Here is a 113,204-nt window from a genome sequence, read left to right on the forward strand (position 1 = left end):
ACTTCAGCGCTCCCAAGGGCGCGAAGGTGACGGAGCAGAAGGCCGGTGGCGGGGCTCCCGGCCAGGCCGCCGGTAAGGCCGCGAAGGCTCCCGGCGCCGCCGGGGACGGCCTGAACGTGCTCGGTGAGGGCTGGACGAGCGTGCTCGGCACCACGCTGCCCACCGGCGGGGCGTCCGCTCCGGCCGGGGCCGGGGGCACGCACGGCGAGCAGTTCGGCGGCCGGAGCGCGCAGCAGCTGGCCAAGGCGCTCGGCAAGCCCGTCAAGGGCGGCACCCTGATCGGCACCAAGGTGCTCAACGTGCTGATCACGGATGACGGCCGGGTGTTCGCCGGCGCGGTGACGCTGCCGGTGCTGCAGAGTGCGGCCGGGGTGAAGTAGATGACACAGGCTCCCACCGCGGAGCCGGCCGGGGGCCGGGCCGCGGACGCGCGCCCGGCCCCGGTGGCCGTCCCCGCGCCGGCACTCCCCGCCGGCGATGCCGTCATCAGTACCAGCGGCCTGACCAAGCGCTTCCGGGGCGGCCAGCTCGCGGTGGACGGCCTGGATCTGACGGTGCCCCGGGGCAGCGTCTTCGGCTTCCTCGGCCCGAACGGCTCCGGCAAGACCACCACGATCCGGATGCTGATGGGCCTGATCGCGCCGTCCGCCGGGAGCGCGACGGTGCTCGGCGAGGCCATGCCGCAGTCGGTGGGCACGGTGCTGCCCCGGGTGGGCGCCCTGATCGAGGGGCCCGCCCTCTACGGATTCCTCTCCGGGCGCGACAACCTGGTCCGCTACGACTGCGCCGACCCGACCGCCGATCCGCGCACCCGCGGCCGGCGGGTCGGCGAGGCGCTGGACCGGGTCGGTCTGACGGCGGCGGCCGGCAAGAAGGCCAGGGCGTACTCGCTGGGGATGAAGCAGCGGCTCGGCCTGGCGGCCGCCCTGCTCCAGCCGCGTGAGCTGCTGGTGCTGGACGAGCCGACCAACGGTCTCGATCCGCAGGGCATGCGGGAGATCCGCACCCTGGTCAGGGACGTGGCGGCGGAGGGCACCACGGTCTTCCTCTCCTCGCACCTGCTGGACGAGATCGAGCAGGTCTGCACGCACGCCGCCGTGATGTCGCGCGGACGCCTGGTGGTCCAGGGCACCGTGCCGGAGCTGGCGGCCCGGGCCCAGGGCCGGCTGGTGGTCCGGACCTTGGACGTCGCTCCGGCGGCCGGGATCCTCTCGGCCCACGGGCTGAGCGGCGTCCGCACCGGCGAGGACCGGGTGGAGGCCGAGGCGGGCCGTACCGACGAGGAGGCCCTCCCGGAGCTGTGCGCGGCGCTGGTCGCCGCCGGGGTGCGGGTGGTCGGCTTCGGAGTCGAGCGGGGCACGTTGGAGGACGCCTTCGTGGCGCTGACCGGGGAGGGCTTCGATGTCGCGGGCTGAGACCGACGAGGTGGCGCCGGCCGCCGCAGGACCGGCCGCCGGGGCGGTGGCCGCGGTGGCGGCCGCCCCCGCGGGGGTGGCCCCGATGGCGGCGGAGGGCCGCCGGCCGCAGACGGCGGCGGGCTTCCTGGCGCTGTTCCGGAGCGAGGTGGCGCTGACCTTCCGACGGGTCAGGACGATGGCCCTGCTGGGCATCCTGGCGGTGCTGCCGGTGCTGATCGGCGTGGTGGTCAGGATCCAGACCGGCGACGCGCACGGCGGGGAGGGGCCGGCCTTCCTCGCCCAGGTCAGCCAGAACGGCCTGTTCCTGGTCTTCACCTCGCTGGCCGTCGCGCTTCCGGTGTTCCTGCCGATGACGGTCGGTGTGGTCGCGGGCGACTCGATCGCGGGCGAGGCGAGTACCGGCACCCTGCGCTACCTGCTGGTCGCCCCGGCCGGCCGGACCCGGCTGCTGGCGGCCAAGTTCGCGGCCGGGCTGGTGTTCTGCGCGGCGGCGACCGCGACGGTCGCGCTGGCCGCGCTGGCGACGGGCGCGGCGCTCTTCCCGCTCGGCGAGGTGACGCTGATCTCGGGCGACTCCATCGGCCTGGGCGCGGCGCTGCTGCGGGCCGTCCTGGTGGCGGGCGTGGTGGCGGCCTCGCTGGCCGGGCTGGTCGCGATCGGGCTGTTCGTCTCGACGCTGACGGGCAGCGGGATCGCCGCGATGGCGAGCACCGTCGGGTTGGTGATCACCGTGCAGATCCTGGACAGCTTCCCGCAGCTGCACGCGATCCAGCCGTACCTCTTCAGCCACCACTGGCTGAGCTTCGCCGACCTGCTGCGGCAGCCGATGTACTGGGACGGTGTGCTGCGCAACCTCGGTGTGCAGGCGGTCTACGTCGCGATCTTCGGCTCCGCCGCGTGGGCCCGCTTCACCAGCAGGGACGTCACGGCCTGACCCTCCGGGGCGGTGCGAGCCGGCAGCGCCGGCTCGCACCGCCCCGGGCCAGCGGGTGGCGCAGGTCAGCGGGTGGCGGCCGGGGCCGTGACGGGCCGGTCGGCGGGCCCTTCGGCCGCGGCGAGGGCCGCCGCGCGGTCCGCCCGCAGCCGCCGCAGCGCGTCCCAGGTCAGCAGCGCCAGGGCGACCCAGACCAGCGCGAAACCGCCCCAGCGGGCGGGCTCCATGGTCTCGTGCATCACGGCGACGCCGATCAGGAACTGGAACACCGGGGCCAGGTACTGGAGCAGACCGAGCACGGTCAGCGGGACCCGCACCGCCGCGGCGCCGAAGAAGAGCAGCGGGACGGCGGTGACCACGCCGCTCAGCACCAGCAGCCCGGAGTGCCCCCACCCGTACGAGCCGGGGACGGTGTGGCCGAGCGTGCCCTGCCCGCTGACCGCGAGGTAGATCAGGTAGCCGAGGGCGAAGGGGAACAGGAAGGCGCTCTCCGTCGCGAGGCTCTCCAGCCCGCTCAACCCGACCTTCTTCTTCAGCAGGCCGTAGATCGCGAAGGAGAACGCCAGGGTCAGCGCGATCCACGGCGGCTGCCCGTAGGCGATGGTGAGGACCGCCACCGCGAGGGCGCCGACGCCGACCGCGGCCCACTGGGCCGGCCGCAGCCGCTCGTGCAGCAGCAGGACGCCGAACGCGATGGTGACCAGCGGGTTGATGAAGTACCCGAGGCTGGTCTCGACGACGTGCCCGCTGTTGACACCCCAGATGTAGACGCCCCAGTTGACCGAGACGACGGCCGCCGCGCCGGCCGACATCGCCAGCCGCCGGGGCTGGCGCAGCAGCGGCCTGACCCAGCTCCAGTGGCGCTGCACCAGCAGCAGCACCAGGACGGCGACCAGTGACCAGACCATCCGGTTGACCAGGATGTCGTCGGCCCGGCTGGGTTCCAGCAGTGGCCAGAACAGCGGGAAGAGCCCCCAGATCCCGTACGAGGCGACGCCGAACCAGAGGCCACGGGCGGCCTCCTGTGGGGATGTCTCCGGCATGACGGCCTGCCCTCCGCGCGCGCTTGTGTCGAGCCGACGGTAGCGGGCGCGCAGTGGCGTGTCATCGCCATTAGCGGTTTTTGGTCATGACAATCACGTGACAGATCGGGCCCGGGGCGCCGGGCGCCCGCCTCAGCCCCGCAGAGCGGCCCGCAGCGTCTCGGCGAGCGGGGTGGTCGGCCGGCCGATCAGCCGGGCCAGGTCGCCGTCGGTGTCGGCGAGCTCGCCCCGGGCGATCGCGGCGTCCACGTCCACCAGGATCTCCGCGAGGACCGGCGGCAGACCCGCGCCCAGCAGCACCTTGAGGTGCTCGTCCGCCGTCACGTTGTGGAAGGTCACCGGGCGGCCGCGCTGCCCACCGGACGGGTCCGGTGGGCAGCCGCCGTGCGCGTGGCCGTGCGCCTGGCCGGGCGTCGGCCGGGCGCCGTCAGCCGACCGTCCAGGTGTCGCTGCCGGCCAGCAGGGCGGCGAGCTCGCCGGGGCCGCGCCGGGCGGTGGCGGCGGCAAGCTGCTCCGCCATCAGCGTGTCGTAGACCGGACGCCGGACGCTGCGCAGGACCCCGATCGGGGTGTGGTGCAGCGTGTCGGCGTCGGCGATCCGGGACAGCGCGAAGGCGGTGGCGGGGCCGGCCGCGTGCGCGTCGTGGACCAGCACCCCGCCCTCGTTGGCCGGCGTCACGGCGGCCGCGTACAGCTCACCGCTGCCGGCGTCACGGAACACGCCCTGGCCGCCGTCCGCGCCGAAGCGGACCGGCTGCCCGTGCTCCAGCCGGATCAGCGCCTCGTCCCTGGTGCCCGGCTCCTTGAGCACCTCGAACGCGCCGTCGTTGAAGATGTTGCAGTTCTGGTAGATCTCCACCAGCGCCGTGCCCTCGTGCTCGGCCGCCGCGCGGAGCACCGACTGCAGGTGCTTGCGGTCCGAGTCGATGGTGCGGGCGACGAAGGTGGCCTCCGCGCCGATCGCCAGCGAGAGCGGGTTGAACGGTGCGTCGAGCGAGCCCATCGGCGTGGACTTGGTGATCTTCCCGAGCTCGCTGGTCGGCGAGTACTGGCCCTTCGTCAGGCCGTAGATCCGGTTGTTGAACAGCAGGATCTTCAGGTTGACGTTGCGCCGCAGCGCGTGGATGAGGTGGTTGCCGCCGATCGACAGCGCGTCGCCGTCCCCCGTCACCACCCAGACGCTCAGATCCTGCCGGGAGGTCGCCAGACCGGTCGCGATCGCCGGGGCGCGACCGTGGATGGAGTGCATCCCGTAGGTGTTCATGTAGTACGGGAACCGGGAGGAGCAGCCGATCCCGGACACGAACACGGTGTTCTCCCGGCGGATGCCGAGCTCCGGCATGAACGCCTGCACGGCGGCGAGGATCGCGTAGTCCCCGCAGCCCGGGCACCAGCGGACCTCCTGGTCGGTCTTGAAGTCCCGGGCGCTCTGCGGGCCGTCGGCCTTCGGGACCAGCTCCAGGGAGCGGAAGTTCTCAGTCATCGGTCTCGTCCCCGTCCAGCGTTCCGATCGCCGCCCACAGCATGTCCGCCAACTGCGCTGCCTTGAAAGGCAGTCCGCGCACCTGGTTGTAGGACTGCGCGTCCACCAGGTACTTGGCGCGCAGCAGCAGGGCCAGTTGGCCCAGGTTCATCTCCGGCACGATCACCCGGTCGTACGCGGCCAGCACCCCGCCGAGGTTGGCCGGGAAGGGGTTGAGGTTGCGCAGGTGGGCCTGGGCGACCCGGCCGCCGTCGGCGCGCACCCGGCGCACCGCCGCCGCGATCGGCCCGTAGGTGGAGCCCCAGCCGAGCACCAGCACCCGGGCGTCGCCGCCCGGGTCGTCGACCACCAGCGGATCGACGGAGATTCCGTCGATCTTGGCCTGCCGGGTGCGGACCATCAGGTCGTGGTTGGCGGGGTCGTAGGAGATGTTGCCGTTGCCGTCCTGCTTCTCGATCCCGCCGATCCGGTGCTCCAGGCCCGGCGTCCCGGGCACCGCCCAGGGGCGGGCCAGGGTGAGCGGGTCGCGCTTGTACGGCCAGAACACCTCCGAGCCGTCCTCCAGGGTGTGGTTCGGGCCGGTCGCGAAGTCCGGTGCGATCTCGGGAAGTTCGTCGACCTCCGGGATCCGCCACGGCTCGGAGCCGTTCGCCAGGTAGCCGTCGCTCAGCAGGAACACCGGCGTCCGGTAGGTGACGGCGATCCTGGCCGCCTCCAGCGCCGCGTCGAAGCACTCGGCGGGCGTCGCGGGGGCGACCACCGGTACCGGGGCCTCACCGTTGCGGCCGAACATGGCCTGCAGCAGATCCGCCTGCTCGGTCTTGGTCGGCAGGCCGGTGGAGGGCCCCCCGCGCTGGATGTCCACCACCAGCAGCGGGAGTTCGAGCGAGACGGCGAGGCCGATCGCCTCCGACTTCAGCGCCACGCCCGGCCCCGAGGTGGTGGTGACCCCGAGCGCGCCGCCGAAGGCCGCGCCGAGCGCCGCGCCGATGCCGGCGATCTCGTCCTCGGCCTGGAACGTCCTGACGCCGAAGTTCTTGTGCCGGCTCAGCTCGTGCAGGATGTCGGACGCCGGGGTGATCGGGTACGAGCCGAGGTAGAGCGGCAGTCCCGAGCGGCGGGCGGCGGCGATCAGGCCGTAGGAGAGCGCCAGGTTCCCGGAGATGTTGCGGTAGGTGCCCGCGGGCAGGGCGGCCGGGGCGATCTCGTAGCTGACGGCGAAGTCCTCGGTCGTCTCACCGAAGTTCCACCCGGCCCGGAAGGCGAGCACGTTCGCCTCGGCGATCTGCGGCTTGGCGGCGAACTTCGAGCGCAGGAACGCCTCCGTCCCCCGGGTCGGCCGGTGGTACATCCAGGACAGCAGCCCCAGCGCGAACATGTTCTTCGCCCGCTCGGCGTCCTTGCGGGCCAGCCCGCTGTCCTTGAGGGCCTCCAGGGTGAGCGTGGTCAGCGGCACCCGGTGCAGGTGATAGGCCTCCAGGGAGCCGTCGTCGAGCGGATCGGCCGGATATCCGACCTTCGCCAGCGCGCGTTTCGTGAACTCGTCGGTATTCACGATGATCTCCGCGCCGCGCGGAAGATCCGCGAGATTCGCCTTCAAAGCGGCCGGATTCATCGCCACCAGCACATTCGGCGCGTCGCCGGGCGTCAGAATGTCGTGGTCCGCGAAGTGCAGCTGGAAGCTGGAGACACCCGGAAGGGTTCCGGCGGGCGCCCGGATCTCGGCCGGGAAGTTCGGCAGGGTGGACAGGTCGTTCCCGAAGGACGCGGTCTCGGACGTGAAGCGGTCACCCGTGAGCTGCATCCCGTCACCGGAGTCGCCGGCGAATCGGATGATCACCCGGTCGAGTCGTCTGACCGGCTTGACGGGCCTGGGCTGTGAGCCTCCCGGCGGGAGCGGGCCGGAATGGGATTCGTTCCCGTCCGAGCCGTCCACTGCCTCTGACTGATCGACCTGGCTGGTCACTGCCGCGGACCTCCTCGTGGGCATCAGCCGCGGGCGTGAGCCGTGTGCCCCGTCCGCCTGGTGCACCATCCGCATCCTATGCGCGGGATGAATCCAGCGGACGGAACTTGGGCATGCGGCGGGAAGTGCTTCCTCGTTGTCCTTTTTCCGCAGTTCTTCACACCGATATCAGCAGCACGGAGAACCGCCCCCCGACACACCGGCCGATTCCGTGCCCCACCCCGGCGCGCGAACGGGAGCCGGAGGTGGGGCACGAACGGAAGCGAGGATCGGAAGCCGGGTCAGGAACCCAGGTAGGTGAGCACCGCGAGCACCCGGCGGTGGTCCTCCGGGCTCTGGGCGAGGCCGAGCTTGAGGAAGATGTTGCTGACGTGCTTCTCCACCGCGCCGTCCGAGACGACCAGCTGCTTGGCCACGGCGGCGTTGGTGCGGCCCTCGGCCATCAGCCCCAGCACCTCCCGCTCGCGCGGGGTGAGGCCCTCCAGCACGTCACCGCGGCGGCTGCGGCTCAGCAACTGCTGCACCACCTCCGGGTCCAGCGCCGTACCGCCGCCGGCCACCCGGACCACCGCGTCGACGAACTCGCGCACCTCGGCGACCCGGTCCTTGAGCAGGTAGCCGACACCCCGGGTGGAACCGGCCAGCAGCTCGGAGGCGTACCGCTCCTCGACGTACTGCGACAGCACCAGCACGCCCAGCGACGGGTAGAGGCCGCGCAGCGCCACGCAGGCCCGGACGCCCTCGTCGGTGTGGGTCGGCGGCATCCGCACGTCGGCGACCACCACGTCCGGCAGCGCGTCGGCGGCGGCGAGGTCGTGGATCGCCTTGAGCAGCGCCTCGCCGTCCCCGACTCCTGCCACGACCTCCAGGCCGCGGTCGGTGAGCAGCCGGGTCAGTCCCTCCCGCAACAGAACGGAGTCCTCGGCGATGACGACGCGAAGCATGGCGGCCTTCCGGTGGGCTGGACTGACGGGGTCAGTCTTCCCTATCCGCCTGTCCGCACGGGCTCCGACCGGAAGATCACATGGTACGAATGGCCACCGCGTCGCACAGCCCCTGCAGGGCCGCCTTGGCCGGGCATTCCGGCAGCGGGGCCAGCAGCGCGCGGGCCTCCTCGGCGTAGCGCAGGGTCTCGCGGCGGGCGTGCTCCAGCGCGGGGTGCTTGCGCAGCAGCCGCAGCGCCTCGGCGTGCAGCACGTCGTCGGCCAGGTCGAGCTGGAGCAGTTCGCGCAGCCGGACGTCCGACGGGTCGGCCGGGTCGGCGGGCATCTGCTGGAGCAGCAGGATCGGCAGTGTCGGCACGCCCTCGCGCAGGTCGGTGCCGGGCGTCTTGCCGGACTCGTGGCCGTCGCTGGCGATGTCGAGCACGTCGTCGGCGAGCTGGAACGCCATGCCCATCCGCTCGCCGTACTCGGTGAGGATGTCGACGACCCACGGCTGGGCGCCGGACATCAGCGAGCCGAAGCGGCAGGAGACGGCGACCAGCGAGCCGGTCTTGCCGGAGAGCACGTCGAGGTAGTGGCGCAGCGGGTCGTCGTCCGGGCCGGGGCCGGCGGTCTCCAGGATCTGGCCGGTGACCAGTCGCTCGAAGGCGTCGGCCTGGAGCCGGACGGCCTCCGGGCCGAGGTCGGCGAGCACCTGGGAGGCGCGGGAGAAGAGGAAGTCGCCGGTGAGGATGGCGACCGAGTTGTCCCAGCGGGAGTTCGCGCTGGGGGCGCCGCGCCGCACGGGGGCCTCGTCCATCACGTCGTCGTGGTACAGCGTCGCCAGGTGGGTCAGCTCGACCACCACGGCCGCCGGTACGACGCCCGGTGCGTAGGGGTCGCCGAACTGCGCGGCGAGCATCACCAGCAGCGGCCGGAACCGCTTGCCGCCGGCCTCGATGAGGTGGCTCGCGGTGATGGTGATGAAGGAGACGTCGCTCTTGACGGCCTCGGCGAGGGCGGCTTCCACCGCGTCCATGCCGCTCTGGACGTCGCGGGTCAGATCGCGGTCCTGCACGCTGAGCCCGAAGGGTCCCACGACGGTCACGAAGACCACTCCTGTCCCTGGTCGATCTAGCGGCCCGGTCCCTGAGTGCCGCCGCTGGCCATACAGGCAGGGTATCCGGTCACGAGTGGATCACTGCACGGGCGTGCGGGTCTGTCATGGCCGGTGCGGTCGGACCGGTCGCGGCCGTACGGGCGGCGCCGGTGCCCGGTCGGGCCCGTCCGGCCCCGCGTCCCCCCGGAGCAGGGTCCGGGCCGCGCTCCCCGGCGCGGCCCGGACCGCTGTGCGCGGCGGTTCAGCGGACGAACGGCGACACCTTCGACGCCAGGTCCAGGAAGTACTGCGGCAGCAGCCCCAGGCCCAGGGTGACCAGCACGCCGACGCCGATGGCGGTCGCCGTGAAGGCGCTGGGGACGGCCACCGTGGGGCCGCCCGGCTGCGGGTCGGAGAAGAACATCAGCACGATGACCCGGATGTAGAAGAAGGCCGCCACCGCCGAGCTGAGTACACCGACGATGACCAGCGGCGTGGCGCCGCCCGCCGCCGCGGCCTGGAACACCGCGAACTTCCCGGTGAAGCCCGAGGTGAGCGGGATGCCGGCGAAGGCCAGCAGGAAGAGCGCGAAGACCGCCGCCAGCAGCGGCGAGCGCCGCCCCAGACCCGCCCAGCTGGAGAGGTGGGTGGCCTCGCCCTTGGAGTCGCGGACCAGCGTGACGACGGCGAAGGCGCCGAGCGTCACGAAGGAGTACGCCAGCAGGTAGAAGAGCACCGCGCTCAGGCCCTGCCGGTTGGTGGCGATCACACCGGTGAGGATGAAACCGGCGTGCGCGATCGAGGAGTACGCGAGCAGCCGCTTGACGTCCTGCTGGGTGACCGCCAGCACGGCGCCCACCACCATGGTCAGGATCGCCACGCCCCACATCACCGGCCGCCAGTCCCAGCGCAGGCCGGGGAAGGCCACGTAGAACAGCCGCATGAAGGCGCCGAACGCGGCCACCTTGGTCGCCGCCGCCATGAAGCCGGTGACGGGCGTCGGCGCGCCCTGGTAGACGTCCGGGGTCCAGGAGTGGAACGGCACCGCGCCGACCTTGAAGAGCAGGCCGACCGAGAGCAGCGCCAGGCCGATCAGCAGCAGGGCGTCGTTCTGGGTGGTGTTGAGCAGGGCCGGGGTCGCCTGCGCCTCGCCGGAGATGACGTCGGCGATGTCGCCGAGCCGCACACTGCCCGCGTAGCCGTACAGCAGGGCCGTGCCGAACAGGAAGAACGCCGAGGCGAACGCGCCCAGCAGGAAGTACTTGACGGCCGCCTCCTGGGAGAGCAGCCGGCGGCGCCTGGCCAGCGCGCAGAGCAGGTAGAGCGGGAGGGAGAAGACCTCCAGCGCCACGAACATCGTCAGCAGGTCGTTGGCTGCCGGGAAGAGCAGCATGCCGCCGACCGCGAACAGGGTGAGCGGGAAGACCTCGGTGCTGGCGAAGCCGGCCCGGGTGGCCGCCCGCTCCTGCTCGCCGCCGGGGGTGGCGGAGGCCTGCGCGGCGAAGGCGTCCACCGGGACACCGCCGACGGTGGGCTCCAGCCGCCGCTCGGCGTAGGTGAGCACGGCCACCACGGCGACCAGCAGGATCACGCCCTGCAGGAACAGCGCGGGTCCGTCGAGCGCGACCGAACCCATCGCCAGCAGGTCGACCTTGGTGCTGCCGTAGCCCTGGGAGGCGAGCACGATCACGGCGGCGAACGCGCCGCCGAGGCCGAGCAGGGCGATCACGATCTGTGCCCAGTAGCGGGACGCGCGGGGCAGGAACGCCTCGGCGAGGATCCCGGCGACGGCGGCGCCGAAGACCACCAGCATCGGGGAGAGCTGACCGTACTCGATGTGCGGCGCCGGGATGCTCGGGCTGTTGCCGCCGGCGGCGGCGAGCCATTGGACCGTCACTTGTGCTCACCTCCTGGGATGGCGGCCACCGGGTGGGCCGGTGCCGGGTCGGTCCGGTGGATCTGGGAGAGGGTGTCGTCCACCGCCGGGTTGACGATGTCGGTGAGCGGCTTGGGGTAGACGCCCAGCAGGATGGTCAGCGCCACCAGCGGTGCCACCACGGCCAGTTCGCGGACCTTGAGGTCGGGCATGCCGCGCACGCCCTCCTTGACCGGCCCGGTCATGGTGCGCTGGTAGAGCACCAGGACGTACAGCGCGGCCAGCACGATGCCGAAGGTGGCGATGATGCCGAGCACCGGGTAGCGGGTGAAGGTGCCCACCAGGACGAGGAACTCGCTCACGAAGGGCGCCAGGCCCGGCAGCGAGAGGGTGGCGAGCCCGCCGATCAGGAACGTCCCGGCGAGCACCGGGGCGACCTTCTGCACACCGCCGTAGTCGGCGATCAGCCGGGATCCGCGCCGCGAGATCAGGAAGCCGGCCAGCAGCATCAGCAGGGCGGTCGAGATGCCGTGGTTGACCATGTAGAGGGTCGCGCCGCTCTGGCCCTGGCTGGTCATCGCGAAGATGCCCAGGATGATGAAGCCGAAGTGCGAGATCGACGCGTACGCGACCAGCCGCTTGATGTCCTTCTGGCCGACGGCCACCAGGGCGCCGTAGATGATGCCGACCACCGCGAGGACCAGGATCACCGGGGCGAAGGTCTTCGAGGCGTCCGGGAACAGGCCGAGGCAGAAGCGGAGCATCGCGAAGGTGCCGACCTTGTCGACGACCGCCGTGATCAGCACGGCCGTTCCGGCGGTCGACTCCCCCATCGCGTTGGGCAGCCAGGTGTGCAGCGGCCACAGCGGCGCCTTCACCGCGAAGGCGAAGAAGAAGCCCAGGAAGAGCGCCTTCTCGGCGGTGCCGCCGAGCACGAGCTTGCCGTCGGCGATCGCGGAGGTGAGCGTGGGCAGGTCGAAGGTGCCGAAGCCCTGCTGCTGCGCGATCACGTACAGCCCGATCACCGCGGCCAGCATGACCAGCCCGCCGAGCAGGTTGTACAGCAGGAACTTCACCGCGGCGTAGGAGCGCTGGCGCGCCGACTCGGGGCCGCCCGCGCGGTCCCCGAATCCGCCGATCAGGAAGTACATCGGGATCAGCATGGCTTCGAAGAAGACGTAGAACACGAAGACGTCGGTCGCCAGGAACGACACGATCACCATCGCCTCGACGGCCAGGATCAGCGCGAAGAAGCCCTGGGTGCGCCGGCGGTTCTCGAACGTCCCCTCGGGCGCCGGCGCCGGATCGGCGTCGTGCCAGGAGGCGAGCATCACCACCGGGATCAGCACCGCCGTCAGCAGCGCCAGCACCGTGCCGATACCGTCGGCGCCGAGCGAGAAGGTGATGCCGAAGGACCGGATCCAGCTGTGCGACTCGGTGAGCTGGTAGCGGGCGCCGCCCGGATCGAACCGCACCGCGATGACGACGGCGAGGGCCAGGGTGACGAACGAGACGCCCAGGGCGACCAGTTTGGTGACGCGCCGGCGGCCCTCGTCCGACCCGGCGGGCAACGCGGCGGTGAGCACCGCGCCGGCCGCCGGGACGGCGCAGGTGGCGCTCAGCAGGTAACTCATGGCCGGACCTCCCGACGTGTGGAATCTCCCGCGAGCGGGCGAGTCAGTGAGCGACTCATCATCAGACCGACCTCATCAGGAGAGTGGTGGCGACCAGCACCAGCGTGCCGCCGAACATGGAGAGGGCGTACGTCCGGACGTAGCCGTTCTGTACGCGGCGCAGCCGGCTGGAGACGCCGCCGATGGTGGCGGCGAGGCCGTTGACGAAGCCGTCGAGGCCCCTGCTGTCGAAGTAGACGAGCGCGGCCGCGAGCGCGGAGCCGGGGCGGACCAGGACGGCGTGGTTGAAGTCGTCCTGGAGCAGGTCGCGACGGGCGGCCCGGGTGAGCGCGGAGCCGACCGGCGGGACCACGGGGACCTGCGAGCGGCCGTACATCAGGTACGACAGACCGACGCCGGCCAGCATGCAGACCATGGTGAGCGCGGTGACGGTGAGCGGGGTCAGCGGGGAGTCGCCCTCGGAGAGGCCGGTGATCGGCTCCAGCCAGGTGACGAAGGAGCTGTTCAGGGCGAACAGACCGCCGGCGAAGACCGAACCGAACGCGAGCACGACCATCGGAGCGGTCATGATCTTCGGGGACTCGTGCGGGTGCGGTTCGTGCCCCTCGGCGTCCGGCTGCCAGCGCTTCTCGCCGAAGAAGGTCAGGATCATCACCCGGGTCATGTAGAACGCGGTGACGGCGGCGCCCAGAAGGGTGCAGAGGCCGAGGATCCAGCCCTCGGTGCCGCCCTTGGCGAAGGCCGCCTCGATGATCTTGTCCTTGGAGAAGAAGCCGGACAGGCCGGGGAACCCGATGATCGCCAGGTAGCCGAGGCCGAAGGTGACGAAGGTGACCGGCATGTACTTGCGCAGGCCCCCGTAGCGCCGCATGTTCACCTCGTCGTTCATGCCGTGCATGACCGACCCGGCGCCGAGGAAGAGCCCGGCCTTGAAGAAGCCGTGGGTGACCAGGTGCATGATCGCGAAGGCGTAGCCGATCGGGCCGAGGCCGGCCGCGAGGATCATGTAGCCGATCTGCGACATGGTCGAGCCGGCCAGCGCCTTCTTGATGTCGTCCTTCGCGCAACCGACGACCGCACCGAAGATCAGCGTGACCGCGCCGACCACCACCACGGCGGTCTGCGCGTCCGGCGCCAGGTTGAAGATCGCGGACGAGCGGGTGATCAGGTAGACGCCGGCGGTCACCATGGTGGCCGCGTGGATCAGGGCCGAGACCGGGGTCGGGCCCTCCATCGCGTCCCCGAGCCAGGACTGCAGCGGCACCTGCGCGGACTTGCCGCAGGCGGCGAGCAGCAGCATCAGGGCGATCGCGGTCAGCCTGCCCTCGCTCGCCTGCGGCGCGGCGCCGAAGACAGGCTCGAAGGCGAAGCTGCCGAACTCGGTGAACATCAGCATGATCGCGATCGACAGGCCCATGTCGCCGACCCGGTTGACCAGGAACGCCTTCTTGGCGGCCGTCGCGGCACTGGGCTTGTGCTGCCAGAAACCGATCAGCAGGTACGAGGCGAGCCCGACCCCCTCCCAACCCACGTACAGCAGGAGGTAGTTGTCCGCGATCACCAGCAGCAGCATGGCGGCCAGGAACAGGTTCAGGTACGCGAAGAAGCGCCGACGGCGCTCGTCGTGCGCCATGTAGCCCACCGAGTAGAGGTGGATCAGGGTGCCGACGCCGGTGATCAGCAGGACGAAGGTGATCGACAGCTGGTCCAGCCGGAATCCGACGTCGGCCTGGAAGCCGTTCACCGGGATCCAGCTGTACAGGTGCAGGTTCACCGGGCGTTGCTCGGCGTCCCGGCCCAGCATCGACACGAACAGCGCCAGCCCGAAGGCGAAGGAGAGCGCGGCGAAGGCCGTGCCCAGCCAGTGGCCGAAGCGGTCGAGCCGGCGCCCGCCGAGCAGGAGCAGGGCGGCGCCCGCCAGCGGGGCCGCCACGAGCAGCGGAATGAGAGAGTTCACCGTGGGCCCTCCGCCTACAGCTTCATCAGGTTGCTGTCATCGACCGAAGCCGAGTGCCTGGTCCGGAAGATGGACACGATGATGGCGAGACCGACGACGACCTCGGCCGCCGCGACCACCATGGTGAAGAACGCGATGATCTGACCGTCCAGGTTGCCGTGCAGCCGGGAGAAGGTGACCAGCGCCAGGTTCGAGGCGTTGAGCATCAGCTCGACGCACATGAACAGCACGATCGCGTTGCGCCTGATCAGCACCCCGCTGGCACCGATGGTGAACAACAGGGCCGCAAGATAGAGGTAGTTGACGGGGTTCACGGCTGGTCCCCCTCGTGGTTCGGAACCTTCTCCAGTGCGGGCCTGCCCGGTGCGGGCACCGGCGGCCGGGCGGACGGCGCCCGGCCGAGCCACTCGGCCGTGCTGCCCTCCAGCTCGGCCATTCGCCGCAGCATCTCCTGGCTGACGTCGCGGATCTGGCCGCGCTCGCGCAGGGTGGCCATCACCGAGTCCTCGGCGATCGTGCCGTCCGGCAGCAGGCCGGGGACGTCGACCGCGTTGTGCCGGGCGTACACACCGGGGGCCGGCATCGGCGGCACCTGGATGTTGTCCCTCACCCGCTGGGCGGCCAGCTCGCGCTGGGTGCTCGGGGCCTTCACGTGCTCGCGGTGGGTGAGCACCATGGCGCCGATCGCGGCGGTGATCAGCAGGGCGCCGGTGACCTCGAAGGCCCAGACGTACTTGGTGAAGATCAGCCGCGCCAGGCCCTGCACGTTGCCCTCGGCGTTCGCCTCGGCCAGGCCGGTGAAGTGGTTCAGCTTCGCGTTGGCGATACCCGCGATCAGCAGCACCCCGAAGCCGAGGCCGCAGAACACGGCGGCGAACCGCTGGCCCTTCAGCTGCTCCTTGAGCGAGTCCTCGGAGGTGACGCCGACCAGCATCATCACGAACAGGAAGAGCATCATGATCGCGCCGGTGTAGACGACGATCTGCACGACGCCCAGGAAGATCGCGCCCTGCGCCATGTAGCAGAGCGCCAGCGAGATCATGGTCGCGGCCAGGCACAGTGCACTGTGCACGGCCTTGCGCAGCAGCAGCATGCCGAGGGCGCCGCCCACGGCGATCACGGCGAGGACCCAGAACTGCACGGCCTCACCCGTGGAAGCGGCCCCGGTCAGGGCGAGCGCGTTCACCCGGACACCTCCTCTTCGGACTTCTGCCGCGACACGGGCGTCTGACGCTCGGTCCCGGGCGCGGCGGCGGTGATCTCGCCGCGGTAGTAGGCGCCCTCGTCGGCGCCGGGGTAGATCGGGTGCGGGGAGTCGACCATGCCCTCGGTGAGGCCGGCCAGCAACTGCTCCTTGGTGAAGATCAGGTCCTTGCGGGAGGAGTCCGCCAGCTCGTACTCGTTGGTCATGGTCAGGGCCCTGGTCGGACAGGCCTCGATGCAGAGCCCGCAGAGGATGCAGCGGGCGTAGTTGATCTGGTAGACCGCGCCGTAGCGCTCACCGGGCGAGTAGCGCTCCTCGTCGGTGTTGTCGGCGCCCTCGACGTAGATCGCGTCGGCCGGGCAGGCCCAGGCGCACAACTCGCACCCGACGCACTTCTCCAGGCCGTCCGGGTGCCGGTTCAGCTGGTGGCGGCCGTGGAAGCGCGGAGCGGTGGGCTTCTTCTGCTCCGGGTACTGCTCGGTGAGCCGCTTCTTGAACATGGCCTGGAAGGTCACGCCGAAGCCTGCGGCCGGGCCCAGGATCGACGACTTCTCGGTGTCGTCCGACATGTCGGTTCAGCTCCCTTCGGAATGGTCGGCGCCGTTGAGCGCGTCCTGCAGTTGCGGGGCCCGGCTGCGCCGGCGCGGGACGGGCGGCAGCTCCTGGCCGGGCAACGGCGGTACGGGGTAGCCGCCGGCCATCGGGTCGAAGGCACCCCCGGGGCCCGCCGCCTCGGCCTCGCCGTCGCCGTCGGGCCTGCGGCGCAGCACGTCCCGCAGCAGCGCGAGCAGCAGCAGCGCGCCGATCGGGGCGCCGACGTACAGCACCACCTCACCGAAGCCGTAGCCCTCGTTGCGCAGCGCCCGGACACTGGCGACCATCACCAGCCAGACCAGCGAGACCGGGATCAGGACCTTCCAGCCCAGCTTCATGAACTGGTCGTAGCGCAGCCGGGGGAGCGTGCCGCGGAGCCAGATGAAGAAGAACAGCAGCAGCTGGATCTTCAGGATGATCCACAGCATCGGCCACCAGCCGTGGTTGGCGCCCTCCCAGAAGGTGGAGACCGGCCAGGGGGCCCGCCAGCCGCCGAGGAAGAGCGTCGAGGCGACCGCGGAGACGGTGACCATGTTGACGTACTCGGCGAGCATGAACATCGCGAACTTCAGCGAGCTGTACTCGGTGTTGAAGCCGCCGACCAGCTCGCCCTCCGCCTCCGGGAGGTCGAACGGCGCACGGTTGGTCTCGCCGACCATCGCGATGATGTAGACGATGAACGAGACCGGCAGCAGCACCGCGAACCAGGTCGGCTGCTGGGAGGAGACGATCTCCGAGGTCGACATCGAGCCCGAGTAGATGAACACCGCCGCGAACGACAGGCCCATCGCGATCTCGTAGCTGACCATCTGCGCGGCCGAGCGGATCCCGCCGAGCAGCGGGTAGGTCGAGCCGGAGGACCAGCCGGCCAGCACGATGCCGTAGATCCCGATCGACGCGGTGGCCAGGATGTAGAGCAACGCCACCGGGAAGTCGGTCAGCTGCAGCGGGGTTCGGGTGCCGAAGATGGACACCTCGTCGCCCGCCGGACCGAACGGGATCACCGCGAAGGCCATGAACGCCGGGATGGCGCAGACCACCGGCGCCAGGATGTAGACCGCCTTGTCGGCCCCGGTGACGACCAGGTCCTCCTTGAGGGCCAGCTTGACGCCGTCCGCGAGGGACTGCAGCAGTCCCCAGGGACCGTGCCGGTTCGGGCCGATGCGCAGCTGCATCCAGGCCACCACCTTGCGTTCCCAGACGATCGCGATCAGCACCGTCAGGAGGAGGAAGGCGAAGACGAAGACGGCCTTGAGCAGGACCAGCCACCAGGGGTCGCGGCCGAAGAAGCCCAGGGTCTCGTATGCGGCGAGGTGGTTCATCGGGCCTCCTCCGGCTCGGCTGCGGCGGGGGTCCGGACGGCGTCGGCATCGGCCGGGGCGATGGCGACCAGGTGGCCGACCGTGGTGCCCAGGGTGCGATGGGCCCCGCCGGGGGTGGAGTTGAGCGGGATCCAGACCGTCCGGTCGGGGATCTCGGCGGTGATCTCCAGCGGCAGCTCCAGTGCACCGGCCGGGCCGGTCAGCCGCAGCGCGGTGGTGGCACCGATCTCCTGGGCGGTGGCCGGGGAGATCCGGGCGACGGCCGGGTGCCGGGTGCCCGCGAGCGGGCCGTCGCCCTCCTGGAGCGAGCCGTTGTCCAGCAGTTGGCGCCAGCCCGCCAGCACCGCCTCGCCGGCGGACGGCCGGGGCAGCGGGGCCGGACGGACGGCCGGGGCGGCCGGGCGCTCGCCCTCCCAGGGGGTGAAGAGGTCCAGCTCCAGCCGGGCGGCCCGGACGTCGGGCAGGCCCAGGCGGTGGCCCAGCGCGTCGGCGAGCATGGTCAGCACCCGGACGTCCGGGTACAGGTGGCGGCCCATCTGCTGGTCCGGCTTGAGGGCGGCCTCGAAGAGCCGGACCCGGCCCTCCCAGTCGAGGAAGGTGCCGGCCTTCTCGGCGACCGCGGCGACCGGCAGGACGACGTCGGCGTGGGCGGTGACCACCGAGGGCCGCAGCTCCAGCGAGACCACGAACGGCACCCGGGCCAGCGCCTTCTCGGCGAGCGCGGGATCGGCCAGATCGCCGGGGTCGACTCCGCCGACCAGCAGCGCGTCCAGCTCGCCCTCGGCGGCGGCCGCGAGGATCCGGTCGGTGTCGCGGCCCGGCCGCGAGGGCAGGTCGGCGACGCCCCAATGGGCGGCGGTCTCGATCCGGGCGGCCGCCACGGAGACCGGGCGGCCACCGGGCAGCAGGCCGGGCAGGGCGCCCGCCTCGACCGCGCCGCGCTCACCCGCGCGACGCGGGATCCACGCCGGCCGGGCGCCGGTGGCGTGGGCCAGCCGCAGCACCGCGGTCAGCGCGCCCGGTACGGCGGCGAGCCGCTCGCCGACCAGGATCACCGCGCCGGGCTCGCGCAGCAGCAGGGCCGCACGGCCGGCGTCGTCGCCGAGCGCCTCGTCGGCGGCCAACGCCGACAGCCACTCGGCCTCGGTGCCGGGGGCGGCGGGCAGCAGCGCGCCGTGCAGCTTGCCCAGCCCGCGGGAGGCGTGGTCGGCGACCGAGAAGACCTTGAGGCCCTTCGCCCGGTTGGCCTTGCGCAGCCGCAGGAAGACGATCGGCGACTCCTCCTCGGGCTCGAAGCCCACGAGCAGGGCGGCCGGTGCGGCCTCCAGCCGCTCGTACGAGACGCCCTCGCCGTCGAGGTCCACGCCGTGCCCGGCGACGGCGGCGGCCAGGTAGTCCGCCTCCTCGGCGCTGTGCGGGCGCGCCCGGAAGTCCACGTCGTTGGTGCCGAGCACCACCCGGGCGAACTTGGCGTAGCCGTAGGCGTCCTCGACGGTGACCCGGCCGCCGGCCAGCACGGCCGTCCGCGCCCCGGCCAGTCCGGCGGCCGCGGCCGCCAGCGCCTCCGGCCAGGAGGCCGGGACGAGCTCGCCGTCCTGCCGGATCAGCGGGGTGGTGAGGCGGTCGCGCTGCTGCGCGTAGCGGAACGCGAAGCGGCCCTTGTCGCAGTTCCACTCCTCGTTGACCTGCGGATCGTCGCCGGCGAGGCGCCGCAGCACCTTGCCGCGCCGGTGGTCGGTGCGCTGCGCGCAGCCCGAGGAGCAGTGCTCGCAGACGCTGGGCGAGGAGACCAGGTCGAACGGCCGCGAGCGGAAGCGGTAGGCGGCCGAGGTGAGCGCGCCGACCGGACAGATCTGGATGGTGTTGCCGGAGTAGTACGAGCGGAAGTCGTCGCCCTCCCCGGTGCCGACCTGCTGGAGTGCGCCGCGCTCGACCAGGTCGATGAACGGGTCCCCGGCGATCTCCTGCGAGAACCGGGTGCAGCGGGCGCACAGCACGCAGCGCTCGCGGTCCAGCAGCACCTGGGTGCTGATCGGCACCGGCTTCTCGTACGTGCGCTTCATGCCCTCGAAGCGGGAGTCGGCGCCGCCGGTGGACATCGCCTGGTTCTGCAGCGGGCACTCGCCGCCCTTGTCGCAGACCGGGCAGTCCAGCGGGTGGTTGATCAGCAGCAGCTCCATCACGCCGCGCTGCGCCTTCTCGGCGACCGGCGAGCTGACCTGGGTGCGGACCACCATGCCCTCGGCGACCGGGATGGTGCAGGAGGCGACCGGCTTGCGCTGCCCCTCGACCTCCACGATGCACTGTCGGCAGGCACCGGCCGGAGCGAGCAGCGGGTGGTCGCAGAAGCGCGGGATCTGGGTGCCGATCTGCTCGGCGGCGCGGATCACCAGCGTCCCCTTGGGGACCTGGACCTCGACGCCGTCGATGGTGAGCGTGACCAGTTCCACCGCGGTCTGGGAGGCGGAAGGCTCGGTCAGGGTCATGCGTGCACCTCCCTTTCGTTGGCGGGCTGCTGGCCGGTGCGGTGTGCGTCGGACCAGACGGTGGAGGCCGCCGGGTCGAACGGGCAGCGGCGCTCGGTGAGGTGCTGCTCGTACTCGGCCCGGAAGTGCTGGAGCGAGGAGACGATCGGGCTGGCCGCGCCGTCGCCCAGCGCGCAGAAGGACTTGCCGTTGATGTTGTCGGCGATGTCGAGCAGCTTCTCCAGATCGCCTTCGGAGCCCTGTCCGGCCTCGATCCGGCGGAGCAACTGGACCAGCCAGTACGTCCCTTCGCGGCAGGGGGTGCACTTGCCGCAGGACTCGTGCGCGTAGAACTCGGTCCACCGGGTCACCGCGCGCACCACGCAGGTGGTCTCGTCGAAGACCTGCAGCGCCTTGGTGCCGAGCATCGAGCCGGCCGCGCCGACGCCCTCGTAGTCCAGGGGTACGTCGAGGTGCTCGTCGGTGAACATCGGGGTGGAGGAGCCGCCCGGGGTCCAGAACTTCAGCCGGTGCCCGGCCCGGACGCCGCCGCTGATGTCCAGCAGCTGGCGCAGCGTGACGCCGAGCGGCGCCTCGTACTGGCCGGGGTTGGTGACGTGGCCGGAGAGCGAGTAGAGCGTGAAGCCCGGGGACTTCTCCGTGCCCATCGACTTGAACCAGTCCTTGCCGCGGGCCAGGATCGGCGGTACCGAGGCGATCGACTCGACGTTGTTGACCACGGTCGGGCAGGCGTACAGGCCCGCGATCGCCGGGAACGGCGGTCGCAGCCGGGGCTGTCCGCGCCGGCCCTCCAGCGAGTCGAGGAGCGCGGTCTCCTCGCCGCAGATGTACGCACCGGCGCCGGCGTGCACGGTGATGTCGAGGTCGACGCCCGAGCCGAGGATGTCCTTGCCGAGCAGCCCCTCCGCGTACGCCTCGGCCACCGCCGCCTGGAGCCGGCGCAGCACGGGGACGACCTCGCCGCGCAGGTAGATGAAGGCGTGGTCGCAGCGGATCGCGTAGGAGGCGATGACCATGCCCTCGATCAGCGCGTGCGGGTTGGCGAACAGCAGCGGGATGTCCTTGCAGGTGCCCGGCTCGGACTCGTCCGCGTTGACCACCAGGTAGTGCGGCTTGCCGTCGTTCTGCGGGATGAACTGCCATTTCATGCCGGTCGGGAAGCCGGCGCCGCCGCGGCCGCGCAGTCCGGAGTCCTTGACCAGCGCGATCACGTCGTCCGGCGGCATCGCGAGGGCGGCCCGCAGGCCGTCGTAGCCGCCGTGGGCGCGGTAGGTGCCGAGGGTCCAGGGGCGGTCGTCGGCCCAGGAGGCGGACAGTACGGGGGTGAGCAGCTTTTCGGCCGGCTCGGCGGAGGTCATCACGCTTCCGTCCCTTCGTGCCGGGGCGAGACGACCTTCGTCCCCGCCGTGCCGGGAAGTGCCTCGCCCTTGGACAGCCGCAGGCCGGCGAGCGAGGGCGCGCCGCCCGCGCCGGATTCGTCCACGGCGCCGGAGCGCTCGTCGGGGAACCCGGCCAGGATCCGCGAACTCTCCTTGAAGGAGCAGAGTTTGGCGCCACGGGTGGGTCGCACCTCGGCTCCCGCGCGCAGGTCGTCGACCAGCTGCCGGGCGCTCTCGGGGGTCTGGTTGTCGAAGAACTCCCAGTTGACCATCACCACGGGCGCGTAGTCGCAGGCCGCGTTGCACTCGATGTGCTCGATCGAGACGTCGCCGTCGGCGGTGGTCTCGTTGTTCCCGATCCCCAGGTGCTGCTGGAGCTCCTCGAAGATCTGGTCGCCGCCGAGCACGGCGCAGAGCGTGTTGGTGCAGACGCCCACGTGGTACGTCCCGGCCGGCTTGCGGCGGTACATGGTGTAGAAGGTGGCGACGGCGGTGACCTCGGCGGTGGTCAGATCCAACTGCTCGGCGCAGAACCGGATCCCGGTCCGCGTGACGCAGCCCTCCTCGGCCTGCACCAGGTGCAGCAGCGGCAGCAGGGCCGAGCGGGCCACGGGGTAGCGGCCGATCAGCTCCTTCGCGTCCTCGGCCAGTCTGGCGTGGACGTCCGCGGGGTACGGCTCGGCCGGCAGTGCCGGCAGGCCCAGTTCGACGTTGCTCAACGGTCCACGCCTCCCATCACCGGGTCGATCCCGGCCACCGCGACGATCACGTCGGCGACCTGGCCGCCCTCGCACATCGCCGCCATCGTCTGCAGGTTGGTGAACGAGGGGTCGCGGAAGTGGACGCGGTAGGGCCGCGTGCCGCCGTCGCTGACCACGTGCACCCCGAGCTCGCCCTTGGGCGACTCGACCGCCGCGTACGCCTGCCCCACCGGGACCCTGAAGCCCTCGGTGACCAGCTTGAAGTGGTGGATCAGGGCCTCCATCGAGGTGCCCATGATCTTCCGGATGTGATCGAGCGAGTTGCCCATCCCGTCCGGGCCGATGGCCAGTTGGGCCGGCCAGGCGATCTTCTTGTCGGCGACCATCACCGGGCCGGGCTTGAGCCGGTCCAGGCACTGCTCGACGATCCGCAGCGACTGGCGCATCTCCTCCAGCCGGATCAGGAACCGGCCGTAGGAGTCGGCGGTGTCGGCGATCGCGACCTCGAAGTCGTAGTTCTCGTAGCCGCAGTACGGATCGGACTTGCGCAGGTCGTTCGGCAGGCCGGTGGCCCGCAGGATCGGACCGGTGGCGCCGAGCGCCAGGCAGCCGGCCAGGTCCAGGAAGCCGACGTCGACCAGCCGGGCCTTGAACACCGGGTTGCCGGTGGCGAGCTTGTCGTACTCGTGCATCCGCGAGCGGAGCAGTTTGACCGCCTCGCGGACCTGGTCGACGGCGCCGGGCGGCAGGTCCTGGGCGAGGCCGCCGGGGCGCACGTACGCGTGGTTCATCCGCAGGCCGGTGACCAGTTCGAAGACGTCCAGGATGACCTCGCGGTCCCGGAACCCGTAGATCATCAGGGTGGTGGAGCCGATCTCCATGCCGCCGGTGGCGAGGCACACCAGGTGCGAGGAGATCCGGTTGAGCTCCATCATCAGCACCCGGATGACGCTGGCCCGGTCCGGGATCTGCTCGGTGATGCCGAGCAGCTTCTCGACCGCCAGGCAGTAGGCGGTCTCGTTGAACAGCGGGGTCAGGTAGTCCATCCGGGTCACGAAGGTGGTGCCCTGGACCCAGTTGCGGAACTCCATGTTCTTCTCGATGCCGGTATGGAGGTAGCCGATGCCGCAGCGGGCCTCCTTCACCGTCTCGCCGTCGATCTCCAGGATCAGCCGCAGCACGCCGTGGGTGGACGGGTGCTGGGGACCCATGTTGACGATGATGCGTTCGTCGTCGGCCCGGCCGACGGCGTCCACCACCTCGCCCCAGTCGCCACCCGTGACGGTGAAGACCCGGCCCTCGGTGGTCTCGCGCGCACCTGCTTCGTGGTGAGTGGTCATTACGAGTACGACCTCCGCTGGTCGGGCGCCGGGATCTGGGCGCCCTTGTACTCGACGGGAATGCCGCCGAGCGGGTAGTCCTTGCGCTGCGGGTGTCCCAGCCAGTCGTCCGGCATCATGATCCGGGTCAGCCCCGGGTGACCGTCGAAGACGATGCCGAAGAAGTCGTACGCCTCGCGCTCGTGCCAGTCGTTGGTCGGGTAGACGCTGACCACGGACGGGATGCGCGGGTCGGCGTCCGGCGCGGTGACCTCCAGCCGGATCAGCCGGCCGTGGGTGAGCGAGCGCAGGTGGTAGACCGCGTGCAGCTCCCGGCCCTTGTCACCCGGGTAGTGCACGCCGCTCACCCCGAGGCAGAGCTCGAAGCGCAGCGCCGGGTCGTCGCGCAGCGTGCGGGCGGTGCGCAGCAGGTGCTCGCGGTCGACGTGGAAGGTCAGTTCGTCGCGGTCGACCACGGTCCTGTCGATCACCTCGGCCGGGTCGAGCCCCTGCTCCTCCAGCGCGCCCTCCAGCTCGTCCGCGACCTCGTCGAACCAGCCGCCGTACGGTCGGGCGCTCGCGGGCGGCAGGACGATCGGGGCGGCCAGGCCGCCGAATCCGGAGGTGTCACCGCTGCCCTGGGCGCCGAACATGCCCTGGCGCTTGCCGACCACCTCGACCGGGATCTCCCGGCGGGTGGCCGGCACGGGGGCGGTGCCGTTGTCGCCGTTGCCGTTGCTGGCCGTCATCGCAGCAGCCCCCGCATCTCGCTGACCGGGGTGGCCTGCAGGGCGAGGGCTTCACCCAGCTCCTCCGCGCGGCGCTTGTTCACGCCCAGCGGCTCGTGCTGGATCTTGTCGTGCAGCTTCAGGATCGCGTCCATCAGCATCTCCGGGCGGGGCGGACAGCCCGGCAGGTAGATGTCCACCGGGACGATGTGGTCCACGCCCTGCACGATCGCGTAGTTGTTGAACATGCCGCCCGACGAGGCGCAGACGCCCATCGAGATGACCCACTTGGGGTTGGCCATCTGGTCGTACACCTGGCGCAGCACCGGTGCCATCTTCTGGCTCACCCGCCCCGCCACGATCATCAGATCGGCCTGCCGGGGTGAGCCCCGGAAGACCTCCATGCCGAACCGGGCCAGGTCGTAGCGGCCGGCGCCGGTCGTCATCATCTCGATCGCGCAGCAGGCGAGCCCGAAGGTGGCCGGGAAGAGCGACGACTTGCGCACCCACCCCGCGGCGGTCTCCACGCTGGTGAGCAGAAAGCCGCTCGGCAGCTTCTCCTCGATACCCATCAGATCCCTCTCAGCCTCTCAAGTCCGGTGGTTTGTCCTCGCGTTCACAAGCAGAGGTCAGTCCCACTCCAGACCGCCGCGGCGCCATACGTAGGCGTACGCGACGAAGACGGTGGCGATGAACAGGAGCATCTCGACCAACCCGAAGATCCCCAGGGCGTCGAAGCTGACCGCCCAGGGGTAGAGGAAGACGATCTCGATGTCGAAGACGATGAAGAGCATCGCCGTCAGGTAGTACTTGATCGGGAACCGGCCGCCGCCCACGGGCTGCGGGGTCGGTTCGATGCCGCACTCGTACGCCTCCAGCTTGGCCCGGTTGTAGCGCTTCGGGCCGGTCAGTGAGGCCATCACGACGGAGCCGACCGCGAACGCCGCCGCGATGGCACCGAGTACGAGGATCGGCGCGTAGGCATTCATAAGCCCCCGCTCCCTCCGTCCAGTCGTCGTTGACTGCAGATCGGAACCAACGGGTCACGCTGTGGTGGACCCGTGATCCAACTCCTGAGATCCACCCCATGTGAGGCAGTTCACAAAGCCGGGATCGAGCGCATCCTATGCCCGTCGGCTTGTGATCTGCGACACGCAGTTCGGGACGATCTTTGTGATCTGCGCCACCTGTCGAACGGGACTTAAGGGGATCAAGTCGCCGTTCATCAACCCAAGGCGTCCATATGGTCACAACCAGTCGCATTCATCTATGAACTGGCTGGTCAGGGCTGTTTTCCTATATCAACTCCACATCGCTCACCGCAAATTTCGAGGCACCGTGTTGACGTGTTATAGGAACTCACCCTCCCGGGTGGCCACCGCCGAACACCCGCTTGACCTTTCGTTCACAAGCGCGCGAACGGCCCGGACGGCACCGGCGGGCCGGACGGGCGGAGGCGGGGAACGACGGAGGAAGACCGGGAGCGGCGGAGGGGAACGGTGGAGGAAGCCGGGAGCGGCAGCGCGCTACGCGCTCTCCTCCAGCGGCAGGGCGGCCGTCACCCGCCCACCGGCGCTCCCGTACGGGCCGGCGTCCAGCGTCCCGCCGAGCGCCTCCACCCCGGCGGCCGACTCCGCCCGCCCGGGTCCGGTCCAGCGCGACAGCCCCGCCCGGCCGGGTGAGGTCCCGCCGTCGTCGGTGACCGTGACCTCCAGCCGCGCGTGCCAGGGCCCGCCGGTCCGCCGGACCAGGACGTCGATCCGTCGGGCGGCGCGGGCCGGCCGGCTCAGCGCGTCCTGCCGGATCTCCTCCAGCGCCGCCGCCACCACGCGGTAGGCCGCCACCGACACCTCGCGCGGGACGTCCCCCGGCCGGGGGTCGACCTCAAGCCCGGCCTCGCCGGCGCCGGCCGCGGTGAACCGCGCCACCAGCCGGGCCAGCTCCGCCAGTCCGGGATCCGGCGCGACCGGCCTGCCACCGGGTCGCAGGGGTCCACCGGCGCGGAACAGGGCGGCCGTACGGTCCAGGGCGCCCCGCGCCTGCCGCCCGGCCTGCTCGACCCGGCGCAGGACCGCGGCCGCCCGCGCCGGATCCGCACCGGCCAGCACGGCGCCCGCCCGCGCCCGGGTCACCATCCCGCTCACGTCGTGCGCCACGAAGTCGGTCAGGCCGTGGGCGAGTTCGGGCGCACCGGCGCGCCCGGCCACCGTGACCGACCTGCGGCGGGCGTCGTCCAGGCCGCGCAGATACAGGCCCAGCAGGACGGGGAGCAGCACCAGCGCCGAGCCGAAGCCGGCGACGTCCAGCGCCGCAGCCGGCCAGCGCACGCCCGCGAAGCGGGTCGGCCAGCACGCCACCGCCAGCGCCTGCGCGGCGCTCGCCAGCAGCGCGTGCAGCCCCCGGGCGTACCGCAGTGCCAGCACCACCAGGACCAGCAGGCCGAGCAGTTCGGCGAGGCCGACCAGGCAGACCAGCCGCTCCGACTCCTCGTACCGCCCGCGCCACCAGAGCAGGCCGGTGGCGGCCAACGAGAGCCCGGCGACGCCGCTCGCCGTGACACAGGGCCGCAGTCTGCCCCGGGCCACCGCCAGCAGCCCGGCCGCGGCGGCCGCGGCGGGCACCGCGGCGTAGCCCAGACCCGTCGCCGCGGCCGCGCAGACCGCCGCCACCAGCAGCACGGCCCCCGCCAGGTCCACCCGGGCCCGCAGCCCCCGGCCGCTCGCCGGCCCCCTGTCCGTCTCCATGCCGCCCAGCCTAGGGAAAGCGGCGGGCCCGCCCCGGGTCGATCGGCATATTCAGGTACCGGTGGCCGCGCCCGCCGCGACGGGCCGGACCTCCGGCGGGCCGGCGGACGCCGCTGCCACCGCTGCCGCCGCTGCCGCCGCCGGGGCGGTCGAGCGCCGGCCCCACTCGGTGCCGGCGAGGATCAGCAGCACCCCGAACAGGCCGAGCAGGCCCGGGCGTTCACCCGCGATGCCGATCCCGAAGACGGCAGCCCAGACCGGCTCGGTGCCGAGCAGCAGGCTGACCCGCGAGGGCGAGGTCGCGCGGACCGCCCACAGCTGCACGAAGAAGGCGAACAGCGTGCAGAGCAGCGCCAGGTGCAGCAGCAGGGCCCACTGGACCGGCCCGAACGACCGTGCCAGCGCCCACGGCGAGGATCCGGTGCAGGCCGCGCCGATGGCGAACACCACGGTGGCACCGGCGAGTTGGATCCAGGTGAGAGCGAGCGGGTCGGTCCGGCGGATGGCCCTGGTCCGCGACATCGCGAGCACGTTGACGGTCCGCGCCACCGCGGCCCCGAACACCAGCAGGTCACCCAGGTTGAGCGCCTGGAAGCCGCGCTCCCCGGTGAGCAGCGCGACGCCGAGCACCGAGAGCACGGCGGCCAGTGCGAAGGCACGCGGCAGCCGGGTGCGGGTGATCGCGCTCTCCGCGAGCGGGGTGATCACCATGGTGAGGCTGATGATCAGCCCGGCGTTGGTGACCGAGGTGGACACGGAGCCGTACGTCTCCAGCAGGAAGACGGCGCCGAGGATCAGCCCCAGCGCCGCCCCGCCGGCCCACTCCCGCCACCCGAGCCCGCGCAGCGCCCGCCGGGCCGCGAACCCGAGGACGGGCAGCACCAGCCCGAACCGGAGCACCAGCATCGCCAGCACGGTGTGGGAGTCGGCGATCCGGTTGACGGCGAAGAAGCTGGACCCCCAGACCACGGCGACCATCAGCAGCGGCAGGTCCCGGACGAGGGGTGAGGGTGCGCGCACGGGTGATCTCCTCCGAGACGAACGGGTCGGCAGAACGGATCCCGTGCGTCGTCGGACGGATCCCGGTGCGCGAGGCGCGGAGCGCGAGGTCGGCGGCCCTGGCCCGGGACGCGCCATCCTCGCGTACCGGACCGCCGCGATCAACAGTTTTACCGGTACGACCCGCACAGGGCGCCGGAGCCCGTGCCACCTGCCCGGACCGGCCGGGCCGGGCCGCCCCTGCCCCGAGCGCGGCGGACGCTCAGAGCTCCTCGAAGGGGTGCCGCTGGGCGAACTCCTGGGCCGTCATGCCCATCACCACGAGGTCATGGTGGCGGCCGGCGAAGAACTCGTGGTCCCGCAGGCGCCCCTCCTCGACGAAACCGAGCCGGCGGTGCAGCGCGAGCGAGGCCTCGTTGTAGCCGTAGACCCCCGCCTCGCACTTGTGATACCTGCGCTCGCCGAACATGTACCGCAGCAGCAGGACGACGGCGTCGGCCGCGTAGCCCTTGCGGTGGTGTTCGGCCCCGATGCCGATCCCGTAGTGGAACCGTCCGGTCCGCGGGTCGGCGTCGGCGGTGGAGAGCGCGCCGACCAGCCGCCCGCTCCTCAGCTCCTCTATCCCCAGCATGAAGCAGTCGCCGGCGGGCTCGGCCTTCGCCCGCTCGGCCGACCAGACCCGGTAGCCCTCGGCCGAGCGCGGCGGGCGGAGGGCGTCCACCGAGCGCTGGTGCTCGGTGTGCTCGTCGAAACGTTTGAAGGTCTGCCAGTCCTCGGGCTCGACTCCGCGCAGGCGCACGTGCCGGCCGTTCCAGAAGGTGCTCATCGGACCATCCGAACAGGGCAAGGACCCTGCTGTCCAAGGCATTTACCACCGCCGACCGGTGCTGGGCCCGCCCGGCCGTCCCGGGCCGACGGCCGCGCTCCCGTAGCGTGGCAGCCCGACCCGACGACCCGCACCACCAGGGAGCAGAGCGCTTATGGACAGCACCATCTGGGACAGCGTCGACCGCCTGGTCGCCTGGCTGGACGATCGGAGCCCGGTCGGCCCGGAGCAGGAACGCCTGCTGCGGATCATCAAGCTGTCCGAGGAGGTCGGCGAGGTCGGACAGGCCGTGATCGGGGCCACCGGGCAGAACCCGCGCAAGGGCGTCACGCACAGCTGGGAGGACGTCCAGCACGAACTCTGCGACGTGGTGTTCGCCGCGCTGGTCGCGCTCCGCACGCTCACCCCGGACGCCCGCGGGGTGTTCGAGGAGCGGCTGGCCTACGTCGAACGGCGCTCGCTGACCTCCCGGGAGCACGGCGGCGCGGGAGCCGGCGACACGTGAGCCCGGCCTCGCGTGAGCGCGACCACGCGTGGGCCCGCCGGGGCGGACGGACGCGCAGGGCTTGGGTTCTAACGGTCCTCGCAACACCCGCGATCTGTGGGAGTTGCGAGGACCGTGGGCGTTGGGCGTGATGATCTTGCTGGGTTGCGGGAGCGTTTCCTGGAGCGGCTGGATGTCGTAGGCAGCGTGACCGTGGCGGCGCGTGAGCTGGGGATGAACCGGAACACTGCCTTCGCCTGGGCCCGGAAGGCCGGACGGAGGTCGGTGGGCCCGCCGCGCCGGCATCCGCGGCGGGACGAGTACGAGCGGCTCCGGGCCGGGGGTGTCGCGCGTCGGGAGGCGGTCCGGCAAGTCGGGGTGAACGAGCGCACGGCCAGGGACTGGGACCAGGGCGTCAAGAAGAGCGCCACGACGCGGACCTATCCCGACGGCCGCCATGTCGACTACGCGGCAGGAACCGTCACGATGGGCCGTGTGACCACAGCACCCGTGGGCCTGGCCGCCCTGGACAAGCAACTCCACCCGAGGTTCCTGACGCTGGCCGAGCGCGAACAGATCCGCGATCTGCGCGCGTCAGGCCACTCGTTGCGGGCGATCGGACGCACCCTGGACCGGCCGGCGAGCACGATCAAGCGGGAGCTCGACGCGAACTCCGGCAGCGAGGACTACCACCCCTACGCGGCCCACCGGGCGGCCGCCGCGCGCCGGCCCCGGCCCAAGGACCGCAAACTGCTGCGCGAGGGACGACTGCGCCGCTTCGTCCGGGACGGACTGCGCAGACGGTGGTCGCCCGAGCAGATCTGCCACGCTCTGCTGAGGGAGCATCCCGACGACGAGAGCATGCGGGTGAGCGTGGAGACGATCTACCAGGCGCTGTATTTCCAGGCCCGCGGCGCTCTGAAGCGGGAAGTGCAGGCGGCCGTCCGCTCCGGGCGGACCCGCCGCAAGCCACGCCGGGACCCTGAGCGGCGCACTTCCCGGTTCATCGACCCGATGGTGATGATCAGCGACCGCCCCGCCGACGTCGAGGACCGGGCCGTGCCCGGTCACTGGGAAGGCGACCTGATCATCGGTGCGGGCGGGCGCTCCGCGATCGCCACCCTGGTCGAGCGAAGCACGCGTTACACCATGCTGGTTCACCTGCCGGGCGGAGCCCATGACGCCGAGACCGTCCGCGACGGGCTCGTCCGCACCGTCCAGACCCTGCCCGCCCACCTGCGCGGTTCTCTCACCTGGGACCAGGGCAGCGAGATGGCACGCCACAAGCAGTTCAGCATGGCCACCGACATGCCCGTCTACTTCTGCGACCCGGCCTCGCCCTGGCAACGCGGCTCGAACGAGAACACCAACGGGCTGCTGCGGCAGTACTTCCCGAAAGGCACCGACCTGAGCCTGCACGGTCCCGAAGACCTCGAACACGTCGCCCAGGAGCTCAACGGCCGCCCACGCAAGACGCTCGGCTGGGATACCCCAGCCGAGCGCCTACGTGATCTACTCACCACCTGAAACCAAGTGGTGTTGCAACGACCCCTTGAACCCAAGGGGCGCGCGGGCCCTGCGCGTGCGCCCACCTGGGGCCCGCTCAGCCACCCGGCGGGGGATCCACCAACCGGGAGCCCTCGGTGAGCATCCCGGCCCGCTTGACCGTGCGGATCACCGGGACCACCTCCAGGCGCTGCACCGCCCGCAGCGCGCCGATCCGCTCGGTGACGTACTCGTAGAGGGCGTCGGTGTCCCGGCAGATCAGCACCGCGAGGAGGTTGGCCGAGCCGGTGACGGCGGCCGCGAACGGCACCTCGGGGTGGCCGCCGACCGCGGCGCCCACGGCCGCGAGATCGCCCGGCGCGACGGTGGCGAGCATCAGCGCCTGGATCTCGAAGCCGAGCAGCAGGTGGTCGATCTCGACGTCGACGTAGAAGGCACCGCTGTCCCGCAGGTGGTCCAGGCGGCGGCGGACGGTGGACTCGGAGAGCCCGGCCGCGCGGGCGAGTTCGGGGTGGCCGGCCCGGCCGTCCCGGGCCAGCACCGCGAGCATCGCCAGCTCCGGCTCGTCCAGGGTCACCTTCCCGTCGGAGCCGCCCGTCACCGGGTACTCCAGCGCCGCGACCTGCTCGGCGCTCAGCACGTCCAGCCCCCGCCAGCGCTGGGGGCCGCCCCGGTACACCCGCAGGATGCTGTGGGCGGACACACCGGTCACCCGTCGGATGCCGGGCAGCTGCTGGAGCAGCAGGGTGTCGCGGTCCTGCCGGCTGCGGGCCCGGGTGACGCAGTGGATCTCGGTGCCGCCGGAGTTGAGCGACACCCAGGCGATGTCGGGTCGCCGGGCCAGCGCGTCCGCCACCGCGACCGCCGCGTCCGGGGTGCACTGCACCCGCAGCGAGGACTCGAACAGGCCGACCCGGTGGCCCTGCGGCAGACCGACGACGCGTAGCAGGCCCGCGGTGCGAAGGCGCCGGTAGCGGCGGATCACCGTCTGGTCCGAGACGTCGAGGACCTGGGCGATGCGGCTGAACGCGGCCCGCCCGTCGATCATCAGGGCCTGCACCAGTGCTTGGTCCAGACGATCGAGCTCCTGGTCGGTAGTCTTCATGGTTTCCATCATCACAGAGCCGGAGACCATCGGATTCCGCCACTGTGGCGGTGCTGGATGGCGTGATTCGGCCGAAGACTGCGACCTTCGAGACCGTACGCGCGGGACGGGCCCGGCGCGGATAACGAGGAGAACCCCATGCGTAAGTGGCTACCGCTGACGGCGGTGTGCCTGGGCGCGTTCATGCTGCTGGTCGACGTCACCATCGTGACCGTCGCGCTGCCGGACATGGCGGCCGGCCTGCACACCACCTTCGCCGACCTGCAGTGGGTGATGGACGTCTACGCCCTCGCCCTGGCCGCCCTGCTGCTCGGCGCGGGCTCGCTCGCCGACCGGATCGGCCGCCGCAGGGTGTACGTGGCCGGGCTCGGCGTGTTCGCCCTGGCCTCGCTCGCCTGCGGCCTGGCCACCGGCCCGGGCATGCTGATCGCCTTCCGCGGGCTGCAGGGCATCGGCGGCGCGGCGATGTTCGCCACCACGATGGCCCTGCTCAGCGGCGCCTACCAGGGCCGTGACCGGGGCATCGCGTTCGGCGTCTGGGGCGCGGTGAACGGCGCCGCGGCGGCGGCCGGGCCGGTACTCGGCGGCCTGCTCACCGAGCACCTGGACTGGCGCTGGATCTTCTTCGTCAACCTGCCGGTCAGCATCGTCGCAGTGCTGGTCACCCTGCGGGTGGTGAAGGAGTCGCGCAACCCGCACGCCACCGGCGTGGACGTGCCCGGCATGGTCAGCTTCACCGTGTTCGCGGGCGCCCTGACGTACGCCCTGATCCGGGTCGGCGAGAACGGCTGGGCCTCCGTCACCACCTTCGGCCTGCTGGCGCTCAGCGTCGCCGCACTGCTGGCCTTCCTGCTGATCGAGCTGCGCAGCAGCCGGCCGATGCTGGACCTCGCGCTGTTCCGCAGTCCGGCCTTCGTCGGGATCATGCTGGGCGGACTGCTGCTGTCGGCGGCCGCCTTCTCCTACCTGGTGTACTCCTCGCTCTGGTTGCAGACCGTCCGGGGGATGGGCCCGGTCACCGCCGGGCTCGCGATGCTGCCGATGAGCATCGTGGCCTTCGTGGCCGCCGCCGTCGCCGGCAAGAAGCTGCACGGCGCACCGCCCCGGTTCACCGTCGGCGGCGGTCTGCTGCTGATCGGCGCGGGCGCGCTGCTGCAGACCGTGATCGGCGCCGACTCGACCTGGGCGGTGCTGGCGCCCGGCCTCGCGGTGGCCGGCGCCGGTGTCGGCCTGGCCACGCCCGCGATGGCCTCGGTCGCGATGGCGGCGGTGCCGCCGAGCCGGGCCGGGATGGCCGGCGGCGCGCTCAACACGGCACGCCAGCTGGGCAACGCGCTGGGGATCGCCGTGCTCGGCGCGGTGTTCCAGGCCGGGGTGCTCGGCGCCGTCCGCGCCGACCGTACGGTGCCCGAACCGCAGCGGACCGCCGACGCCCTGACCGGGGGCCAGGCGGGCGCGGTGATCGCCCGGGCGCCCGGGTCCGCGCACCTGGTGCACACCGCCTTCGCCACCGGCCTCCAGGACACCTTCGTGGTGTCGGGGGTGCTGGGGCTGCTGGGCGGGGTGGCCGTGCTGGCCCTGGTCCGCCCGTCGGCGGCGCCCACCGGGACGGGCACCGAAACCGGCACCGGACCGGGCGCGGCGGTGCCCGGACAGGCGGACGCGCGGGAGCCCGCACAGAGGTGACAACTCCCCGAAGGGGGCGCCGGCTTCGGCCCGCGCCCCCTTCGGCATGCCGGAACCCGTCGCTCCCGCTCCGCCCCGACGGGAACACCCGTACGGCCCGCCCGTGTCCACAGGAGCCCCGCGGCGCTACCGTGACCTCATGCAACCCGCCCGGCGCCCAGACACGAGGTAGTGCGTTGCCATGCCCTTCACCCCGCCCGACGCCCCGCTGACCGGCGATCCGCCGACCGGTTACATCGGCCTGGTCACCATCGAGATCAAGGGTCTGGCCCCGGCCGCCACCTTCCGCCGGCTCGACCTCGCGCTGGACGCCCTGGCGCACGCCCTGCTCACCGTGCCGCTCTCCGCCCAGGACCGTGCGGCCTTCGAGGAGTTCCTCTCCCCGGACGGACGCCGCGAGATCGCCCGGCAGCTGATCCGGACGGGCGAGGTGCGGACGCTGGCCTTCCTCGGTCTCGACGGCCACACCGTACGCATCAGGGCCGCCAACCCGCCCCGCCCGGGAGCGGTCGAGGCGTACCGGCTGCCCCGGCCCGCTCCCTGGGACGGCCAGGCGCCGCCGTACCGGCTCGCCCCCGGCCGCACCGCCCACCCGTACGCCGCCGGCCCCCCTGGCCCCACGCACCCGCAGGACCTGGACGCCACCGGGTAGGCACGGTCGGCGCCGGCGAGGCGCGACGCGGACCGCCGTCAGGGTCCGGTGTCGCGGATGCCCGGCGGGTCCGCGACATCCGGCGCGGCGGTCGGGCGCAGCCACGGGTAGTAGTAGGGCACCTGGACCTGCGCGGCGGGACACTCGTGGGGCACCGGGCCCGCCGCCTCCTCACCGTCCGGATGGTCGTCGGCCGACCGCCCGACCGGACTCGCCAGCACGGCGCCGAGCGCGATCGCCACCACCGTCAGCAGCACCAACTCGACCAGCTGCCAGGCCATCACACACCCCCCGCCGCGCCGGGGACGGCCACGCCGGCGGCCACAGCGGCCGTCCTCGCCCATACCGCCTTTCCGTACGGCCCGAGCTTCTCGACGCCCCATTCGTCGGCGAGCTGCTCGACGAGGAACAGCCCCCGGCCGGACGTTCGCGCGGTACTGCCGGGCCGCACCGCGAGCGGCTCCGACGACGAGTCGGCGACCGCGATATAGAGGACACCCGCGCGAAGTTCGAGAACCACGGCCGGACCAGCGCCGTGCACGATGGCATTGGTGAGCAGTTCGGACAGCAGCAGGCACGCCGTGTCCGAGTCGAGGCCGATCGCCCCGAGGGTGTCCCGCAGCAGGTGCCGCATCGTCGCCACGATCTGCGGCAGCGCCGGCGGGAAGAAGTCGAGACGGAATTCGTTCAGCACGTCGTCGTCGGACGGACGCACCAGGGGCATCAGCATGAGGGGTCTCCAGTCTCCTGGCGTGTGGGTACTCAGCACATCCATGACCAGTGGCTCGCCCGGCTGGCGTGGACGGACAGGCAGAGAAACCTGAACGGCATGCCAAAGGTGCACTTCAGGTCAACTGACAGATCGTCAGTGAGCGGCGCACTACTCAAAGTAGGCTTACCCCCGCATTAATGCAACCCAGACAAGCTGGGAGATAGGTTGACCATCAAGCAAGTGGCGCGGCACAGCCCGCACGCGCGAGACTGCTCGTGCTACGGGGAAGGGATGCAATGTGGCTCTGCGAGCACACATCAGCGAACGTCAACGGCGCTACGGCGCCGAGGTGCGCCGGCTCCGACTGGACGCCGACATACGAGTGCAGGAGGCCGCCGCACATGTCGGCATGCGCGGTCCGCAGCTGAACCACATCGAGGCGGCTCGAACCGGGCTGGACGAACAACGGCTGCGCCTGCTGGCCGCCTTCTACGGCTGCGAGGACGAGACCTACCTCGACCTCCTCGCAACATTGGGCGCGAGCGACGGAAAGGGCTGGTGGAGTCCGTACAAGCGAAAGGTCCCGACCTTCGCGCTCGATCTCGCCGAGCTGGAGCACTGGGCGACCAGCGCATACCTCAACTACGAGACGTTCTTCATCCCCGGGCTGCTCCAGACCGAGGACTACATTCGGAATCTGTTCGAGAACGGGGACACCTCACTGTCTGCCGAACAGATCGACGACGCGGTGCAGTTCCGCCTCGCCAGGCAGGAGGCGCTCACCGGCCGCACGAACTTCCGGTTCGTGATTCACGAGGCGGCTCTCCTGATGGCCTTCGCAGGAAAGGCAGTGATGCGTCTGCAACTCGCGCACCTGCTGCAGATGTGGGAGAGGCCGAACGTAACGATTCAGATCTACCCTTTCAGCGTCAGGGCGACGCCGCCGTACAGTGGCCCGTTTCTCATCACGGAGCCGGCCTCCCGCCTGCTCTCGACGGTGGTGATCGATCACCCTGGCGCATCCGAATTCACCGAGACGACCGAGGCGCTGGAGAAGTACCGGGGCAGGTTCGACGATCTCAGCCGACTGGCGCTGCCGTCCGGGAACTCTAGAAAATCCTCACAGCCCAACTCCGGCCGGGATTCGTGGGGGATCGTCCAGCACATCAAACACAGCCTCGAATTGGAAAGGTGAGTCATGCCGAACCACTGGCAGAAGTCGACGAGTAGCACCCAGGACGGCGGGAACTCGGTGGAGGTCATCGCCAACAGCGACGGCATGATCGAGATCCGCGAGTCCGAAACGCCCGGCGAGACCATCGTCACGACGCCGAAGAAGTTCGCGCTGTGGATCGAAGGCGTGAAGCGGGGTGAGTTCGACCACTTCGCGGCCTAGCCCCGGCGGCCCCCCTTGCACCAATCAAGGGGGGCCGCTGCGCACCCCGCGAGCAGCGCCCGCATTCGTACGCCCTTCACTCTTGCATCCTTACTCTCTGTTCGTCTAGCGTAACGGCATGCGCCGCCGATGAGGTGGCCCGATGCCAGGTGGTGCTTCGCCATGCGCTCGACGGCCACCGAGCCCCTGCTCCCAGAATCGCCCGCGTTCGCCGAACAGCTCGGCCGGACCGAGCTCGTGGCCGGCCTCGTGTTCGTCGGCACGAACGCACACCCGTTGCGCATCCGGCCCGCGAACGCTCCGCACCTCGCCGACGCCGCCAAGCTGGTCGGTGCAGGGCGGGAGCGAGCACCTCTGCCGCCTCCCCCTGCCCGATTCCGGGCCCCGGGAGCCTCTCATCCGCACGAGCAACAGATCTGCCCAGGAGGAACGTTGAGCAACTTCACCGATGATCGCGCCATCAGTCCGCCGGCCCCGTGGGGGATCACCCGCATGGAGCCGTATCCCGACGCCGACCCCCTCCCGGCCCTCACGGCGGTGATCGATCCGCAGACTCAGGTAGCCGTGTACGTGGACGACCAGGGTCGCACTGTCGAGATGGGTGCACACGGCACCAGCACCAACACCAGCACGCCGACCAGTACGGGCGGCGGCGACGGACAGGGCTCGAACCCCTCTACCGACCAGGACAGCATTCCGTCCAACGACCAGGACCAGGGCACGGGCTGACATGTCCGGCGATCAACGTCGGGCGGTACTGGTCCTCACCAACACGTACGACGCGACGGCTGACACGGTGCTCCGCATTCTGGCCGAACGCCGAGTACCGGTGGTCCGTGTGGACCCGGGCGCCGATCTGTACGACGGCGCCTCGCTCACCGCCCGCTACGGACGGAGCAGTCGGCGAGGCACCCTCCGCACGTCGAGCAGAGAGATCGACCTGTCGAACATCCGATCAGTCTGGATGCGTCGGCCGTCGCCGTACGAGGCGCCGCCCGGCATCACCGGGCATGACGCCAAGTTCGCCGGTGCGCAGGCGTTCTGGGGCACCGGCGGCGTCCTCGCGTCACTGACGGAAGCACAGTACGTCAACCACCCGTGGCGCGTCCGGAACGCCGAGTACAAACCGGCGCAGCTCACGGCGGCGCAGTTGAGCGGATTCCTGGTGCCCGACACGGTCATCACCACGGATCCCCGGGAAGCTCGTGAGTTCTGCGCCGATCAACCCACCGGCGCGGTCTACAAGCCACTCTGGGACAGCCGCTACCGGGACCCCGCCGGTGCAGCCCGACAGGTCTGGGTCCGCGAGGTGGGTCCGCAGGACATCACTGACGCCGTCGCAGCCTGCCCGCACCTGTTTCAGGCGAAGGTGCCGAAAGCCTTCGACGTACGGCTGACGGTGGTGGGCGAAAGACAGTTCGCCGCTCGGATCGACGGCCCCGAACTCGACTGGCGCCGCCGGCAGGACCTTCTGGCCTACGAGCCGGTGGCCGTCCCCGCGTCGGTCACGGCGGCAGTCACCTCCTACCTCACCACACTGGATCTCGTCTTCGGGGCGTTCGACTTCGCCGTGACCGAGAGCGGGGAGTGGTACTTCCTCGAATGCAACCCGAACGGGCAGTGGGCCTGGCTGCCACCCGTACTGTCCGGGCCGATCGCCCTCGCCCTTGCCGACCGACTTCAGAGAGGTCCCGACGCGTGACCACTGCTGACGCACTGCGCGCCGCCATGGTGGAACAACTCACCGCTGACGGCGTACTCACCGACCCTGCGTGGCGGGCCGCCGCTTCGGCCGTCCCGCGTGAGACGTTCCTCCCGTCGTTCTTCCGCGAGGTGCCGGGCAGCAACCCGACCGGCTACGAGCCCGTGCACGAGCAGGACCCCGGCTGGCTCGAAGCCGTCTACACCAACCAGACTCTCGTGACCCAGCTCGACGGCCGCACCCGCCCCGACGCGGATGGTCCCGGAGCGGTCACGGGCTCGCCGTCGTCCTCGTCCACCCTGCCTTCACTCGTACTCCGGATGTGGCAGCAGCTCGAAGTCGACGACGGGCAGCGCGTCCTGGAGATCGGCACGGGCACCGGCTACTCGACGGCGCTCGGCGCGCACCGCCTCGGCAGCCGCAGCGTCACCAGCATCGAGTACGACCCGGACGTGGCGACGCGAGCGGCCGCCGCGATCGGGAAAACGGGCTACAGCCCGACCCTGGTCGTGGGGGACGGGCTCGCCGGTCATGCCGCAGGGGAGCCGTACGACCGACTGATCGCCACCTGTTCCGTCCGGTACGTCCCGCAGCCGTGGCTGTTCCAGGTGCGGCCCGGCGGGAAGATCCTCGCCACGTTGTCCGGGTGGTCGTTCGGCTTCGGGCTGGCTCTGCTCACCGTGACCGAGCCAGGCTGTGCGACAGGCCGGTTCCTTCCCGGATACACCAGCTTCATGATCGCCCGTCCTCACGACCGGCCGCCCCGCCAGAGCATCACGCTCATGCCCGGCGACGAACGGCCGACCCGCATCGATCCGGCCGCGATCAGTGACTGGACCGGCGGGTGGGTCGCCCAACTCGCAGCGCCCTCGGCCGAGCGTCTGGGCGCCGGAGGGCAGCAGATCCTGATCGACTTCGCCACCGGATCCCAGGCCCGGACAATGCCGAGTCCGGACGGAGGGTGGACCGTGATCCAGCGCGGGCCGCTCCGCCTCTGGGACCAGGTCGAGAGCTCGATCGAGGCGTGGCAACGCGAGGGCTCACCCCACCAGGAGCACTTCGGGATCACGATCGACGGCGACGGACAGCGGGTCTGGCTCGGCAGCAAGGACGGACCGACCTGGCGGTTGCCCGTCTGACGCCTGGCCGGGGCGCCCCGGCCAGGCGTCAGACGTCAGGCGTTGGGCGCGACCTTCGCCAGCCCGTTGATGATCCGGTCCATCGCGTCGCCGCCCTGCGGGTCCGTCAGGTTGGCGAGCATCTTGAGGGTGAACTTCATCAGCATCGGGTGGGTCAGACCGCGCTGGGTGGCGAGCTGCATGACCTTCGGGTTGCCGATCAGCTTCACGAAGGCCCGGCCGAGCGTGTAGTAGCCGCCGTAGACGTCCTTGAGGACACGCGGGTAGCCCTGGAGGGCGCGCTCGCGGCCGGCGTCGGTGATCCGGGCGTTGGCCTGGATGACCACCCCCGCCGCGATCTGGCCGGATTCCATCGCGTAGGCGATGCCCTCGCCGTTGAACGGGTTGACCATGCCCCCGGCGTCGCCGACCAGCAGCAGGCCCCGGGTGTAGTGCGGCTGGCGGTTGAAGGCCATCGGCAGGGCGGCGCCGCGGATCGGGTCGGTCATGTTCTCCGGCGTGTAGCCCCACTCGGCGGGCATGCCCGCGCACCAGGCCTTCAGCACCTCGCGCCAGTCCAGCTCGCCGAAGGCGGGCGAGGAGTTGAGGATGCCGAGGCCGACGTTGGACGTGCCGTCACCCATGCCGAACACCCAGCCGTAGCCGGGCAGCTGCTGCTTGCCGCCGCCCCGGGTGTCCCACAGCTCCAGCCAGGACTCCAGGTAGTCGTCGTCGTGGCGCGGCGAGGTGAAGTACGTCCGGTACGCGACGCCCATCGGGCGGTCCTCGCGGCGGTGCAGGCCCATCGCCAGGGAGAGCCGGGTGGAGTTGCCGTCGGCCGCGACGACCAGCGGGGCACGGAAGGTGACGGCCCGCTTCTCCTCGCCGAGCTTCGCGGTGACGCCGGTGATCCGGCCGGTGCGCTCGTCCAGGACCGGACCGCTGACGTTGCAGCGCTCGTACAGCCGGGCGCCGGCCTTCTCGGCCTGACGGACCAGCAGCTCGTCGAAGTCGGCCCGCTTGCGGACCAGTCCGTAGTCCGGGAAGGACGACAGCTCGGGCCAGTCCAGCTCCAGCCGGACACCGCCGCCGATGATCCGCAGGCCCTTGTTGTGCAGCCAGCCGTTGTCGGTGGAGACGTCGATGCCCATGTCCACGAGCTGCTTGGTGGCGCGCGGGGTGAGCCCGTCGCCGCAGACCTTCTCGCGCGGGAACTCGGTCTTCTCCAGCAGGAGTACGTCCAGGCCCGCCTGGGCGAGGTAGTAGGCGGTGGTGGAGCCCGCCGGGCCGGCGCCGACCACGATGACGTCGGCCGTGCTCTCCACGCTCTCGCCGATGGCGCTGAGGTCAACTGCGGTCTCGGACACGGTGGGCACACTCCTGCACTGCGGGTCGGCTGGTCTGGTCTGTGGGGATGGGACAGGTCGCGGACGAGTCTACGAGTTGTGCGTGCGCTTCGGTGGGACCGCCGGGGCGGCCTTGAAGCCCCGGTGCAGCGCCACGATCCCGCCGGTGAGGTTGCGCCAGGCGACCCTCGACCAGCCGGCCTCCTGCAGCAGGGTGGCCAGGCCCGGCTGGTCGGGCCAGGCCCGGATCGACTCGGCGAGGTAGACGTACGCGTCCGGGTTGCTGCTGACCGCGGTGGCCACCGGCGGCAGCGCGCGCATCAGGTACTCGGTGTAGACCGTCCGCAGGGGCGTCCAGGTCGGGGTGGAGAACTCGCAGATGACGACCTTGCCGCCGGGCTTGGCGACCCGGTGCATCTCGCTCAGCGCGGCCGCGGTGTCCTGGACGTTGCGCAGCGCGAAGGAGATCGTCACGGCGTCGAAGGAGTCGTCCGCGAACGGGAGCCTCGTCGCGTCGCCGGCGGTGAGCGGCAGTTCGGGGTGGCGGCGCTTGCCCTCGCCGAGCATGCCCACCGAGAAGTCGCAGGGGACGACGCGGGCACCGGCCTCCTGGAACGGCAGCGAGGACGTGCCGGTGCCGGCGCCGAGGTCCAGGACCAGCTGCCCCGGCGCGGCGTCCACCGCCTCCGCCACCGCGCGCCGCCAGGCGCGGGCCTGGCCGAGGGAGAGCACGTCGTTCGTACGGTCGTACTTGGCCGCGACGTCGTCGAACATCGCGGCGACTTCGTGCGGCTGCTTGTCCAGGGAGGCTCGGGTCACAGCCCCATTGTTCACCCTCCTACGGACAGCCCGGGCCACGGGGCTCCGTGCGCGCCGCGGAGTGTCCCCGGGCCGCCCGCGCGGGGCCGTTCAGTGCAGGGCCCGGCGGCCGCCCTTGCGGCGGCGGCGGGAGCGCTTGCCGTGCGTTATCGCCGGCATCCCGTCGGCCAGCGCCTCCGTCGCGAACGCCACGGTGGTCCGGACCCGGCCGCCGCTCACCCGGGCCTGCGCGGCGCGGGCCCTTCGGTGGCGGACGATGCGCAGCAGGCAGAGCAGGAAGAACAGCACGGCGACCGGCACGCTGATCCGGGCCAGTCCGACGCCGGCGGGCTGCGGGTAGACGTCACCGCAGAGGCGGACGGCGCCCGCGTCCTGTTCGGCGTGTTCCAGGCAGATGCTGTCCCCCACCTTGGCGTCGCCCGCGAGCGGCAGGGCGGCGGCGGTGTGCTGCTGGCCACCGGCCCGGTAGCTCACCGAGCTGTAGGAGCTGCCGCCGGTGGAGAGCTGGGTGACGGTGCCCTGGACCTGGACGGGATGGGCCCCGATCCGGTCGGCCTGTTCGGTCTGGCGCCAGCCGAGCAGGCACATGCCGACCGCGAGCACCGCGCTGAGCAGCGCGGCCAGGTACCAACCACGGCCCAACCGCGGGGAGCGCGGCACAGTGTCGGTCGCGGATCGCATGGTTCCTGTCCTGGCTTGCCCGCGGGGCCGGAGCGGCCCCTGCCGGGTGGTGGTGAGCGTACGGATCGAAAGGGGTCGAGCACGAGGTGAGCTGTCCGGGATCGTATCCGCTGGCGAGGGCTCAGGTCACGGCGAAGGGGGAATCAGAGCGTCTGACCAGCGGTCGAGTTCGGATCCGGCCGGTCAGCGGGGGCGGATTGCGGAGATTCCCGGAGGGTTCTGCGGCCGTCCCGCACGGAACCGGCACCCGGCCCGGCCTCCGGTGCCCGCCGGCCCGCGCGCGGCGACGCGGGCGCAGGCAGGCGCAGGCACAGGCACAGGCACAGGCACAGGGACAGGGACAGGGACAGGCGCAGGCGCAGGCGCAGGCACGGCTCAGCGGCGGCGGTGGAGCAGCCGGCCGGCCAGCACGGTGGCGAGGCAGGCGCCCGGCTGCCCGGACGGGTCCTGCTCGAAGAGTGCGAAGTCGGCTCTGGCGCCCACCGTCAGCGCTCCGTGCACGACGTCCGCGAGCCGGTGACCGGCCAGCGGGTCGAGCCCCCCGTCCGATCCCCCGACAACTCCCCCGGCGGATCCGTCGCCCGGCAGGGTGAGCAGCCCCGAGCGGGACACCGCCGTCCGCACCGAGGTGCGTTCGAACGGCCCGGCGACCGCCGTCGTCCCGTGGGCGAGCATCCGCTGCAGGCCGCGCCGGGCGCTCGCGCCCCAGCCCGCCTCGTCGAGGCCGAGGGCGTCCAGGGCGGCCCCGGTGAGCGGCTCGGCGCCGATCTCCTCCCGGGGGTCCGGGTGGTAGGCGCACTCCAGCAGCCGGTGGCCGTACCGGTTGAGCAGACCGGGCGTCAGCAGCCCGTCCCAGTCGCGGACCCGCGCGTCGGGGTGGGCGGCCGCGAGCTCCCGGTACGGGCCGAGGCCGGCGATCCGGTCGCCCCGCACCACCACCGCGCCGTCGGGAACCGACGGCGCGGCGGGGTCGGCCGGTGCGGGGCGGAGCAGGGCGGCCCGGTGCAGGGTCAGCATCGCGGCTGCGTCCGCGTCAGTTGGTGGAGAGGATCTTCAGCTCGGGGTGCGCGGTCCCGCCCTCGATCGCGGTGGACGCGATGTGCGAGGCGACCCGCGGGTCGACCGGGTCGTTGGCCGGGTCGTCCAGCACCCGCAGGTGCTCGTACGTGGTGGAGCGCTGCGCGGGGGTGCGGTCGGCAGCCCGGATCAGGTGGATCAGCTCGGTGAGGTTGGAGCGGTGCTTGGCCCCCGCCGCCGAGACGACGTTCTCCTCCAGCATGACCGAGCCGAGGTCGTCGGCGCCGTAGTGCAGCGACAGCTGGCCGGCCTCCTTGCCGGTGGTCAGCCAGGAGCCCTGGATGTGAGCCACGTTGTCGAGGAAGAGCCGGGCGATCGCGATCATCCGCAGGTACTCGAAGACGGTGGCCTGGGTGGAACCCTTGAGGTGGTTGTTCTGCGGCTGGTAGGTGTACGGGATGAAGGCGCGGAAGCCGCCGGTGCGGTCCTGCACGTCGCGGATCATCCGCAGGTGCTCGATCCGCTCGGCGTTGGTCTCGCCGGTGCCCATCAGCATGGTGGAGGTCGACTCGACACCCAGCTTGTGGGAGGTCTCCATGATCTCCAGCCAGCGCTCGCCCGACTCCTTGAGCGGGGCGATCGCCTTGCGCGGCCGCTCGGGCAGCAGCTCGGCGCCGGCGCCGGCGAAGGAGTCCAGACCGGCCTTGTGGATGCGGGTGATGGCCTCCTCGACGGAGACCTTCGACAGTCGGGCCATGTGCTCGACCTCGGAGGCACCGAGCGAGTGGATCACCAGCTGCGGGAAGTCGGCCTTGATGGCGGCGAACGCCGTCTCGTAGTACTCGACGCCGTAGTCCGGGTGGTGGCCGCCCTGGAACATGATCTGGGTGCCGCCCAGCTCGACCGTCTCCGCGCAGCGGCGCAGGATCTCGTCGAGGTCGCGGGACCAGCCCTTGTCGCTCTTGGGCGCCACGTAGAAGGCGCAGAACTTGCACGCCGTCACACAGACGTTGGTGTAGTTGATGTTCCGCTCGATGATGTACGTCGCGATGTGCTCGGTACCGGCGTAGCGGCGGCGGCGCACGGCGTCGGCCGCCGAGCCGAGCGCGTGCAGCGGCGCGGAGCGGTACAGCGCCAGGGCCTCGTCGGGGCTGATCCTGCCGCCGGCGGCCGCCCGGTCGAGGACGGCCTGCAGGTCGGTGCTGGACGCGTCGAGGATCGCTGCGAGCTCGGACACCTGGCGGCCTTCTCTCTCTCGGTGGTACTGCGCTTGGTACGGCTTCCGGGTGTCGGGCCGCACGGCAGAAACAGCCTACGCCAGCGCTTCGGTGCGTCCGCGTCGCCCCGCTTCGCACCTGCTCCGCAGCTGTTTGCGCCCCGCTCCGCACCTGTTCGCACCTCGCTCCGCACCTGCCTGCGCCCCGCTCCGCCCGGGCGGAGCGAGCGCGCCGCCGGTCAGCCAACCTTGCGCAGGACGCCCTCGGGATTGCCCGCGCCGGGGTCGGCCGAGGTGAATCGGATCGTGCCGTCCGGCTGGAGGGTGAGCGTCTCCTCGGCGGAGCCGTCGGTGCAGACGCCCTCGGGAGTGGCGCGCAGCAGCCGCGAGGAGAAGACGAGCCTCCCCTCGGCGGCCGAGCCGAGCGTCCAGGCCCCCTCACAGGTGACCGTCAGGATGCCGGTGAGGCCGTTGACGCTGGTGGTGGTCTCCGCGCCGAGCGCGGCCGGACGGACGGTGAGGGTGGTGGTCCCGGCCGGCGCGCCGCTGTGCGTGGAGGTCATCTGGCCGCTCCAGACCCCGAGGAAGGCGGCCGGGACGGCGTTCGGCCCGGTCACGGGAGTGGCGCCGGCGCCCGGGCGCCCCGGCTGGACGGGGTACCAGGTGGTGGACGAGGTGCTGTCCGAGGAGACGGTGGTGGAGGAGGTGCTGGAGGAGGAGGTCGTGCTCGTGGTGGTCGTGATGGTGGTCGAACCCTGATCGTCGAACCGGTGCAGCCACCAGCTGCCGAACGAGAACCCGCCCACTCCGACGGCGGTCAGCGCGAGCAACAGCACCGTCCTGAGCCGGCGCCCGGGCGGTCGCGCCGCCGCTGCCGCTGCCGCCGCCGCCACGGCCGGGGACGCGTCGGTCGGCGCCCCGCCCGGCAGCGCGACCGGGGCCCCGCCCGTGGGTGCCTCGTGTGCCGGGACGGCTCCGGGCACACGAAGGCCGCTCCGGTACCGGGCCGGCGTGGGACCGGAGGCAAGGGTGGAGCCGGAGGCAGGCGTGGGACCGGCGACAGGCGTGGGGCCGGCGACAGGCGTGGGGCCGGCGACAGCCAGGCCGGGAACGGCGGGCGCCGGCTCCACGTCCAGGTCGAGGTCCAGCAGTTCCACCGCGCTGCGGCCGACCGCCGCCGCCAGCGCGGGCGGCAGCCAGCCGCCTCCCGGCCCCAGCCGGACGGTCCCGGCCCCGGCGGTCCCGGCCGCGGCCAGCCGGTCGCGCAGGACGGCGGGGTGCGGGCGGACCGCCGGGTCCTTGGCCAGGCAGTCCCGGACGACGCCGCGCAGGCCGGTCTCCAGCCCGGAGAGTTCGGGCTCCTCGTGCACCACCCGGTAGAGCAGCACCGCGGCGCTCAGCCCCTCGCCGAACGGGGCCGCGCCGGTGGCCGCGTACGCGAGCACGGCGCCGAGCGAGAAAACGTCGCTGGCCGGCCCGGCGGCGGCCCCCTGCGCCTGCTCGGGCGACATGTAGCCGGGCGAGCCGACCACGAAGCCGGAGCGGGTGAGCGCGGTCGCGGCGTCCAGCGCCCGGGCGATGCCGAAGTCGATCAGGCGCGGCCCGTCCAGCGTGAGCAGCACGTTCGACGGTTTGACGTCGCGGTGCACCAGCCCCTGGGCGTGCACGTGGGCCAGGGCGTCGGCCAGACCGGCGCCCATCGCCCGGACGGCCGCCGGGGGCAGCGGTCCGAAGTCCCGGACGGCTGCGCCGAGAGCCGGCCCCGCCACGTAGCCGGTCGCGACCCACGGGTGCTCGCTCTCGGTGTCGGCGTCCAGGACCGGCGCCGTCCACTCACCGCCGACCAGCCGGGCCGCCGCGACCTCCTGGCGGAACCTGGCGCGGAACTCCGCGTCCTCGGCCAGTTCGCCACGCACCACCTTGACGGCGACCGTCCGGCCGCCCGCCGTGCGCCCGAGGTAGACCCGGCCCATACCGCCCGCACCGAGCCGGCGCAGGAGTCGGTACTCCCCCACCCGCACCGGATCCCCGGACCCCAGTGGTTCCATCCCCCGCGCTCCCCTCGACGGCCGGTCGACAGCACGACGGTACCGGGGCGGGGCCGCGCGGAGGGGCACACCGGCAGACGCTCCGCCGCTCCCGGCGGCGCCGGGGCGGTTCGGCGGCGCCGGGGCGGCCGGCTGGGCGGCGGCGGTTCGGCTACGCCGGGGCGGTTCGGCTACGCGGTGGCGGCGGGCTCCAGCAGCCGGACGGCGACGTCGGGGGCGAAGCCGCTGTCGTGGCCGATCCGGCGGGCGAACTCGGCGATGCCCGCGAGCTGGCGCTCGCCGAGCGAGAAGTCCAGGGCCTCGCTGAAGTACCGCTCCAGCAGGGCGGCGTCGAAGGCCTCCCAGCGGGCGGCCTGCTCGGCGACCTGTCCGGCCTCGGCCAGGGAGAGGTCACGCGACTCCAGGAACGCCCGGTGGACGGCGGCGACGGCCTCCGGCCGGCTCTCGACGAACTCCCGGCGGGCGGCCCAGACGGCGAAGACGAAGGGCAGGCCGGTCCAGTCCTTCCACATCTCGCCGAGGTCGTGCACGGCCAGGCCCTGGCGGGGGGCCTGCTCCAGCGAGGCCCGCAGCGCGGGGTCACCGATCAGCACGGCGGCGTCGGCCCGTGCGAGCATCGCGTCCAGGTCGGGCGGGCAGCTGAAGTACTCGGGCCGGACGCCCTCGCGCTCCTCCAGCAGGAGCCGGGCCAGCCGCACGGAGGTGCGGCTGGTGGAGCCGAGCGCGACCCGGCGGCCGTCCAGCTCGGCGAGCGGCACCTTGCTGACGATCACGCAGGACATCACCGGCCCGTCGCTGCCGACCGCGATGTCGGGCAGGACGACCAGTTCGTCCGCGTGCCGCAGGTACTCCACGCAGGTGATCGGGCCGATGTCGAGCGAACCGGCCACCAGGCGGTCGCTGAGCTTCTCCGGGGTGTCCTTGGTGAGGTCGAGGTCGAGCAGCGCTCCGGTCCTGGCCAGGCCCCAGTAGAGGGGTACGCAGTTCAGGAACTGAATATGTCCGACCCGGGGCCTGACCGGCGTCGCCGGGGCACTCCCATCCTGCACAGCCACTGCTAGCTCCCTTGCTGTTCGTACTCTCTCCGCAGGGTATGCCCGGTGCTCGGCGCAGCCCCCACCGGCCGTCCGACACGCCCTGTCCGGCCGTATCGCAGGGCTCCCGGGGCTCCCCCGGGCGTCTTCGGCCGGCGGTCCCGTCCGTCCGGTGGGCCCCTCCGACACACCCTGTCCGGCCCTCAAGTCACCCCTGGTCGCGACCGGGCCTGCGTGCTAGCGTTGCCCTCAGTTGCAGTTTGATTCCCCTTGCAGTACTTGAAGCCTGCGGAGCATGTAACCGCAGGCTTTTTGTAGTTTTTCAGCAATATCGAAAAACTCCGGACCCACTCCGGAGGCAGGGCGATCAGCGCAGCGGACCAGGTTCCACGCGGTGTGGTACCCAATCGTCCCTCGCAAGGAGAACGGCATGGCTCAGGGAACCGTCAAGTGGTTCAACGCTGAGAAGGGCTTCGGCTTCATCGCCCAGGAGGGCGGCGGCCCCGACGTCTTCGTCCACTACTCCGCCATCAACGCGAACGGTTTCCGCTCGCTGGAGGAGAACCAGGCGGTCAGCTTCGACGTCACTCAGGGCCCGAAGGGCCCGCAGGCGGAGAACGTCACCGCTATCTGACCATCCTCTGATGATCTGATCGCTCGGGACCCCCGTTGGGTCCACCGGTGGCCCTGGCTGTCGCCGCCATGAGCACAACGAGCAACACCCAAGGGGGCTCGCCACGTCCAGGACGTGGCGGGCCCCCTGCCTTTGCCCGCCCGGTGCCGCTCGGTCCGGTCGCGTCCGGCCGGAACGCCCGTGAGCCCGCTCCCCCGGCGGGGGAGCGGGCTCACGGGACGTCATGCGGTCCGGCGTCAGACGGCGGCCGGCACCTTCTCGCCCGACTGGGCCGGGACGGAGGCCACCGGGGTCTCGTTGTACAGGTCGCCGGTCGGGTTGTTGTAGGCGACCAGGTCGAGCGTCTTCTCGCGGGCCGCGACCAGGATCGGCACGACCGCCTGCCCGGCCACGTTGGTGGCGGTGCGCATCATGTCGAGGATCGGGTCGATGGCGAGCAGCAGGCCGACGCCCTCCAGGGGCAGGCCCAGGGTGGAGAGGGTCAGGGTCAGCATCACGATGGCACCGGTGAGACCGGCCGTGGCCGCGGAGCCGATCACCGAGACGAAGGCGATCAGCAGGTAGTCACGGATGCCGAGGTCGATGTTGTAGACCTGCGCGACGAAGATCGCGGCCAGCGAGGGGTAGATCGCGGCGCAGCCGTCCATCTTGGTGGTCGCCCCGAACGGGACGGCGAAGCTGGCGTACTCGCTCGGCACCCCGAGGCGCTCGGTGACGCGGCGGGTGACGGGCAGGGTGCCGACCGAGGAGCGGGAGACGAAGGCCAGCTGGATCGCGGGCCAGGCGCCCTTGAAGAAGTTCAGCGGGTTGAGGCCGCCGACGAACTTCAGGAGCAGCGAGTAGACCACGAAGAGCACCAGGGCGCAGCCGACGTAGACGTCCGCGGTCAGGGTCGCGAACGGCTTGAGCAGGTCCCAGCCGTAGGTGGCGACGGACTTGCCGATCAGGCCGAGGGTGCCGAGCGGGGAGAGCCGGATGACCCACCACAGGGCGGTCTGGGTCAGCTCCAGGACGGTCTCGCTGAGCTTCAGAACGGGCGCGGCCCGCTCGCCGACCTTGATGATCGCGGCGCCGACCACGACCGCCAGGAAGACGATCTGCAGCACGTTGACCTCGCTGAACGAGGCGACGATGTTGGTCGGCACGATGCCGGTCAGGAAGTCGACCCAGGTGCCGCCGCCCTTGGGCGCCTTGAGGCCCTCGGTGGAGAGGTTGGTGCCCTGGCCCGGGTCGGTCAGCAGGCCCAGGCCGAGGCCGATGGCGACCGCGATCAGCGAGGTGATCAGGAACCAGAGCAGCGTGCGGCCGGCCAGCCGGGCGGCGTTGGTGACGTTGCGGAGGTTGGCGACCGAGACCACGATCGCGGTGAAGACGAGCGGCGGCACGGCCAGCTTGAGCAGCTGGACGAAGGTCTTGCCGATGGTCGACAGCGTGGTGGCCAGCCAGGAGACGTCGGCGGCCCGGGCGATGTAGCCGAGGAGGACGCCGAGGACGAGACCGGCGACGATCTGGACCCAGAACGGGGTCTTCCGGACTCGGGCGAGCAGGGAGGGCGACGTGGTCGCCTCGGGTGCTGCGGACATGGCGGTGCGGCTCCGGGGGAGGGAGTTTCCGAACGGTGGGGGAAGGGCGGGCGGCACGGCGCGGAGGCTCGACCTCGGGGGAGGTGACTCGGGGACGTGTCGCCTAGATACAGCTGATGGCGCGACAGGCGCGCGGGCCGTCCACAGCACCGGGCAGGCGCATGCCGGCCGTGGGCGTGCTGCCCCGGCCCTGCATTCGAAGTGCGCCTGTGGTGGTCATGGGCAGCACATTAGCAGTAAAGATTTGAGATGTTCAAAGTACTTGTTTGAGATGCGGGCACGAACGAACCTGACGCACCATCACTTCGATCATCCGGCACGGGTTGACCGAGTGCAGTTATACGTATAACTTTCCTCTCAGTCCTCCATCCGCCCTGCCCTCACCCGGGAGACCGCCCCGATGGGCTACCTCGCCCTGCTCCGTGCCCCGCACGTCACCCGACTCCTGCTCGGCACCCTGCTGGGCCGCCTCCCGGCCGGCATGACGGCGCTCGTCGTCGCCCTCGCGCTGCGGGAGGCCGGCGCGCCCTACAGCCGGATCGGCCTGGCCACCGCCGCCTACGCGATCGCCGCCGCCGTGGGCGGGCCCGTGCTCGGCCGGATCGTCGACCGCACCGGCCAGCCCCGGGTGCTGCTCGCCTCGGCCGTCGTCGCCGGCCTCGGCTACGCCCTGCTCGCGCTCGCGCCGGGCTCCGCGCTCGCCGCCCCGCTCGGGGCGGCGGTCGCCGGGCTGGCCATGCCCCCGCTCGAACCCTGTCTGCGCGCCCTGTGGCCCGCCGTCGTCGACGAGGAGCAGCTCGACACCGCGTACGCCTTCGACTCCGCCGCGCAGCAGATCCTCTACGTCGCCGGACCGCTCGCCGTCGCCGGCATCGCCGCCGCGTTCAGCCCCGTCGCCGCCCTGTGGACGGCCGCCGGGCTCGGACTCGCCGGCGCCCTGGTGGTCGCCACCGCCGCCCCCGCCCGGGCCTGGCAGGCCCCGCCGCGCGCGCACTCGGCCGGTCTGCTCGGACCGCTGCGCTCCCCCGGCCTGGTCCTGCTGCTCATCGGCCTGGCCGGCGCCGGCTGGACGGTCGGCGCCCAGAACGTGCTGTTCATCGCGTACGCGGAGCAGCGGCCCGGCCTCCCCGGCGGCGCCGGCACCCTGCTCGCCCTGGCCGCCCTCGGCGGCCTGACCGGCGCGCTCGCGTACGGCGCGGTGAAGTGGCGCAGCAGCACCGCCACCCGCACCTGGGTGATGGCCCTCGGGATGGCCCTGTCCTACCTGCCGCTGCTGCTGCTCCCCGGCCTGGCCGCCGGGGCCGGCCTCGGGCAGAGCCTGGCGGCGTGCGCGCTGGCACTGCTCTCCGGCATCGGTCTGGCCCCCCTGCTCGCGGCGGCCTTCGTGCTGATCGCCGAGCTGGCCCCGACCGGCACGGTCACCGAGGCGTTCGCCTGGCTGATCACGCTCTTCGCCAGCGGCAACGCCCTGGGGTACGCGGTCTCGGGCTCGCTGGTCGACACCTCCCTGCGCGCGGTGGCGCTCTGCGCGGCCGGCGGCATCGGGCTCGGCGGACTGCTGCTCCTCGGTGCCCGCCGCTGGTTCACGACGGCGCCCTCGGCGCCCGCCGCACCGCCCGTCCCGGTGGGCTGAGCGGGCCGCTGTTCCCGGTGGGCCGAGCCGGCCGCTGCCGCAGCGCGGGCCCGCCGACGGCGGCGCCGCTCAGGTCGCGGCCGTGGTGGACGCGCGCAGCACCAGCGAGGTGGCGAGCCCGGCGGCCGGGCCGACCGGGCCGACCGGTTCGCCGCGCAGCAGGCCGGCCAGGGCGGCCAGGCCGACCCGGCCCAGCTCCTCGCCGGGCAGGTCGACCGTGGTGAGCGGCGGGGCGAGCAGACCGGCCACCGGGATGTTGTCGATGCCGACCACCGAGACGTCGGAGGGGATCCGCAGTCCCAGTTCGGCGGCCGCCTGGTAGACGCCCGAGGCCACCACGTCGTCGTCGCAGATCACCGCCCGCGGCCGGGCCGGGCCGCTGAGCAGCTCGTGGGCGGCGGTGCGGGCGGCGGCCTGGCCCTCGTTGAGCGTGACGCCGATCTCCGTGACCTCCAGACCCAGCTCGCGGGCGGCCTGCTCGAAGGCCGCCTGGCGGACCCGGAAGGTGTACGCGCTGTGGGTCGAGCGCAGGTGGCCGATCCGGCGGTGGCCGAGCGCGGCCAGGTGGGCCACGGCGGCGCGCATGCCGCCCGCGACGTCGAGTTCGACGGTCGGGCGGGCCCGGTCGGTGCCGGGGTCGGCGTCCAGGAGGACCACCGGGGTGTCGGCCGGCAGTTCGCCGAGCTGGCTGTCGTCCGGCGAGCAGATCAGCAGGCCGTCGAACCGGCTGGTGGTCGCGGCCTCGGCCAGCGTCGCGCTGCCCCAGCCGGAGCTGACCACCACGGCGAGACCGTGCCGACCGGCCTCCTCGTGCACACCCGAGAGCACCCGGCCGAAGAACGGGCCGAGGATGTTGGGGACGGCCAGCAGGATCATCCCGCTGCGGCCGAGCCGTAGTTGACGCCCGGCCGCCTGGGGCCGGTAGCCGAGGCCCCGGGCCGCCTCGCGCACCCGCTGCCGGGTCGCCTCGGACACCCGGTGGCCGGCCTCCGAACCGGAGAACACCAGGGAGACCGTGGCCTGCGAGACACCGGCCACCCGGGCCACGTCGCGGCCGGTGGGGCGCCGGACGGGGGCGGGCGGGGTGAGCGGTACGGAGCGGCCGCCCGCGGAGCTCTCGGCGGGTGGCACGTGGGTCAGTTCTGCTGGGCGGACGCGGGCGCGGACGCGGCGGGGGCCGGGACGGCCGCTGCCGCGGAGGCCGCGCGGGCCGCGTCGTCGGCGGCGTCCTCCTCGGCGTTCTGGGCGGCGATCCGGTCCGCGGTACGGCTGCGCCGGCCGGAGACCTTCTCGACGATCTGCGCCGACATCTGGTCGCGCTGCTTGCTGAGCAGGACGTAGCTGAGCGGCGCCGAGACCAGGGCCGCCAGGCCGACCAGGAAGATGTACCCGGTCGTCCCGGTCACCGGGATGATCCCGAAGTGCCCCAGCAGCAGGGCGAGCAGCAGGCAGGCCAGGAAGATGGTGGCCCGCATCGAGGTGTAGCGGAGCGTGGCGTGGGCCGTGCCGGCCGGGCGCGGGCCGCCCGGCCGTGCGTCGGCCCCTGCGGGGTCGGCCTGCGGCGTGCTGGTCGGCTGCGTGCTGCTCGGCGACTTGCTGCTCACGAGTGGACATCCTTACTGCACGGGTCGGTCCGGTACTCCCAGTGAAGCATGCCGCGCCGGCCGTGCCGGGGACGGGCCCGCCCCGTACCGCGACGCCCCGGGGCGCCACGGCGAGCGGGCGGACGGCGCCGGCCGGGGGCGAGCGGAGGTGGCGGGCGGCGCCGGCCGGTGGCGCTCAGCGCAGGTCGATCCAGAGGGTGATGTCGTCGCGGTCGTCGCCCGGGGCGACCCGGATCGCCCCGGGGACGCGGCCCACCTCGGTGTAACCGCACCGCTCGTAGAAGCGCTCCAGCCCGAGGCCGCCCCGGGCGGTCAGCCGCAGCCCGGCCAGGCCCGCCTCCCGGGCGACCCGGGCCGCCTCGGCCATCAGCTCGACGCCGTAGCCCCGGCCCTGGAAGTCGGGGTGCACCATGACCCGCTTGAGCAGCCGCCAGTGGTCCATCAGCGCGAACCGCATGGACTCGAAGAAGAGCACGCCCGCGAGCCGGCCGCTCTCGCCGTCACGGGCGACCAGCAGGCGGTCCGGCCCGGCGGGCCCGACCCCCGCGAACTGCTTCTCCGCGGTGACCCACACGTCGTCGGCCGTGACCGGCGGGACGAAGCCGACGGCGCCCCCGGCGTTGGTGACGTCCGCCCAGAGCTGGACGATCTCGGCCCGCAGGCCGGGGGTGGGTTCGGGGTCGATGGCGAAGAGCAGCGTCATAGTCGGACATCCTATGAGCCCATTACGACGACACCCCCGGCAGCCGGTCCCGGCCGCCCCGGCGAGCCGTGGACGGCCCGTCCCGCTCCGCCCTCCGGGGTCACGACGGCAACCGGATCGGCCCGTCCAGCAGCGGGACCAGGTCCGCCCCCACCGGCAGCGGGACCGGCACCGCCCCCACCGGCCGGACGAGCGTCAGGTCGAGCAGGCACCGGACGACGGCCGGCGCCGGGGTGAGCCGCCGTCAGGCGGGCACCGCGACGGGCCCGGCCGGGGCGAGGGGCGCGACCGGTCGGCGGCGCAGGGCCACGCAGAGCAGGACGGCCAGCGCGCAGAGCCCGCCGGCCCCGTACCAGGTCAGGTCGTAGTTGCCGAAGGCGTCCCGGGACAGGCCCGCCAGTCCGGCCACGGCGGCCGCTCCGATCTGGTGGGCGGCGAGCACCCAGCCGAACACGATCGGCGCGTCGGCCCCGAAGTACTGGCGGCAGAGCGCGACGGTCGGCGGCACGGTGGCCACCCAGTCCAGGCCGTAGAAGATCACGAAGGCCAGGATCGGCGGCTTCAGCGAGCCGGCGAACAACTGGGGCAGGAAGGCCAGCGAGATCCCGCGCAGCGCGTAGTAGACGATCAGCAGCTTGCGGGAGTCGAAGCGGTCGGTGAACCAGCCGCTGGCGATGGTGCCCGCCACGTCGAAGACCCCGACCAGCGCCAACAGGCTCGCCGCCGTGGTGACCGGCATGCCGTGGTCGTGCGCGGCCGGGATGAAGTGGGTGCCGACCAGGCCCGCCGTGGTGGCGCCGCAGATCGCGAAGGAACCGGCCAGCAGCCAGAACGCCTTGCTGCGGCCGGCCTCGCGCAGCACCCGCAGGGATCGGGCCAGCGCGCTGCCGTCCGTCACCGGGGCCGGCGGGGCCTCGGTGGCCCCGTACGGGAGGATTCCGAGATCGGCCGGGCGCTCGCGCATCAGCAGCAGCACCGGGACGGCCACCACGGTGGCCGCCAGGGAGACCACCACCACCGCCGACCGCCAGCCGTGCCGCTCCACCAGGGTGGCCAGCAGCGGCATGAAGACCAGGTTGCCCGCCGCTCCGCCGGCCGTCAGCACCCCGGTCACCAGGCCCTGCCTGGCCTGGAACCAGCGGCCGGAGACGGTGGTGGCGAAGGCGCCGGCCATCGAGCCGCTGCCGAGCCCGACCAGGACGCCCCAGCAGAGGATCAGCTGCCAGCTCTGCGTCATCAGGATGGTCAGGCCGGCGCCCACCGAGATCGTCAGCAGGGCGCTGACCACCACCAGCCGGATCCCGAAGCGGTCCATCAGCGCGGCGGCGAACGGCGCGGTCAGGCCGTACAGGGTGAGGTTGACGGAGACCGCGCTCGCGATCGTCGCGTGGGACCAGCCGAACTCACTGTTCAGCGCGTCCATCATCAGGCCGGGGGTGGAGCGGAACCCGGCCGAACCGACCAGGACGAGCAGCGCGACGCCCGCGACCACCCAGGCGTAGTGCGGGCGGGCGCGCCGGGCGGGTCGGGGCGCGGGAGCGGAGGCGGGCGGGGGCGGGGGCGTGGCGGCGAGCGCGTGCCGCGTGGTCGGTTCGGTCACAAAACCGAGTCTCCCGAAGTCGTCCGCCGCCCACGAGTGGCCTGACTGCCATGTTTCGTCAGGATCGGGCCACCCGCTCCCGGCAGGGGACTGTGCCGCCCCGGGCCCACCCGCCGGGCCGGGCCCGTCCGGACGGGCCGGCCGGACCGGGCCGATCGGCCCCCGCGCCGGCCGGTGGCTCCGGACGGTCCTCTGGCGGGAGCCCCGGCCGGCGGGTCACCATGTGGCAGCATCGGTGGCCTCGACGACGGGAGTGAGGGCATGGGCTCCGCACACGGACGGACACCGCACCGGGTGGCGGTGCTGGCACTGGACCAGGTGATCGCGTTCGAACTCGGCATCCCCTCCCGGATCTTCGAGTCCGCACGGGGCGCGGCCGGCGAACCGCTGTACGAGGTGGCCACCTGCACGCTGGACGGCGGGCCGGTCACCACCAGCTCGGACTTCCGGATCAGCGTCGACCACGGGCCCGAACTCCTGGAGTGGGCCGACACCGTGGTGATCCCGGCGTCGGCGCACCTCGCACACGTCCACCCGTCCGACCCGCCGGCCGCGGACGCCGGCCCGGCCCTCGCCCGGGTGCGGCCCGGCACCCGACTGGTGTCGATCTGCACCGGGGCCTTCGTGCTCGCGGCGGCCGGCCTGCTGGACGGCCGCCCGGCGACCACCCACTGGCGGCACACCGACCGGTTCGCCGCGCTGTTCCCGCGGGTGCGGCTCGACCCGGACGTGCTGTTCACCGACGACGGGGACGTGCTCACCTCCGCCGGGGTGGCCGCCGGCGTCGACCTCTGCCTGCACCTCGTACGGCGCGACCACGGCAGCGCGGTGGCCAACGCGGTGGCCCGCACCTGCATCGTGCCGCCCTGGCGCGAGGGTGGCCAGAAGCAGTACATCGAACCGGCCCGCCCGCTCGCCGAGGCCGGCCCGGGCACCGCCGCCGTCCGCTCCTGGGCCCTGGAGCACCTGGACGAACCACTGGCACTGATCGAGCTGGCGGCCCGTTCGGGGATGAGCGTACGGACCTTCACCCGCCGCTTCCGGGAGGAGACCGGCAGCAGCCCGGGGCAGTGGCTGACGGTGCAGCGCACCGAGCGGGCCAGGCAGCTGCTGGAGCGGACGGACCTGACGATCGACCAGGTGGCCAGGGAGTCCGGCTTCGGAACGGCGGCCTCACTGCGGCTGCGGCTGCGCGGACGCCTGGACGTGGCCCCGAGCGCGTACCGGCGGACGTTCCGGGCGGTGGAGCGCTCCGGCTGAACCGCTCCGCCGGGCGGAGCGCCGCCCGTGGGCGGCGCGACCGGCGCCACGACCGGGCCCGACCCGGCCGGCGGGGACGTTCGATCGGATGGCGGCGGGCCCCGGCAACCCCGAGCACAGCCGGGCCGGCCGCCATCCGATCACGACGCGGGCCCTGACCCACGCCCGCTCTCCGCACTCGCCGAGGCCCCTCACACGAACGGCACCGTACGGACCGCCTGCTGAGTTCCCCCTGGACCGCAGCACCGCAGTGACGTTCGGTGGTTCCTCGGCGTCCCCTCGCAACGGAGAGCTGCACCCAAGAGTGATCAACCGGATACTTCACGTCAATGGGTAGTCCGAAATTCGGAATGGTTGCGTTGTGTTTCGGCCGTAACGGCTGGGAGTGGCCCTCCGGTCAGGGCGCCGCCGTCACCCGGTCCAGCGCCGCCTCCAACGGGGCACCCGGGCCGGACGCCAGGGCCTGCGCACCGGCGGCGGCCGCGTCGATCTCGCACCAGACCCGCTTGCCCGAGCCGTCCGGATACCAGCCCCAGCGGTCGCAGAGCAGCTCGACGAGCTCCAGCCCGCGGCCGTTGGTGGCGTCCTCGTCGTCGCCGGCGTGCCGTGGCGCCGGGGCGATCCGGCTGGCGTCGGCGACCTCCACCCGCAGCGGGCCGACCATCGCCACCGCTCTGGTCGCGCCGGTGCCGCCGTCCGCCGCACCGCAGCCCGCCGGCGGCACGTCGACCGGCATCAGCAGCCGCAGGACGGCCGGACAACCGGTGTGCACCACGGCGTTGGTGACCAGTTCGGAGACCACCAGCACCAGCGTCTCGGCGATCGGCGCGTCGGGATCAACACCCTGGCTGAGCAGCCGTGAGCGCACCCACCTGCGGGCCCGGCCGACCTCCGCGGGGTCCGCCTGCACCGCCAGCTGCACTTGAAGTACCTGCACCGCTCCACCACCCGCATCCGCAGTTCGGCCATCGTTTCGATCGGGCCGGTCCGTTCAGCCGGCCCGGGGCGCCCTCCACCGACCGGGCCGCCCCGCCACCTCGTCCGTCGCGCAACCCTCGTTCACCGCGCACCGGCTGCGGCACGAATACGCTTCAGGATGGTCCGGTGGGCCGACCGCAGCAAGCGCTTCAGGCATATTCCAACGTTCGGGGGACAGGGCAGTGCATACTGTCCAGTTCACCCGGCGATTTCGCGCCGAAGATCGCCCTGCCCTGGCCGGAGGCCCGCCCCGGCCAGCTTGGACGAGGTTAGCGAAACTACCGGCCCATGCCCCGGACACCACGGCCGCCACTCTGGAACCACCCTTCCTACATATGTCCAGAAGCCCTCGAACAGCGCCGTGGAAAGATCAACGAATCTGACGATCCGAAACTTCCGATTCCCTCTTCAAACGAATTCCCCCGGAGCGGAAAGCCGTCGGGATACCGTGGAGCGGGCAGGCCGGTGGCAGCCGGCCGGACGGACGGGGGGACTGGCGCCGATGACCGCTCCCGGGTCCGTCCCGGCCCCGTCCGGTTCCGAACTCCCCCGGCCCGACGGCTCCCGAGCCGACGACACCCCGCCCGACGACTCGCGGCCCGACGACTCCCGAGCCGACGACTCCCCGCCCGACGACTCGCGGCGCTGGGACGTCCGGCTCGCCCGACGGCTCGCCCGGGGCGAGGAGACCGCGCTCGGCGAGCTCTACGACCGGCTGTCACCGCTGGTGCACGGCCTGGCCGGGCGGATCCTCTCGGACCAGGCCGCGGCCGAGCAGCTGACCCGCGAGGTCTTCGCCGATCTGTGGTCCCACCCCGAGGCTTTCGACCCGGAGCAGGGCTCGCTGCGCTCCTGGCTCGGTGCGCTGACCCACCGCCGGGCGCTCGACCGGCTGCGCCGGAGCACGGAGCGCAGCGCGCTCCCGGGCGCCCGCACCGGCGCGCTGGACGAGGAGATCCGCGCCGTGGCGACTGCGGCCCATGTGCAGTACGTGGTGGACTCGCTGCCCCGGCCGCTGCGCGAGACGATCGCGGAGTCGTACGACGACGGCCGGACGTACCAGGAGACGGCCCGGCGGCTGGGAATCAGCGAGCAGGCCGCCAAGCAGCGGATGCGGCTGGGACTCCAGCTGCTCGCGACCGAGCTCGACGCCGGGACCGCAGCCGAGACCACGACCGAGACCACGACCGAGGCCGAGACCGTCGTCGTGGACAGCGTGGCCCGGGCCGCCGGCGGGACGACCGGGGACGGCGACCGGGTGGTCGCTCCGACGGCCCGCCGGGCGGCGCAGGGGAGCGCGCCGTGAGTACCGGCGCCGCCCCGCGCCCCCTCGCCGAATCCCAGCACGACGCGCTGCGCTCGCTGCTCGGCGCCTGGGCCCTCGGAGCCTGCCCGGGCCGCGAGGCCACCGAGCTGGAGAGGCACCTGCGGGACTGCCCCGAGTGCGCGGAGGAGGCCACCCGCCTGCGGGACGCGGCCGGTTGGCTCTCCGCCGACGAACCGCTGGACCAGGCCGGCTCGCTGCGCCAGCAGGTGCTCGACCGGTGCCTGGCCCGGCGCCCCGCCGAACTGCCCCTCCCGCCCTGGGGCGCGCCCTACGGCGCGGAGACCGCCAAACTCGACGCGCTGCTGCGCGACCTCGGCCCCGAGGAGTGGCACGAGGTCGCCGAACTCCCCTGGCACGGCGGGACGGACCACCGGCGGCCGGCCGAGGTGCTCAGCCACCTGACCGCCGTGGACGGGTACGTCGCGCTGGCCCTCGGCCTGCCCGATCCCGTCCCGGCCGATCCGCTCCCGGCCGATCCGCTCCCGGCCGGCGACCGCCGTCCGGACGGCGCGGACCTGGAGCCCGGCGGCGCCGGCCGGCCCGCGTCGGCGGCGCTCCCGCGGGTGCCCGAGCAGGACGGAGCACCCCCACCGCGGGTACCGGCGCAGGGACAGCTCCCGTGGAGCGGGATCGTCGACCGGACCCGGCGGCTCGCCGCCGCCCAGGCCGGACAGCCGCCCGAGTCCGTCCGGGCGCTGTGGCGCCGGCAGACCCACGCGCTGCTCCGGACGGCCGCACGCGCCCCGCGGGGCGACACCCCCGTCGACTACGGCTTCGGAGCCCTGCCGCTGCGGGACGCCTTCGTCGACCGGGCCTTCGAGTGCTACGTCCACGGCGAGGACGTGGCCCGCGCCGTCGCCTATCCGTACACCCCGCCGGCGCCGCAGCACCTGCGGCTGATGATCGACCTCGCCGCCCGGATGCTGCCCACCGCCGTGACCGCGCTGCGCGGCGCCGGCGGCCCGGACCGGATCGGCCGCCCGACGGCGGACCGGGGCGGGGCGCGGCAGGGCGCGGGCCGGCCGGGGCGACTGCTCAGGCTGGTGATCGACGGCCCGGCCACCGGCGAGTGGCTGATCCCGCTGGACGGCACCCTCCCGCCGCGCGGGAGCGCCGAGCCGGTGGCCGCGATGGTGCTGGACGGCCTGGAGTTCTGCCGGCTGGCCGCCGGCCACCGGGATCCGGAGCGGATGCCGGTGGGCGAGCACGGCGATCGGGCCGCGATCCGCGAGGTGCTCCGCGCGGCCCCGCTGCTCTCCCGGCCCTGAGACCGGCCGCCGGGCGGGCGAGCGCCGACACCTGGGCGCCCGGGCGGCCGAGCGCCTGAGTACCGGAGCACCGACACCCGGCCCCGGCCACCGACACCGGGTCCCCGGGCCTCGGCCCCGGCCCCGGCCCCGGCCCCGGCCGCGCGGGCCTAGTTGAAGACGACCGTACGGGTCCCGTTCAGCAGCACCCGGTGCTCGCTGTGCCACTTCACGGCCCGTGCGAGCGCCTGGCACTCGACGTCCCGGCCGAGCGCGACCAGCTGGTCCGGCGTCACGTCGTGGGTGACCCGGGCCACCTCCTGCTCGATGATCGGGCCCTCGTCGAGGTCCGCCGTCACGTAGTGCGCGGTGGCGCCGATCACCTTCACGCCCCGGGCGTGCGCCTGGTGGTACGGCTTGGCGCCCTTGAAGCTCGGCAGGAAGGAGTGGTGGATGTTGATGACCCGGCCCGAGAGGGCCCTGCACAGGTCGTCCGAGAGCACCTGCATGTAGCGGGCCAGGACCACCAGGTCGACGCTCTCCTTGGCGACCAGGTCGAGCAGCTGCTGCTCGGCGTCCGCCTTGGTCTCCCGGGTGACCGGGATGTGGACGAACGGGATGCCGTACGACTCGGTGAGTTCCTCGAAGTCGGTGTGGTTGGAGACCACGGCCGCGATCTCCACCGGCAGCGCGCCGATCCGGGTGCGGAACAGCAGGTCGTTCAGACAGTGCCCGAACTTGCTGACCATCAGGACGATCCGCATCCGCTCGGTGCTCGGGTGGATCCGCCAGTCCATCCGGAACGAGGCCCCGATGGCGGCGAAACTGGCCCGCAGCTTGTCGACCGTGACCGGCTCCTCGGCGGAGAAGTGCACCCGCATGAAGAACAGCCCGCTGTCCGCGTCCCCGAACTGCTGGCTGTCGATGATGTTGCAGCCGGTCATGAAGAGGTAGCTGGAGACCGCGTGCACGATCCCCTGCTTGTCCGGGCAGGACAGCGTGAGGACGTACTGGGCGCTGGCCGTCTGCTCTTCCACGGTGGGTCCTGTCCTGATGTCGTGCGGTGCGAACGGTCAAGCGTGTCATATTCCGGACAGCGTGCGTGCCGCTGCCCGAACTGCGGGACACCGGCGCACCGGCCGGCAGGAGCGGTCTCAGACCTGCGTGAGGATCCGCAGCACGTCCAGCGAACGCGGCGCCGCGTCCGGGTCGTCGCCGTCGTTCTGCGCCAGCCGGACGTGGGCCTCGCGGCAGGCCCGCAGCGCCTCCTGCCAGCCGTGGTGGGCCAGGTACTCGGAGACCGGGGCGTCCGCACCCACCTGGTGCAGGATCCGCACGACCCGCAGCACCGCGACGTCCACCAGAGCGGCCTCGCCGGAGTCGCGGAAGATCGTGCCGACGTACTTCTCGGCGGACCAGCGGTCCAGCCAGGTGTCCTCGACCAGGCGGTAGACGGCGTCGGTCACGTCACCGAAGCCGTCGCGGCCGGCCAGCCAGGTCTCCTGCTGGAACACGGGGTCGGACAGCATGTGCAGCGCCGAGCGCAGTCGGGCGCGCCAGCGCCACCAGGGCAGGTCGTTGAGCGGCATGCCGCCCATCGTGCTGGAGCGATGCCCCGAACGAGAAGGGTTTCCGGTAGACCGGTACGAAGAATCTGTGCTGGCGGACATGAGGAACGATCGTACGTTCCCCCACCGTTCGTGTTCTACACGCGTCCGTGACGCATCCCACCCGGAGTTCCTCCCCCGTTGGCCGACCGTTCTCTTTTCTGCCCTCTGTGCTTGCGGCATGGCGGCAACGCTGGTGCTCGTGAGCAACAGGGTTGCCCAGGGAGGGAAGGCCATGTTCAGGCACACCGCATCGCCCGCGAGCCCGCAGCCGACGGCCGGGCTGCGACAGCCGCACGCCGGCGGCACGTACCGGCGCACGCCGCGCCGCCACCGGGCCGGCCGACCGGTGGCCGGGGCGGTGGCGGCACTGGTCCTGGTGCCCGCCCTGCTCGCGACCTCGGCCTGCGGCGGCCCGGCCGACGCCTCCACCGGCGGCGCCGAGCTGACCGTGATGACCTGGTCGCCGGCCGGCACCGGATCCACCGACCGGCCCGGCATGACCGCGCTGGCCGAGGCGGTCGGCCGCGACATCAACGCCAAGGGCGGCCTGGCCGGACACCACGTCCGCGTGCTGACCTGCAACGAGCACAACAGCGCGGCCGCCGCGACGGCCTGCGCGCAGCAGGCGGTGGACGCCAAGGCGATCGCCGTGGTCGGCTCGTACAGCCAGTACGGCGACAGCTTCATGAGCATCCTGGAGCGGGCCAGCATCCCGTACCTCGGCGGCTACGGACTCTCGGGCCCCGAGTACATCAGCCCGCTCTCCTACCCGGTGGCCGGCGGCATGCCCGCGCTGGTGGCCGGCAGCGGCCGCCAGCTGGTCGACTCCGGCTGCCGCACGGTCTCGCTGGTCCGCCCGGACACCCCCGCCGGGGACAACCTGCTCGGCTACCTCTCCAACGCGCTCAAGCCCGCCGGGGTGAAGCTGCTCGACGTCAAGGCGCCCGAGAAGTCGAGCGACTACACCGAGGTCGCCCGCAAGGCCATCGGCAAGGACGACTCCGGCAACTGCGTCACGGTCGCCCTGGGCGCCGAGCCGACCGGCAACCTGCTCGACTCCTACCGCCGGCTCGGCCCGAAGAACACCCGGCTCGCGTCGGTGATCGGCAGTGTCCAGCAGTCGGTGGTCGACTCCACCGGCGGCGACAACGGCCCGCTGGCCGGCGCCTACGTGACCGGCTGGTACCCGCCCGAGTCGTCCCCGGTCTGGGACGCCCTGCGGGCCGTGGTCCGGGCCAACACCGCCGAGGGGCCGTCCATCGACGTGGCGGACTCGGGGGTGCAGACCACCTGGGTCGCGTACGAGGTCCTGCGCCAGGCCGCCCAGCGGCTCGGCTCCGCGGGGCGTCCGCTCACCGCCAAGACGCTGAGCGGCGTCCTGGACAGCGGCGACCCGATCGACACCTCCGGCCTGACCCCGCCGCTCGCCTGGGGCGCGACCAACATGCTGGCCAGCGCCGATTCGCCGCGACTCGTGAACACCTGGGTCACCTACCAGCAGGTCAAGAGCGGACGGCTGGCTCTGCAGCAGCCCGGCTTCGTCGACGTGCGCTGGGTGCTGACGGGGGCCAACAAGCCCGCCTGATCCAGGTATCCGCCGCCCGGACCACCGGGAGCGGCCGAAGCGGCGACACCGCGGCGGGGTGGGCCGGAGTCGTCGACTCCGGCCCACCCCGCCGCATCACATCCCCGCCCCGCCGCGTCGTCCCCCGCGTCGTCCACAGCCTGTGGACGGCGCGGGGGACGACGCGGGGTCGACACCCGACGAGGGCGGCCGGCGAGGGCCCGAAGGTCCCGCCGCCACCGCGTCCTACAGGTCGCCGTCGCTGCGGGTCGCCAGGCCGGCCTGCCCGGCGATCGGGTTCCACAGCCCCGCGGCCTGCTTCTTCGCCGTGGTGGCCGTTCCGCTGGCCTGGACGGCCGCCTTGTAGTGCGGGTTGTCCGACGACTTCTTCGGGTCGCAGCCCCCCTGGGCGTCGCCGGCCCACGCCGCGTACTCCGTGTCGGCCGTGGCGGAGGCGTCCCAGGCCTTGTTCAGCTGATCGACCAGCTGGCCGCCACCGGTCAGCTGGTCCGTCTTCAGCGCCGCCAGCTTGGTCTTCAGCTCCTGGCGCTTGCCGGCCGCGTCGGTCAGCGCCTGCTGGGACTCGGGCAGCTTGTCGCACTTCTGGACGGCCGCGACCGCGCCGATCACGGCCTGCCGGCTGTCGTTGGCGGTGCTGATCAGGTCGGAGAGGGCCTTCGCCTGCTCCTTGGCCGGTCCGCTCATCGCGGCGCCGGCGGCGGCCGGGCCTCCCGTCGATCCGCTGGTGGCGGCCACCGGCGTGTTGTGCTTCTTGTCCTTGGCCGGATCCGGGTCGCCGCCGCTCATCAGCACCGCCACCAGGATGCCGGCGGCGGCGCAACCGGCCACCACGCCACCGATGATCAGCTTGCTGTTCTGCCGCCGCCCGGGCGGGCCCGCCGTCCCGTGGGCCGGAGTGTACGAGGCCGCCGGATCGGCCGGCTGGTAGCCGCCGCCCGCCTGCGGGTAACCGGGGCCGGCCTGCGCGTAGCCCTGGTCGGCCGGGCCGTAGCCCTGGTCGGCCGGGCCGTAGGACGGCGCGGCACCCTGGGGGGCTCCCTGGAAGGCCCCGGGGGCGCCCTGGCCGGGGTAGCCGCCGCCCTGCGGGTCCGCGGTCGGGTACGGCGGCAGGTACTGCGTCTCGGGGGCGGCCTCGGCCGTCCCCGCGGCCTGCGGCGGCGCGTAACCCTGCTGGGGATCCCCCCAGGGAGCCCCCTGGGGCGGCGCGGCCTGGCCGTGGCCGCCGTCCCCCAGGTACTCCGGCCGGCCGGACTGCGGCGGTACGCCGGGCTGCTGGCCCTGCGGCTGGGCCCCGGGCTGCCGGCCGTCCTGCTGCTGGCCGGGTTCCGGCCGGAAGAGGTCGTCCAGGTTGAAGTCACCGGAGTTGGGGTACGAGCGGCGCTGGTTCAACGCGATTCCTCACCTGTGCGTGACACCGGGCGCACCGGGGCAGCCGACAGCATCCGGGCGGCCTGCGGCCACCCGTTGCCTGTCTCCCGTACGTGCACCCGGGCCTTCCTCGGTTGTTCCGCGCGCTCGTTGACGGCGGACCACATCTGGGCGGTTCTCCGGGGCTTCGGAGCCTCGGATTGTCGCGCCCACGGTACCGGTTCACCGGTACGGGTGACCATGCGGCCGCCCCACGAGGCCGCATGGTCACACCCGGGACGCCCGCACCCGGTGTCGTCGGCCGGCCGACGGGCGCCCCCGCGCTCGGCCGGGAGGCCCGGAACGGCCCCGCGCGCCCGCGCCACACCTCCCTGCTCCCGGGAGCGCGCCCCCGGGAGCAGGGACGCGCCCCCTGGGACCGCGTCGCTCAGGCGGCGTCGGCCTCCGCGCGGGCCTGGAACTCGCGGACCACCCGGTGCTCCCGGTACGGCTCCAGCCGGCGACGGAACTCGTCCAGGTACTCGACCCCGCGGTTGGAGCGCAGGCCGCTGAGCAGGCGGACGGCCTGGGTGCCCGTCTCGCAGGCCCGTTCCACCTCGCGCTGCTGCAACTGGGCGGTCGCCAGCAGGACGAGGTCCACCGCGCGGCGCCGGACCCGGGTCGGCGGGTGCAGGTCGAGCGCCCGGCGGGCGTAGCGCTCGGCCTGGCCGGCCTGCTCCAGATCGCGGTGACAGTGCGCCAGTTCGTCCGCGAGGTAGGCGTCGTCGAAGTGGACGATCCAGTCCGGGTCCTCCTCGGGGTTGCGCTGCTCCATCGCGGCCAGCGCCTTGTCCGCGACGGCCTCGCAGGCGCGGGCGTCGCCGAGCAGGGCGTGGCCCCGGGCCTCGGCCGCGTAGAACATCGCCATCGCCGTCGGGGTGGCGACCGAGCGGGCACCCTCCTGGGCGGCGCGGGCGAGTTGGGCGATCTCGCGCGGGTTGCCGAGGGTCGCCGCGAGGTGGCTCATCGAGGCCGCGAGCACGTAGCCGCCGTACCCGCGGTCGTCCGCCGCCTGGGCGAGCCGCAGGGCCTGGATGTAGTAGCGCTGGGCCAGGCCGGGCTGGCCGGTGTCGACCGCCATGTAGCCGGCCAACTCGGTGAGCCGGGCGACCGCCGCGAACAGCTGGCGGCCCGTCTCGTCCCGGTAGCCGCCGCCGAGCAGGCCGGAGACCACGCTGTTGAGGTAGTGCACGACGACCGGGCGCACGTGCCCGCTGCCGAAGCGGTGGTCGAGGTCGACCAGCATCTGGGTGGTGGCCTTGATCGCCGCCACGTCGGACGGGCCGACCCGGACGGCGCCGCTGCGGGCCACCACCGGGTCGGGCGGGGTGATCAGCCAGTCCCGGCTGGGCTCGACCAGCGCGGACGCGGCGACGGTCGCCCCGGTGAGGAAGTCCCGGCGGCCGACGTCGCTGCGCCAGAGCTCGCAGACCTGCTCCAGCGCGCCGCCGAGGGTCGCCGAGAAGTGCAGCCCGATGCCGGAGCTGAGGTTCTTCCCGTCGGCCATGCCGATCTCCTCGACGGAGACCCCGCGGCCGAGTTTGCGGCCGATCGCCTCGGCGATCACCGCCGGTGCCTGGCCACGCGGTTGCTGGCCCCGAAGCCAGCGGGCGACCGACGTCTTGTCGTACCGCAGGTCGAGGCCGTGCTCGGCACCGCAGAGGTTCACCCGGCGCGCGAGGCCCGCGTTGGAGCAGCTCGCCTCCTGGATCAGTTGCTGCAGGCGCTCGTTGGGCTGTCGTGCGACAAGTGGTCTCGCGGCCATGGGCTTCGCCTCCCCAACGCCCTCCGGTCCCGACCGGCGGACGACGATTCTGCTGATCTGGTGCCGACTGTCCGACCGTCGAAGGAATCTGACATCAGGTTAGCGATCAGTGACGTCAGCGGGATACCCACGGTGACCGTGCCGACCCCCCGCGCGCCCGGGGCAATGCCCCAGTGCGCCCCCACTGCGCCCGCCGCGTCGCAGCTCCGGCCGGGAGGGCTCACCGTTTCGGGTGACATTGCGCCCTCTCGGCAGACCGCCCCCCGTCCGGCCGTAACCAGGCTCACGGACGGTAGTTGAGCAGCACGTGGAAGACACCTCCCCAGGAGCCCCCGACCGGGGCAGCGACAGCGAACTGCCCCCGCTGCTCATCGAAGCCGTCAGCTACGCCGAGGACCGCCACTGGGAGGTCGCTCCCGGTACCTGGCTGGTCGACGGTGACGGTCCGGCCCGCTGCTCGTGCGGCGACCTCCACTGCACCCTGCCCGGCGCGCACCCGACCGCCGAGGACTGGCGCGCCCGGGCCAGTGCGGGCCCCGGCGTGGTGCGCCGCTGGTGGACGGAGAACCCGCAGGCGTCGATCCTGCTGCCGACCGGGCGCTTCTTCGACGCCCTGGACGTGCCGGAGCTGGCGGGCTGTCTGGCGCTGGCCCGGATGGAGCGGATGGGTCTCCAGCTCGGGCCAGTGGTCGCGGTGCCGGCCACCTCGGGCCAGTCCGGCCGGCGGCTGCTCTTCCTGGTCCTGCCCGGGGTGCTGGCCAAGCTCCCCGAGATGCTCCGCCGGCTGGGCTGGGCCCCGGGCCGGCTGGACCTGGTGGCCCGGGGAGATGGCGACTGGATCGTCGCACCGCCGTCCCGGGTCGGCCCGTACAGCTTCGCGCAGTGGGCCCGGCCGCCGTCCAGCGCGAACCGGTGGCTGCTGCCGGACGCGGCCGAGCTGATCAACCCGCTCGCGTACGCCTGCGGGCGGGAGGCCCCGTCGGCCACGGCGGCCCGGCAGGGCCGAACGGCGGTGCCCCAGCACTCCTGATCCTCCCGCGGCCGCCCCGGCCACTCCCCTGAGCCGCCCGCCCTACGCCTATCGGGTGAGGGCGCGCAGCGCGCGAGACCCCGCGCGCAACCGACGGGCCCCTTCTCCCACCGGAGAAGGGGCCCGTCGGACGTCCGTCGGGACAAGAGATCGGTGTACCCGCTGGTCAGGAGCAGAAAGCCCCTCGTACGAGTGACAACGCTCAAGGATTGCCGGGATCTGCCGAGGGGAGAAATTCCTTCGAGAGGGGACGCCACCGGACGGAGGGAGCAGCAGGCTGGGAGACCGGGATCGCGTGGGGAAGCAGGGCCCGGGGGGATCACCGGGAGGGCGCTCGGACGGGGAAGCCGGGCACGGTGACCAGGGGTCGGAGGGGTCGGAGGGGTCGGGAGGGACGGCGGGGGAACCGGGGGGACGGCGGGGGCCGTGGCACCGGCCGGGCTCGGGGTGGCTCGGTGGCACGGAGACGGGGGCGGGGTGGGATCAGGGAGGGACCGGGGCGGGGACGGCGGTGGCCCGGTGCATGTGGGGACATGCACCGGGCCACTCCTTCGTCCGGCCGCCGGGCGGGCCCGAGGACGGGCCGGACACCGGGAGCGCGGCAGGCGGCTAGGCGAGCGCGACGAACACGTGCGCGGCGATCTCCTTGCCCAGTTCGGCGGCGTCCGCGCCGACGCCGACCACCACACCGCCGCCACCGGCGGAGACCTGGACGGTCGCACCCGGGCGGACCCCGGCCCGGCGCAGCGTGCGCATCAGGGTCTCGTCCATCTGGATCGGCTCGCCGATCCGCCGCACCACCACGCTGGCCCCGTCGGCCCCGGGACGCAGCGCGTCCAGGGTGACCAGGGCGGCGTCGAAGCCCTCGCCCTCGGCCTTGGTGTCGCCGAGCTCGTCCAGACCGGGGATCGGGTTCCCGTAGGGGGACTGGGTGGGGTGACCGAGCATCGCGAGCACCTTGCGCTCGACCGTCTCGCTCATCACGTGCTCCCAGCGGCAGGCCTCCTCGTGCACCTGCTCCCACTCCAGCCCGATCACGTCGACCAGCAGGCACTCGGCGATGCGGTGCTTGCGCATCACCCGCACCGCGAGCCGGCGGCCCTCCTCGGTGAGTTCGAGATGGCGGTCCCCGGCGACCCGGAGCAGGCCGTCGCGCTCCATCCGGCCGACGGTCTGGCTGACGGTGGGGCCGCTCTGCTCAAGGCGCTCGGCGATCCGGGCGCGCATCGGGGTGATGCCTTCTTCCTCCAGCTCCAGGATGGTGCGAAGGTACATCTCGGTCGTGTCGATCAGCCCAGACATCGCCGCTGGCTCCGTTCCTCGGGGTCCACACCGCCAATTCTGACGTACCGCACGGACAACCTGCTCCACCGCGGTTCGTTCCCGGGCCTTTTCGTTCCGGTTGACAGCACCGGCCCCCAGGCAGCACGGTGCTCGCCGTAGCTTTCTCCACTGGCGGTCTGGACCACCGGGCCTCCCGAACCGGCCGGGCGCCAGCTCCGGCAGAGAGCGCAGGCACCGCGATGAACGACCTGGTCGGGCAGTACTTCGACGCCGCGATCGGCCATCTCCAGCGGGTCCGCACCGAGGAGGCCGGCAACATCGCCCGGGCGGCGGAGCTGCTCGCGGACGCCCTCGCGGGCGGTCAGCGGGTCTTCACCTACGGCGCCGGCCACTCCTCGCTGGCCGCCCAGGACGTGGTGTACCGGGCCGGCGGGCTCGTCCCGGTGAACCTGCTGGACGTCCCCGGGATGGCCGGCGTCACCGTGCGGCCCGCTCCGCTCGCCAGCGCGCTGGAGCGGGTCTCCGGGCTGGCCACCACCACCCTGGACCACACCCCGGCCCGGGCCGGCGACCTGCTGTTCGTGATCTCGCTCTCCGGCCGCCAGGTGATGCCGGTGGAGCTGGCCCAGCACGCCCGCTCGCGGGGCCTGCACGTGGTCGGGCTCACCTCGCTGGCGTACCCGGCCGAGGTCACCTCCCAGCACCCGTCGGGGACGTACCTCAAGGACCACTGCGACGTGGTGCTCGACAACAAGATCGCGGTCGGCGACGGCGAGCTGACCGTGCCGGGCGCCGCGACCACCTTCGGACCGGTGTCCACCATCGTCACCAGCGCGCTGATGCAGGCCGTGGTGGCCTCCGCGGTCGGCCTGCTCGCGGAGCGCGGCATCGAGCCGCCGCTGTTCCGCTCCGGCAACGTCGACGGCGGCACCGAGTGGAACGCCAAGCTGATGGCGGACAACGCGGACCGGGTCTTCTACACCTTCTGAGCCGCCGCGGCCCGGGTGCGCCCCGGCGCGCCCGGGCCGGTCTGAGACAACCTGCGCGCTTTCCCGGCCATACCCGCCCACGCCGGGGCGTACCGGCCGCCGCCGGCGGGCAGGACAGCTGGGTGGGCCGAGCGACGGGTGGGGGCCGGCATGGCGACGGGGGCGGGTTCGTCGGGGCGGGTGCGGGAACGGGATCTGCTGCCCGAGCTGTTCTGGGCTGCCGACTCGGCCTCCCAGCAGGGCCAGCGGCGCTCCGTCGCGCTGTCCCGCCGGGAGCTTCTGCTGCTCGTCGCCGCCGCGGCCGCGGGCTCCGCCGACGGCGCGCAGTGGGCCTGGCTGGCGGCCGCCGCGTACCTGGGCGCGATCTGCGTCGCGGTGGTCATCGGCCGGCAGAACCCGCAGGGCCTCTGGTACGAGGGCCGGGCCGCCGCCGAGTCCGTCAAGACGCTCGCCTGGAAGTACGCCGTCCGGGCCGACGCCTACCAGCCGCCGCCCACCAGCCTGCCGGACGCCGAGGGGCTCTACCGGTTCCAGCTGACCCGGGTGCTGCAGGCGTTCCGCGACAGCCGGGCGGTGCGCGGCCGGGCGGCCGCCGAGGTCACCGAGGCGATGCGGGTGCTGCGCGAGCAGCCGCTGTCGGTGCGCCGTGAGGTCTACCTCCAGGAGCGGGTGAACGCGCAGCACGAGTGGTACGCGAGCAAGGCCCGGCAGTGCGCCCGGGCCGGCTTCTGGACCGGGGCCCTGGGGGTCGTCCTGCCGGTGCTCGGGCTGGTGCTCGCGGTGCTGCGGGCGCTCGGCGCCTTCGGGTACGACGCGCTGGGCACCGTCTCCGCCGTCGCCGCCTCGGTCGCCGCCTGGGCCCAGCTGCGGCAGTACCGTCCGCTGGCCGCCGCGTACGCGCTGGCGGCCGACGAGCTCGAACTGATCCGCCGCCAGCTCACCCGGCTGGACCTGGGATCGCCGCAGGCCGAGGAGCTCTGGGCCCGGCTGGCCCGGGACGCCGAGGACGCGGTCTCCCGGGAGCACACCACCTGGCAGGCGCGCCGGGAGGTACGCGGCCGCGAGCAGTGAACCGGTGCCCGGCAGGGGTGGCACCGGAGAACGCAGTCCACGACGGGAGGATCCGCGTGACGCCACGCGTGGTGAAGACGACGGACGGCCGTACGCTCGCGGTCGAGAGCCTGGGCGACCCGCGCGGGCGGCCGGTGTTCCTGCTGCACGGCACACCCGGCAGCCGGTTCGGGCCGGCCCCGCGCAGCAGCGTGCTGTACCGCCTGGGCGTGCGCCTGATCGCCTTCGACCGGCCCGGTTACGGCGACTCCGACCGGCTGCCGGGGCGCCGGGTCGCGGCGGCCGCCGTGGACGTGCGCACCATCGCGGACGAACTCGGCCTGACGGACTTCGCCGTACTCGGCCGCTCCGGCGGCGGCCCGCACGCCCTGGCCTGCGCCGCGCTGCTGCCCGGGCGGGTGACCCGGGTCGCCGCGCTGGTCAGTCTGGCGCCCCGGGACGCGCCGGGCCTGGACTGGTACGGGTCCATGACCGCGTCCAACGTGCACGCCTACCAGGAGGCCGAGCAGGGGCACCACCGGATGGAGGCGAGCATGCAGTTCCGCTCCCTCCAGATCAAGGACGACCCGGTCCGGCTGCTGCTCGGCCTGGCCCCCGAACTCCCGCCCACGGACCGGACGGTGGTCGCCGACGAGGGCATCCGCCGGATGCTCGCGAGCAACTTCCGGGAGGCGTTCCGGCACAACGCCGACGGCTGGATCGACGACGTGCTGGCCTTCACCGCCCCCTGGGGCTTCCAGGTCGAGGACGTCGCGGTGCCCGCCTGGCTCTGGCACGGCGCCGACGACCGCTTCTCCCCCGTCGAGCACTCCCGCTGGCTGGCCGACCGCATCCCGGGGGCGGAGCTGTTCCTGGAGCCGGGCGCGGCGCACTTCGGCGCGCTGCGGGTGATGACGGCCGCCCTCAAGTGGGCGGCGGGCTGATCCGGGCGGGCGGACCGACCGGTGTCGGCGGGGCGTCGCCGGCCAGCACCGCGAGGACGTTGTCCACGGCCAGGTCGCCCATCGCCCGGCGGGTCCGGACGGTGGCGCTGCCCAGGTGGGGGACGAGGACGGCCCGCTCCTGGGCGAGCAGCCGCGCGGGGACGGCCGGCTCGTGCTCGAAGTTGTCGACGGCGGCGGCGAACAGCGCCCCGGAGTCGAGGGCGTCGGCCAGGGCGAGTTCGTCGACGATCCCGGCCGTCATGCTGACCACCACGGCGCCCTGCGGGAGCCGGGCGAGCCGCTCGGCGTCCAGCAGGTGGCGGGTGGCGGCCGTGAGCGGGCAGGTGACCACCAGGACGGTGGAGCGGGCCAGCAGGTCGTCCAGTGGGAGCCACTCGGCGCCGTCCCGCGCGGCCTCGGACAGCGGGGTGCGGTTGTGGTAGCCGACCGGCATCCCGAAGGCCCGGGCCCGGCGCGCGACGGCCTGCCCGATCCGGCCCATGCCGAGGATGCCCAGCGGGGTGCCGCCCAGTTCCAGGCCGAGCAGCATGTTCGGTGCCCAGGACCACGGACGGCCCGAGCGCAGCAGGCGCTCGCCCTCGCCCAGTCGGCGGGTGGCCGCCAGCAGCAGCGCCCAGGCCAGGTCGGCGGTGGCCTCGGTGAGCACGCCGGGAGTGTTGCTGACGAGCACGCCGCGCTCGGCGCAGGCGGCGGCGTCGACGTTGTGCGTCCCGACCGCGTGGTTGGCGACGATCCGCAGGCCGGACCCTGCGGCGTCCAGGAACTCGGCGTCCACGGTGTCGCCCAGGGTGGTGATCACGGCGGCCGTGCCGCGGACCGCCGCCAGCAGCGCGGCCCGCGGCATCGGCTCGTCGTCCCCGTGCAGGGTGACCTCGCAGAACGGCGTCAGGCGCTCCAGCACGCCCGGCGCCAGGGCCCTGGTGACCAGGACGGGCGGCAGGGCGCGGGCCCTGCCGGCCGGTCGCGCGGCCGGGGTGGTCCGGGGTTCGGTCAGCTCGCTCATCAGGCCCGCAGCGTAACCCGCCGGGGGCCCACCCGGCTGTGACCCGGCCTGCCACGGCCGGGGCCGCCGGGTCCGCTCCCCTGCGGGCTACACCGGCTGGGGTTCGAGGTCGCGGTTGATCCGCTTCCAGCCCCGGGCGGAGATCGTGTTGGGGTGCTCCTCCCCGAGCTGGCGGATCAGTTCGGCGACCGCGCGGGCCCGCAGTTCGGCCGCCTGGGTGTGCTGGCCGCAGGCCCGCAGGGTGACGGCCAGGTTGGCCTCGCAGGCGACCGCGTCCGGGTGGCGGGGCGTGTAGCGCTCGCAGAGCCCGGTGTGGGCGGTCCGCTCCAGCTCCTCGGCCCGCCGGTGCTGGCCGTCGTCGCCGTAGGCGTTGGCGAGGTTGATCATCGCGCTGAGCGTGAACGGGTGGGTCGGGCCGACGGTGTTCCGCAGTCCTTCGACGGTCTCCCTGCCACGGGCGATGGCCTCCTGGATCTCCCCGCTGCCCCGCAGGTAGATGCCGAGGTTGTTGGCACAGGCGAGGGCGAACGGGTGGCCCGCTCCGAACAGCCGGCGGTGGCCCTCGTAGACGGTGGCGGCGAGGTCGCGGGCGGCCTCCTTGTCACCGGAGGCGCTGTAGTCGGCGGCCAGGTTGAGCGCGCAGGCGAGCGCGTCGGGGGCGTCGGCGCCGTAACGCTCCAGGTAGCGCTCGTACGTCTCCCGGGTGATCCGCCGGGCCTCGGCCAGCTGGCCGGCCTTGCGGAGCGAGACGGCGAGCGACTTGGCGTTGCGCAGGTTCTCCGGGAGGTCGGGCTCCAGGACGTCCGTGAGGTCGTTCATGACCTCCCTGGCCAGATCCGCCGAGCCCTTGTAGTCCCCGAGTTCGCGCAGGTCGCGGGCGAGCGCGGACTTCGAGGAGAGGGTGTAGGGGTGCTTGGGGCCGAGGACGGAGGTGCGGCGGTCCAGGGTCTCCTGGTCGAGGTCGCGGGCGGCCTCGCTGTCGCCGACCAGGCGGTAGTCGATCGCGAGGTTGTTCGCCATCGACAGCGTGCGCGGATTGTCGTCGCCGAACAACTCCCGGAACTGCTCCAGGATTTCACGGTCAAGGTCGAGCGCGGACTGGAAGAGGCCCAGTGCCCGCCGGTCGGCGCCGAGCGATCCGGCCGTCATCAGGGTGTACGGGTGGTGCTCGCCGAGCAGCAGCCGCTGACGGGCCAGCGTGGACTCGTCCAGACCCAGCGCCTCGGCGTAGTTGCCCTGGGAGCGCAGGACGTTGGCGAGCTGGAAGCGCAGCAGCAGGGTCTGCCGGTCGTCCTCGCCGAGCTTGGCGGTCCAGGCCTCGTCCAGCGAGTGCCCCATCTCGCGGGCGCGCTCCAGTTCACCGCGCTTCCAGAGGTAGCGGACCCGGTCGATGAGCAGCTGTCGGGTGTCGGCCTCGTCGCAGTTGTGCGCCATCGAGGGCGACAGGTGCGGCCAGATCTCGTCGAAGGCGGGCCAGTTGGCCGGGTCGTCGGTGTCGCCGAGGACGGGCCGGGCGCCGGTGAGGATGCGGTGCACCTCGTGGACGGCGACCTCCTGGTCGTCCGCGGACATCTCGGAGCGGATCACCGCCTGGACGAGCCGGTGCACCTGGAAGCTGTTGCTGCCGGCGTCGACCTTGGCGAGCGCGTACCGGCCGATCGCCTGGATGACCTTGCCGAGCATGAACTTGTCGTTGAGGTCCTCGTCGTACTTCACCAGCGCGCGGATCATCTGGTCGCTGTAGAAGAGGTTCATCGAGATCGGCTCGGGTGCGAAGAAGGCGCAGAGCTGCAACAACCGCACCGCCGCCGGGGACTGCACCCGGAGCCGGGCGATGGAGACGTTCCAGGTCGCGCCGACCGGCGTCGGGTAGTCGGTGGGGCGGGCCACCGCGAGGGCGCGGGCGGCCTCGGCCTGGAGCTGGGAGACGTAGGTGTCCACGGGGGTGCCGGTGGTGTCCAGCCAGGCGGCCGCGACCTCGACGGCGAGCGGCAGGTCGCCGACCGCCTCGGCGACCCGGTCGGCGTCCGCCCGGGACAGCCCGCGGGCGCGGCGGCAGAGGTGCTCGACACTCTCGCCGCGGGTGAAGACGTCCACCTCCAGCGCCTCCGCGTGGCCGGACCACGCCTGGTTGCGGGAGGTGACCAGGATGTGGCCGGAGCCGCCGGGGAAGAACCGGCGGATCTCGGACGGCTCGTCGGCGTTGTCGAAGATCAGCAGCCAGCGCGAGGTCGGGGTGCCGCGCCGCAGTGCCTCCCGGGCCGCCTCGGCCGCCTCGGTGACCGAGTCGCCCACCCGCAGGCCCAGCCGCCGGGCGAGTTCGGCCAGCGCGGGGGCGACCAGCTCGGTCTGCTCCGCGTCGATCCACCAGACCAGGTCGTAGTCGGACATGAAGCGGTGCGCGTACTCCAGCGCGACCTGGGTCTTGCCGACGCCGCCGAGCCCGTAGAGCGTCTGCGGGGTCGGCAGCACGGCGGCCATGCCGCCGCGCAGCTGGTTGCGCAGCTGCTCCAGCACGGTGGCGCGGCCGGTGAAGGACGGGTTGCGCGGCGGTACGTCCCACACCTGCGGCTTGCTGCCGGGGAAGCGCGGCCCGGCGCCGGGGGCGTCCTCCAGCGGGACCTCCGCACGCCCGAGCGCCCGCAGCAGGGTCTGCACGGACTGCACCTCGTCGCGGCCGACCAGGTCGACCGGGTTGCGGTTGCTGAACGGCGCGGTGAGCCGCACGTCGCCGACCCGCACCGGCACCAGCTGGCGCCTGGTGCCGGACGGGTCGGAGCTGACCACGGACTCCCACAGCGCGCGGGCCTGCGGCGAACGCAGATAGGCCGGCGAGAGCACGGCGACCGTCCGGTAGGCGGCGTCGATGCCGCGCTCGGTCTCGTGGCGGGGATCCGAGCCGGCGCTGAGATCCCTGGGCAGCACCCGGAACCCGGCCCGGCTGAGCACGGACTCGATCCAGTCGGCCCACATCCGGTCCTCGGGCACGTAGCTGAGGTAGAGGTCGGCGGGCACGGACGGGCGGCGGCGGGTGAAGGCGTCCACGTACCGCAGCCGGACCTCCTCGTCGACCGGTGGCAGCCCGGCGGCCCGGCCCTCGGTGAGCATGCCGGTGAGCCGCTCGCAGGCGGCCAGCATCGAGGTCGGGCTGCCGCCCTGGTCGCCGAAGGTGGCGAGGATCTCCTCGTAGGCGTAGAACGGCCGGTACGGGATCTCCACCGAGCCCCAGTAGTGAGCGAGTTCGTCGCCCTCCAGGCCCTCGGGCAGGCCGTCGAAGCGGATCCTGGCCAGTGCCCGGCCGGCGTCCGCCTTCTCCTTCTCCCCTTCGTCGATGCGCATCGGCACCGGCAGGATGCGGATGCCGCGGTCGCGGTAGCGGTCGTGGATGTGCTGGGCGATCCGGGAGGCGCCGTCGATCGACTGGTCGCTGAGCGTGAAACAGACCACCAGGTCGTCCGGCATCTGCACGGTGCAGATCTCGGCGATGTCGGAGAGTCCGGTGCGGCTGTCGATCAGGACGTAGTCGTAGCGCTTGCGCATGTCGGCGCGCAGGGCGTCGAAGAACTGCCCGCCGTCGAAGCGGTCGTAGAAGATGTCCCAGTCGAGCCGGCCCACCGACTCCGAGTAGTCGCGGTTGAACTGCCCGGCGGACAGGAAGTCCAGGCTGCCGCCCTGCGGGAAGAGCGGCCAGGCGAGCGAGAGCGCGTGCGGGTGCACCCGGGCGAAGTCCAGGTGCCAGCCGGGGGCGTGCTCGACCGGGCGCAGCGCCTCCTCGCGGTACTCCGCGATCAGGTCCATCATGCCGGTGGTCCCGGCCAGCACGGCCTGGTCGATGAACGGGTGGAAGAACTTGGCCAGGCCCGGTGCCTCCAGGTCCCAGTCGACGGTGAGCACCCGGAAGCCGTTGGCGGCCAGGATCCACGCGGTGTTGGCCAGCGCCATGGTGCGGCCGGTGCCGCCCTTGTACGAGTAGAAGGTGACGATCCGGCCGTTGCGGTCCTCCTCCACCTTCGGCCTCGGCCCCGCGGCGGCGACCGCCCGGAGGTTCCTGGTCCGGCTCTCGCTCATGCGTTTCCTCCCCCGGGCGTGGCCCCGTCGTGCGGGCTGTCGCCTTCGGCGCTGGCTGGGTGGTCGTCCGTGTACGGCGGTACGGGGCCGGGGCCCTCGCGGCCCGGCCCCTCGGGGCCGCGGACCCCGCGAAAGGCGTCGCGCAGGTTGGGCCGGGGCGCGGCGGGCTCGTCCGGCCCGGTTCTGGTCCGGTCCTCGAAGGCGTACTTGGCCTTCATCGCGGCCCGCGGCAGCGCGTCGTCGAAGTCCTCCAGGCTGGCCAGGCCGGTCGGCCCGGCGCTGAGTCCCTGGAAGCTGGGCCTGGCCACCCGGTGGGTGAGCCGCAGCGCCTGGTCACTGAGGTCGCTGAGCACGCCGTCGTGCTCGACGCAGTCCGGGTCGTCGCGGTTCCACGGCTCCAGCACGCCGACCCAGCCCGCGTCACTGGCGTCGAAGCGGCGGACCAGCTCACGACGCCGCTCGTCGTGCAGCGCCCAGCGGTCGAGCAGCAGCAGGCCGGGCGCGGTGGGCCGGGCGCCGCCGAGCAGCTCGTCCACCTCCTCGTCGAACTCGTGCACACTCGGCTGGAAGCCCAGCTGCTTGGCGAGCCGCGCCGCGTGTTCGGCCAGCGGCCGCTCGGCGGCCGGCCGGTAGGGGTGCCAGTCGGTGCGCCGCGCGCCGTAGTAGTCGGCGCTGCGGCCCGGCGGAAGCTCCGCGCGGTGGCAGGAGAGCACCGAGATCCGCAGTTGCTTGGTCGGCGCCGCGATGTTGAACGCGCTGGGCTGGGCCTGGAAGTCGAGCTTGCGCCCGACCGGGATCACCGTCTCCTCCGCCACCTCGACGATCCGCTTGGCCAGCCGGTGCACGGCCAGCTCGTACGCGGAGCGGAAGTAGGTCAGCTTCATCAGGGCGTACAGGCCCTCGGCCGCGTAGTCGGGGCCGAAGCCGGCGTGGTTGAACTGGAGCTTGCCGGCCACCTCGGGCAGTTTGTACTGGCCCATCGCGACCCAGAGCACCGGGACGACGCCGCTGGTCCGCTCCGAGTCGCGGTTGGCGGGGTAGACCGGACGCCGGGTGAAGGAGTGCCACTCCTGGCCGCAGGCGAGGCTGTTGAAGTAGCGCGGCGAGTAGAGCGGGACGAACACCCGGCAGGCGGACAGCTCGTGGGCGAGCCGGTCGGCCCACAGCTCGCCCTGGTGCATGCTCTCGTCCATGAAGCCCACCGGCGCCCCGGCCGGCAGCGTGGTGAGCTGCAGCACCGCCTCGCAGAGGTCGCGATACAGCTGGCGGACCCAGTGGTTGGGGTCGCCGGCCCCGCGCGCGCCGGACTTCGGCGTATGGGCGTAGCTGAGGAAGAAGTACGGTCGGGACGCGTCCTCGTCCCACCCCCCAGGGTCGTACACACGCGCCTCCCCCTGGCCCGTCCACAACCTGATCCCCCACGAACAACGGGGGCTTCAGTGTAGGAAGCCGGGGCACTCCAATGGAATAGCGCAACCGGGGACGATCGCTGGACATGTACCCGACCGTCGCACAGATGAACGATCTTGACGGTCGGTCAGACCTCGGCCGCGCCGCGTCGGCGGACCAGGCCGCGGTGGGCCGCGGCCACCGCCTCCGGCACCGGCACCAGCACCGCGTCGGCATCCCCGACCCGGCCCTGCCGCAGGCCCGGGGCCTCCCGCAGGACGTCCTCGCCCAGCGCGGCGAAGTGCCGGTCGTCGAGATCGGGGGCCTCGAAGTGGATCCACTCGGCGTTGCCGCGGCCGCCCCGGACGACGCACCCGTACCGCTTGACCGGCGGGTCGGGCATCCGCAGGTCGGCGAGATGGAACGCGGTGCAGCCCGCCAGCGGAACGCCCAGCATCAGCACCTTGGCCCCCAGCTCGTGCAGCCGCCCGAGCGGGGAGGACTCACCGAGATGGCAGTCCAGCTCGTGGGTCGCGGTGACCGTCCGCGCGAGGCGCCCGACCGCGGCGAAGGAGGTCTGCGGGTGGTTGCTGCGCAGCGCGCCCGGGGTGGTGCGGATCTGCTCCGCGAGCGCCCCCATGGTGGGCGACGCGGGTGTGCCGCGCGGGTCGAAGGCCGGCATCGCGGCCCGGTGGGCGGCCAGCTCCGCCGGCCCGAGACCGTCGGTGAGCAGCGCGGCCAGCCGGGAGGTGTCCGAGTTCTCCGGGGTCGCCGTGTAGCCCACCAGGGTGCCGCGCGCGACCCCGCCCAGGGCGGCGAGCAGGGCGCGGACCACCGCCTCGGCCCCGCCTGCCACCCGGCCCACCGAGCGGAGCCCGGCCTGCACCAGCAGGACGTCACCGGGGACGACACCCAACGCGGTCAGCTCGGCCGCGAGGCTCTCCACCGTGTACCCGGGGGCCTGCCCGGCGGGAGCGGGCCGGGCCGCAGCGGCGGCCGTGGGCGGCGCGCAATCGGCGACGGTCGCCATACGTCCTCCGCGTCGGGGCGCCCGGACCGGCCGCCGTGTCCTTTTCGTCACCTACACTCGGTGACGGTAGCAGGACTCGGCGTCCACCTCCAGACGGGTGGACCGTCCGGTGCGGGCGTGCGGACGGGCCCCCGGGCGTACTGTCGCACAGCCGGCTCCCACCCGGGAGGGCGATCTCGTCCCTAGAGACGACCTTCCGTCAGCTCGGTTGCGCCGCGCCGTAGTTCCGTCACGAACTCGACCCCGGAGGCCGTCAGGCCGCCGCTCGACAGCAGGGTGGCGGCGGCCGTCACGGTGTGGCCGCGCCAGAGCCGGTGCTCGCGCTCGGCGCGGGCGGGGCCGGGCGCCCCGGCGGCCAGTTCGCCCCGCCAGAAGTCGCTGACCCCGAGATGCGCGTAGGTGCCCTGGAGCAGCGCGCCGACCGGGCGCGGGTCGGGTCGCCAGGGCGCGTGGTACCTGGCCTCGCCGTTCGGCAGGTGCAGCGGCACGAGATCCAGCAGGGCCCCGAGTTGGACGTGCAGGAACTCGTGCACCAGAGCCAGGGCCAGCAGCTCGGGCTCGGCCGGACGGGAGGCGGCCACCGCGCCGTACGCCCGCCGGGCGGCGGCGCTCACCGCCTCGCCGTCGGGCGCCGGGCGCAGCGGCACCAGCGTGCCCACGCAGGCGCTCACCGCTTCGGCGTGCCAGGGGTGCCGGCGCACCAGGATCTCCCAGGCCCCGGCCAGCAGCTCGCGCCAGGCGGCGAGCTCCGCGGGCTCCAGCGGCCCGGTGAGCGGCCGGCCGTAGACCTCCCGGTAGGGGCCCTGGTCGGCGAGCAGCAACTCCCAGCGCCGACCGTCGCACTCCAGCGCGATCGGGCTCCGCGGGCGGCCGCGCCGCTCGTCCAGGAGGAACCGGTCGAGCTCCCCCAGCGGCGCGCCGCGCCCGGCCGCGATCCGGTGCAGGCAGCCGGCCGCCCAGGCGTCGAACTCCGGCCGCAGCAGAAGCCGTTCCCAGAGCGCGCGGTCCTCGCGCTGGAGCGCGGCCACTGCGGCGTAGGTCCGCTCGAACCCGGCACGCTCCCCGGCGGGCACCGCGCGGCGCAGCGCGACCAGCAGCAGCGCGCGTTTGCTGAGCTGCCCGGCCCGCAGCAGTCGGACGGCGCCGGCGCCGCCCCGGGCGGTCGCGACCGCGGCGAAGGTCGCCCGGTCGATGCCGTGCCGCCGCAGGCCGTCCGGGGTGTGCTCGCGGGTGCCCGGCGGTCCGGGGTCCGCCACCTGCGTGTGCTCAGCCATCCGCCCTCGTCCATCCCGCCGCTGCGGTTCCGCGCCCTGCCGCCGTCGGGGCCGGCACCGGTGCCCGAACGGGCACCTGCGGCAGGTCGCGCCGGAGCCGGCCGCCGATGTGACCGATCAGGGCCGCCAGGTCGGCGCAGTACACCGAGGGGTTCGCGAAGCCGCCCCGCGCGTAGCGGTGGGCGTACAGACCTCCCCCGCAGACCCGGGCCAGCGGGCAGGCGGCGCAGACCGGCCCGAGCCCGGCGAGGCCGCGCTGCCGGGCCCGGAACCCGGGATGGGCGGCTGCCGCCTCGAAGTCGTGCCGGAAGACGTCCAGACCGGTGCCGGGGGCTCCCTCGTAGGTCGCCTTGAGGCTGTCGGCCTGCTCGATCGTGCCGTCCGCCTCCACCACGACCAGGTCGACCGGGGCCAGCCCGACCGCCTCGCTGGCCGCCCGGCCGCCGAGCAGCAGCACGGCCAGCTCCTCGAACAGCCGGATGCCGGTCTCCCGGCGCGGGGCGTCGTACCAGCGGTCGAAGACGGCCCGCAGCCAGTCCGCGTAGGGCGTGGGCCCCTGGGCGACGGCCTCGGGCGGGACGGTCGGGCGCACCCGGGCCGGCCCGGGCGGCTGTTCCTCCCAGGTGCCGTGCGGGAGCAGCAGGTCGATCCGCGGCGGGGCGTGTTCGAGCAGCGCCTCGTAGGTGCGCACCGGATCGGATTCGAGGTCGACGACGCAGAGCAGTCCGGCGTACAGCTCCCGGTGCTCGGGCGAGCCGAGCAACCTCAGCACCTCGGCGGTGGCCGCGTAGCTGCCGCGTCCGTCGGGGAAGCGCCGGTGGCGGTCGTGGTCGGCGGGCGAGCCGTCGAGCGAGACCCCGACGGAGACCCGGTACCGGTGCAGCACGTCCAGCAGCGCGGGCTCGGCCGCCAGCCGCAGGCCGTTGGTCTGCATGCTGAACCGGACGGCCGTCCGGCCGTCCAGAGCGGCGCTCAACTCACCCAGCAGGGCGTCGAGATGGGCCGCGCCGACCAGCAACGGCTCACCGCCGTGCAGGATCACGCCGACCTCGGGGAGTGCGTGCTCGGTCGCGTGTCGAGCGATCAGCTCGGCGGTCCGGCGCACGGTGGCGAGTTCCATCCGCCGCGGCCGGGAGCGCCAACTCTGGTCGGCCGCCTCGTACATGTAGCAGTAGTCACAGGCGAGGTTGCAGCGACTGTGGATCTTCAGCAGGTACTGGCGGAACGGCAGCGCCCGGCCCGCCTGCGCTTCCGCGGGTTCGTCGGCCATGGGGCGAGCGTAGTGCCCGGACGCAGGGGCCGGGTACGCCGCTGGGCCATCCGTGGAGCGGCGCGGGTGTGCGCGCGAGGGTCGCGCGCCCCCTGACCTGCCGCTTACCGGGGGGTCACGAAGTCGACCGGCTCCGACGGGAGTTCGACACCACCCGGAGATTCCCCGGGTGGAGCCGGGGGCGGATCAGAGCGAGGACTGGAAGGCCGCGAACGGCTCGGCACCGGGCGCCACCGCGTCCTCGACCAGACGGCGCAGCAGGTCGCCGAGGACGGTGTCCGGAAGGCCGTCGAGATCGTCCAGGGAAAGGTCCGCCACATCGACCAGATCGGAGCAGAGCCCAGGGTCGACATCCATACCGGTGACGCTCATCAGTCCCTCATTCGATCTCTCGGGGGAGCAGGTTGGGAGTGGACCGGGGGTACAGGATTCGACCCTGATCCACGAGGCGCATCCTACACCTGACGCCCCCTCGGCCCGCCTGCCGAGCGCGCCGCTGTCAGCCGGACAGCCCTACCGGGGAACGGGCCGTGCCCGCCCTGCCCCGGGGCTCCCCGGCCGCCCTGCGGCGCGCCCCGACGGGACACGCGAGCGGCCCCGTTCCGCGGCGCGCGCAACCCCGGCAGCGACCGACGCGCCAGGGCGATCCGCGCCACTGCGGTCACCCCGGCCACCGGGGCCCGCAGGCACTCATCGGGCACTCAAGGGGCTCAGGTGACTCAGGGAGCCCAGGGGCTCAGGGGCAGAGCCGATCCACGCGCCAGCCGCCCTCGCCCGCGACGTACCGCAACCGGTCGTGCAGGCGGTTCGCCCGCCCCTGCCAGAACTCGACGCTCTGCGGGACCACCCGGTAGCCGCCCCAGAACGGCGGCACCGGCACTCCCTCGCCCTCCGGGTAGCGGCGCTCCAGCTCCGCGTACCGCTGTTCCAGCACCTCCCGGCCGGCGACCGGGCTCGACTGCTCGCTCGCCCAGGCGCCGAGCTGCGAGCCGTGCGGGCGGGTCCGGAAGTAGGCGGCGGTCTCGTCCCGGCCGACCCGCTCCACCGAGCCCTGGACGATCACCTGGCGGGCCAGCGTGATCCAGGGGAAGAGCAGGGCGGCGTACGGGTTCGCGCCCAGCTCCGCGCCCTTGCGGGAACCGTAGTTGGTGAAGAAGACGAACCCGCGGTGGTCGTAGCCCTTCAGCAGCACGGTCCGCGAGCTGGGCCGGCCGGCCGCGTCCGCGGTGGAGAGCACCATCGCGTTGGGCTCGGCCACCCCGGCCAGGCCCGCCTCCTGGAACCAGTGCGTGAACTGGGTCACGGGGTCGGCCGCGACGTCCGTCTCGGCCAGGCCCTCGTGGCTGTAGTGCTCGCGCATCGCGGCGAGGTCCGGGCTCGGGGGCGTGGGGTGGGCGCTTTCCGGGGTCTGCACGCCAACATCATCCCGTACGACAAGCAACGGGCACCGCTACCTCCGGACAAACCCCGGTGGGAGATATGGTGTCTCGCCATCGCTTCACGGCCGGCGCCACGGTGGAATGTCCGGAACCGACCGGTTGATACCGCAGGATTCCCGGCCGGGCCGGGCATCCGGGACAGAGTCCGGCGCCCGCCGGGCGGCCCACGGGAAACATCACCTCGGTGGTGTATGGCGCAATGCACCCGGTGCCTGAGACGCTGGCACCGAGTGCCAACCACCCATAGGTCACTGGCGTGCTGCCCCACCACGGCCGCCCGCCGATCGCAGAGCTGAAGGAGCCGCCGCATGTCCGACTTCGTACCCGGGCTTGAGGGAGTCGTCGCTTTCGAGAGCGAGATCGCCGAACCCGACCGTGAAGGCGGCGCCCTGCGGTACCGAGGCGTCGACATCGACGACCTGGTCGGACACGTCTCCTTCGGGCACGTCTGGGGCCTGCTGGTGGACGGCAAGTTCAACCCGGGCCTGCCCGCCGCGGAGCCGTTCCCGATCCCCGTCCACTCCGGCGACATCCGGGTCGACGTGCAGTCCGCGCTGGCCATGCTGGCGCCGGTCTGGGGTCTCAAGCCGCTGCTGGACATCTCCGCCGATCAGGCCCGCGACGACCTCGCGCGCGCCGCCGTGATGGCGCTGTCCTACGTGGCGCAGTCCGCCCGTGGCCAGGGGCTGCCGATGGTGCCGCAGAGCGAGATCGACAAGGCCGAGACGGTCGTCGAGCGCTTCATGATCCGCTGGCGCGGCGAGCCCGACCCCAAGCACGTCAAGGCGATCGACGCCTACTGGACGTCCGCCGCCGAGCACGGCATGAACGCCTCCACCTTCACCGCCCGGGTCATCGCCTCCACGGGCGCCGACGTCGCGGCCGCACTGTCGGGCGCCGTCGGCGCGATGTCCGGCCCGCTGCACGGCGGCGCGCCGTCCCGCGTGCTCGGCATGATCGAGGAGATCGAGCGCACCGGCGACGCCGCCGCGTACGTGAAGAACGCCCTCGACAAGGGCGAGCGCCTGATGGGCTTCGGCCACCGCGTCTACCGCGCCGAGGACCCGCGCGCCCGCGTGCTGCGCCGTACCGCCAAGGAGCTCGGCGCCCCGCGCTACGAGATCGCCGAGGCGCTGGAGAAGGCCGCGCTGGAGGAGCTGCACAACCGCCGCCCCGACCGTGTGCTGGCCACCAACGTGGAGTTCTGGGCCGCGATCATGCTGGACTTCGCCGAGGTCCCCGCGCACATGTTCACCTCGATGTTCACCTGTGCCCGGACGGCCGGCTGGTCGGCCCACATCCTGGAGCAGAAGCGCACCGGCCGCCTGGTCCGCCCGGCCGCGCGCTACATCGGCCCGGCCGCCCGCAGCCCGCGTGACATCGAGGGCTACGACTCGATCGCCCGCTGAGGCCACGGCGGGGGCCGACGGGCCGACCCGCCGGACGGGTCCGGGGAGCCTCTGCTCCCCGGGCCCGTTTTTCGCCGTTCCGCGGGCCCCGCACCGCAGGGATCACATCTCAGCGGGCGGACGGCCGTAACAGAGCCGCAATCCGAGCCAGTAGGCTGCGCCTGTGGCCCAGATCCAGATTCCCGCTGACATCAAGCCCGCAGACGGCCGTTTCGGCTGCGGCCCGTCCAAGGTTCGCCCCGAGGCACTGAGTGCCCTCGCCGCGACCGGTAGCTCCCTGCTCGGCACCTCGCACCGCCAGGCCCCGGTCAAGGACCTGGTCAAGCGCGTGCGCGAGGGCGTGAGCAGCCTCTTCTCCCTCCCCGAGGGCTACGAGGTGGTGCTCGGCAACGGCGGCTCCACCGCCTTCTGGGACATCGCCGCGTTCGGCCTCGTGCGCGAGAAGTCGCAGCACCTCAACTTCGGCGAGTTCTCCTCCAAGTTCGCCTCCTCGGTGAAGGCGGCCCCGTGGCTGGCCGACCCGTCGGTGATCAAGACCGACCCGGGCACCCACCCGGTCGCGGTCGCGGAGGCCGGCGTGGACGTCTACGCGCTGACCCACAACGAGACCTCGACCGGCGTCGCGATGCCGATCACCCGCCCGGTCGGCGGTGACGAGGGCTCGCTCGTGCTGGTCGACGCGACCTCGGGCGCCGGCGGCCTGCCGGTCGACATCACCGAGACGGACGTCTACTACTTCGCCCCGCAGAAGTCGTTCGCCTCCGAGGGTGGCCTCTGGCTGGCGTCCTTCTCCCCGGCCGCCCTGGAGCGCGCCGCCGAGATCGCCGCCTCCGGCCGGTACATCCCGCCGTTCTTCGACCTGCCCACGGCCATCGACAACTCGTCGAAGGACCAGACGTACAACACCCCGTCGATCTCGACGCTCTTCCTGCTGGCCGACCAGCTCGACTGGCTGAACGGCAACGGCGGGCTCGACTGGGCCGTCGCCCGGACCGCCGACTCCTCGTCCCGCCTGTACACCTGGGCCGAGAAGTCCTCCTACGCGCAGCCGTTCGTCGCCAAGGCGGCCGAGCGCTCGCAGGTCGTCGGCACCATCGACTTCGACGAGTCCGTCGACGCCGCCGCGATCGCCAAGGCGCTGCGCGCCAACGGCATCGTCGACACCGAGCCGTACCGCAAGCTCGGCCGCAACCAGCTGCGCATCGCGATGTTCCCGGCGATCGACCCGGCGGACGTCGAGGCGCTCACCGCGTGCATCGACCACGTGGTCGGACAGCTCTGACCCCAGCCGTACGACGAGGGGCCACCGCCTGCGGGCGGTGGCCCCTCGTCGTACGCGCCGCGCACCTACCTGCCGCGCACCTACCTGCCGACCAGTGAACTGATCACCACGACCGCCAGCAGCAGGAGCAGGGCGCCGGTCACGATACGCATACGAGTCTTCGGGTCCACGATGAACGAGCGTACCTCCCGGCCGGTCGGTCGTGGTGCCCGGGCGGTCCGCGGGGCAGGCTGGGGCCATGCTGACCTACGACTCCACCGGCTTCCGGCTCGACGGCGGCCCGCTGCGCATCCTCTCCGGCGCCGCGCACTACTTCCGCACCCGCTCCGAACAGTGGCCGCAGCGGCTCGCGGCACTGCGGGCGATGGGGCTCAACACGGTCGAGACGTACATCCCCTGGAATCTGCACGAGCCGGCCCCCGGCGCGTTCCGCCGACTCGACGAACTGCCCGCCTTCCTGGACGAGGCGGCCCGGCAGGGCCTGTGGGCGATCGTCCGGCCCGGCCCGTACATCTGCGCCGAGTGGGACAACGGGGGCCTGCCCGGCTGGCTGACCGCCCGGGTCGGCCGCCGGGCCCGGACCGGCGACCCGCGGTATCTGGCCGCCGTCGACGCGTACCTGGACGCCGTGCTGCCGGCCGTGGTCGAGCGGCAGTGCGACCGGGGCGGCAACGTGCTGCTGGTCCAGGTCGAGAACGAGTACGGCTCGTACGGCAGCGATGCCGGCTATCTGCGCCACCTCGCCGACGGGCTGCTCCGCCGGGGGGTCACCGTGCCCCTGTTCACCTCGGACGGCCCGCAGGAGCACCTGCTCTCCGCCGGCACCGTCCCCGGGGTGCTCGCCACGGTCAACTTCGGCTCCGAGCCGGAGGCGGCGTTCGAGGTGCTGCGCCGGGTCCGGCCGCAGGACCCGCCGTTCTGCATGGAGTTCTGGAACGGCTGGTTCGACCACTGGGGCGAGAAGCACCACACCCGCGACCCGGAGGACGCGGCCGACAGCCTGCGCCGGATCCTCGCGGCCGGCGGCTCGGTCAACCTCTACATGGCGCACGGCGGCACCAACTTCGGCACCACCGCCGGGGCGAACCACGCCGACCCGCCGTTCAACTCCACCGACTGGGCGGACTCGCCGTACCAGCCGTCCGTCACCTCCTACGACTACGACGCCCCGTTGGACGAACGCGGCTCCCCCACACCGAAGTTCTACGCGCTGCGGGCCGTCCTCGCCGAGTTCGCCGCCGAACACCCCGACGAGGCCAGGTACAGAAGCGCGACGGCGCCGCGGCTCCCCTCCCCCGCGCCCCTGTTGCCCGCCGGGTCGGTCGATCTGACCTCCTTCGCGCCGCTCCGCTACGGCCCCGCCGTGGAGTCCCCCGTGCCGCCCACCTTCGAGGAGCTGGGCCTGGAGCACGGACTCGTCCGGTACACCTTCCGGATCCCCGGGCCCCGCCCCGAACTCCCGCTCACCGTGGAGGGCCTGCGGGACCGGGCCACCCTGTGGGTGGACGGCGAGCGGGTCGCCGAACCGGCCCGGGGCGTGGCGCAGGAGCCACCGCTCGTCCCCGGCGGCGTGACCGTCGAGCTGCTGGTCGAATCCCTCGGACGAGTGAACTACGGACCGATGGTCGGGGAGACCAAGGGCATCACCGGCGGCGTCCGGCACGAACAGCAGTACCTGCACGGCTGTCGCGCCGAGCCCGTCCGGCTGGACGACCTCACCGGCCTGGAGTACCACCCGCAGCGGCCCGCCGCGCAGCCCTGCTTCGCCCGGGGCGTGCTGACCCTGGACTGCGGCGGTGACACCTACCTGGCCGTCCCCGGTGGACGGCACGGACACCTGTGGGTGAACGGCTTCCACCTCGGCCGCTACGACGACCGCGGCCCGCAGCGCAGCCTCTACTGCCCGGAGCCCGTCCTGCGCCGGGGCGGGAACGAGATCGTCCTGCTCGAACTCGGCGCCGCCTCGCCCTCCGCCGTCGAGTTGCGCACCTCACCCGACCTGGGCTGACATCCGGCCGGGGCTGACATCCGGCCGGGGCCGGGCCGCCCCCGGCCGTGGCCGAACCCGGGCCCGGGCCCGGGCCCCGGCGAGCAGAGCGGCGGCCTAGGGGCCGAGCAGCGAGCCGCCGGTGGCGTCGATGGCCTGGCCCGTGATCCAGCGGGCGTCGTCGGAGGCGACGAAGGCGACCACGTCGGCGATGTCGGCGGCCTCGCCGACCCGCCCGAAGGCGGAGTAGGCGGCCGCCTGGGCGTGGGCGTCCGGATCGGCCAGCCAGGGGTTGATGTCGGTCTCGACGATGCCCGGGCTGACCGAGTTCACCGTGATTCCGCGCGGCCCGAGATCCTTGGCGAGGGTCAGCGTCAGCGTGTCGACGGCGCCCTTGGTCATCGCGTAGGCGGCGATGGCCGGGAAGGCGATCCGGGTGACGCCGGAGGAGATGTTGATGATCCGGCCGCCGTCCCGCAGCCGGTCCAGGCCCTGGCGGATGACGAAGAACGGCGCCTTGACGTTGACCGCGAAGACCCGGTCGTAGTCGGCCTCGGTCACCTCGTGGATCCGCCCGTGGGCGTTGATGCCGGCGTTGTTGACCAGGATGTCCAGGCCGCCCGGCGCCCCCCGCGCGGCGAGGGCCGCGTCGAAGGCCGTCCAGAGCGCGTCGGCGTCACCCGGCACGCCCAGCTGGGCGCCGATGGCGAAGGCCCGGCCGCCGGCCTCGCCGATCGCCGCGACCGTCTTCTCCGCGGCCTCCCGGTTGCTGCCGTAGTGCACCGCGACCAGCGCCCCCTCGCGGGCCAGCCGCTCCGCGATGCCCCGGCCGATGCCCCGACTGCCGCCGGTGACCAGTGCCGTCCTGCCCGTGAGCGTGCCCATGGACATGCCTCCCTCTCTCGCCGACCGTTTTCTGTAGTGGTCGCTAAGTAAAGAGACCGTAGCACGCTTCCGTAGCGACCGATATAGAATTCCTGGCATGGCATCCGACCCGCCCACCGCCCCGCGCGGGCGTCCCCGCTCCTTCGACCGCGAGCGGGCGCTCGCCCGCGCGGTCGACCTGTTCTGGGAGCACGGGTACGAGGCGACCTCGGTCGCCGACCTCACCACCGCGATGGGCATCCGCCCGCCGAGCCTCTACGCCGCGTTCGGCGACAAGCGCTCACTGTTCGAGGAGGTGGTCGCCAGCTACCGGCGGACGCACGGATCGGTCCTGGCGCAGGCACTGGACGAGGGCCCCACCGTCCGGGCCGGCGTCGCCCGGATGCTGCTGTCGGCCGCGGCCGAGTACACCGACCCGGCGCACCCGTGGGGCTGTCTGCTGACCAGTTCGACGGTCAACTGCACGTCGCCCGAGGTCGAGAACGGCCTGCGGGACGTGCGCAACGGGAACGTGGCGGCCCTGGAGTCCTGGATCCGCGCCGACGTGGCGGCCGGCCGCGAGGCGCCCGGCGCCGACGCCGCGGCGCTGGCCCTGTTCACCGGCACCGTCCTGCAGGGAATGTCGCAGCGCGCCCGGGACGGCGCCACCCGGGCCGAGCTCGAACAGGTCGCCGAGCTGGCCATGCGCGCCTGGCCGTAGGCGGCGGTTCACGCCCGGCGGGGGCGGGCCCGACGGTTCACGCCCGGCGGGAGCGGTTCACGCCCGGCGGGCCAGCGGCCAGCTCCGGACGCTCTCGTAGTGGGCGAAGCCGCCGTCCTGTTCGCTCTTCATCAGGTGCACCTCGGCGGCCTCCCAGTCGGTGCCGCAGAACGGTGCCAGCGCGCCCTCGAAGGCCGCCAGTTCCTCCACCACGTGCCGGCGCACGGCCCGGCGCCGCCCGCGCGGCGAGCCGGTACGGGCCAGGGTGAGGTGCGGGTGGAAGCGGAACGCCTCGCCCTCGCCGATCACCCCGGCCGCCGCGGTGGTGACCGCCTCGGCCAGCTGCCGCAGTGCCCGGGTCTCGCCGTCCACCCCGGCCCAGAGCGCCCGGTCGCCGAACCGCCCGGAGCCGGCCAGCCGGAGCCGGTGCGCGCCGTGCCCGGACACGGCCCCGGCGAGCACCCGCTCCAGCTCCGGGAGCTGCTCCGCCGCCACCTCGCCGAGGAACGCCAGCGTCAGGTGCCAGCCGTCGACGCCCGTCCAGCGCAGCCGCTCCGCGCCGGGCAGTTCGCGCATCGGGGCGAGGGCGTCCACCAGTTCCCGTACCGCCCCGGTCGGCGGCAGCACCGCCACAAAGAGCCTCATGGGGCCATCTTCCCCCGCGACCACCGGCTGGGTTAGAACAATTCGTATGAAGATCCGTACCGGAGGCCCCGAGGACGCGGCCGACATCATCGCCCTGCTGGACTCCGCCATCGCCTGGCTGACCTCGCTGGGACGCACCGGCCAGTGGGGGGAGCGGCCGTGGTCCGTCCGGCCCGCCGCGGTCCAGCGCATCCACGAGTACACCCGCGACCACCTGGTGCGGATCGCCGAGGACGCCGGGGGCCGGACGATCGGCGCCTGCGTGCTCTCCGAGACGCCGGCCGGGTACGCCACGCCGGTCGACGAACGGGAGCTGTACGTCCGCAACCTGGTCACGGAGCGGGCCCGTTCGGGGTCCGGCATCGGCGCCGCGCTGATCGCGGACGCGCTGTCCGAGGCCCGCCGACGGGGCATCCGCCTGCTCCGGGTGGACTGCTACGCGGGCGGCGACCGGCGGCTGGTCGGGCAGTACCGGGCCCTCGGGTTCACCGAGACCGACGCCTTCGAGGTCGAGCAGCCGGGCGGCCCCTGGCCGGGCCAGATCCTGGAGATCAGGCTCTGACCGCCGGCCGGCCCGGGCTCGTCGGAGCCGGGCCGGCCGCGTCGTCAGCAGGCCGCGGCCAGCTCCGACTTCGCGGCGGAGACGGTTCGCGGCACGAAGGCCACCACTCGCCCGCCCCGGCCCGGGTGCAGGTCGACCCGCACCCGCAGGTCCGCGCTGCGGGCCAGCACCACGGCGACCACCAGCGCCGCCAGCGCCGAGACGGCGCCGCAGGCCAGCAGGCCGAGCCGGGGGCCGTACACATCGGTCACCCAACCGACCACCGGGGCGCCGATCGGCGTGCCGCCGGTGAAGACCAGCACCAGGAGACCCATCACCCGGCCCCGCATGGCGGGGTCGGTGTTCAGCTGGAGCATCGAGTTGACCGAGGTGTTGAAACTCAGTCCGAAGATCCCGATCAGCGTCAGCAGCACGGCGAAGGACCAGTAGCCGGGAGCGGAGGCCGCGAGCACCTCCAGCGTGCCGAAGCCGAGCGCCGCGCCGACCAGCCAGCGCAGCCGGGGCGCGCCACGCCGGGCCGCGAGCAGCGCGCCGGCCAGTGAGCCGACCGCCATCGCGGTGTTGAGCAGCCCGTACTGCCCGGCGCCGACCTTGAACGTGTCGTAGGCGAAACCGGACAGCAGGGTCGGGAAGTTGAACCCGAAGGTGCCGATGAAACCGGCCATCACCATCGGCCAGAGCAGCTCGGGGCGCTCCTTGACGTACCGCAGGCCCTCGCGGAGCTGGCCACGCTCGCGGGAGATCGGGGCGGTCGGGCGCAGTTCGCTCGTCCGCATCGCCAGCAGCCCGCCGATCACGGCGGCGAAGGACAGCGCGTTGACGGCGAACGCCCAGCCGCTGCCGACCGCGGCGATGAGCATCCCGGCCACCGCCGGGCCGACCAGCCGGGCGGTCTGGAAGTTGGCGGCGTTCAGGCTGACGGCGTTGGCGAGGTCCTTCGGGCCGACCATCTCGGAGACGAAGGCCTGCCGGGTCGGGTTGTCGACCACGGTGACCAGGCCGAGCAGCAGGGCGAAGGCGTAGACGTGGTACGGCGTCACGATGCCGCCGACGGTCATCGCGGCGAGGCCGGCGGCGAGCAGGCCCATCGCGCCCTGGGTGGCGATCAGCAGCCGGCGCTTGGGCATCCGGTCGGCGAGGACGCCGCCGAACAGGCCCAGCAGCAGCATCGGCAGGAACTGCATGGCGGTGGTGATACCGACCGCGAGCGGGCTGCCGGTCAGGCTGAGGACCAGCCAGTCCTGGGCGATCCGCTGCATCCAGGTCCCGGTGTTGGAGACCACCTGGCCGGCGAAGAAGTAGCGGTAGTTGCGGATCCGCAGGGAGGAGAACATACCGCCGGGGCGGGTGAACCGCGTGCCCGTGGGGCCGCTGCGGTCGCTCGTGCGGCCCGGGTCGGATGCGGCGGGGGTGACCGCCGCGGTGCGTTCGTCGGGGTCGTCGTCGCCGGTGCCCGGCAGGCCCGTGGGGGCGGGCGCGTGGCTCTCGGCGGTGGCGGCGGTGGCCGCGGTGGGATCGGTGCTGTCGTCGGTACGGATGGCGGCGGCGCTGGCTGCGGCCGGCGGTGTCACTGTGGTCTCCCCTCGATGCGCGACGGCCCGGTGGGCGGCCGTCGCGCTACTGGTGTCCGTGATCGGTGCTGCGGTGATGCGGTACTCCTTCTGCGATGCGGTCGGGACGTCCTGCTGCCGTGCTCGGCCGGCCGGTGGCCGCCGCGCCTATTGCAGGTGTGCGAGCTTGTAGAGCACGGGTGCGGCCGCTCTCAGCGTGGCCCACTCGTCCTCGTCCAGGCCCTCGGCGATCTCGGCGAGCCAGGCGTTGCGCCGGCGGCGGCTCTCCAGAAGGATCGCCTCCGCCTGCTCGGTGCTGCTGACGACCACCTGACGGCGGTCGTCCGGGTGCGGCTCACGCCGTACCAGCCCCTTCTCCTCCAGCATCGCGACGATCCTGGTCATGGACGGCGGCTGGACGTGCTCGCGCCGGGCGAGCTCGCCCGGCGTGGCCTGACCGCAGCGCGCGAGGGTGCCGAGCACCCCCATCTCGGTGGGGCTCAGCGACTCCGCGACGGGCTGGTGTCGAAGCCGGCGGGCCAGGCGCATGACGGACGACCGCAGCTGACTGATCGCTGCGAGGTCCTCCTCGGACGTCTCGGGCATGTAGTTAGACTACGTCATTACTCTCGCTAAGGAAAACGGGATACCCCGGGGCCTCCCCCGGCCCCCGCGCCTCCCCCGGCCCCCGCGCCTCCCCCGACCCCCGCGCCCGGCGCGCCACCGCTGCCGCTCCCGCCCGGCACTCCCCGGCGCGCCCCGGCCCGCCCGGCCCCTCGCCGCCCCGCCCCGCCCCGGGCGATCCGGCGGCCCCGGCCGCGCCGCCCGTCAGAGCGTCCCGGCCCCGCCCTCCCAATGGCGCCCGGCCGCGGCGCGCCCGTGCACGTCCACCGCCGCCATCCCGTCCGGCATCGCCAGCACCAGCAGGGTGCCGATCAGCGCCATCGACCGGATCTCCGAGCCCAGCCGCAGCTGGTACTCCTCGCCCCCGGCCCCCGGCCGCCGCAGCCCGACCAGACCGTCGGCCCAGGCCGTGGCCACCAGCGGCCCGGCCGCGGTCGCACCGACGGCCACCGCGGTGACGGGGCTCCCGCGCCGGTCGAGCGGTTCGGCCATCGGGTCGGAGTCCGGGCCCCAGAGCCGGACGGCGCCGTCGAGTCCACCGCTCACCAGCAGGGGGACGTCCGGGTCCGACAGCCCGCCACCGCCCAGCGCGACGCCCGCCAGCGCGGTCACCGGGCCCCGGTGCAGCTGCTCGCTGATCACCTCGCCGGCCTCGTACCAGTGCACGAGACCGCTCGCGTCCCCGAAGGCCGGCGCGGTCTTCGGGAGCCGGCCGATCGCCGCCACCGCGGTCAGCTCGCCGTCGGCCTCGGCGCCCATCGCGAAGATCGCCTCGTTCAGCGCGTACGGCTCCAGGCCGGAGCCCGGCTCGGCCGGGGGGATCAGCTCGCTCGCGCCCCAGACGTCCAGCAGGACGACCGAACCGCCCGCGGTCATCGCCAGGCCGCGCAGCGGACGCGGCTCGGGCAGCACGACCGAGCCGATCCGCCGTCCGGTGGCGGCGTCGAAGGTGCGCACCGTACCGCTCGGACCGGCCGCCAGCAGCTGCGAGCGGAGCCCGGCCGTCAGGGCCGTCACCTCGGGGCCGGGCGCGCCCGGGCCGCTCTCCCGCCAGCGCGCCCACCGGCCGCTCCACGCCCCACCGGCGCCGGCCAGCGCGGCCGCGGCCGCGTCGTCCACGCCGAGCAGCCTGGTCCGCAGGACGGCGGCCCGGACGGCCGGGTCGTCCTCGTCGATCAGCGCCGGGCCGGCCGCCGCCCAGGCCCTGGCCAGCACGTCGTCCCGGCCCTCGGTCGCGGCCGTGACGGCGGCCGGCCGGGCCCGGACGTACAGCAGCGGATCGGCCGGCATCGGCCCGAGGTCGCCGGCCCGGGCGGCCGACGACCAGAGCTCCGAGAGCAGGTCCTCGTCCACCGCGCGCAGGTCCCGGACGCCGTCGGCGGCGCGCGGCACCCGGCCGATCAGCTCCGCCGCGTCGGCCGGCGCGGCGGCGGCGACGCCGAGGGCCTGCCCCGGCAGCGGGTACCCGGCCGGATCGGCGCCCGCCCGCAGGCACCAGGCGTCGAAGCGTTCCCGGTCCGTCCACTGCGGGTCGTCCAGCTCCAGGACGGCCGGCTGCGCCGCGGCGGCCCCGAGGACGAACGCCCCGGCCGCGGGCCCGCCGGTGGAGGCCTCCACCACCAGCCGGACGTGCGGCAGCGCCAGCATCGGGTTGAGCAGCTCGGTGACCAGCCGGCCCGGCTCGGCCGCCTCGTCCAGCTCCGCCACGCAGATCACCGTCCGGCGGTCGTCGCGGGCCAGGGCCGCCAGCAGGTCGGCCGGGCGGTGCGCAACCACGCCGAGCTGCCGCCCGAGCGACCAGACCGCCGCCCGCAGGCCGAACCCGGCCGCGGGCAGCACCCCGTGGATCCGCTGCCCGCTCGGGGCGGCCCCCGTGATCCCCCCGAGCACCAGCCAGGCCAGCAGGTGCGACTTGCCCGCACCGGGCCCGCCCGAGACCCGGCAGAGCTGCGGCGCCCGCGGGTCGTCCAGCCAGCCGAGCAGCGCCAGACCGGCCGCCCGGCGCCCCGCCCCCAGCGGGGGCATCCGCCGGCCGCCCTCATCAGGCTCGTTCATCTTCGCTCCCCAATCGGCCGGCCGGACCGCCGGCGGCGGTCAGCCGCTGCGCTCCGCCAGATGGACCATCAGTGCCTTGACCCCGTCCTCGCGGGACTGCGCGCTCGCGCCGTAGTCGAAGGCGTGCGTGAACTGCGCATCGGTGAAGGTGTCCGCCAGCCAGAGGGCGCAGTAGTGGCCGGGCATCAGGCAGGGCTCCAGCTCGCAGTACACCCGGGTGACCTGTTCGGGCTCGACGCCCTCGGCCCGCAACCGGTGCCAGAGCAGCTCCTCCGGGTGCGGCAGCCCGGGACCGCCGACCGCCGTGGCGATCTGCTCGCCGCCGTCCGCGTCCAGGTACCCGAAGGCCGCCGAGGAGTCGACGTTCAGCGGCAGCCGCAGGTCGTCCAGCACCCTCGGCCACCAGCTCTCCCGCTCCTCGAACGCGGCGGGGTCCAGTTCGAGCAGACCGCCGCGAAGTGCCAGGTAGGCCCCGAAGGCCGCCTCCGGATCCTGCGCGTCCTCCATCTCCGGCAGCCGGCGGTCCAGCAGGAGCAGACCGGCCGCGAACGCCTCCACGCTGCTGTTCACCGGCAGTTCGGGGATCGAGGTGCCGAGCACCACGGCGCGCACCGAGCGGTCCGGCGCGAGGTAGAACTGCGCGCCGCGGTCGGCTCCGATCCTCAACTGCCCTGCGGCCGCCCCGGCGTCCCACCCGAGCACGGCCGCGAACTCGCCGAGCGAGAGCGGCTCGGACGGCTCGGCGGCGGTGAAGTAGCGGCCGACCTGGAGCGGCAGGCCGGGCGTGCGCAGCGGGCCCGGCGGCGCGATGTCGAGGCTGCGCAGGCCCCGCTCGCCGAAGTGCGCCAGCAGCGCGGCGGCAAGGTCGTCACTCATCTGCGAAGCACCTGTCTCTCGGTCACAGCATCGGGTAGGAATCCAGGTACATCTCCCAGAAGTGCGCGCCACTTCTGAACGGCTGGCGGTCCCAGGCGGTCATCCGCGTGCGGATCAGGTCGATGACCGCGGCCCAGTCGTCGGGATACGGATCGTCCTCCGGGCGCGGGCGCTCTGCCTCCACCTTGTAGACCAGGTAGGCGAAGGAGGAGAGATCCCGGTGGGCCAGCTCGTAGACCAGCCCGTCGAACTCGACGGTGTCCTCGTCGGACCCGCCGTCCGGCCCGTCGTCGAGGCTGTGGTCCGGGTCGCAGATCCAGACCGTGCCGTCCGCCGGCCTGACGAACACCTCCGACTGGTAGACCATGCCCACCGGCTGGAGGAGCCCGGCCGGGGTGTCGATCGGCTCGGCCGAAAGGTCGTCCTGGAAGACCGAGTCCGGGCTGGCCGGATCCCGTTCCACCAGGTCGGGCAGGGCCCGGAACAGCCCGCCCGAGTGGGGCACGCCGTACTCCGTCGCGAACCGGGCGGCCTGCGCGTCCGGCCAGATCCGCGCCGCGGCATCGGCTCGGAACTTGAGCAACCCGCCCGGCGGCAGGCTGCGCTCCAGCACCTGCCAGTCGATCGACACCAACATCTCGGACTCCTCCCGGTTCACCGACCCCGACCCTACAGACCCCGCTCGACGAGCTTGTCCGCCCGGACCTTTCGCTTGGCGTCCCTGGCCGCCTTGAGCTCACGTCCGCGCTCGTCGAAGTCGTCGGTGCCCATCGTGCCGTCGTTGCGGCCGGCCTCGTGGTCCTGCCTGAGCCGGTCGAGGTAGGCCTTGTGGCCGAAGTCGCGGTCGGCCTGCGGCACCTTGTTGTCGTAGTCGACGCCGTGGGAGACCTGCAGATCGGGGTTGTGCGGCTCGAAGTGCCGGCCCATCCAGCGATTGCAGTTCGCGTCCGCCTGACAGGGCGCCCGTTCGGTGTAGAGCTCCCGGACGTTGCCCTCCCGGCCGCCGAGCAGGGGTTTTCCGATCGACCGCTCGGAGTGGCTGCGCTTGTCACCGCTCCGGCCGACCAGGACGAACTCGTTGCCGGCCTCGTCCTTGTAGCGCAGCGCCGCGTAGTTCTTGCCGCCGTGGTCGCCGTTGGCCCGCCGGGCCTCCTCGGTGGCCCGGGAGAGGTCCGTCGGCTCGGTGATCTTCTGGCTGTCCACGCCCTCGTGCGGATTGTTCTTGTCCTGACGGGCGTGGTACTTCTTCTTCATGTCCGACGCGGACGGATCCTGCACCCGTTTGTGCTCGGAGTCGAGGATGGTGTGGACGCCGGAGCCGTCCTTCGGGTCCACGTCGTGCAGAGCGCCGTCCCGCAGTTCCTGCACCCGGCCGTCGTCGTGGATGAAGTACTTCTTCGGGCCCTTGCCGCCGCCTCCGCCACCCGCGCCGTGCCCGGAGCCACCGGGGTTGCCCGGGCGGTGGGTGACGTCCTTCTTCCCGCCGTCCAGGATCTTGGCGATCTTGCCGGCGTGTTCGGCGTCGTGTTCCACGTGGTTCTCGGCGGAGCGTTTCAGCCGGTTGCCGGTGGACTTGTAGAGGTCCCTGACCGCCCTGCCGACGTCGTCGCCGAGCGTCTTGCCCATCTTCTCGGCGCCGTGCGCCAGGGCCTTGGCCGCCTCACTGGTCACTCGAAGCTCACCCCCGCGAGCTTGGACTTGAACGCCTCGGCGTGGCCGGCGACCGCCTCGGCCTGCTGGTGCATGGTCTGCGCGTGGGCGATCACCGCCTCGGGCTGGATCCGGAAGCCGGTGCCCACGGAGCCCGGGCCGGCGACGCCGAGCGCCGACTCCGCGGCCTGGTAGACCAGGCCGCTGACCGCCCGGGACACCACCTCGATCAGCGGCTCCATGGCCGCCTCGATCACCTGGCCCAGGACGTACTGCTCCAACTGCTGCTCCAGGTAGTTGACCAGCTTCTTGGCGGCCTCCTCGATGAGCAGCAGTGCCGCCTCGGCCGCCCCGAAGGTGACCACCGCCGCCGCCTGGTCCGCGACGAAGGCGACGGCCATCGCGACGAGTTCGGCGATCGCCTCCAGCTTCATCGCGATGATGGCGTCGGCGGCGATGTCCAGTGCGGTCGCCACCACGTGGCAGGCCTGGACGAGCTCGTTCATGTGGCCGTCCGACATCTGGCCCCACTTGGCGAGCAGCGCGTCGTAGCCGGCGCCCTCGTACGCCTCGCCGATCTGCTGGATCGTGGCGGTGCACTCACCGTGCGTCCGGTCCACGTTCTCGGCGAACTCCCTGACGTGCTGTCCGAATTCGCGGACGGTGTCCTCGTTCACCTGGGGCCAGTTCACCCCGATGAACTGAAGGAACGACACCACTTCGCCCGGCAGTTCGATGGCCATGGAAAGCCCCCTCGCGGCCCGCAATCTGCTGCCGACGCAGCAGCCCATCGTCGGATGGTAATACAGGCTGAGGACGCATCAAGAGGACGGACGGTTCCGCTCGGCCCGGAGAGCGGTGCGCCGGGCCGGGCACCCGCGCCGACCGCACCCGTGGGGGCCCGGGCGGCGATGAACGCGGCACGACACGGCCGTTTGGCGACGGCGAACGGCGCACCGCAAGAGATGCTGGTCGGACAACCCGCGTGCCGCCAGTGAGCCCGACTCGCACCCCACCGGACCCACCCGCACCAGCAGAGAAGGGCCGATCGCATGTCCGACCTCCCGTCCGAGCAGAACGCCGACGGCTTCGCCCGCCTCGCCATGGTCACCATCGACTGCGCCGACCCGACCGCGCTGGCCGCCTTCTACGGCGCGCTGCTCGGCTGGGAGCCCCGGCACGTCGACGACCACTTCGCGATCCTGGACAACCCCGAGGGCGGCACCCCGCTGGCCTTCGGCCGGGTCGCCGGGTACGCGCCCCCGCCGCCCGGCAACCCGGACGGCAGCAAGCACTTCCACCTGGACTTCTACGTCGACGACCTGACGGGAGCCACCGAGCGGGCGATCGCACTGGGCGCGGCCGAGCCGGCCTACCAGCACGGCCGGCAGCTGAAGGTACTGATCGATCCGGCCGGGCACCCCTTCGGTCTCGCCCCGCTGGACCGGTGACCCGCGCGGCGTCCCCGCCCCGACCGGCAGCCCCGACGTCGGGCGGGGACGCTGCGGAGGCCACGTCAGAACTTGGTGCCGAGATCTTGCCCCTCTCGTGAAGAACGCCTCTGACCAGGCATTTCTTCTGAACGGGGGTCATTGTGCGCCCTCCGGGCAGTGGCTAGTGTCGCTGTTGTCAGGGGCATCACAGCCAGGCTCCCGCCCCGGTCGGCCCGCGCACACCCCGCGCCGCACCGCCACGCTCGACGCCACGCGCCGAGCCCGCCCACTTCGTCGGCCCACCCGCCCGGGACCTGGCAGCACCGCTCCCCACTCCGTCCTGGGAGATCATCTTGGGTGAGATCCACCATGCCGTCCACGGCTGGTTGACACCGGCAATCTCGTACTTCACGGCCTGTCTGGGGGCCTACGTCGCACTGCGCGGCACCCGTTGGGCACTGCTCTCCACGGGCCGCACCAAGGCCAACTGGCTGATGTTCGCCTCGACCTCCCTGGGCGCGGGCATCTGGTCCATGCACTTCATCGCGATGCTCGGCTTCGCCGTCTCCGGGGTCCAGATCCGCTACAACGTGCTGCTCACGATCATCAGCCTGGTGGTCGCGATCGTGGTCGTCGGCGTCGGCATCTTCATCGTCGGCTACAGCCGGAACGCCGTCGGGGCCCTGGTCGCCGGCGGGGTGGCCACCGGCCTGGGCGTGGCCGCGATGCACTACCTGGGCATGGCGGCCGTCGAACTGCCCGGCCACGTCATGTACAACCACGTGACGGTGGGGGCGTCCGTGGTCATCGCGGTTCTGGCGGCGACGGCCGCGCTGTGGGCCGCGCTGAACATCAAGGGCACCCTCGCGGTGCTGGCGGCGGCCCCGGTGATGGGCGTCGCGGTCTGCGCGATGCACTACACCGGCATGGCGGCGGTCTCCGTCGACATCACCGAGAGCTCCACCCCTCCCGGCGGGGTGCAGGCCCTGCAGTTCATCTTCCCGCTCGCGGTCGGCCTGGGCTGCTACGTGTTCTTCGGCTCGCTGGCCTTCGCCGCGGCGCCGACCACGCCGCAGTCCGTCCGCCCGGGCGGCCTGCCCCGGACGGCCCGCACCGGCGCGTCCCCCGCCGACACCGGCCGGGTGCTCGCCGACCAGCCCATCGTGATCGGGCCCGCCCCGCGCCTGGTACCGCGTCAGCGCGCCACCGCGCACCGCTGACCACACAGTGCTGACCGCAGCCCACCGGGCGGGCAGCGCGGAACGCCGATGGCCGGGACACCACGTCCCGGCCATCGGCGTCGGCGTCCCGGCGGCGCTAGGCGTACGGCCCGGCCGGCACCGTCAGGTGCTCCGGGGTGCGTACCGGGCAGACCTTGTGCACGAACGCCCGTCGCAGCTCGTGGTACGGCTCACCCGCACCGTAGAAGTTGCGGTGCATCTGCCGCAGCTCCTCGGCGCGGTACTCCGCCAGCGGCCTGGTCTCCTCGTCCTCGGCCCGGCGGCGCTTCTTCTCCACCAGCCGGCCGGTGAGTTCGGCGGAGCCGGCCAGCCGGGCGGCCTCCCTGCTCACCCACCGACGGAACTCCGCCGCGCTGCCGCCCTGTGTGCGGTCGACCAGACCGAGCCGCTGCGCCTCGGCGGTGCCGACCGGCAGAGCGGCCGAGGTGAGCCGTTCGGCCTGCTCGGCACCGACCCGCCGAGGCAGCGTGTAGGTCCAGTACTCGGAGCCGTGCAGGCCCATCAGGCGGTAGTGCGGGTTCAGCACCGCCGAGTCACGGCACCAGACCTCGTCGGCGGCGATGGCCAGCATCAGGCCACCGGCCGCCGCGTTGCCCGCCAGGGCGGAGACCGTCAGCTTGTCGGTGGTGGTGAGGATCGCCTCGACGAGGTCGTCCATCGCGTTGATGTTGTCCCAGGACTCCAGCGCGGGGAACGGCGCGGCCTCGATCACGTTGAGGTGGATGCCGTTGGAGAAGAAGTCCCGGGGCGGCCCGAGCACCAGCACCGAGGTGGGCCGGTCGACCGCCTCCTGGTAGGCCGCCAGCAGACGGCGGCACTGGTCGGTGCTCATCGCGCCGCTGGGAAAGGCGAATTCGAGGTATCCGACGCCGTCCGACTCCCGGTAGCGGATCTCCGACCAGGTCGGCGATCCGGCGGCCCGGGCGGGGCTCAGGGGCACCTCGCGGACGGTGAGGTGCTCGCGCAGCACGGTGGCGGCGGGCAGTTTGAAGGTCGCCGGTCCGCCGGGGGTCCGGCGCGGGCGCAGCTGGGGGATCCACACCGCGCCGTCCACGGTGGCCCGGCAGATCGCACCGTCCCGGGTGGCGATCACCGCGCCCGGGGTGGCGCCGCGCAGCCGGTCCTCCGGGTGGCCGCCGTGCAGGAAGTACTCCCGCCCGTACAGCTCGTCCAGGACGCCGGGCTGGGAGTCGGCCGAGCGCAGCTTGCGCAGCACGGTGGCGGTGTCGTCCTCGGCCCAGTCGATCCGACGGAACTCCTGGGTGTGGTACGGCCGCAGGCTGCCCCGGACGTCCGGGGCGGCGTAGTCCAGCGGCTCGGGGGTGAAGAGCCGGCCCTCGTAGCGCTGGACGGCCGACAGTACGGCGTCGACGGCCGCGTCGGCGACCTCGCTCCGGTACAGCTCGCTCTTGCCGCAGCGCTCGACGGTGAAGTCCACGGACGCCCAGATCGGACCGGCGTCCATCTCCTGCACGGCCTGCAGGACGGTGACGCCCCACCGCTCGGCGTCCTCGTGGATCGCCCAGTCCAGCGAGGACGGGCCCCGGTCGCCCTTGGGGCCGGGATGGACGATCAGGACGGTCCGGGTCGACCAGACGTCCTCGGGTATCGCCCGGGTGAGCATCGGACAGATGACGAGTTCGGGGTCCGTCCGGTTCACGGCGGCCCGTACCGGCTCGTCCCCGAGCGCCAGCTCGACGGCCACCGTGTGGCCTCGCTCCCGCAGTTCGGTGTGGACGCGCTGGGTGAGGCTGTTGAACGCGCTGGCGATCAGAAGAATGCGCAAGGGTGCCCTCCGGCCAGGTACCTGAAGTCGTACGGCAGTCGCGCGAGGGGCTCGGCCGGTGGGTGCGCACGGGCGACCGTCCTCGGCGGAGGCCGGTGACGGGGCCCGCGAACGGCCATGCCCCCCGGCACGGGTCACGCCCGGGACTGGTGCCCGGGTACGACCGCACCGATCCAACCATGGGCATGCACACGTAAGGGCCGCCCGGAGTGCTCCACCGGACGACCCTCACGCACCCTGCACACCAGCGTGACCAAACGCTCGCGCCCACTGCGGAATCTCCCCGGCACCGCTACCGGCGGATCACCTCGGGAACGCCCGCCGGGCGCGCCAGGTGGTGTGCTCGCGGGAGACCGCGTCCTCCGCCTCGGCCGCCAGCGAGGCCCAGCGCTCCTCCGCGTCCGGGGTCCTCAGATCCAGGTCGGAGAGCTGGTTCCCGACGTTCTCCAGCTCACGGGCGGCCAGCTGGTACGCCGAGGCCAGCGGCCGCAGCTGCTTCAGCTGGGTCCAGGCGATCACCGAGGCGGCCGCCGCCGAACAGGCCCCGAAGGCGTGCACCGGCAGCGCGCCGACCGCCTGGGCCACCGCCGCCGCGCCGCCGACGATGATCAGCATCGCGGTCGCCAGCCCCCAGGACACCGACTGCGACTCGCAGGCCTCGGCCCGCGAGCGGTACCACGTCCGCTGGCCCTCCACCCGGGCACGCAGGTAGAGCGTGCGACGCTCGGTCAGCCCCGAGGACCGCACCCGGCGCATCTCCGACGTGATCTCGGGCAGGACGCCCGGCGGCACCACCGCCGGATCCTCGAACGCCTTCAGCACGTCGGCCACCTGCAGCAGATAGCCCCGGTCGACCTCGGCCGACTCCGCGCCGCCGCCGAACGGCCTGGCCCGCACGGTGTACTTCCATGCCAGCGTCTTGACCGACTCGGCCGCCGCCCGCGCCTCGTACCAGCGCCCCTGCGGATTGCTCTGCCGCAGGCGGTACCAGAAGTACCCCGCGGCCAGGAACGCGGCCACCGAGAACAGCGGCGTGACGTCGGCGTCCCCTCGACGGCCGGGCCCCGGCACGGTGCTGACGACCGCCGCCACCACCAGCATCAGAATCTGTCCCCGGTACCAGCGCAGCGTCTGCCGTTGCCCCTGCAGCGACGCCCGGTCCGCCGTCCGAAACGGCTCCGGCAACAGTCGTGCCTCGTCCGTCCCCGGCGGATCTTCCTGCACCATCGGCGAAGCCCCCCTCCCCCGTGTCCCGTCCAGGCAGTATGCCCACCACCAACTCGGCTACACGGAAGACGTGTTGGATATCAGCGTCGAAGCGGCGCCGCCCGAGCGCCTCCGGGCGGGCGACGACGGAGGGCCGGCGCCTGCCGGGCGCCGGCCCTCCGTACGGGGGTCAGGCAGTGAGTCCGGCCTCCTCCGCCGGCGCCGCCACGGCTTTCGCGTCGCCATCGCGCATCACCAGGGCGGCCAGCAGGGCGGCGGCGAGGACGCCGACCGCACTGACGGTGAAGGTGGTGGACATCGAGGCCGTGAAGGCCGCCCGCGCGGTGTGGACCAGGGCGGTGTCACCGTGTGCGAGGGCCAGCGCACCGCCGATCGACCGCTTCGCCTGCTCGGGAGTGCCGGCCGGCATCTCCCGGGCGAAGCCGCTCGACAGGAGCGAGCCGAGGATCGCGATGCCGAGCGCGGTGCCCGCCTGCTGGATGGTGTCGTTCAGGGCGGACCCGGCGCCCGCCTGCTCCGCCGCGATGGTGCCCATCAGCGCGCCGACCGCCGCCGGCATCGCCAGACCCGCGCCGAGGCCGAGCAGGCCGAGGGCGACCGCCGGGACGGTGAAGCCGGTGTCGGGCGAGACGGTGGTCAGCAGCACGAAGGAGGAGGCCATCACGATCATCCCGGTCAGCACCAGGAGCCGGTTGCCGGTCCTGGCCGCGAGCTTGGCCCCCGCGCCGTTGCCGACCAGCGCGGCGACGGCCAGCGGCACGAACGCGAGGCCCGCCTTGACCGGCGAGTAGCCGAGCACGAACTGCAGGTACTGGGTGAGCACCAGCAGCAGGCCGCCGTTGCCGATCTGCACGAGGGTCAGCGACAGCGAGCCGCCGCTGAAGTTGCGGTGCCTGAACAGGGCCAGCGGCGCCATCGGCGCGGGGGTGACGTTCTCCCAGACCACGAACCCGGCGAGGGCGGCGCCCGCCACGACCAGGGTGACGGCCGAGCGGCCGCCGAAGGCGCCGTGCTGCGGGATCTCGATGATCCACCAGATCAACGCGGTCATGCCGACCGCGGAGAGCACGGTGCCGAGCGGGTCGGGCTTCTGCCACGGTCCCTTCGACTCCGGCATCAGGATCAGGCCCGCCAGCACGGCCAGCACGACGACCGGGACGTTGATGAAGAAGATCGAGTGCCAGGAGAAGTGGTCGATCAGCACACCGCCGAGCACCGGGCTGCCGACCAGCCCGAGCATCGACACCGAGCCCCAGGCCGCCATCGCCCTGCCGCGCTCCGTCTCGTCGAAGACGGTGATCAGGATCGACAGCGTCGAGGGCATGATCAGCGCACCGCCGACGCCCATCGCGATCCTGGCCGCGACGACCTCGCCGGGAGTGGCGCAGAAGCTCGCCGCCAGCGACGCCGCCCCGAAGAGCAGCAGCCCGATGATCATGATCTTCCGGCGGCCGAACCGGTCGCCGAGACTGCCGGAGGCGAGCAGGAGCCCCGCGAAGACCAGGATGTAGGAGTCCAGGATCCACTGGGTGTCCTGGGCGCTCGCGCCGATGTCGGCGGTCATCGCCGGCACCGCGACGGTCAGCGCCATGCTGTCGACCACCAGGACCAGCGAGCTGAGGCACAGCACGACGAGGATCCACCAGCGGCGTGGGTTGCGGGTCTCCATGGACTTTCCTTTCGGCTTGCGTACACCGTTCCTTCGTTGCGAACACTGTACGCAGCGCGGAACGGTGTACGCAAGACCTCTTCTTGTACGCTGGAGCGAACGCTGTACGCACGAAGGAGCGCCATGGCCGCCAGGACGACCCCGATTCCGTCCGTATGGGCCCGACAGCAGCGCGAGGCGGACCAACCAGCGCTCAGCAGGGCCGCGATCGTCCGCGAGGCGGTCGTGATGCTGGACGCCGACGGCATCGAGGCGCTCAGCATGCGCAAGCTCGGGGCCCGGCTGAACGCGGGTGCGACCTCCCTCTACCGGCATGTCGCGACCAAGGACGAGCTGATGGAACTCGCGGTGGACGAGGTGTTCGGCGAGATCACCCCTCCGCCCACCGCCTGCCCCGAGTGGCGCGACGCCGCGACCGAGGCCGCCCGGTCGTTCCGTACGACGGCCCTGCGCCATCCGTGGCTGGCCTCGGTGCTCGGGCAGGCCGGCCTCGCCTACCTGGGCCCGAACCTGATGTCCTACTCCGAGCGGCTGGCCGGGCTGTTCGCGGCCATCGGCTTCCCCGAGCCGAGCCGCGCGATCGACACCGTGCTGTCCTACGTGATCGGCATGAGCACCACGGAGGCGGCCTGGCTGACGACGGTCGCCCGCTCCGGCGAGAGCGAGGTCGGCTTCATCGCCCGCCTGATGCCCGCCGCCCAGCAGGCCGCGTCCGGCCACGAGCACCTGACCTCCACACAGGGCGCGACCGTGATCCTCGACCCGGCCGCGATCCGCGACGCCAAGTTCGACTACGGGCTGGAGGTCGTCCTCGACGGCCTGGAGATGCGGCTCAAGCCCTGACCCCCGGGCCCCCGCCCCCGATCACCCGATCCCCTGGGGGCGGGACGCCGGGCGTCCGGCGTCAAGGAAACCTTGACACCGGCGCGACGTCAAGGTTTCCTTGACAGCATGCCGACCCCGACATCACCGGCGCCCGGCCGGAGCGCCCCTGCGGCCGCCGCCCTCGCGTCCCTTCTCCCGCTCGGCCGCGGCCTGCCCGCCCTGCCGGCCACCCGCGAACCGCTGCGGCGCACGCACCGGCCGGGCGGCCCGCGATGACCGACGACGCCCTGCTCACTCCGCAGGAGAGCGCCCGGATCCGCGAGGGGATCGCCGGAGCCGTCCTCGGCGGGCCGGAGGGTCTGACCGATTCCCTGGAGCACGACCCGGCCGGTTACCTGCGTCTGGTGGACGCCAGCCGGGTGGGGGCGGAGGAGGCCGGACGGCTGCTGCGCGAAGCCGTCCAGGGAGCCAGGGCGGCCGGCCACAGCTGGGACACCGTGGGCCGCGTCCTCGGCGTGAGCCGCCAGGCCGCCCAGCAGCGCTTCGCCACCAGGGGCCCCGAGGCCGCCGCCTCCGACGGCCCCGACCGCCGCGTCCTGACCCCGCTCACCGCTTTCACCGAGATGGCGGCCCTCGCGGAGGCCGGCCGTGCGGGCTGGCAGCTGGTCGGCTACGGCGCGTTCTACCACGAGGTCGAGGCGTCCGAACACCCGTGGGAACACGCCCGCGTGACCCTGGCGGCCGGTGCCCGGCACCGCCGGATGGAGGCCGAGGGCTGGATCCCGGTCGGCGCGGGCTGGTTCCCCTGGCGCTACTACAAGCGCCCGCTCGACCCCACCGGAAAGACTCCGGCGGACGGCTGAGCGGGCGGCTGAGCGGGCGGCTGATCGGACGGCTGATCGGGCGGTTGATCGAACGGACGGCGCGGACGGCGCGGACGGCGCGGTGCGAGCCGGGCCCGCCCGGAGGCCACCGCCGGGCGGACGGCCCGGCGGTGGCCTCGACCTCAGCCCTTCGGCTGGGTGAAGCGCAGGCGGTTGCCGAAGGGGTCGCGAAGGCCGCAGTCGATCCCGTACGGGCGCTCGGTGGGCTCCTCGGTGAACTCGACGCCCTGCGCGAGCAGCGTCTTGTACGTCTTGTGGCAGTCGTCCGTGGTGAGGATGAGCCAGCCGCCCATGGCGCCCTTGGTCACCAGTTCACGGACCTGCTCCGCCGTCTCCTCCGACATCGCCGGAGCACCCGGCTTCTCCAGCAGGACCTGGCGCTCCGGGTGGCCGGGGACGCTGACGGCCAGCCAGCGCATGAAACCCAGGTCGACGTCGGCGGCGACCTCCAGACCGAGCTTGCCGACGTAGAAGTCGAGGGCCTCGTCCTGGTCGAGGACGTACAGCTGCGAGTGTGTGATGGCGTTGAACATGTGCACCACGCTAGTGGGCCGGCCCGGCGAAAACTTGTCCAGAACTGCTCGACTTCGGACGCCGCGAACCGTGCGGGAACGGTCAGGCGCTGGGCCGCATCCAGGCCATCGTGAAACAGGTCGGCACGCCCGCGGCGACCGCCTCCCTGCGGTAGGCCCTCGGCGTGCGGCCGACGATCTCGCGGAACGTACGGCTGAAGGTCCCCGGGCTGGCGAACCCGACCTCGAAGCAGACGTCCGTCACACTGCGGCCGCTCTCCCGCAGCAGGAACATCGCCCGCTCGACGCGGCGGCGCTGCAGGTAGCGGTGCGGCGTCTCGCCGAAGGTGGCCCGGAAGGTCCGCGCGAAGTGCGCCTGCGACACATGGGCGATCCGGGCCAGGGCCGGGACGTCCAGTGGCTGCGCGTAGTCGCGGTCCATGGCGTCCCGGGCCCGCAGCATCCGGCGGTTGCTCTCCTCCACGGCGCGGCTCACGGCGCCATCACACCACGTCCGCGCCCCCGGCCGCAGCCCCGGCCACGGCACGGCACGCACGGCACGCAACGGCACGCGCGCCCGGGGAGCACGAGCGGCCGGGCGGGCTCAGTGCGCCGTCGCGGCGTTCACCCAGTCCAGGTAGGCGGCGCTGCCCGTGACCACGGGCACCCCGACGATCTCCGGGGTGTCGTAGGTGTGGTGTTCCGCGATGAACTCGGCCAACCGGTCACCGAGCTCGGCCCGGGTCTTGAAGTCGATCCGCCACTCGGACTCCGTTCTGAGCTCGCCGTCCCACCGGTAGACCGAGCCGACCGGGTAGAGCTGGGCGCAGGCGGCCAGCCGCTCGCGCACCACGGCGGAGGCCAGCGCTTGGGCCCGGACCTCGGTGTCATGGGTGGTGGTGACCACGATGAGGGCATGGTTCGTCATGCGCGCAGCTTAGAGCGGCCGGCACGTGGTGGGCCGGCCGATCCGCCCGGAACGCCGAAGTGCCGCCGGCGGGTGCGGGACGGCCTGGGAGGTCGTCCGGCACCCGCCGGCGGCACCGGGCCGGGCGGGACGCGTGCGGGGTGTCAGAGCAGCCCGAGCGCCGGCATCAGGTAGTAGAAGGCGAAGACGGCGGCGACGACGTACATCGCCACCGGCACCGACCGGCCGCGGCCGACCGCGACCCGCAGGACGCAGAAGGTGATGAACCCGATGCCCAGGCCGTTGGTGATGGAGTACGTGAACGGCATCATCACCATGGTGAGGAACGCCGGGATGGCGATGGTGTAGTCGCTCCAGTCGATCTCGCGGATGGAGTTCGCGAGGATCAGGAAACCGACGGTGACCAGGGCCGGCGTGGCGGCCTGGGCCGGGACCATGGTGGCCAGCGGCGTGAGGAACAGCGCCACCACGAACAGCAGGCCGGTGACGATCGAGGCGAAGCCGGTGCGGGCGCCCTCGCCGACGCCGGCGGTGGACTCGACGAAGCAGGTGTTGGCGGAGGACGAGGTGGCGCCGCCGGCGGCGGTGGCGATGCCGTCGACCATCAGGATCTTGTTGATGCCCGGCAGGTCGCCGTTCTCGTCCAGCAGGTGGGCCTCGTCGGCGACGCCCAGGATGGTGCCCATCGCGTCGAAGAAGCAGCTCATCAGCACGGTGAAGACGAACAGGATGCCGGTCAGGATGCCGACCTTGTCGAAGCCGCCGAACAGGCTGACCTTGCCGAGCAGGCCGAAGTCCGGGGCGGCGACCGGGTTGCCGGGCCACGCCGGGACGGTCAGGCCCCAGTTCATCGCGGGGATGTCCGCGACCTTGTCGATCACCAGGGCGACGCCGGTCATCACGACGATGCTGATCAGGATCGCGCCGGGCACCTTGCGCACCAGCAGGACCAGGGTCAGCAGCAGGCCGAGGATGAAGACCAGGACGGGCCAGCCGTTGAGGTGCCCGTTGCTGCCGAGCTGGAGCGGAACGGTGGTGTGCGCGGCGTCCGGGATGCGGCTGACGAAGCCGGAGTCGACCAGGCCGACCAGGGCGATGAAGAGGCCGATGCCGATGGCGATGGCCTTGCGCAGGCCGAGCGGTACGGCGTTCATGACGCGTTCGCGCAGGCCGGTGGCCACCAGCAGCATGATCGCGAAGCCGGCCAGCACGACCATCCCCATCGCGTCCGGCCAGGTCATCCGGGGGGCGAGCTGCAGGGCGACGATGGTGTTGACGCCGAGGCCGGCGGCCAGGGCGATCGGGACGTTGCCGATCACACCCATCAGGAGGGTGGTGAGCGCGGCCGTCAGCGCGGTGGCGGTGACCAGCTGCTTGCCGTCCAGGTGCGCGCCGTTCATGTCGACGGCACTGGAGAGGATGATCGGGTTCAGGACGAGGATGTACGCCATCGTGAAGAAGGTGGCGACACCGCCGCGGATCTCGCGGGGCAGGCTGGAGCCGCGCTCGGAGATCTTGAAGAAGCGGTCGAGGGCGCCGTTGGGGGTCTTCGGCGTCATCGGGGAAGGCTCGGGCGACTCGGTGGTCGGCTGGGCCACTGACATGCGTGCATCCTCGGGTGGGGGCGGAGGAGAGGGTTGTCCACCCGAGCGACGACGGCCGGGCGTTCCGGCCGGGCCGGGAAGGTCAAGGCGACGCGCCGGGGCCAACCGGAACCTCAAGTATGAGTTCCTTGGTCGTGCACGCGCTATCTTCGCGCGTAGAACGGTCGAGTCGCACCCGTATTCGATCATCATTCGCCGTGTGGGCACTGCACACCACCCCTGTCCCGGCCGTACCCTAGGCCCCATGCCGAAGACCCCGCTGCGCCCCTCGCCCCCACCCCTGGAGGCCAACGACGTCGCCATCGTCGGCGGCGGGACGGTGCTGTGGTTCGTCGCCTTCCTGGCCCTGCTCCCCTTCCACGGCGCCATGGCCCGCCACGGCCGCGGCGACTGGCAGTGGATCTGCCTCGCCGGCGCCGGCCTGGGGCTGATCGGCCTCTGGTACTGCCGGGCCCGGCGCGACGCCATCGCCCGGGATCGCGCGGCGTCCGCGGCGGGCGGCGGAGCCGGCGCCGAGGACGGCGCGGACGGCGGCACCTCCCCCGGCGACGGGGCCGACGGGGCCTCCGCCACCCGGTCGGACTGAATCAGACTTTACCGGCACGCATCGGACATAACGCGCCCGTAGAGTCGGTCGCATGACGCACCCCGCGCACGAGCCGGCCGACTCCGGGAGCAGTGACGGCGCGGCGTCCGCACCGGGGGCCCACCCGCTGGGCCTTCTCCCCGGCAGGCGCGGCGGCCTCACTTCGGCCGAGGTCGCCGAACGCGTCGGGCGCGGTGAGGTCAACGACGTACCGGTACGCTCCAGCCGCTCGGTCCGGGAGATCGTCCGGGCGAACGTCTTCACCCGGTTCAACGCGATCATCGGCGTCATGTTCGGCATCATCCTGGTGGTCGGGCCGATCCAGGACGGCCTGTTCGGCCTGGTGATCGTCGCCAACACGGCGATCGGCGTCATCCAGGAGATGCGCGCCAAGCAGACCCTGGACGGCCTGGCCCTGATCGGCGAGAGCCGACCGCAGGTCCGCCGGGACGGCAGGGTCGAACAGGTCGCCGTCGCCGCGATCGTGCTGGACGACACCGTGCTGCTCGGGATCGGCGACAAGGTGATCGTCGACGGCGAGGTCACCGAGGCGGACGGCCTGGAGATCGACGAGTCGCTGCTCACCGGCGAGCCCGACCCCGTCCTCAAACAGCCCGGCGACCAGGTGATGTCCGGCAGCTTCGTGGTGGCCGGCGCGGGCGCGTTCACCGCCACCAAGGTGGGCCGCGAGGCATACGCCGCCCAGCTGGCCGAGGAGGCCAGCCGCTTCACCCTGGTCAGCTCGGAGCTGCGCAGCGGCATCGACAGCATCCTGAAGTTCATCACCTGGCTGCTGGTCCCCACCGCGATCGGCCTGATCATCAGCCAGCTGGCGGTCGAGGGCAGCGACTGGCGGGAGGCCGTGCGGCGGATGGTCGCGGGCATCGTCCCGATGGTGCCCGAGGGGCTGGTCCTGCTGACCTCGGTCGCCTTCGCGATCGGCGTGGTGCGCCTGGGCCGCAAGCAGTGCCTGGTGCAGGAGCTGCCCGCGATCGAGGGACTGGCCCGGGTGGACACCGTCTGCCTGGACAAGACCGGCACCCTCACCGAGGGCGGCATGGACGTGGTCGAGCTGCGCCCGCTGGCCGACCCGGACGGCCCAGGCCCGGCCGACCCGGACGGCCCAGGCCCGGCCGACCCGGACGGCTCGGGTCCGGACGCCCCCGGCGGGCCGGCCGGGGAGGAGCGGCTGCGCACGGTCCTCGGCGTGCTGGCCGGCGCCGACGCTCGGCCCAACCCCAGCATGCAGGCCATCATCGACGCCTACGGGAGACCCGCCGCCCCGGACGGCGAGTGGCGGGTGATCGAGGCGATGCCGTTCTCCTCCGCCCGCAAGTGGAGCGGTGCGCAGTTGCTGGAACCGCAGGGCGCCGAGGCCGGCTGGCTGCTCGGCGCACCCGACGTCCTGCTCCCCGCGGGGCACCCGGCCCTCGCCGAGGTGGACGAGCTGGGCGCCAGGGGCCTGCGGGTGCTGCTGCTCGGCCGCACCCCGACCCCGCTGGACGCGCCCGACCCGGCGGCCGGGCTGCGGCCGCTCGCGCTGGTGGTGCTCCAGCAGCGGCTGCGCGAGGACGCCGCCGACACGCTGCGCTACTTCGAGAGCCAGCAGGTCCGCGCGAAGGTGATCTCCGGTGACAGCGCGGTCTCGGTCGGGGCGGTCGCCGCCCATCTGGGCCTGCCCGGCGCCGAGCACCCGCTGGACGCGCGGACGCTCCCCACCGGCCCCGAGGAGCTCGCCGACACCGCCGACCGGACCTCCGTCTTCGGCCGGGTCACCCCGCAGCAGAAGCGCGAGCTGGTCGGCGCCCTGCAGTCGCGCGGGCACACCGTGGCGATGACCGGGGACGGCGTCAACGACGTGCTCGCGCTCAAGGACGCCGACATCGGCGTGGCGATGGGCTCCGGCAGCGAGGCGACCCGGGCGGTCGCCCAGATCGTGCTGCTCGACGACAGCTTCGCCACCCTGCCGTCGGTGGTCGCCGAGGGCCGCCGGGTGATCGGCAACATCGAGCGGGTGGCGACCCTCTTCCTGGTGAAGACGGTCTACTCGGTACTGCTGGCGATCCTGGTGATCTGCACGCACTCGCCGTACCCGTTCCTGCCCCGGCACTCCACCGTGCTCTCCACCCTGACCATCGGCGTGCCGGCCTTCTTCCTGGCCCTGGCCCCCAACAACGAGCGGGCCCGGACGGGCTTCGTGCGGCGGGTGCTGCGGCTGGCCGTCCCCGCCGGGGTGATCGCCGGTACGGCCACCTTCACCGCGTACGCGCTGGCGCGGGCCAACCACACCACGACGCTGGAGGCCGACACCAGTGTCGCCACCCTGACGCTGTTCCTGGTCGCGATCTGGGTGCTGGCGATCGTCGCCCGGCCGTACAACTGGTGGCGGCTGCTGCTGATCGCGGCGATGTGCGGAGCGTTCGCCCTGGTCCTGCTGGTGCCGTGGCTGTCGGACTTCTTCCAGCTGTCCCTGGCCGGCACCCGGGATCCGTGGATCGGCGTCGGCATCGCGCTGGTGTCCGGCCTGGTGCTGGAGGTGGTGTGGCGGTACGTCAGGCGCACACTGGACGCCCCCGACGTACCGCCCTCCTCCGCGCGCGGCGGTCAGCCCTCGAAGTCCCGGGCGGCGGAGAGCTCGTAGGCGCGGTCCGGCTCGGCGAGCGCGGCCAGCACCTCGAAGCGCCGGTGCCACTGGCCGACCGACCAGGCGAGCCCGGCGGCCAGCCCCTCCGGGGTGGCGGCGTGCAGCAGACCGGGGACGGGCGGCACGTCGAACTCGTCGTCCTCGTCGGCCTCCTCCGCCGTCTCGGGGGCGTACGGGGCCTCGGGGGTCTCGGCGCCGGTGTCCCAGCGCCAGTCGACCGCGGCCTCCTCGCCGTCCGGGCCGACCACCAGCAGCTCGTCGTGCTCCTCGTAGGCGACCGGGCAGCCGGGCAGCAGCTCCCGCACCACGGCCGGGACCCGGTGCAGGGCGCCCTCGGACAGCACCCGGCCGCCCGCCACCTCACTGGCCAGCGAGACGTGCAGCCGCTCGGCGAGCGCGCCGGCCAGCGCCGGGGCGACCGGCAGCAGCGGGTAGGAGTGCAACAGCTGGACCAGGTCGGGCGCGTCGGCGACGACCGCCTCGGTGGCGTCCACCAGCACGGTGTGCGCCGCCCGGCGGCCGGTCCCGGCGTCCAGCGGGGGCAGCGCCCGGACGGTGTCCAGCGGCTCCACCCGCTCGACGGGGACGAGAGCCAGCGCACTGTGGATGCCGTGCAGTTGGCGGTGGCCGACGATCGAGGCCGGATCGGTGAGGCGGTCCAGCAGCTCGTCCGGCCCGTGCGGCTCGGCGAGCAGTGCGGCCAGCGTGGTGCGTACGCCGAGCGCGTGCAGGAACTGCTCGTCCAGGGTGGTCCTG

101 protein-coding genes and 1 pseudogene (2 of these 102 only partly in view) are annotated in these 113,204 nt (G+C 73.0%); 33 read left to right on the plus strand and 69 right to left on the minus strand.

Annotated elements, in window-relative coordinates:
- The 3 genes in view from OG823_RS14320 to OG823_RS14330 are tightly spaced (each overlapping or abutting the next) and all read left to right on the plus strand, a layout consistent with a single transcriptional unit that may run on beyond the window.
- Window positions 1-380 carry the 3' end of an outer membrane lipoprotein carrier protein LolA gene (locus tag OG823_RS14320; RefSeq protein WP_371479904.1) on the plus strand. 862 nt of this gene lie to the left of the window's left edge, so 380 of the gene's 1,242 nt are visible here — the last part of the coding sequence; the start codon falls outside the window, past its left edge; the stop codon is at window positions 378-380.
- Window positions 381-1,415, plus strand: coding sequence for an ABC transporter ATP-binding protein (locus OG823_RS14325; protein WP_371479905.1), 1,035 nt, complete (start codon window positions 381-383; stop codon window positions 1,413-1,415).
- Entirely contained in the window at window positions 1,402-2,352 is a 951-nt protein-coding gene (locus OG823_RS14330) for an ABC transporter permease (RefSeq protein WP_371479906.1), read from the plus strand. The genes OG823_RS14325 and OG823_RS14330 overlap by 14 nt, the downstream gene beginning before the upstream one ends.
- A gap of 65 nt (window positions 2,353-2,417) precedes the next feature.
- Here OG823_RS14330 and rarD read toward each other — a convergent pair whose 3' ends face one another.
- The 23 genes and pseudogenes from rarD to OG823_RS14445 all read right to left on the minus strand — a co-directional run bounded on the left by rarD (window position 2,418) and on the right by OG823_RS14445 (window position 28,635).
- Window positions 2,418-3,395 (minus strand): EamA family transporter RarD, encoded by a 978-nt coding sequence (rarD, locus tag OG823_RS14335; protein ID WP_371479908.1) that lies wholly within the window; start codon window positions 3,393-3,395, stop codon window positions 2,418-2,420.
- A gap of 132 nt (window positions 3,396-3,527) precedes the next feature.
- Window positions 3,528-3,704: pseudogene (locus OG823_RS14340) on the minus strand (KR domain-containing protein); the annotation flags it as partial.
- A gap of 118 nt (window positions 3,705-3,822) precedes the next feature.
- A complete protein-coding gene (locus OG823_RS14345) occupies window positions 3,823-4,878 on the minus strand; it encodes a 2-oxoacid:ferredoxin oxidoreductase subunit beta (RefSeq protein ID WP_371479909.1) in 1,056 nt (351 codons plus the stop codon).
- Window positions 4,871-6,844: a 2-oxoacid:acceptor oxidoreductase subunit alpha gene (locus OG823_RS14350; RefSeq protein WP_371479910.1), complete on the minus strand. Its 1,974-nt coding sequence runs from the start codon at window positions 6,842-6,844 to the stop codon at window positions 4,871-4,873. The genes OG823_RS14345 and OG823_RS14350 overlap by 8 nt, the downstream gene beginning before the upstream one ends.
- Before the next feature lie 281 nt (window positions 6,845-7,125).
- Window positions 7,126-7,788 carry a LuxR C-terminal-related transcriptional regulator gene (locus OG823_RS14355; protein WP_371479911.1) on the minus strand — a complete coding sequence of 221 codons (663 nt, stop codon included), beginning with the start codon at window positions 7,786-7,788 and terminating at the stop codon, window positions 7,126-7,128.
- Window positions 7,789-7,864: 76 nt separating this feature from the next.
- A complete protein-coding gene (locus OG823_RS14360) occupies window positions 7,865-8,875 on the minus strand; it encodes a polyprenyl synthetase family protein (RefSeq protein WP_371479912.1) in 1,011 nt (336 codons plus the stop codon).
- Between the two features lie 253 nt (window positions 8,876-9,128).
- Window positions 9,129-10,763, minus strand: coding sequence for an NADH-quinone oxidoreductase subunit NuoN (nuoN, locus tag OG823_RS14365; protein ID WP_371479913.1), 1,635 nt, complete (start codon window positions 10,761-10,763; stop codon window positions 9,129-9,131).
- Window positions 10,760-12,376 carry an NADH-quinone oxidoreductase subunit M gene (locus tag OG823_RS14370; RefSeq protein WP_371479914.1) on the minus strand — a complete coding sequence of 539 codons (1,617 nt, stop codon included), beginning with the start codon at window positions 12,374-12,376 and terminating at the stop codon, window positions 10,760-10,762. Before OG823_RS14370 ends, nuoN begins: the two co-directional genes overlap by 4 nt.
- 61 nt (window positions 12,377-12,437) lie before the next feature.
- Window positions 12,438-14,333 carry an NADH-quinone oxidoreductase subunit L gene (gene nuoL, locus OG823_RS14375; protein WP_371479915.1) on the minus strand — a complete coding sequence of 632 codons (1,896 nt, stop codon included), beginning with the start codon at window positions 14,331-14,333 and terminating at the stop codon, window positions 12,438-12,440.
- Between the two features lie 14 nt (window positions 14,334-14,347).
- Window positions 14,348-14,647, minus strand: coding sequence for an NADH-quinone oxidoreductase subunit NuoK (nuoK, locus tag OG823_RS14380; protein WP_035798594.1), 300 nt, complete (start codon window positions 14,645-14,647; stop codon window positions 14,348-14,350).
- Window positions 14,644-15,519 (minus strand): NADH-quinone oxidoreductase subunit J, encoded by an 876-nt coding sequence (locus OG823_RS14385; protein WP_371479916.1) that lies wholly within the window; start codon window positions 15,517-15,519, stop codon window positions 14,644-14,646. The genes nuoK and OG823_RS14385 overlap by 4 nt, the downstream gene beginning before the upstream one ends.
- Window positions 15,516-16,106, minus strand: a complete 591-nt coding sequence (gene nuoI, locus OG823_RS14390; protein WP_371479917.1) for an NADH-quinone oxidoreductase subunit NuoI — start codon at window positions 16,104-16,106, stop codon at window positions 15,516-15,518. The genes OG823_RS14385 and nuoI overlap by 4 nt, the downstream gene beginning before the upstream one ends.
- Before the next feature lie 6 nt (window positions 16,107-16,112).
- A complete protein-coding gene (gene nuoH, locus OG823_RS14395) occupies window positions 16,113-17,453 on the minus strand; it encodes an NADH-quinone oxidoreductase subunit NuoH (protein ID WP_371479918.1) in 1,341 nt (446 codons plus the stop codon).
- On the minus strand, window positions 17,450-19,939 hold the full coding sequence (locus OG823_RS14400; RefSeq protein ID WP_371479919.1) for an NADH-quinone oxidoreductase subunit G: 2,490 nt from the start codon (window positions 19,937-19,939) through the stop codon (window positions 17,450-17,452). Before OG823_RS14400 ends, nuoH begins: the two co-directional genes overlap by 4 nt.
- Entirely contained in the window at window positions 19,936-21,297 is a 1,362-nt protein-coding gene (gene nuoF, locus OG823_RS14405) for an NADH-quinone oxidoreductase subunit NuoF (RefSeq protein ID WP_371479920.1), read from the minus strand. The genes OG823_RS14400 and nuoF overlap by 4 nt, the downstream gene beginning before the upstream one ends.
- Window positions 21,297-22,037, minus strand: coding sequence for an NADH-quinone oxidoreductase subunit NuoE (gene nuoE, locus OG823_RS14410; protein ID WP_371479921.1), 741 nt, complete (start codon window positions 22,035-22,037; stop codon window positions 21,297-21,299). The genes nuoF and nuoE overlap by 1 nt, the downstream gene beginning before the upstream one ends.
- Entirely contained in the window at window positions 22,034-23,359 is a 1,326-nt protein-coding gene (locus tag OG823_RS14415; protein ID WP_371479922.1) for an NADH-quinone oxidoreductase subunit D, read from the minus strand. The genes nuoE and OG823_RS14415 overlap by 4 nt, the downstream gene beginning before the upstream one ends.
- The gene (locus OG823_RS14420; protein WP_371479923.1) at window positions 23,359-24,087 is read right to left on the minus strand and encodes an NADH-quinone oxidoreductase subunit C; all 729 of its coding nucleotides are present in this window, start codon (window positions 24,085-24,087) and stop codon (window positions 23,359-23,361) included. Before OG823_RS14420 ends, OG823_RS14415 begins: the two co-directional genes overlap by 1 nt.
- Window positions 24,084-24,638, minus strand: a complete 555-nt coding sequence (locus OG823_RS14425) for an NADH-quinone oxidoreductase subunit B family protein (RefSeq protein ID WP_073924110.1) — start codon at window positions 24,636-24,638, stop codon at window positions 24,084-24,086. Before OG823_RS14425 ends, OG823_RS14420 begins: the two co-directional genes overlap by 4 nt.
- A gap of 57 nt (window positions 24,639-24,695) precedes the next feature.
- Entirely contained in the window at window positions 24,696-25,055 is a 360-nt protein-coding gene (locus tag OG823_RS14430) for an NADH-quinone oxidoreductase subunit A (protein ID WP_014137597.1), read from the minus strand.
- Between the two features lie 537 nt (window positions 25,056-25,592).
- Entirely contained in the window at window positions 25,593-26,810 is a 1,218-nt protein-coding gene (locus OG823_RS14435) for a hypothetical protein (protein ID WP_371479924.1), read from the minus strand.
- A gap of 51 nt (window positions 26,811-26,861) precedes the next feature.
- Window positions 26,862-27,788, minus strand: coding sequence for a DMT family transporter (locus OG823_RS14440; RefSeq protein WP_371484476.1), 927 nt, complete (start codon window positions 27,786-27,788; stop codon window positions 26,862-26,864).
- A 283-nt stretch (window positions 27,789-28,071) separates the two neighbouring features.
- On the minus strand, window positions 28,072-28,635 hold the full coding sequence (locus tag OG823_RS14445; protein ID WP_371479925.1) for a GNAT family N-acetyltransferase: 564 nt from the start codon (window positions 28,633-28,635) through the stop codon (window positions 28,072-28,074).
- A 154-nt stretch (window positions 28,636-28,789) separates the two neighbouring features.
- On the opposite strand from OG823_RS14445, the gene OG823_RS14450 reads away from it, so the two are divergent.
- Window positions 28,790-29,140, plus strand: coding sequence for a MazG-like family protein (locus OG823_RS14450; RefSeq protein ID WP_371479926.1), 351 nt, complete (start codon window positions 28,790-28,792; stop codon window positions 29,138-29,140).
- A 465-nt stretch (window positions 29,141-29,605) separates the two neighbouring features.
- A complete protein-coding gene (locus OG823_RS14455) occupies window positions 29,606-30,646 on the plus strand; it encodes an IS30 family transposase (protein WP_371484309.1) in 1,041 nt (346 codons plus the stop codon).
- A gap of 76 nt (window positions 30,647-30,722) precedes the next feature.
- Here the strand turns inward: OG823_RS14455 and OG823_RS14460 are convergent, their stop codons facing one another.
- Window positions 30,723-31,730: an Lrp/AsnC family transcriptional regulator gene (locus OG823_RS14460; protein ID WP_371479927.1), complete on the minus strand. Its 1,008-nt coding sequence runs from the start codon at window positions 31,728-31,730 to the stop codon at window positions 30,723-30,725.
- Between the two features lie 138 nt (window positions 31,731-31,868).
- Between OG823_RS14460 and OG823_RS14465 the strand changes: the two genes are divergently transcribed.
- Together OG823_RS14465 and OG823_RS14470 are read left to right on the plus strand one after the other, a co-directional pair.
- Window positions 31,869-33,416, plus strand: a complete 1,548-nt coding sequence (locus OG823_RS14465; protein WP_371479928.1) for an MFS transporter — start codon at window positions 31,869-31,871, stop codon at window positions 33,414-33,416.
- A gap of 181 nt (window positions 33,417-33,597) precedes the next feature.
- Entirely contained in the window at window positions 33,598-34,068 is a 471-nt protein-coding gene (locus OG823_RS14470) for a hypothetical protein (RefSeq protein ID WP_371479929.1), read from the plus strand.
- Window positions 34,069-34,106: 38 nt separating this feature from the next.
- Here OG823_RS14470 and OG823_RS14475 read toward each other — a convergent pair whose 3' ends face one another.
- Together OG823_RS14475 and OG823_RS14480 are read right to left on the minus strand one after the other, a co-directional pair.
- On the minus strand, window positions 34,107-34,349 hold the full coding sequence (locus tag OG823_RS14475; RefSeq protein WP_371479930.1) for a hypothetical protein: 243 nt from the start codon (window positions 34,347-34,349) through the stop codon (window positions 34,107-34,109).
- A complete protein-coding gene (locus OG823_RS14480) occupies window positions 34,349-34,843 on the minus strand; it encodes an ATP-binding protein (protein WP_371479932.1) in 495 nt (164 codons plus the stop codon). The genes OG823_RS14475 and OG823_RS14480 overlap by 1 nt, the downstream gene beginning before the upstream one ends.
- A 235-nt stretch (window positions 34,844-35,078) precedes the next feature.
- Between OG823_RS14480 and OG823_RS14485 the strand changes: the two genes are divergently transcribed.
- The 5 genes from OG823_RS14485 to tgmC all read left to right on the plus strand — a co-directional run bounded on the left by OG823_RS14485 (window position 35,079) and on the right by tgmC (window position 39,017).
- Entirely contained in the window at window positions 35,079-35,975 is an 897-nt protein-coding gene (locus OG823_RS14485) for a helix-turn-helix domain-containing protein (protein ID WP_371479933.1), read from the plus strand.
- Between the two features lie 3 nt (window positions 35,976-35,978).
- Window positions 35,979-36,176 (plus strand): DUF397 domain-containing protein, encoded by a 198-nt coding sequence (locus tag OG823_RS14490; RefSeq protein WP_371479934.1) that lies wholly within the window; start codon window positions 35,979-35,981, stop codon window positions 36,174-36,176.
- Window positions 36,177-36,608: 432 nt separating this feature from the next.
- A complete protein-coding gene (tgmA, locus tag OG823_RS14495; protein ID WP_371479935.1) occupies window positions 36,609-36,905 on the plus strand; it encodes a putative ATP-grasp-modified RiPP in 297 nt (98 codons plus the stop codon).
- A gap of 1 nt (window position 36,906) precedes the next feature.
- On the plus strand, window positions 36,907-37,878 hold the full coding sequence (gene tgmB / locus OG823_RS14500) for an ATP-grasp ribosomal peptide maturase (RefSeq protein WP_371479936.1): 972 nt from the start codon (window positions 36,907-36,909) through the stop codon (window positions 37,876-37,878).
- Complete coding sequence (tgmC, locus tag OG823_RS14505) at window positions 37,875-39,017, plus strand: ATP-grasp peptide maturase system methyltransferase (RefSeq protein WP_371479937.1); 1,143 nt, start codon at window positions 37,875-37,877, stop codon at window positions 39,015-39,017. Before tgmB ends, tgmC begins: the two co-directional genes overlap by 4 nt.
- 35 nt (window positions 39,018-39,052) lie before the next feature.
- Here the strand turns inward: tgmC and OG823_RS14510 are convergent, their stop codons facing one another.
- From OG823_RS14510 to OG823_RS14540, 7 genes are all read right to left on the minus strand, one after another.
- On the minus strand, window positions 39,053-40,333 hold the full coding sequence (locus OG823_RS14510; protein ID WP_371484478.1) for a geranylgeranyl reductase family protein: 1,281 nt from the start codon (window positions 40,331-40,333) through the stop codon (window positions 39,053-39,055).
- Window positions 40,334-40,432: 99 nt separating this feature from the next.
- Window positions 40,433-41,161 (minus strand): demethylmenaquinone methyltransferase, encoded by a 729-nt coding sequence (locus OG823_RS14515; protein ID WP_371479938.1) that lies wholly within the window; start codon window positions 41,159-41,161, stop codon window positions 40,433-40,435.
- Between the two features lie 90 nt (window positions 41,162-41,251).
- Window positions 41,252-41,842: a hypothetical protein gene (locus OG823_RS14520; protein ID WP_371479939.1), complete on the minus strand. Its 591-nt coding sequence runs from the start codon at window positions 41,840-41,842 to the stop codon at window positions 41,252-41,254.
- A gap of 375 nt (window positions 41,843-42,217) precedes the next feature.
- Entirely contained in the window at window positions 42,218-42,859 is a 642-nt protein-coding gene (locus tag OG823_RS14525; protein ID WP_371479940.1) for a hypothetical protein, read from the minus strand.
- Between the two features lie 16 nt (window positions 42,860-42,875).
- The gene (gene mqnC / locus OG823_RS14530) at window positions 42,876-44,096 is read right to left on the minus strand and encodes a cyclic dehypoxanthinyl futalosine synthase (protein ID WP_371479942.1); all 1,221 of its coding nucleotides are present in this window, start codon (window positions 44,094-44,096) and stop codon (window positions 42,876-42,878) included.
- Window positions 44,097-44,314: 218 nt separating this feature from the next.
- Window positions 44,315-46,123 carry a protein kinase gene (locus tag OG823_RS14535; RefSeq protein ID WP_371479943.1) on the minus strand — a complete coding sequence of 603 codons (1,809 nt, stop codon included), beginning with the start codon at window positions 46,121-46,123 and terminating at the stop codon, window positions 44,315-44,317.
- Window positions 46,124-46,293: 170 nt separating this feature from the next.
- Window positions 46,294-47,178, minus strand: coding sequence for a menaquinone biosynthetic enzyme MqnA/MqnD family protein (locus OG823_RS14540; protein ID WP_371479944.1), 885 nt, complete (start codon window positions 47,176-47,178; stop codon window positions 46,294-46,296).
- Window positions 47,179-47,587: 409 nt separating this feature from the next.
- On the opposite strand from OG823_RS14540, the gene OG823_RS14545 reads away from it, so the two are divergent.
- Window positions 47,588-47,791: a cold-shock protein gene (locus OG823_RS14545; RefSeq protein WP_057227626.1), complete on the plus strand. Its 204-nt coding sequence runs from the start codon at window positions 47,588-47,590 to the stop codon at window positions 47,789-47,791.
- 236 nt (window positions 47,792-48,027) lie between these two features.
- Here the strand turns inward: OG823_RS14545 and OG823_RS14550 are convergent, their stop codons facing one another.
- Window positions 48,028-49,374: a dicarboxylate/amino acid:cation symporter gene (locus tag OG823_RS14550; RefSeq protein ID WP_371479945.1), complete on the minus strand. Its 1,347-nt coding sequence runs from the start codon at window positions 49,372-49,374 to the stop codon at window positions 48,028-48,030.
- 400 nt (window positions 49,375-49,774) lie between these two features.
- On the opposite strand from OG823_RS14550, the gene OG823_RS14555 reads away from it, so the two are divergent.
- Entirely contained in the window at window positions 49,775-51,007 is a 1,233-nt protein-coding gene (locus tag OG823_RS14555) for an MFS transporter (protein ID WP_371479946.1), read from the plus strand.
- A gap of 69 nt (window positions 51,008-51,076) precedes the next feature.
- Here the strand turns inward: OG823_RS14555 and OG823_RS14560 are convergent, their stop codons facing one another.
- The 4 genes from OG823_RS14560 to OG823_RS14575 form a co-directional block, all read right to left on the minus strand.
- Window positions 51,077-52,138 (minus strand): LacI family DNA-binding transcriptional regulator, encoded by a 1,062-nt coding sequence (locus OG823_RS14560; RefSeq protein ID WP_371479947.1) that lies wholly within the window; start codon window positions 52,136-52,138, stop codon window positions 51,077-51,079.
- Window positions 52,139-52,143: 5 nt separating this feature from the next.
- Window positions 52,144-52,611 (minus strand): DUF4229 domain-containing protein, encoded by a 468-nt coding sequence (locus OG823_RS14565; protein WP_371479948.1) that lies wholly within the window; start codon window positions 52,609-52,611, stop codon window positions 52,144-52,146.
- Window positions 52,612-52,786: 175 nt separating this feature from the next.
- Window positions 52,787-53,314 (minus strand): GNAT family N-acetyltransferase, encoded by a 528-nt coding sequence (locus OG823_RS14570; protein ID WP_371479949.1) that lies wholly within the window; start codon window positions 53,312-53,314, stop codon window positions 52,787-52,789.
- A 244-nt stretch (window positions 53,315-53,558) separates the two neighbouring features.
- The gene (locus tag OG823_RS14575; protein ID WP_371479950.1) at window positions 53,559-54,914 is read right to left on the minus strand and encodes an MFS transporter; all 1,356 of its coding nucleotides are present in this window, start codon (window positions 54,912-54,914) and stop codon (window positions 53,559-53,561) included.
- 261 nt (window positions 54,915-55,175) lie between these two features.
- Here OG823_RS14575 and OG823_RS14580 point away from each other — a divergent pair, with 261 nt between their 5' ends.
- Window positions 55,176-56,174 (plus strand): GlxA family transcriptional regulator, encoded by a 999-nt coding sequence (locus OG823_RS14580; RefSeq protein WP_371479951.1) that lies wholly within the window; start codon window positions 55,176-55,178, stop codon window positions 56,172-56,174.
- Window positions 56,175-56,571: 397 nt separating this feature from the next.
- Here OG823_RS14580 and OG823_RS14585 read toward each other — a convergent pair whose 3' ends face one another.
- Window positions 56,572-57,111: an ATP-binding protein gene (locus OG823_RS14585; RefSeq protein ID WP_371479952.1), complete on the minus strand. Its 540-nt coding sequence runs from the start codon at window positions 57,109-57,111 to the stop codon at window positions 56,572-56,574.
- A 543-nt stretch (window positions 57,112-57,654) separates the two neighbouring features.
- On the opposite strand from OG823_RS14585, the gene OG823_RS14590 reads away from it, so the two are divergent.
- Window positions 57,655-58,458 (plus strand): sigma-70 family RNA polymerase sigma factor, encoded by an 804-nt coding sequence (locus OG823_RS14590; RefSeq protein WP_371479953.1) that lies wholly within the window; start codon window positions 57,655-57,657, stop codon window positions 58,456-58,458.
- The gene (locus OG823_RS14595; RefSeq protein ID WP_371479954.1) at window positions 58,455-59,747 is read left to right on the plus strand and encodes a zf-HC2 domain-containing protein; all 1,293 of its coding nucleotides are present in this window, start codon (window positions 58,455-58,457) and stop codon (window positions 59,745-59,747) included. The genes OG823_RS14590 and OG823_RS14595 overlap by 4 nt, the downstream gene beginning before the upstream one ends.
- 149 nt (window positions 59,748-59,896) lie before the next feature.
- Here OG823_RS14595 and purU read toward each other — a convergent pair whose 3' ends face one another.
- Window positions 59,897-60,763 (minus strand): formyltetrahydrofolate deformylase, encoded by an 867-nt coding sequence (gene purU, locus OG823_RS14600; protein WP_371479955.1) that lies wholly within the window; start codon window positions 60,761-60,763, stop codon window positions 59,897-59,899.
- Window positions 60,764-60,880: 117 nt separating this feature from the next.
- Window positions 60,881-61,324, minus strand: coding sequence for a hypothetical protein (locus OG823_RS14605; RefSeq protein ID WP_371484479.1), 444 nt, complete (start codon window positions 61,322-61,324; stop codon window positions 60,881-60,883).
- A 244-nt stretch (window positions 61,325-61,568) separates the two neighbouring features.
- Between OG823_RS14605 and OG823_RS14610 the strand changes: the two genes are divergently transcribed.
- Complete coding sequence (locus OG823_RS14610) at window positions 61,569-62,921, plus strand: ABC transporter substrate-binding protein (RefSeq protein ID WP_371479956.1); 1,353 nt, start codon at window positions 61,569-61,571, stop codon at window positions 62,919-62,921.
- 225 nt (window positions 62,922-63,146) lie between these two features.
- Here the strand turns inward: OG823_RS14610 and OG823_RS14615 are convergent, their stop codons facing one another.
- Complete coding sequence (locus OG823_RS14615) at window positions 63,147-64,310, minus strand: hypothetical protein (RefSeq protein ID WP_371479957.1); 1,164 nt, start codon at window positions 64,308-64,310, stop codon at window positions 63,147-63,149.
- Between the two features lie 406 nt (window positions 64,311-64,716).
- Window positions 64,717-66,093 (minus strand): transcriptional regulator, encoded by a 1,377-nt coding sequence (locus OG823_RS14620; RefSeq protein WP_371479958.1) that lies wholly within the window; start codon window positions 66,091-66,093, stop codon window positions 64,717-64,719.
- Window positions 66,094-66,400: 307 nt separating this feature from the next.
- On the opposite strand from OG823_RS14620, the gene OG823_RS14625 reads away from it, so the two are divergent.
- Window positions 66,401-67,123 (plus strand): bifunctional DNA primase/polymerase, encoded by a 723-nt coding sequence (locus OG823_RS14625; RefSeq protein WP_371479959.1) that lies wholly within the window; start codon window positions 66,401-66,403, stop codon window positions 67,121-67,123.
- A 609-nt stretch (window positions 67,124-67,732) separates the two neighbouring features.
- On the opposite strand, the gene OG823_RS14630 is transcribed toward OG823_RS14625, so the two are convergent.
- Window positions 67,733-68,425: a metal-dependent transcriptional regulator gene (locus OG823_RS14630; RefSeq protein ID WP_371479960.1), complete on the minus strand. Its 693-nt coding sequence runs from the start codon at window positions 68,423-68,425 to the stop codon at window positions 67,733-67,735.
- 221 nt (window positions 68,426-68,646) lie between these two features.
- Between OG823_RS14630 and OG823_RS14635 the strand changes: the two genes are divergently transcribed.
- The 3 genes from OG823_RS14635 to OG823_RS14645 all read left to right on the plus strand — a co-directional run bounded on the left by OG823_RS14635 (window position 68,647) and on the right by OG823_RS14645 (window position 71,390).
- Window positions 68,647-69,396 (plus strand): sugar isomerase domain-containing protein, encoded by a 750-nt coding sequence (locus OG823_RS14635; protein ID WP_371479961.1) that lies wholly within the window; start codon window positions 68,647-68,649, stop codon window positions 69,394-69,396.
- A gap of 150 nt (window positions 69,397-69,546) precedes the next feature.
- Complete coding sequence (locus OG823_RS14640; RefSeq protein ID WP_371479962.1) at window positions 69,547-70,467, plus strand: DUF4231 domain-containing protein; 921 nt, start codon at window positions 69,547-69,549, stop codon at window positions 70,465-70,467.
- 56 nt (window positions 70,468-70,523) lie between these two features.
- Complete coding sequence (locus tag OG823_RS14645) at window positions 70,524-71,390, plus strand: alpha/beta fold hydrolase (RefSeq protein WP_371479963.1); 867 nt, start codon at window positions 70,524-70,526, stop codon at window positions 71,388-71,390.
- Here the strand turns inward: OG823_RS14645 and OG823_RS14650 are convergent.
- The 8 genes from OG823_RS14650 to pdxH form a co-directional block, all read right to left on the minus strand.
- Complete coding sequence (locus OG823_RS14650) at window positions 71,371-72,414, minus strand: 2-hydroxyacid dehydrogenase (RefSeq protein ID WP_371479964.1); 1,044 nt, start codon at window positions 72,412-72,414, stop codon at window positions 71,371-71,373. The genes OG823_RS14645 and OG823_RS14650 overlap by 20 nt on opposite strands.
- A gap of 87 nt (window positions 72,415-72,501) precedes the next feature.
- A complete protein-coding gene (fxsT, locus tag OG823_RS14655; RefSeq protein WP_371484481.1) occupies window positions 72,502-76,422 on the minus strand; it encodes an FxSxx-COOH system tetratricopeptide repeat protein in 3,921 nt (1,306 codons plus the stop codon).
- Between the two features lie 56 nt (window positions 76,423-76,478).
- Window positions 76,479-77,864 (minus strand): TIR-like protein FxsC, encoded by a 1,386-nt coding sequence (locus OG823_RS14660; RefSeq protein WP_371479965.1) that lies wholly within the window; start codon window positions 77,862-77,864, stop codon window positions 76,479-76,481.
- A gap of 155 nt (window positions 77,865-78,019) precedes the next feature.
- Window positions 78,020-78,901: an aminoglycoside N(3)-acetyltransferase gene (locus OG823_RS14665; RefSeq protein WP_371479966.1), complete on the minus strand. Its 882-nt coding sequence runs from the start codon at window positions 78,899-78,901 to the stop codon at window positions 78,020-78,022.
- Between the two features lie 182 nt (window positions 78,902-79,083).
- A complete protein-coding gene (locus tag OG823_RS14670) occupies window positions 79,084-80,175 on the minus strand; it encodes an HEXXH motif-containing putative peptide modification protein (RefSeq protein ID WP_371479967.1) in 1,092 nt (363 codons plus the stop codon).
- On the minus strand, window positions 80,168-81,445 hold the full coding sequence (locus OG823_RS14675; RefSeq protein ID WP_371479968.1) for an FxsB family cyclophane-forming radical SAM/SPASM peptide maturase: 1,278 nt from the start codon (window positions 81,443-81,445) through the stop codon (window positions 80,168-80,170). Before OG823_RS14675 ends, OG823_RS14670 begins: the two co-directional genes overlap by 8 nt.
- Window positions 81,446-81,631: 186 nt before the next feature.
- Window positions 81,632-81,817 (minus strand): FxSxx-COOH cyclophane-containing RiPP peptide, encoded by a 186-nt coding sequence (gene fxsA / locus OG823_RS14680; RefSeq protein WP_371479969.1) that lies wholly within the window; start codon window positions 81,815-81,817, stop codon window positions 81,632-81,634.
- Between the two features lie 364 nt (window positions 81,818-82,181).
- On the minus strand, window positions 82,182-82,805 hold the full coding sequence (gene pdxH / locus OG823_RS14685) for a pyridoxamine 5'-phosphate oxidase (protein WP_371484482.1): 624 nt from the start codon (window positions 82,803-82,805) through the stop codon (window positions 82,182-82,184).
- A gap of 387 nt (window positions 82,806-83,192) precedes the next feature.
- Between pdxH and OG823_RS14690 the strand changes: the two genes are divergently transcribed.
- From OG823_RS14690 to OG823_RS14700, 3 genes are all read left to right on the plus strand, one after another.
- The gene (locus OG823_RS14690) at window positions 83,193-84,293 is read left to right on the plus strand and encodes a citrate synthase 2 (RefSeq protein ID WP_371479970.1); all 1,101 of its coding nucleotides are present in this window, start codon (window positions 83,193-83,195) and stop codon (window positions 84,291-84,293) included.
- Between the two features lie 163 nt (window positions 84,294-84,456).
- Window positions 84,457-85,575, plus strand: a complete 1,119-nt coding sequence (serC, locus tag OG823_RS14695; protein ID WP_371479971.1) for a phosphoserine transaminase — start codon at window positions 84,457-84,459, stop codon at window positions 85,573-85,575.
- 238 nt (window positions 85,576-85,813) lie between these two features.
- A complete protein-coding gene (locus OG823_RS14700; RefSeq protein ID WP_371479972.1) occupies window positions 85,814-87,583 on the plus strand; it encodes a beta-galactosidase family protein in 1,770 nt (589 codons plus the stop codon).
- 96 nt (window positions 87,584-87,679) lie between these two features.
- Here OG823_RS14700 and OG823_RS14705 read toward each other — a convergent pair whose 3' ends face one another.
- Entirely contained in the window at window positions 87,680-88,447 is a 768-nt protein-coding gene (locus OG823_RS14705; protein WP_371479973.1) for an SDR family oxidoreductase, read from the minus strand.
- A gap of 97 nt (window positions 88,448-88,544) precedes the next feature.
- Between OG823_RS14705 and OG823_RS14710 the strand changes: the two genes are divergently transcribed.
- On the plus strand, window positions 88,545-89,147 hold the full coding sequence (locus OG823_RS14710) for a TetR/AcrR family transcriptional regulator (RefSeq protein ID WP_371479975.1): 603 nt from the start codon (window positions 88,545-88,547) through the stop codon (window positions 89,145-89,147).
- Between the two features lie 57 nt (window positions 89,148-89,204).
- Here the strand turns inward: OG823_RS14710 and thpR are convergent, their stop codons facing one another.
- Window positions 89,205-89,792: an RNA 2',3'-cyclic phosphodiesterase gene (gene thpR, locus OG823_RS14715; RefSeq protein WP_371479976.1), complete on the minus strand. Its 588-nt coding sequence runs from the start codon at window positions 89,790-89,792 to the stop codon at window positions 89,205-89,207.
- A 46-nt stretch (window positions 89,793-89,838) separates the two neighbouring features.
- Between thpR and OG823_RS14720 the strand changes: the two genes are divergently transcribed.
- Window positions 89,839-90,354, plus strand: a complete 516-nt coding sequence (locus OG823_RS14720; protein ID WP_371479978.1) for a GNAT family N-acetyltransferase — start codon at window positions 89,839-89,841, stop codon at window positions 90,352-90,354.
- Window positions 90,355-90,398: 44 nt separating this feature from the next.
- Here OG823_RS14720 and OG823_RS14725 read toward each other — a convergent pair whose 3' ends face one another.
- The 7 genes from OG823_RS14725 to OG823_RS14755 form a co-directional block, all read right to left on the minus strand.
- Window positions 90,399-91,925 (minus strand): MFS transporter, encoded by a 1,527-nt coding sequence (locus OG823_RS14725; protein WP_371479979.1) that lies wholly within the window; start codon window positions 91,923-91,925, stop codon window positions 90,399-90,401.
- Between the two features lie 147 nt (window positions 91,926-92,072).
- The gene (locus tag OG823_RS14730; RefSeq protein WP_371479980.1) at window positions 92,073-92,510 is read right to left on the minus strand and encodes a MarR family winged helix-turn-helix transcriptional regulator; all 438 of its coding nucleotides are present in this window, start codon (window positions 92,508-92,510) and stop codon (window positions 92,073-92,075) included.
- 222 nt (window positions 92,511-92,732) lie between these two features.
- Entirely contained in the window at window positions 92,733-94,583 is a 1,851-nt protein-coding gene (locus OG823_RS14735) for a hypothetical protein (protein WP_371479981.1), read from the minus strand.
- 39 nt (window positions 94,584-94,622) lie between these two features.
- Window positions 94,623-95,459, minus strand: coding sequence for a nucleic acid/nucleotide deaminase domain-containing protein (locus OG823_RS14740; protein WP_371479982.1), 837 nt, complete (start codon window positions 95,457-95,459; stop codon window positions 94,623-94,625).
- 22 nt (window positions 95,460-95,481) lie between these two features.
- Complete coding sequence (locus OG823_RS14745; RefSeq protein ID WP_371479983.1) at window positions 95,482-96,096, minus strand: SUKH-4 family immunity protein; 615 nt, start codon at window positions 96,094-96,096, stop codon at window positions 95,482-95,484.
- A 32-nt stretch (window positions 96,097-96,128) separates the two neighbouring features.
- Complete coding sequence (locus OG823_RS14750) at window positions 96,129-97,130, minus strand: nucleic acid/nucleotide deaminase domain-containing protein (RefSeq protein ID WP_371479984.1); 1,002 nt, start codon at window positions 97,128-97,130, stop codon at window positions 96,129-96,131.
- Window positions 97,127-97,852, minus strand: coding sequence for a WXG100 family type VII secretion target (locus tag OG823_RS14755; RefSeq protein ID WP_371479985.1), 726 nt, complete (start codon window positions 97,850-97,852; stop codon window positions 97,127-97,129). The genes OG823_RS14750 and OG823_RS14755 overlap by 4 nt, the downstream gene beginning before the upstream one ends.
- Window positions 97,853-98,161: 309 nt before the next feature.
- Between OG823_RS14755 and OG823_RS14760 the strand changes: the two genes are divergently transcribed.
- A complete protein-coding gene (locus OG823_RS14760; protein ID WP_371479986.1) occupies window positions 98,162-98,560 on the plus strand; it encodes a VOC family protein in 399 nt (132 codons plus the stop codon).
- A gap of 335 nt (window positions 98,561-98,895) precedes the next feature.
- Window positions 98,896-99,762 (plus strand): MHYT domain-containing protein, encoded by an 867-nt coding sequence (locus tag OG823_RS14765; protein WP_371479987.1) that lies wholly within the window; start codon window positions 98,896-98,898, stop codon window positions 99,760-99,762.
- Window positions 99,763-99,859: 97 nt separating this feature from the next.
- Here OG823_RS14765 and OG823_RS14770 read toward each other — a convergent pair whose 3' ends face one another.
- The 3 genes from OG823_RS14770 to OG823_RS14780 form a co-directional block, all read right to left on the minus strand.
- Window positions 99,860-101,569: a hydrogenase maturation protein gene (locus OG823_RS14770; RefSeq protein WP_371479988.1), complete on the minus strand. Its 1,710-nt coding sequence runs from the start codon at window positions 101,567-101,569 to the stop codon at window positions 99,860-99,862.
- Between the two features lie 303 nt (window positions 101,570-101,872).
- Entirely contained in the window at window positions 101,873-102,796 is a 924-nt protein-coding gene (locus tag OG823_RS14775; protein ID WP_371479989.1) for a DUF4231 domain-containing protein, read from the minus strand.
- Between the two features lie 169 nt (window positions 102,797-102,965).
- The gene (locus tag OG823_RS14780; protein WP_371479990.1) at window positions 102,966-104,465 is read right to left on the minus strand and encodes an MFS transporter; all 1,500 of its coding nucleotides are present in this window, start codon (window positions 104,463-104,465) and stop codon (window positions 102,966-102,968) included.
- Window positions 104,466-104,588: 123 nt separating this feature from the next.
- On the opposite strand from OG823_RS14780, the gene OG823_RS14785 reads away from it, so the two are divergent.
- Window positions 104,589-105,308: a TetR/AcrR family transcriptional regulator gene (locus OG823_RS14785; protein ID WP_371479992.1), complete on the plus strand. Its 720-nt coding sequence runs from the start codon at window positions 104,589-104,591 to the stop codon at window positions 105,306-105,308.
- A gap of 254 nt (window positions 105,309-105,562) precedes the next feature.
- A complete protein-coding gene (locus OG823_RS14790) occupies window positions 105,563-106,153 on the plus strand; it encodes a hypothetical protein (RefSeq protein ID WP_371479993.1) in 591 nt (196 codons plus the stop codon).
- A gap of 143 nt (window positions 106,154-106,296) precedes the next feature.
- Here the strand turns inward: OG823_RS14790 and OG823_RS14795 are convergent, their stop codons facing one another.
- The 4 genes from OG823_RS14795 to OG823_RS14810 all read right to left on the minus strand — a co-directional run bounded on the left by OG823_RS14795 (window position 106,297) and on the right by OG823_RS14810 (window position 109,173).
- The gene (locus OG823_RS14795; RefSeq protein ID WP_371479994.1) at window positions 106,297-106,707 is read right to left on the minus strand and encodes a VOC family protein; all 411 of its coding nucleotides are present in this window, start codon (window positions 106,705-106,707) and stop codon (window positions 106,297-106,299) included.
- An 82-nt stretch (window positions 106,708-106,789) separates the two neighbouring features.
- Window positions 106,790-107,182, minus strand: a complete 393-nt coding sequence (locus OG823_RS14800; RefSeq protein ID WP_371479995.1) for a helix-turn-helix domain-containing protein — start codon at window positions 107,180-107,182, stop codon at window positions 106,790-106,792.
- Between the two features lie 108 nt (window positions 107,183-107,290).
- A complete protein-coding gene (cutA, locus tag OG823_RS14805) occupies window positions 107,291-107,614 on the minus strand; it encodes a divalent-cation tolerance protein CutA (RefSeq protein ID WP_371479996.1) in 324 nt (107 codons plus the stop codon).
- A gap of 143 nt (window positions 107,615-107,757) precedes the next feature.
- Window positions 107,758-109,173: an NCS2 family permease gene (locus OG823_RS14810; protein ID WP_371484484.1), complete on the minus strand. Its 1,416-nt coding sequence runs from the start codon at window positions 109,171-109,173 to the stop codon at window positions 107,758-107,760.
- Between the two features lie 289 nt (window positions 109,174-109,462).
- On the opposite strand from OG823_RS14810, the gene OG823_RS14815 reads away from it, so the two are divergent.
- Together OG823_RS14815 and OG823_RS14820 are read left to right on the plus strand one after the other, a co-directional pair.
- On the plus strand, window positions 109,463-109,804 hold the full coding sequence (locus OG823_RS14815) for a DUF2530 domain-containing protein (protein ID WP_371479997.1): 342 nt from the start codon (window positions 109,463-109,465) through the stop codon (window positions 109,802-109,804).
- A gap of 52 nt (window positions 109,805-109,856) precedes the next feature.
- Window positions 109,857-112,445, plus strand: a complete 2,589-nt coding sequence (locus OG823_RS14820; protein ID WP_371479998.1) for an HAD-IC family P-type ATPase — start codon at window positions 109,857-109,859, stop codon at window positions 112,443-112,445.
- On the opposite strand, the gene OG823_RS14825 is transcribed toward OG823_RS14820, so the two are convergent.
- Window positions 112,409-113,204, minus strand: the end of a protein-coding gene (locus OG823_RS14825) for a sacsin N-terminal ATP-binding-like domain-containing protein (RefSeq protein ID WP_371479999.1). 2,510 nt of this gene lie beyond the right edge of the window; only the last 796 of its 3,306 coding nucleotides appear in the window; the start codon falls outside the window, past its right edge; its stop codon occupies window positions 112,409-112,411. The genes OG823_RS14820 and OG823_RS14825 overlap by 37 nt on opposite strands.

It is taken from the genome of Kitasatospora sp. NBC_00315 (assembly GCF_041435095.1).
In the GTDB taxonomy this organism is placed as follows: Bacteria; Actinomycetota; Actinomycetes; order Streptomycetales; family Streptomycetaceae; genus Kitasatospora.

Excerpts from the sequence above, each read along its gene's own strand:
- OG823_RS14325 (WP_371479905.1), top strand. The coding sequence starts at position 381 with ATGACACAGGCTCCCACCGCGGAGCCGGCCGGGGGCCGGGCCGCGGAC.
- OG823_RS14330 (WP_371479906.1), top strand. The coding sequence starts at position 1,402 with ATGTCGCGGGCTGAGACCGACGAGGTGGCGCCGGCCGCCGCAGGACCG.
- rarD (WP_371479908.1), bottom strand. The coding sequence starts at position 3,395 with ATGCCGGAGACATCCCCACAGGAGGCCGCCCGTGGCCTCTGGTTCGGC.
- OG823_RS14345 (WP_371479909.1), bottom strand. The coding sequence starts at position 4,878 with ATGACTGAGAACTTCCGCTCCCTGGAGCTGGTCCCGAAGGCCGACGGC.
- OG823_RS14355 (WP_371479911.1), bottom strand. The coding sequence starts at position 7,788 with ATGCTTCGCGTCGTCATCGCCGAGGACTCCGTTCTGTTGCGGGAGGGA.
- OG823_RS14370 (WP_371479914.1), bottom strand. The coding sequence starts at position 12,376 with ATGAGTTACCTGCTGAGCGCCACCTGCGCCGTCCCGGCGGCCGGCGCG.
- nuoI (WP_371479917.1), bottom strand. The coding sequence starts at position 16,106 with ATGTCGGACGACACCGAGAAGTCGTCGATCCTGGGCCCGGCCGCAGGC.
- nuoH (WP_371479918.1), bottom strand. The coding sequence starts at position 17,453 with ATGAACCACCTCGCCGCATACGAGACCCTGGGCTTCTTCGGCCGCGAC.
- OG823_RS14400 (WP_371479919.1), bottom strand. The coding sequence starts at position 19,939 with ATGACCCTGACCGAGCCTTCCGCCTCCCAGACCGCGGTGGAACTGGTC.
- nuoF (WP_371479920.1), bottom strand. The coding sequence starts at position 21,297 with ATGACCTCCGCCGAGCCGGCCGAAAAGCTGCTCACCCCCGTACTGTCC.
- OG823_RS14415 (WP_371479922.1), bottom strand. The coding sequence starts at position 23,359 with ATGACCACTCACCACGAAGCAGGTGCGCGCGAGACCACCGAGGGCCGG.
- OG823_RS14420 (WP_371479923.1), bottom strand. The coding sequence starts at position 24,087 with ATGACGGCCAGCAACGGCAACGGCGACAACGGCACCGCCCCCGTGCCG.
- OG823_RS14425 (WP_073924110.1), bottom strand. The coding sequence starts at position 24,638 with ATGGGTATCGAGGAGAAGCTGCCGAGCGGCTTTCTGCTCACCAGCGTG.
- OG823_RS14430 (WP_014137597.1), bottom strand. The coding sequence starts at position 25,055 with ATGAATGCCTACGCGCCGATCCTCGTACTCGGTGCCATCGCGGCGGCG.
- OG823_RS14435 (WP_371479924.1), bottom strand. The coding sequence starts at position 26,810 with ATGGAGACGGACAGGGGGCCGGCGAGCGGCCGGGGGCTGCGGGCCCGG.
- OG823_RS14440 (WP_371484476.1), bottom strand. The coding sequence starts at position 27,788 with ATGGTCGCCGTGGTCTGGGGGTCCAGCTTCTTCGCCGTCAACCGGATC.
- OG823_RS14445 (WP_371479925.1), bottom strand. The coding sequence starts at position 28,635 with ATGAGCACCTTCTGGAACGGCCGGCACGTGCGCCTGCGCGGAGTCGAG.
- OG823_RS14450 (WP_371479926.1), top strand. The coding sequence starts at position 28,790 with ATGGACAGCACCATCTGGGACAGCGTCGACCGCCTGGTCGCCTGGCTG.
- OG823_RS14455 (WP_371484309.1), top strand. The coding sequence starts at position 29,606 with ATGGGCCGTGTGACCACAGCACCCGTGGGCCTGGCCGCCCTGGACAAG.
- OG823_RS14460 (WP_371479927.1), bottom strand. The coding sequence starts at position 31,730 with ATGAAGACTACCGACCAGGAGCTCGATCGTCTGGACCAAGCACTGGTG.
- OG823_RS14465 (WP_371479928.1), top strand. The coding sequence starts at position 31,869 with ATGCGTAAGTGGCTACCGCTGACGGCGGTGTGCCTGGGCGCGTTCATG.
- OG823_RS14470 (WP_371479929.1), top strand. The coding sequence starts at position 33,598 with ATGCCCTTCACCCCGCCCGACGCCCCGCTGACCGGCGATCCGCCGACC.
- OG823_RS14475 (WP_371479930.1), bottom strand. The coding sequence starts at position 34,349 with ATGGCCTGGCAGCTGGTCGAGTTGGTGCTGCTGACGGTGGTGGCGATC.
- OG823_RS14480 (WP_371479932.1), bottom strand. The coding sequence starts at position 34,843 with ATGGATGTGCTGAGTACCCACACGCCAGGAGACTGGAGACCCCTCATG.
- OG823_RS14490 (WP_371479934.1), top strand. The coding sequence starts at position 35,979 with ATGCCGAACCACTGGCAGAAGTCGACGAGTAGCACCCAGGACGGCGGG.
- tgmB (WP_371479936.1), top strand. The coding sequence starts at position 36,907 with ATGTCCGGCGATCAACGTCGGGCGGTACTGGTCCTCACCAACACGTAC.
- OG823_RS14520 (WP_371479939.1), bottom strand. The coding sequence starts at position 41,842 with ATGCGATCCGCGACCGACACTGTGCCGCGCTCCCCGCGGTTGGGCCGT.
- OG823_RS14525 (WP_371479940.1), bottom strand. The coding sequence starts at position 42,859 with ATGCTGACCCTGCACCGGGCCGCCCTGCTCCGCCCCGCACCGGCCGAC.
- OG823_RS14535 (WP_371479943.1), bottom strand. The coding sequence starts at position 46,123 with ATGGAACCACTGGGGTCCGGGGATCCGGTGCGGGTGGGGGAGTACCGA.
- OG823_RS14545 (WP_057227626.1), top strand. The coding sequence starts at position 47,588 with ATGGCTCAGGGAACCGTCAAGTGGTTCAACGCTGAGAAGGGCTTCGGC.
- OG823_RS14550 (WP_371479945.1), bottom strand. The coding sequence starts at position 49,374 with ATGTCCGCAGCACCCGAGGCGACCACGTCGCCCTCCCTGCTCGCCCGA.
- OG823_RS14555 (WP_371479946.1), top strand. The coding sequence starts at position 49,775 with ATGGGCTACCTCGCCCTGCTCCGTGCCCCGCACGTCACCCGACTCCTG.
- OG823_RS14570 (WP_371479949.1), bottom strand. The coding sequence starts at position 53,314 with ATGACGCTGCTCTTCGCCATCGACCCCGAACCCACCCCCGGCCTGCGG.
- OG823_RS14580 (WP_371479951.1), top strand. The coding sequence starts at position 55,176 with ATGGGCTCCGCACACGGACGGACACCGCACCGGGTGGCGGTGCTGGCA.
- OG823_RS14590 (WP_371479953.1), top strand. The coding sequence starts at position 57,655 with ATGACCGCTCCCGGGTCCGTCCCGGCCCCGTCCGGTTCCGAACTCCCC.
- OG823_RS14605 (WP_371484479.1), bottom strand. The coding sequence starts at position 61,324 with ATGGGCGGCATGCCGCTCAACGACCTGCCCTGGTGGCGCTGGCGCGCC.
- OG823_RS14610 (WP_371479956.1), top strand. The coding sequence starts at position 61,569 with ATGTTCAGGCACACCGCATCGCCCGCGAGCCCGCAGCCGACGGCCGGG.
- OG823_RS14620 (WP_371479958.1), bottom strand. The coding sequence starts at position 66,093 with ATGGCCGCGAGACCACTTGTCGCACGACAGCCCAACGAGCGCCTGCAG.
- OG823_RS14630 (WP_371479960.1), bottom strand. The coding sequence starts at position 68,425 with ATGTCTGGGCTGATCGACACGACCGAGATGTACCTTCGCACCATCCTG.
- OG823_RS14635 (WP_371479961.1), top strand. The coding sequence starts at position 68,647 with ATGAACGACCTGGTCGGGCAGTACTTCGACGCCGCGATCGGCCATCTC.
- OG823_RS14640 (WP_371479962.1), top strand. The coding sequence starts at position 69,547 with ATGGCGACGGGGGCGGGTTCGTCGGGGCGGGTGCGGGAACGGGATCTG.
- OG823_RS14650 (WP_371479964.1), bottom strand. The coding sequence starts at position 72,414 with ATGAGCGAGCTGACCGAACCCCGGACCACCCCGGCCGCGCGACCGGCC.
- OG823_RS14665 (WP_371479966.1), bottom strand. The coding sequence starts at position 78,901 with ATGGCGACCGTCGCCGATTGCGCGCCGCCCACGGCCGCCGCTGCGGCC.
- OG823_RS14670 (WP_371479967.1), bottom strand. The coding sequence starts at position 80,175 with ATGGCTGAGCACACGCAGGTGGCGGACCCCGGACCGCCGGGCACCCGC.
- OG823_RS14675 (WP_371479968.1), bottom strand. The coding sequence starts at position 81,445 with ATGGCCGACGAACCCGCGGAAGCGCAGGCGGGCCGGGCGCTGCCGTTC.
- fxsA (WP_371479969.1), bottom strand. The coding sequence starts at position 81,817 with ATGAGCGTCACCGGTATGGATGTCGACCCTGGGCTCTGCTCCGATCTG.
- pdxH (WP_371484482.1), bottom strand. The coding sequence starts at position 82,805 with ATGCGCGAGCACTACAGCCACGAGGGCCTGGCCGAGACGGACGTCGCG.
- OG823_RS14690 (WP_371479970.1), top strand. The coding sequence starts at position 83,193 with ATGTCCGACTTCGTACCCGGGCTTGAGGGAGTCGTCGCTTTCGAGAGC.
- OG823_RS14700 (WP_371479972.1), top strand. The coding sequence starts at position 85,814 with ATGCTGACCTACGACTCCACCGGCTTCCGGCTCGACGGCGGCCCGCTG.
- OG823_RS14705 (WP_371479973.1), bottom strand. The coding sequence starts at position 88,447 with ATGGGCACGCTCACGGGCAGGACGGCACTGGTCACCGGCGGCAGTCGG.
- OG823_RS14710 (WP_371479975.1), top strand. The coding sequence starts at position 88,545 with ATGGCATCCGACCCGCCCACCGCCCCGCGCGGGCGTCCCCGCTCCTTC.
- thpR (WP_371479976.1), bottom strand. The coding sequence starts at position 89,792 with ATGAGGCTCTTTGTGGCGGTGCTGCCGCCGACCGGGGCGGTACGGGAA.
- OG823_RS14720 (WP_371479978.1), top strand. The coding sequence starts at position 89,839 with ATGAAGATCCGTACCGGAGGCCCCGAGGACGCGGCCGACATCATCGCC.
- OG823_RS14730 (WP_371479980.1), bottom strand. The coding sequence starts at position 92,510 with ATGCCCGAGACGTCCGAGGAGGACCTCGCAGCGATCAGTCAGCTGCGG.
- OG823_RS14735 (WP_371479981.1), bottom strand. The coding sequence starts at position 94,583 with ATGAACGAGCCTGATGAGGGCGGCCGGCGGATGCCCCCGCTGGGGGCG.
- OG823_RS14740 (WP_371479982.1), bottom strand. The coding sequence starts at position 95,459 with ATGAGTGACGACCTTGCCGCCGCGCTGCTGGCGCACTTCGGCGAGCGG.
- OG823_RS14745 (WP_371479983.1), bottom strand. The coding sequence starts at position 96,096 with ATGTTGGTGTCGATCGACTGGCAGGTGCTGGAGCGCAGCCTGCCGCCG.
- OG823_RS14755 (WP_371479985.1), bottom strand. The coding sequence starts at position 97,852 with ATGGCCATCGAACTGCCGGGCGAAGTGGTGTCGTTCCTTCAGTTCATC.
- OG823_RS14760 (WP_371479986.1), top strand. The coding sequence starts at position 98,162 with ATGTCCGACCTCCCGTCCGAGCAGAACGCCGACGGCTTCGCCCGCCTC.
- OG823_RS14775 (WP_371479989.1), bottom strand. The coding sequence starts at position 102,796 with ATGGTGCAGGAAGATCCGCCGGGGACGGACGAGGCACGACTGTTGCCG.
- OG823_RS14780 (WP_371479990.1), bottom strand. The coding sequence starts at position 104,465 with ATGGAGACCCGCAACCCACGCCGCTGGTGGATCCTCGTCGTGCTGTGC.
- OG823_RS14785 (WP_371479992.1), top strand. The coding sequence starts at position 104,589 with ATGGCCGCCAGGACGACCCCGATTCCGTCCGTATGGGCCCGACAGCAG.
- OG823_RS14790 (WP_371479993.1), top strand. The coding sequence starts at position 105,563 with ATGACCGACGACGCCCTGCTCACTCCGCAGGAGAGCGCCCGGATCCGC.
- OG823_RS14795 (WP_371479994.1), bottom strand. The coding sequence starts at position 106,707 with ATGTTCAACGCCATCACACACTCGCAGCTGTACGTCCTCGACCAGGAC.
- cutA (WP_371479996.1), bottom strand. The coding sequence starts at position 107,614 with ATGACGAACCATGCCCTCATCGTGGTCACCACCACCCATGACACCGAG.
- OG823_RS14810 (WP_371484484.1), bottom strand. The coding sequence starts at position 109,173 with ATGACGCCGAAGACCCCCAACGGCGCCCTCGACCGCTTCTTCAAGATC.
- OG823_RS14815 (WP_371479997.1), top strand. The coding sequence starts at position 109,463 with ATGCCGAAGACCCCGCTGCGCCCCTCGCCCCCACCCCTGGAGGCCAAC.
- OG823_RS14820 (WP_371479998.1), top strand. The coding sequence starts at position 109,857 with ATGACGCACCCCGCGCACGAGCCGGCCGACTCCGGGAGCAGTGACGGC.